The sequence below is a fragment of the Clostridium sp. YIM B02569 genome, from assembly GCF_022320765.1.
Lineage (GTDB): Bacteria > Bacillota > Clostridia > Clostridiales > Clostridiaceae > Clostridium > Clostridium beijerinckii.
Genome location: NZ_JAKJJX010000010.1, coordinates 1 through 115,343, shown reverse-complemented (window position 1 = coordinate 115,343; position 115,343 = coordinate 1). Strand labels below are relative to the sequence as shown.

Here is a 115,343-nt window from a genome sequence, read left to right as displayed (position 1 = left end):
TATCATTTAAGGAAATAGCATTATTTTGACAAACGTCTATACAATGAAGACATTGTGTGCACTTAGTTTTATCACATATGATTTGTATCTTACTATCTTGAGATTCTGGATTTGAACACCATAGGCAACTTAAGGGACAGCCCTTGAAAAAAACTACAGTTCTGATTCCAGGACCATCGTGTATGCTGTATTTTTGAATATTGAAAATGCAAGCCTTTATATCTTTCATAAAAACACCCCCATATAGTAAAAGCAAGATTAGTATTATGATTGAACCGCAATAATTTAAGTTTCAATTGATGATTCAATGTTAACATGAAAAAATATAAGTGTAAATAAAAAGTTTCATTTGAAATAAGTATACATTTCATAAGAATAATAATTTGATGTTTAATATTATTTGAAGTAGTATATAATCAATAATAAGCAGAGTTGCTTTTATTCGAAATATAAATAGTTCATTTTGTAAGTAGTTTATGATATAATTACCATTGGATTAAGGTATGTCGACCAGTTATTTTTCGAATCTACCTAAGAGAAGGAGGAGTTTTTATGACAAGTAGGTATACAAAGCTTCTTGAAATTGTCAATGAAAACAAGCGTATAGAAGTCAGTAAATTATCAGAGCTTTTAAATGTATCTCAAGTGACTATACGTAAAGATCTTGGTGCATTAGAAGAAAAAGGATTATTGAAGCGTGAACATGGGTATGCAGTTATGACTTCAAGTGATGATATCAATAGCAGATTAGCTTTTAATTATGATATAAAAAGAAAAATAGCACAATTGGCAAGTAAACTTGTAAATGATGGTGAAACAGTTATGATTGAATCAGGCTCATCTTGTGCCTTACTTGCAGAAGAACTTGCATATAATAAAAAGGATATAACAGTAATAACTAATTCTACATTTATTGCAAACTATATTAGAGAAGGAAATGCGAAAGTAGTGTTGCTTGGAGGAGATTACCAGCCGGAATCTCAGGTATCAGTAGGACCTCTAACAAGAAAATGTGTGAAAGATTTTTTTGTTGATAAATTGTTTATCGGAACTGATGGTTATAATTCTAAAATAGGGTTTACAGGAAAAAACTTAATGCGTACAGAAACGGTAAAAGCCATGGCTGAAAGTTCTAATAAAATTATAATATTAACAGAATCATCAAAGTTTTCTGAGCGTGGAGTGGTATCTCAATTTAAAGCAGAAGAGATAAGCTATTTATTTACAGATACTAATATTCCTGAAGATGTTTTAGAAAGTTTAAAGAAGGAAAAAGTGGATGTTCAAATGGTAAGTGTAAATTAATATGGTTTATAAGAATAGAACAATCATAATATAGGAATTTATAAGATGCATAGGTATAGGTTTTACTTTAATGAGTAAAAATTATAATCTATGTATTTTTTTGTTATCTTAAATAAAAAGGATTTTGTTATTCGTTTCGAAAATAATTATATAAGTTTCAAATGAAATAATAATATTGACAAAAAATATTGTTGATATATAATTTAATTATGAAAGAAAATAAAAATAGTTTCAAATGAAAGTAAAAAAGTTTGTTATAATATGAAATTGATAATGAGGGGAGAATATTTATGAATCATTTTGGAGAATTAACTGATAGAATGCATAATTTTAGAGAAGAATTATTAAATGCAAAATCTATGGTTAGTGTAGAAAGAGCTAGACTTACTACGGAAAGTTACAAAGAACACGCTGATAAGCCAATGGTATTACGTAGAGCGTTATGTTTAGAAAATATATTGAAAAATATGACTATATTTATTGAAGATAACTCGATAATCGCGGGAAATCAAGCAGAATCAAATCGCTCAGCTCCTATTTTCCCCGAATATGCAATGGATTGGGTTATAAATGAACTTGATGAATTTGAAAAACGTGAAGGTGATATATTTTATATTACTGAAGAAAGTAAGAATGTTTTAAGAGAAATAGCACCTTTTTGGGAGCATAAAACTTTAAAAGACAGAGGTCTTGCAGGGATGCCTGCTGAAAGTAGAATTTTTTATGATCTAGGGATTATAAAAGCAGAGGGCAATATTACTTCTGGGGATGCTCATATAGCGGTAAATTATGAAACTGTATTAAACCTTGGGTTAATTAATTACAAAGAGCGAACAGAAAAGAAATTAAAAGAACTAGACCTTACAGACTATAGGAATCTAAATAAGTCTTATTTTTATAGAGCAATTTTAATTGTACTTGATGCAGTAGCAGCTTTTGCAAAGCGTTATGCAGATTTAGCATTAGAATTAGCTGAAAAAGAATCTGATGTAAATAGAAAAGAAGAATTACTTGAAATGTCAAGAATATTAAATAAAGTTCCATATTATCCAGCAGAAACTTTCCATGAAGCAGTTCAATCTTTGTGGATAATTCACTTAGTTTTGCAAATTGAGTCAAATGGACATTCACTTTCATATGGAAGAATGGATCAATATTTAAATCCTTTCTATGAAAAAGATTTAAAACTTGGAAAGATTACTGAGGATAGTGCTACTGAATTATTAACAAACTTGTGGCTTAAGACTTTTACTATAAATAAGATAAGAAGCTGGTCACATACACGTTTTAGTGCAGGTAGTCCCTTATATCAAAATGTTACAGTTGGTGGTCAGACTGTAGATAAAAAAGATGAAGTAAATCCATTAAGCTACTTAATTCTAAAGAGTGTTGCTCAGACAAAATTACCACAACCTAACTTAACAGTACGTTACCATAAAGGATTATCTGATGATTTCATGAAAGAATGCATAGAAGTAGTAAGATTAGGATTCGGAATGCCAGCCTTTAATAGTGATGAAGTTATTATTCCATCATTCATAGAAAAAGGTGTAGATGAAAAAGATGCCTATAACTATAGTGCAATTGGATGTGTAGAAGTAGCAGTCCCAGGTAAATGGGGTTATAGATGTACTGGAATGAGCTTTTTAAATTTCCCTAAATCATTATTAATAGCTTTAAATGATGGAGTTGATCCCGAGTCAGGAACTAAGCTTTGCGAGGGTGTAGGTCACTTTAAGGATATGACAACCTTTGATGAGGTTATGAAAGCCTGGGATAAGATAATTCGTGAATTTACAAGACATAGTGTAATAATAGATAGTTGTGCAGACTTAGCAATAGAAGAAGTTACAGCAGATGTATTATGCTCAGCTTTAACTGATGATTGCATTGAAAGAGGTTTAAACTTAAAAGAAGGTGGAGCCGTATATGACTTTATTAGTGATCTTCAAGTAGGTATCGCTAACCTTGGAGATTCTCTTGCAGCAATTAAAAAATGTGTATTTGAAGATAAGAGTTTTACACCAGCACAAGTTTGGGATGCATTGCTTAATAATTTTGAAGGAGAAGATGGTAAAAGAATTCAAGATATATTACTTAATGATGCTCCTAAGTATGGAAATGACGATGATTATATAGATTTATTATTAAGAGAAGCTTATGAAATCTATATTGATGAGATAAAGAAATATAAGAATACTAGATATGGTAGAGGACCAATTGGAGGATGCTATTATGCTGGAACTTCTTCAATTTCAGCTAATGTACCACAAGGAGCAGGAACTTTGGCAACTCCAGATGGAAGAAAGGCTGGAGAGCCTTTAGCTGAAGGGTGTTCACCATCTCATGCAATGGATAAAAATGGTCCTACAGCAGTATTTAAATCAGTTTCAAAATTACCAACACACGATATTACTGGTGGAGTATTATTAAATCAAAAGGTAACACCACAAATGTTATCTAAGGAAAGTGATAGAGAAAAGTTAATTTTATTAATTAGAACTTTCTTTAATCGTTTAGAAGGTTTTCATGTACAATACAATGTAGTATCAAGAGATACTTTACTTGATGCGCAAAAACATCCAGAAGAGCATAGAGACCTAATTGTTAGAGTAGCAGGATATAGTGCTTTCTTTAATGTATTATCGAAACAAACTCAAGATGATATAATTGAAAGAACAGAACAAGTTTTATAGTAAAATAATTCTCCCCAAGTGAAATGTTCATTGATATTATTTATGAACCCCACGACCATTTGCATGTGGCTTAAATAGCTGGTTGCAGGTGGTCGTGTTTTTCTTGATACTGGCGGCTTAGTCTTATATATTTTGTAAAAGATGAAACAATCTATAAATTAATCAATATCAGAATTAATTTTATTTTTTTCTTCAGAAATCGTATGGAGAATTCTTTTTAGAATAATGACTGTTTGTTCTTCTTCTTTCTTAGATAAGTTTTTAGAAAAAATAGCAACTAATTCTAAAAAGGTTGCATCTATTTTAGGTATAACTTTTTTTCCTGCATTCGTTAAATATAACCTATAAATACGCTTATCATTTTCATCTTGAATTCTTTTTACATAATCATTTTCTACTAGATTTTTTACTGCTTTTGCAGTAGTTGATTTACCTACATACAGAAACTCACTTAACTCTTTCTGACTTATACCTTCATTTTTTGAAATCACATATAAAAAATCATGTTGGCCACTTCTAATATTCAAATCTATAAGCTTTGAATTTATTATGCTTTGAGCATTTCTATAAATTGCTGCATTAAGTTTACTAATGTTTTCCATAGTTACTTATCTCCTTTAGATTAGTTTCCTATAAAGTGAAACTTTTCAGGTGGAGTTTTAACTCCAGCTGAATTTAGTTGAACTTATACCCTCAAGGGGCACATTGTCCAGAAGCGTGCAGCCGTTATCTCCCGCTTAAAGAAAAGGGAGTGCTACGGATGCTAGCTATCGGATAAAACCATCTTAAATTATATATATAAATAATTATAGTTTCAATGATTTACTAGGATATATATTTTTTGAAATTATGAATTGGTATTTTAAAATATAGATTATATTATTTGGAAAAAGAAAACTCTGCCATTGATAAAACGCAGAGCTAACTTTGTATGTGATTAATATACGTTTTGAGAATTTGTGTTACGTACTAATCCTAAGGTAAAATACTACTTTTTTACTTGTAATTGAGGTTTTCTCTTTCTGCCAATAATGAAATAAAGAATAAATGCTATAATAGCAGCCCCACTTGCCCACAGATACATTTGAGCATATCCAACGTTTGATGAAACTACTCCTAAAATTACTGCACCTAATCCTATACCACAATCAAATGCAGTGAAAAATGTAGCATTGGCAGCACCTAGACGTGAAGGTGGGACTCCAACCATGGCCATTGTCTGTAAAGTAGATTGAGTTGCACCAAAGCCTATTCCGTAAATAAATGCGGCGATTAAAAACATGCTAATATTTGAAGACTCAGATAACAGCAACATAGATATAATTACACATATAAAACCTGGAATAATTGCATAGTCAAAACCTAATTTATCTATTATTTTACCGAATATTGGTCTAGATATAAATAAGGATATTGCATAGACTGTAAAGAAAATTCCAATGTTCTCTATGCCTTTTTGTGAAGCATAAAGAGGTAAGAAACTGGTTAATGCACCATAAGTTATTGTTACAAAAAATACTATAATAGAAGGATTTATAGATATTTTTTCATACAATGAAGCTTTTATTTTAGTTTGCTCTTTATTTTCAATTTTTTTATATTCTAATTTAAAAGCAATAATACCCCCAAGCACGGCTAGTATAGTAGATGTTAAAAATAGAGCTTGAAAGCTATATTTTGATATCACAAATAGTCCAATTGTAGGAGCTACTGCCATAGCTAAACTACTTGTCAGACTAAAATATCCCATTCCTTCTCCAAAACGATCATTCGGGATATTATCCGAAGCAATTGTATTAGAAGCTGTACTTACTGCCCCCCAGCCAAAGCCATGGATAAACCGTATCATAATAATTGCACTAATAAATGGAACTATTGAATAAGAAAATACTGATATAATAAATATAAATAATCCAACTAAAAATACCTTTTGTCGGCCTAACTTATCAAGAAGTAATCCAGAGATTGGCCTAATTATTACTGAAGATACTACAAATGCTCCAGTTACTAATCCAATGATAGAGTTTGTCCCTCCGAGTTTTTTAGCATAGAGCGGAAGTGTAGGTAATAACATTTGAAATCCAAAAAATATTAATAAGTTTATTATGTTTATAATAACGAAGTTTTTTGTCCAAAGAACCTTATCTTTTTGTATATCTTTTTCCATAAATGTTCTCTCCTTTGAATATTAGTTTCCTTTGCAACTAATATAACAATAACATAAATTAGTTTCTTGTGCAACTAATTTGACTGATGAATTCAATAAAATTTTTACTTATAACTAATGAGATTTAAGTTGATATTTAAATAGTACCAAAAAGTGGGGAGAAGGAATTTAAGTTGTAATTAATAGGAATTTATATGCAAATAATGTTAAAATATAATAATAAAGAGTATAATAGTTCTATTAATAATTCAATTACTCTTTACATAATTGAGTGGAGAATCCACTAAAATTCATATAAAAATTTTAAATTATTTAGATATAAATATTTCCTAACATAAAACTATGGTGTAAAGTAACAAGAAAATATTAAGTGAAATTAAAAAGTTTACTTAATAAAGAAGGGAGCTAAATGATGAATTGGGAGGCGTTTGAAAAGGCTTTGATTAATTACGATAAGTTAGAAGTTAATAAAATTCTTCAATATTTTTTAGCTAAAAAAAATGGGATTGATTTTATTGATGAGTATATAGTTAAGTCTTTGACTTCCATTGGGGAAAAGTGGGAAAGAGGAGAAGTGGCCTTATCGCAGATATATATGAGCAGCAGGATTTGTGAGGAAATTGCAATTTCTATTTTGGGTGAAAAGAATTTTCCGATTAAGAATACCAAGCCGATTGCAATATTGACTCTTGAGGACTATCACACTCTTGGAAAGAAAATTGTAAGTGCTGTTGTGAGGTCAAGCGGTTTTGACCTTATAGACTACGGTTCTATAAGTGGAGCGGAGGAGATAATAAAGAGAGTCACTGAAGATAGGATAAAAATACTTATGATATCAGTATTAATGTATCCATCTGCTTTAAAAATTAAGAAAATATCTCAAATGCTTCATGAAAAGGACCCTTCAATTAAAATATTGGTTGGAGGTGCACCTTTTTTAATGGACAGCACACTTTGGAAGGAAGTCGGTGCAGATAAAATGGGGAAAAGCGCAGCCGATAATATTGCTATTATAGAACAATGGATGAAGGAGGATTCTTAATGGAAAAAAGGTATACTTCTATGGAAAGAGTATCTACAACTATGAGTAAGCATGAACCAGACAAGGTTCCATTGTTTTTAATGTGTACACATTACTGCGCAAAATTTTTAGATATATCAATTAAAAACTATTTTAGTAAACCTGAGAATGTAGCAAAGGGACAAATGATGCTTCTCAGAAAATTCAACAATGATTGTTTGAATCCATTTTATTCTGCTGCCCATGAATATGCAGCTTTTGGAAGTGAAGTTATTTTCAATGAAGCAGGACCTCCTAATGCTGGTGAACCAATAATAAAAAACTTTGACGATATTTTAAAATTACAACCACCAGATGTTAAAAATTCAAAAATTCTTAGAAATTGTCTTGAAACAATATCCATACTGAAGGAGGAAGTGGGGATGTCTGTACCTATTGCTGGAGGCGTGTTATCACCTTTTTCACTTCCTATTCTTCAAATGGGTTTTGATAAATATATTGAACTTATTTATGAAAAACCAGAGTTGTTTGAGCATCTTATAAAAATCAATGAAAGGTTTTGCACTGAGTGGGCTAATATGCAATTGGCGGCAGGCGCATCCTTTATAACGACTATAGATTCTATGTCTGTGTCTTCAATTATTCCTAAAAGCATATATTTAAAGACTGGATTTCTTTCTGCAAAGAGAACAATACCCACTATTAAAAGTGATGTAGCCATTGCTACGTCCTCGGCAAGCTCTTCCTCAATACTTGAGGAAATCCTTGAATCTGGGATTAAAGCCATTCTGGTAAGCCATACTGATGATCTAGCTGAAATAAAGAAAAAAGTTGGTCAAAGAGCTACATTGCTTGGAAATCTAAATGGTATTGAAATGTGCAGATGGACCAGATCTGATGCTGAATATAATGTTAAGGAAGCAATAAGAAAAGCTGGGCTTGGTGGTGGATTTATCTTGTGCGACAGTTTAGGAGACATTCCTTATCAGGTTAGTGAGGATATTCTTCATGAGATATCAGAGAGTATAAATAAGTGGGGCAGATATCCGTTAAGTTGGAGGTGATTATATGAACGATAAACTATGTATTTTAATCTGTGAAAGTTTTAAAGTTGAAGTGGAGAGTATGCTAGGGATCCTGAAAAATGGAGAGATTGAATTTAAATACTATTCAATGGATTGTATAAATTGCAAGCGTCAAAGACAGAAATTATATGATGGCCTTATTGCATCAGGTTATTGCAGTGACTCAGTTATTTTGCTGCCAACTCAGAAGGGCTCTGGAAAAGATGAGAATCTTGATGGTGAAAGTATTTTCAATTCATGCCTGTCATTATTGGCTGGGGGTGATCTGATAAATTACCTTTCTTTAATGGGGTATTATTTGACTACACCAGGTTGGCTAAAAAGATGGAAGCATATTATTATGGACATATATGGATTTAATCAAGAAACTGCACGTGAATTTTTTTCAGAATACTGTAAAAAGGTGGTTCTTATTGACAGTGGCGTATATAGCAATATCATGACTGATTTAATAGAGTTTTCAGAATATATAGGAATGAAATATGAAATTATAGATGTAGGTTTGGAGTACTTTTCAAGCATTATAAATAATTCATATAAAAATTGGAAAGTTAATAGACTAGAATACATTTTAAATTTAAAAAACAAGCAGGTCACTGATTATGCTCTTGTATTTGATTTTCTTGAAAAAAAAGCAACACTTTTAAAACGTGAAGACCTGATTAAGAATATTTTTACTTTATTTGAAATGTTGACCGGTGCTAAGCATCTCGCATTTCTTCCTGCAATTGAACATAAAAAAGGAGAAATAATTTTCAATCAAGAGAAGTTGTATAAAAGTGAACTATATGATATCGACAACTCAGAATTTAGGCAAAGTTATTTTCTTACTGCCTCAGGAGCAGGATTTATTTTTAAGATAACTTTTAATAATGAATTAATGGGTTATATGGAAGTGGAAGATATTATGTTTCCTAATTATATGGAAAAATACTTAGATTTATCAAAAACAATCATTATAATTCTAGGAATAATGCTTTTTAATTCAAAGATTTATGAGAAATTAATTGATACAAATGAAGAACTTCTTTCATTGAATAATGAGCTTGAGGTTCTTGTTGATAAACGTACTTCTCAACTGTTGGAGGTTAATGGAAGCCTCGAAGAAACAAACTGTATGTTAGAAGAAGAAATCGAAGAGCATAAGTTAACTGAGACTAAGCTTAAAGCTGCAAAAGAGGAAGCAGAAAGAGCAAACTCAGCTAAAAGTCAGTTTTTAGCAAATATGAGTCATGAAATAAGGACACCTATGAATGGGATTATGGGAATGACTAGCTTATTGGAATTTTCAAAGTTGACAGATGAGCAAATTGACATAGTAAAAATGATTGAAACTTCTTCAAAACATCTTCTTCAGATTATTAATGATATACTTGATCTCTCAGTAATGGATGTAGGCAAGATCGAACTAAAGCCAGAACGCATAAATATATTTAATTTAATGAATGAAAGTAGAAATTTATTTACATATTTAGCGGAGAATAAAGGACTGAAGCTTGAGATTATTGTTGACAATAATTTACCGAATGAAATCATATTAGATAAGGGTAGATTAATGCAAGTTTTAAGCAATTTAATAGGAAATGCAATTAAGTTTACTGAAAAAGGTAAAATTCAAGTATCCGTAGATAAAGTTGAGGATAAAGAGAATAAAGTGAAGCTAATGTTTTCTGTAAAAGATACAGGGATTGGAATTAAGGAAGAAGACATTCCGAGATTATTTAATTATTTTACACAATTAGATATATCAGCTTCAAAAAAATTTCAAGGGACTGGTCTGGGTCTTGCTATTTCTAAAAATATCGTTGAGCTTATGGGGGGAGAAATATCTGTTGAAAGTCAGTATGGTAAAGGAAGTACATTCTACTTTACTTGTTTGTTTAATATTGCTAGTGATAGTAAGGAATCATCAAATATTCAAAAAATGTGTATAGATAACAAGGCTTATTTAGAAACTAGGATATTACAAGTTGAAGATGATATTATCAGCCAGCGATTTATGAATCAATTATGTAAGATTGCAGGGTGGAAAATAAAAATAGCTTCAAATGGATTAGAAGCATTGAATATACTTGAAAATGAGGATTTTGATATAATTCTTATGGATATTCAGATGCCAGATATGAGCGGAATTGAACTTACAAAAATAATTCGGGAAAAAGAAAAGTTAACTGGTAAACATATTACTATAATCGCAATGACAGCATATGCAATGGGAGGAGATAGAGATATATGTATTAATACAGGAATGGATGACTATATTAGTAAACCAATTGAAGTTATGAAACTTAAAGAAGTTATTACTAAGTATAGCAACAGTTAAAAATAAAGCATTTATAAACAATGTGCCACTTTGGCCATCACTAATAGGAGTAACAGCAGGGCTGATATGCGATGCAGCTGACTTTAACTTATTAATACAAAATTAGAAGGGAAACCTAATATTAAATTAAAGATAGATAAATTGAACTTTAAATCGTTAGTGTTTTGCAAAAAGTAAGCTTTAATATAATTGAGTACTTATTAATTAGTTCCGATTTTTACAATTTTATTTTAAGTTCATAAAGTAATATTAAATACAAGAAAGGCAAAGAGGTCTAGCTTCAAAGAAGAAGCTAGATCTCTTTTTTTATAAAAAATAATTATATTTATAGGAGGTAATGAGAATATGAACGAAACAAAAATAGATTTCTTATATTTAAATGAAGACGATATGATTAAGGCTGGAGTTAAAGAAATGGCTGGATGTGTAGAAGCCATGGAAGAAATGTTCAAGTTATTAAAAATTGGAGATTATCGTATGGGTGGGCCTAATGGAAATTCACACGGAGTTATGATGGTTTTCCCTGAAGAATCAGCATTCCCTAATATGCCTAAAGATGGTCCAGACAGAAGATTTATGGCAATGCCTGCTTATTTAGGCGGTAAGTTTGATATGGCCGGAATGAAATGGTATGGTTCGAATACAGAAAATAGAGATAAGGGGCTTCCAAGATCAATACTTATGTTAACTTTAAATGACAAAGATACTGGCGCTCCAATTGCATATATGTCAGCAAATATTTTAAGTGCTTATAGAACAGGCGCAGTCCCTGGTGTTGGTGTGAAATACTTTGCTAAAGAAGATTCAAAGGTTGTCGGAATTATTGGACCAGGGGTTATGAGTAAAACAGCATTTGCAGCAACTATGGCTGTTAGATCGGAAATTGAAACTGTAAAAATAAAAGGAAGAAGTAAAAAATCAATTGATGGATTTATAAAGTACCTTAATGAAGATTATCCACAAATTAAAGACATCATTGTTGTAGACACAATAGAAGATGCTGTTAGAGATTGTGATATTGTGCATATTGCTACATCAAGTCCAACTGGTGATATAAATGAATATCCATATATAAATGAAGAATGGATTAAACCAGGTGCAGTATTATGTTGTCCAGCAGCAGCAAGATTTGACGATGATTTTATTTTAAATAGAGCAAGAACTGTTACAGATAATATTCAATTGTATGAAGCTTGGGAAGAAGAAATGGAGTTCCCAGCATATAATTCTATTCCAATTCCAGCAGTACATTGTATGGACTTAATTGCAGAAGGCAAAATGAGCAAAGAACAAGTTGATGATTTAGGGGATGTATTAATTGGTAAAGTTCCGGTACATCGCAAGGAAGATGAAATTGTTATTTATTCAGTTGGTGGTATGCCAGTAGAAGATGTTGCATGGGGGACTATAGTTTATAGAAATGCTATTGAAAAAGGAATTGGGATTAAGCTAAATCTTTGGGATGAGCCACAATTAGCTTAAGTTTAATTATTACAGTTGAAAGGAGATCTTTATATGAGAATTGAAAAGCATCCAATTTTAGGTGAGCCTAATAAAGGACGTTTAGTGAATTTTGAATTTGATGGGAAAGCATTTGAAGGATATGAAGGAGAACCAATAGCAGCAGCACTAAGAGCCGCGGGTGTATTAGTTCATAGACATACTAAAAAAGGATTACCAAGAGGCATATTCTGTGCTATTGGTAGATGTACAGACTGCGTAATGGTAGTTGATGGTAAGCCAAATGTAAGAACTTGTGTAACACCTCTTATAGAAGGTATGAAGGTTCAAACGCAATATGGTGTTTCAGCCCAAAAAGAAGCATAAAATTTTTATGAAAGGATAGGTATTCGTATGAAAAGATATGATTGTATTGTTGTTGGAGCAGGGCCAGCGGGTCTGTCAGCAGCTATAGAAGCAGCAAAAAGAGGACTAAAGGTTGTTGTATTTGATGAAAATTTTAAGCCTGGTGGACAACTATTTAAGCAAATACACAAGTTCTTTGGATCAAAAGAGCATAGAGCAAAAATTAGAGGCTTTAAAATAGGTGAAGAGCTTTTACAAGAAGCAAATGATGCGGGAGTAGAAGTTGTTTTGAATGCTATAGTTATTGGTCTTTATTTAGATAAAGAAGTTACTGTAAAGATAGATGATGAAGTTATTCATTATAAAGGAGACGCAGTAATAATTGCAACAGGTGCATCTGAGAATATGGTTACTTTCGATGGATGGACACTTCCAGGAGTAATTGGTGCAGGTGCAGCCCAAACAATGATGAATCTTCATGGAGTACAACCAGGAAAGAAAATTCTTATGCTTGGCAGCGGAAATGTTGGAGTAGTTGTAGGATATCAACTTATACAAGCAGGCTGTGAAGTAGTTGCAATAGTAGATGCGGCACCTAGAATCGGTGGATATGGTGTTCACGCTGCTAAGGTGGCTAGATGCGGAGTTCCTTTTTATTTATCTCACACTATAATCAAAGCGGAAGGTGAAGAATGTGTAACAGGAGTTACTATTGGTGAAGTTGATAGCAGCTGGCAGATAATACCTGGAACAGAAAAATATTTTGATGTTGATACTATATGCCTTGCAGTAGGACTTTCTCCTATGTCCCAGCTTACTAAAATGGCTGGCTGTATCATGGAGGAAAATCCTAAAAAGGGTGGGTATGTTCCTGTTTGTGATGAATATGGTGAGACTTCAATTAAAGGAATATTTGCAGCAGGTGATGTTTCAGGAATTGAAGAAGCAAGTTCGGCAATGATAGAAGGAAGAATTGCAGGGGTAGCAGCTTCTTATAGATTAGGATTTATTGACAAAGAAGAATTAGAAGAAAAGGCAGAGGAATTGGAAAAGGCATTATCTAGTTTAAGACAAGGTATGTTTGGTCCAGAAAATAAAGGAAAAGATATTGAAAAAACAGATGAAGGCTTTGAGGTTTCAAAAAATCTTCTTAAGAAAGGATATTTAACTGATGAAGAAGTGATAAAATATCCAGGGGTTAAGTCTATGAAGGGAATACATCCAGTTATAGAATGTTCACAAAATATTCCTTGTAATCCATGTCAAGATGCGTGTCCTAAAAGCTGTATCAAGATTGGAATAAATATTACCTCTCTTCCAGTTGTTGATGAAGAATCAACATGTATTGGCTGTGGAATGTGCGTTGCATCTTGTTCTGGACAATCAATTTTCCTTGTGAATGAAGATTTTGAAGAAGGTTATACTTCAGTTACTCTTCCTTATGAATTTTTACCGCTGCCAGAAAAAGGTGCAAAAGGCATTGGACTCGATAGAAGTGGAAAAGAAGCATGTGAAGTGGAAGTAGTAGATGTTAAATCTGTTAAAGCCTTTGATAACACAAACTTATTAACAATAAAGGTTCCAAGTGAAATGGGAATGAAAGTAAGATTCTTTAAGCAGGCATAGGAGGTAAGATTATGAGTAAAGTAAATGATAGATCAAGAGATATAGGTGAATTTATTTCGCAGTCTGACGATGATATGATAATCTGCCGCTGCGAAGAAATTACAAAGGGTGAAATACGAAAAGCAGTACATGATGGTATGTTTACCATAACTGAAATTAGAAGATATTTAAGAACAGGTATGGGTCTTTGCCAGGGACAAACCTGCGGTAAATTGGTTAAGGGGATTGTAGCAGGAGAACTTAAAATATCACCTTTAGAATTAGAACCAGCAGTATCACGTGCACCTATGAGACCTATAGAAATGGAAGTCTTCGGAAATGAACAAGTAGGAGGTAAATAGCATGAAAAATAGTGCAGATGTAATAATCATTGGAAGTGGTGTAATTGGAAATGCAGCAGCATACTACTTATCAAAAAAAGGCCATTCTGTTATTGTCCTCGATAAAGGTGACAGTATCGGAGATGGAGGTTCAACAAGAAATGGCGGAGGAGTTCGTCAATCAGGACGTGATAAGAGAGAACTTCCACTTGCCATGTATGGTATAAAAAATATTTGGCCTAATCTTTCAGAAGAATTAGGTGTAGATGTGGAATATTATCAAGAAGGTAATTTAAGATTAGGTAAAACAGTAGATCATATGAAGATACTGACTAATCTTGCAAAGAATGCTCAGGATTGTGGACTTGAGGTAAATATAATCTCTGGAGATGAGGTAAGAGAAATTAATCCATATCTTTCAGAGGAAGTTATAGGTGCAAGCTGGTGCCCTACTGATGGACATGCTAATCCTTTGACTACAACTTTAGGTTTTTATCGTAAAGCAAGAGAATTAGGTGCTCGTTTTATTACAGGGGAAGAAGTTATTGAAATTAGAAAAATAAAGGGAAAAGCTAGACAGGTAGTAACTAAGAATGATGTATATGAAGGTGAACATATAATTCTTGCAGCAGGCTATGAAAGCCGAAAGATAGCTGCTACAGTTGGGATAGATATTCCAATGAATAAAGTTTTGTTAGAAGTTCTTGTTACAGAAGCTCAAAAGCCAATGTTTTACCAAATGCTTGGTACTGCTGAAGCAGATTTTTATGGACATCAAAGTAAACATGGTTCCTTTGTATTTGGAGGTGCATCTGGTTATGAAGCTCTTAATAAGGATAACGGAACACCAACTACAGCAAGTATTACAGTTTCATGTATATGTAGAGGAATAATGAAGTACTTTCCAGACTTGAAAGATGCCAAGATAGTTCGTACATGGGCAGGTTGGATAGATGAGTGTAAAGATCACGTGCCAGTAATAAGTCATGTAGAGGAAGTACCAGGACTTATTCTTGCCTGTGCCTTTACTGGCCATGGCTTTGGAATATCTCCAACAGTAGGTATGCTCTTATCAGAAATGGTAGAAGGAAATGGAACTACTCTTGATATAAGTGATTTCCGTTATGATAGGTTTAAAGCTAAAATTTAGATATCAAATAATAAAAGATTAATTATTTAGTAATTATAAGATATAGTTTAATTTTTCAGTATGAGATTTTTTGTAAATAGTGTCAAAGAAGGAGAATTAATATGGATTTAACGAGAACAAATTATTCATCAGGCGCTCCATTAGAAGAAAAAACAGGATATTCTAGAATGGTAAAGGTAGGGCCATTTGTTTATATCGGAGGTACTACTTCTGTACAGCCTGATGGCACAGTGTATGGTGAGGGCAGTGCTTATGAGCAGACAAAATATATTTTAGAAAAGTTAGTAAAATTATTAGAGAAATCGGGTTCTAAGAAAGAAGAAGTAATTAGAATAAAAGGTTATACAACTGATATGAAGTATGGAGCTGAAATTGCAAGGGCTTATTCAGAGATTTTTCATGATATCAAACCGCTTTTTACAATGGTTGGTACTCCTATGCTTAATAGGCCTTCTCAGTTAATTGAAATAGAAATGGATGCAGTAATTATAACTAATGAACAATAAGAAAGCTTAGAAATACGAAAGAAAATACCAAGTCTAAATGGCCAAGGAGATCGACTTGGCTATTTTTTTACAATGATTTATTTGATGAATATATGCCATAATTAACAATCCGCAAAGTTCAATTGATAGATTAAACTTAAATCCTTACAGAATTTTTCAAAATGCAGAATTATTATTGCAATATATAGAATTAAAAATAAATTTATTCCTACATAACCATGAAAAATGTATTCTCAATATAAAATAAATAATGTATAGTTGATATAAATATCTGTTTTTTAAAGTTAGTGATTAAATATTGAATTATTAATAATTATCAGTAAAAATACGTGATAGTTTTTTTAAAATACTTAAGAATAAGTGAAATTTAATTAAAAGCTGTATATATGAATTTTGATTATATTTTTACTTTTAAAAGATGATTTTACAAACCAAGGAAAGTTTGATTTATATAGGAAAAGAAGTGGAGTGGAGGAAATATGGCAGTAGAAACAAAAGGAAATATTATTAGGCCTAAGCAGCCATACTTTGTAATGACTACATCTCATTATTATAAGGCAGTTATAATGAATTACGGAATTTCTCATTTCTATTGCTTCCAAAAAGAAGATATTATAGAAAGACCTTTTATTGCGGTACCAGATGGATGTATTGACATCTTATTCTGTTGTGATGATAAGGCTCCATATGCACATATATGTGGAACAGTTCTTCGTCCAACATTAACCCATAATAGTGAAAATAAATATTTCTTTGGAGTAAGATTTTTACCAGGAAGCCCATTTAAATTCAAAAATATCACCATGTCAGACTTGGTTGAACAGGAAATCCCATTTTTAGAAGTGATAAAAGATAACGAATTATTTGAAAAAGTTACTTCAAGTAGAGATTTCAATTATCAGATACAGGTGTTTTTAGAAAGATATATAAAGCTTTATGCTAATTTTAATGAAATAAATAAATACAAAGATTTAAAGAAATATATGCTGAACAACATTATGCAGACAGCAGGAAAAGTTAAAATTAATGAACTTGCAGAGGCAACTGGATATTCAGTTAGATATATAAATAAGACATTTTCGGAGGAGTTTGGATTATCTCCGAAAGTATTTTGTAAACTTATGCGGTTCCAATATTTATTAAGTACTTTAAATGAGTTAGATAAAGATATATTTGAATCTAATTTAGCGCAGATTTCTATGGATCTAGGATATTATGATCAGTCTCATATGATTAAGGATTTTCACGAATTTACAGATACAACACCTAAGATGTATATAAAGTCATTAAAAGAATCCGAATATAAAAAACGAATAATTATCATATAATGAATAAAAAGTAAAAGGAATATTCAGAGCAACAGGTGCTTTGAGTATTCCTTTTTTATAAGTAAGCTGCTTTGCTTTTTGAATGTTCCTAACTTAACTCTAACTGTGGGACAGGATTTCTAAAGAATTTTGTGACACCTGCTAAATATAAGCAGCCAGCTAACAGCCAAATTGCTCCGATTAAATGTGCATTTGCATCCAGATTAATAAAAATCCACATGGTTACTGCTAAGCCAATAGCAGGACATATTCCATAATTTATTATTTTCTTTTGTAAGCTGATTGGTTCATCATTTTTTAGTAAAAATCTACTGATTACTGCAATATTTAATAAGATAAAGCCTAGTAAAGCACCAAAGCTTACGATTGAAGTAATGAAGTCAAGAGAACAGAAGAGAGAAATAGGTGTTATAATGATTCCTACTAATACAGTAGCAACTACGGGACTTTGTGTTTTTTTACTGACATATGCAAGTTGCTTTGGCAGTACTCCATCTCGTCCCATTGCAAAAAGTACTCTTGCAACTGCAACTTGTGAAGCTTGAGTTGTTGCTATTCCAAAGGAAACTATCAATGTAATTGTTGTTAATATATTAAGCCATGTTCCACCTACAAAGGTAACAACATCTGTGAAAGCAGTATCAGGATTTAAGTCTTGATAATTTGGATAAGCCATTCCTGCAAAAAAAGTAGTTGCAATAAATATTAGTCCAATAATTAAAATTGAAAGTATAATTGCTTTTCCTACAGATTTTTCTGGATTAATGGTTTCTTCTGCCAAGGTACTAATAGCATCATATCCTAAATAGCTAAGAATAACGATACCTGTTGCTTTTAGGATGCTAGACAAGTCAAACTGCTCAGGATTATAAAATGAAATCATGCTAAAATGAATTGTTCCATTAAGTAAAAGTCTTGTAGTACATCCTATAAAGGCTATAATCACAATAATTTGCAATGTAAATAGTATCCAACTGCATTTAGACATCAAATCTACACCTAAAACATTAATTACTGTACTAAAGACGATAAATATTAGTATCCAAATCCAAGCTGGAACAGAAGGTATAAGTGCATTACCATAAATACTCCCAATAATAACAACAGTTGCTGGCATTAAGAAATAATCTAATAATATGGCCCAGCCAGTTAGAAAACCTAATGCAGGTGATACACCTTTTTGAACATATACATATACAGAACCTGCTGTTGGAAACTTCTGTGCCATTACCCTGTAACTCATTCCAGTAAAGAACATAGCCACCATTCCTATCAAATAACATAATGCAACCATTCCACCAGATGGTCCTAAATATACACCATACATGCCTGCAGGAGCTAGAGGTATCATAAATACCAAACCAAAAATTACCAGATCGCTTGTTTTTAAAGTTCGTTTTAATTTTCCATGTTCCATAATAAACGCCTCCATTATATTCCAAATTATAAAAGGCAAGGGTATTCTGCTAAGCAGAGCACCCTTGCCCTAAATCCAATAAAAATTACTTTTAAATATATGTTTGTGAGAAGCTTCTTTCTGTTATAATAGCAAATTTAAATTTTTAAAGATTGTAAATTTCGGAACAAAAGATTTAAATGGTATTTATTAATTTAAATAATATACTAAATATTATGATAAGTTGAATAATAAGTAATATTCATTTAGTAATCACTATGGTTCTTAAAGGAATTTTAAAATATTTAGATATCAAGCTAATTAATACAATCAAATTCTCTATAATTTTTAACCATACTATATAGGTATTTTAATATAAATTACAGTTCCAAGTCCTAATTTGCTATTTATAAGGAGACCAAAATTATCTCCATAGGTTAACTTAAGGCGTTTATTTGTATTAAACAAGCCAATATGATTTGAGTATTCACCGTCAAAATTAAGCTTGTCTCTTATGTTCTTAAGGTTTTGTGTATCAATTCCAATGCCATTGTCAATAATTGCGAGTGTTAATAGATCATTTTTGAGTAATATTTTAATTTTAATCTTACCTTTTCCATCTTTATTTTTAATGCCGTGATATATAGAATTCTCAACCAATGGCTGTATCAATAATTTAATTGTGTGGACAGGTTCTACATTCTTATTATAGGTCCATAATACATCAAATTTATCTGTATATCTTATCATTTGAATATCTAGATAAGTTTTAGTGTATTTAATTTCGTCGCCAACAGAAACTTTACCGCAAGGAGTTGTTAAGGAGTAGTCTAATATACTAGATAGATTTTCTATCATCCTAATAGGTTTACTATTACTCCCGGTTGCCTTTATTACTTCCCAATATATTGTGTGTAATGTGTTATATAAAAAATGAGGATTTATTTGAGACTGCAATGCAATAAGTTCCATATTTTCTAATTTATATTTTCTTTCAGATAACTGCACCTTTAAATAGTCTTGTTCAATAAATGTAGTAATCAGATTTTCTATAATATAACTAAATTCATTTTTTGCATTGCTATTAATTACAGGAAGAGTCTGATTTTTCTTAGCTGAATCAATTATTGATATAATATTCGAAATTTGTTTGTAATTTTTTCTAGTAAGATAAAAGGTTAAAATTAATCCTAAAATAAATGAAACTAATAATAATATAATAGTATATTTACCTAATCTTATAGAAACATAATATAAAGCATCCTCTGGAATTATAGATATATAATTCCATGAAAATCTGTCAGAATGAATAATTGTTTTACTTAAAAATTTATTTTCTGATGTAGAGTAAACTACATTAGTATTCGATTTTAATAGTTCATTAATATCAAAATTATTTATATTATTAGAAGTTTTGTTACTGATAATTTCACTATTGTTTCCATCTAATATAAATATCTTTTGTTCAGGTGCAGTAACAGATTTATTTAGTAAATCTTGTATGTAATCAGCTTTAATATTTAAAACTATCACACCATTATTAAGAGCCATTCTTTTATAAACTGTTATAAGTTTTGTCTCTTTTTCTTCAAAGTCATATTGCTTTACATCCCTTGTTTCTATCCATAATTTTTCATTTGATGGATGATTCAAATAGTTCTTGTACCAAGAGCTATCAAAGTAATTGTTTAGATTTGTTATACCATTATTAGTTGTATAAAACCTACCATTTTCATTTTCATAGTAAATATGTATGGAATAAATGTAAGGTTTTGAATTAGCAAATGAATTCAGAAAGAAGCAAATTTTATCTGTATTTATCAAATCTGATGAATATATTGTTTTTTCTTTTAAAACATTTTTTAAAGTAAAAGCAATATTAGAATTATAATCAAATTGAATATTTAGGGTATCGATTTCATTAAAAATCAGGTCAATATTAGATTTTGTTTGATTTAGAAGATCCGTATTATTTTGAGCTATTTGGTTTTTTATATATCCTTGGGTAATAGCTATTGACAAAGAGCCTAATAGTAGTGTTGGTATTAGTAAAGGAATTAAAAATATAATCAAATTTTTTCTGAAAAAATTCTTATTCAAAAAATTCATCACCTTTCAAAAGGCTTAGGATTAATAGTATCTTTTTGATTTCTATATTCCTTGGGACTCTTGCCATAATAGTTTTTAAAAGTTCTAGTAAAATTTTTCGTATTACTATAGCCAACCATTTCACTAATTTCATAAGTTTTATATCTTATATCATTTAGTAACTCAGCAGCGCGATTCATTTTCACCCTTATTAAGTAATTAGAAAAACGCTCTCCAGTTTTTTGCTTAAAAAATTGACTTAGATAGTTAGGATTCATGTGAACTGATTCAGCAATGTCTTCAAGCCTTGCATCTTTATAGTGTTCACTCACATAATTTTTGACAAATGATATAATTTTTGAGTTATAACTTGATGAGTCTTTAAAATTATTTATATCCTCATCCAAAACTTTATCTACATTAGGTGAACATTCGCTGTCCAAGCTTTTTTTTAAAGAAGAAAAAACTTCAAAAATTTCATTGTATTTTGAAGGCTTCACAATATAATCACTAACTCCATAAACTAGAGCGCTATGTGCATATTCAAAGTCCTTATATGCACTTAGAAAGATAACTTTTATTTTTAGCTTACGATTAAATATCTCTTTTGCAAGGCCAATGCCATCTAAAAACGGCATTTTTATATCGCAAAGGATTACATTTACAGGAGTATTTAAAATGTACTCTAAGGCAAGTTTTCCATTCTCTAATTGATCAACAATTTCAAAACCTAAATCATTCCATGGAAAATAGCTGCATAGTAAGTTTCTTGATTCACTTTCATCATCGACTACAAGTAGTTTGTACATTATTATGTTCCCCCTATCAAGATGTTTTCAAAGAGTCATATGATTGAGCCTAATGTTATAATTACTGTAAATTTAATGTTTTATCAAAGCAAGACTACGACTTATATTATATGGTTAAGTAGTCATTAAGATTTTACCATATAACAACCAAAATTGCATATACAAAACAGCAAGTGCACTGAAACCTATGAGAAAGTGATGCTAATAATAAGAAGATGATACTTTTTATAAGAAAAAGATACCTTTTTTAATTAGTCATTAGGAAGTTCTGTTTTAAAGATACCATTTATAATGATAGATATCTTATGTAAATAATTACATTTGTGCTAGAATAGCATTAATGTACATTGAGAAAATACATAGTTTAATTTTATTTGCAAAAAATGAGCAATTAAGTTATAGCTAGTAATAAGTGATATTAAGCATAGGAGTGTTTGGTATGTATAATGAATATTATAATATTAAGAAAATAATAGAAGGGGTATATCATATAAGTGATCCCAATAATATATGCTGTACATTAATTGTGGGAAATAAAAAGGCATTACTATTTGATACGGGTTATGGAATTGGAGATTTAAAACAAGTAATTAAATCCGTAACTGATTTGCCTATTGTTGTAGTCAACAGTCATGGGCATCTTGATCATATGGGAGGGAACTATCAGTTTGATGAAATACATATTCATGAAGATGATATATCATTAGCGAAGCATATTCTTTTGTCAGATAAGAGAAAATGGACTGTAGAGAATTATAAAAAAAATATAGGACTTCCAAAAGATTTTAGGGAAGAAGAATATATAAATAGGGATTGTAATATAGATTTTATTCCAGTAAAAGAAGGAGAAGTGTTTGATGTGGGGGGATATGAACTTGAAGTAATTTATTGTAAAGGACATACAGCTGGGTGTATTTCATTAATTGAAAGGAAAAACAAGCTGTTGCTCTCTGGAGATACAATATTGCAGCATGTATGGATGTTTCTAGAAGAAAGTAGAAAAATGAGTGAATATATTGAGAGCCTTAAAAAGTTAAACGAATTAGAGGTTAATATTATTCTTACCTCGCATTCTAGTGAACCCTATAGCAAAGAGTTATTAAGTAATTTAATCCATTGTGCTAATAATATTAATGTTTCTAAAAGTACACCATATTTTAATGAAGCATATCCATATAAGGCATTTATGTATTCTGAAGGTGGAGAGCCTTTTGTTACTCCAGACTATGTTTCCATTGTATTTAGAGAGGATAAATTGTAATATTACAAAATTTAAAGTATAAAAATCATAAATATATACTCGCCTTTATAGAAACAGCTAAAATGATAGAACTGTATTTATAAGGTGAGTATTCTATTTTTAATACATTTTAAATAGCGCATATATTTATGATTATAAGAAAATGATGTATTTTATAAGATAAAGATACTTTTTTTAAGTGAACTATAAAAAAGTCCTGTTAAAACGATACCATTTATAATAATAGGTCACTTATGTAAATAATTACATGTATGATAGAATAACATTAAAGCTGCAGCAATAACAGTGAAATCTCTGGTGCATTTAGCACTATATAAAATTAGGAGGATATTTATGAAAAATAGAAAAAAAATCATTAGTATTTTATGTGCTTTTTCAATAGCCACATCTATGTTTATAGGTTGTGGAGGTGCTTCAAAAGATGCTGGTAAAGATAGTAGCAAAGGAGATCAGGTAACTCTAAGATTCTCTTGGTGGGGAAGTGATACGCGCCATAAGGCAACTTTAGAAGCAATAGATTTATACATGAAACAAAATCCTAATGTAAAGATAGAAGCAGAATATGGTGGAGTTGATGGGTATCAGGATAAGTTATCAACTCAGTTAGGCGGTGGTACTGCACCAGATCTTATTCAAGTAGACAACCCTTGGATTTATGATTATGCAAAACAAGGAGAAATGTTTTATGATTTAAATGAATTTAAAGACATAATTGACATGAGTGGATTCGATAAAAAATTCTTAGATGGATATTGTACACTTAATGGAAAAATTCAAGGTCTACCAATGGGGTTAAATGCATTAACTATAGTCTACAACAAGGATATAATGAAAAACGCTAATGCTGATATAACTAAAGATTTAGATTGGGACAAATTAATTGAAGAAGGCAAGAAAGTTCATGCACAAAATAGTAATAACTATTTATTGAATGCTGAACAAAATAACTTTTTAGATTTTATTATTATGCCATATGTTATTCAAAAGACTGGTCAGCAATGGGTAAAAGATGATTATACAATGGGATTTGATAAAGCTACACTTACTCAAGCATTTGAACTTGAAAGGAAACTATTTGATGAAGGTATTGTACAACCAGCAGAACAAAGCTTTACATTCAAATCTAAGCCAGAGCAAAATACTGCATGGATAAATAAGCAGTTTGGTGGGACTATTAATTGGGCAGCTGGTTTGGGTGTACTTCTTGGTACTTTAGGAGATAGTGCTGATGTTACATTATTCCCAGTACCTAAAGATGCAAAGAATTCAGGAATAGTAGTAAGACCTGCGACTTTACTTTGTATTAATAAAAAATCTCCTAATGCAAAAGAAGCAGCAAAGTTTATGAACTTTTTCTTTAACGATAAGGAAGCAGCTAAAATTTTAGGAGATGTTAGATCTATACCTCCTGTAGAGGCTTCAAGAAAGGCTGCATTAGATGCAAACAAAGTAAATCCATTATCAGTAAAAGCTGTTGAGCAAGCAACAAAAAACCCAGGGCTAATATACAATGGTGTTTCTAGTAATTCAGAATTAAGAAATATTTTATTAACTGAAATTGAAAATGTTGCATATAAAAAGTTTACACCTGACCAAGCAGCAGATGACATGATTAAACTTTATGAAAGTAAGCTAAAAGAATTAAAGAGTGCTGCAAACTAGAATTAATTAGTCAATGTATGGCAATGTAGTAATTAGAAGCTTCAGCATAGATATTAACCAAATTGATTATTGGGTGTTTCTAATGAAGGATTAATATATTATGCTGGAGCTCATCTATTAGTAAATAATTAGCATTGCAAGAGATTAATATAAAGTAAAGGTAGGAGGTTTTTACGTGGAACAAAGTACAGCAATAGAATTAAAAAGTAGTCTTCACCATAAAAGAAGTAAGACATTGAAAAAATACACGGGATTATTATACATAGCCCCATGGCTATTAGGTTTTCTTGGTTTTCAGCTATATCCTTTAGTTTCATCATTTTATTATTCATTTACTAATTTAAGTTTAGGTGGAAACCCTAAATTTGTTGGTTTAGATAATTATATACGTATATTTACAGTGGATCCAGAGTTTTGGAAATCCTTAAGTGTAACAATTGTATATGTATTTACATCAGTTCCTGCAAAATTAGCGTTTGCATTACTGATTGCAATGATATTAAACTCAAAATTAAAATTTATAAATGCTTTTAGGACTATATACTATATTCCATCCATACTTGGGGGAAGTGTAGCAGTATCTGTATTATGGCGTTTCTTGTTTATGAAAGAAGGTACAATAAATCAGATTTTATCTGTATTCTCAATACCACCTCTTGATTGGATTGGCAGTCCTAGTTTGGCATTATTCACAATAGATATACTTACTGTTTGGCAGTTTGGTTCATCTATGGTGTTGTTTCTTGCGGGCTTAAAACAGATACCAGCAGAACTATATGAAGCCGGAATAATGGATGGAGCATCAAAAATTAGAATGTTCTTTACAATTACTATACCAATGCTAACACCAATAGTATTTTTTAACGTTATTATGCAATTAGTTGGAGCTTTCCAAGAGTTCACATCCGCTTTTGTAATAACAGGTGGAGGTCCTATGCAATCAACTTATTTATATGGAATGAAGTTGTATTTAGAAGCTTTCAGATATTTTAAAATGGGATATGCATCTGCCTTATCTTGGATTCTATTTTTAATAATATTAGTTTTCACGCTTATAATATTTAAATCTTCAAAGAAATGGGTTTATTACGATGATGGAGGCGAGTTTTAATGAATAAAAAGTCAAGGAGCACAATTCTAAGATATGTAATTTTAGTAGTAGTCGGAATAATCATGATTTATCCAGTTGTATGGCTTTTCTTTGCTTCATTTAAAAGTAATGATGAATTATTTGGTTCGGCATCATTACTTCCTAAAGCATTTACATGGGATTCATATATACAAGGATGGAAGGGAAGTGGACAATATGGATATAGTACATTTTTCCTTAATACAATAAAACTTGTTATACCAACTGTATTATTTACGGTAATTTCAAGTGCTGTGGTAGCTTACGGTTTTGCAAGATTTAAGTTTCCATTTAAAAAGATATTATTTGCTCTTATGATATCTACACTGATGCTACCAAATGCTGTTGTTATTATTCCTAAATATATGCTATTTAGAGATTTAGGCTGGATTGATAGTTATAATCCTTTTATTGTACCTGCAATTTTTGCCGGATATCCATTTTTTATCTTTATGTTAGTTCAGTTTTTTAGAGGTGTTCCGAGAGAATTGGATGAAGCGGCAACAATTGATGGCTGTAATTCCTTTACAATTTTTTTAAGGATTATGTTGCCTCTAAGTAAACCAGCATTATTTTCAGCAGGAATATTTCAATTTATGTGGACATGGAATGATTTCTTCAATTCCTTAGTTTATATTAATAGTGTTAACAAGTTAACGTTGCCTTTAGCACTTAGGGTATCTCTTGATGCATCAGCTTCAGTTAACTGGAATCAGATAATGGCTATGGCACTAGTAAGTATATTACCTTGTATACTAATATTCTTCTTTGCTCAGAAACATTTTGTAGAAGGAATTGCTACAACAGGTATGAAGGGGTAAGTTATTATTGCTATTAGCGACCAAAGCATAGTTAAGTTATGATAGCTATGCTTTTGTATTTTGGACATACCAAAAGAATGAAGCTTCTATTTTTTAGATAACAACGACGATTAGAGATGTGAAAGATATGAGAATATCTAAGAATGATGGGAGAGCGTATTAAATGATAAATGGCGAAAACGCAGTCATATGAATAATGATTGGAGGTTAATTAACATGGAATTTATCATGACGGCAAGAAGTAAGGAACAAGAGAATACTGATTATCTCACATTGCATGAACAGGGATTAAATGCTTCTGTAGAGATATTAGGCGGAAATGGGGGGATAAAGAACCCATTTCATGCAAAAGTATTGATTAATAACGAAAATAATGCAAAGTGGTATGGAGTTATTCATATTGAATTGCCATTCAATAAAGTAAATCCACGCTATTTCATGCCAGCATTTATGTATGGTAGAAATCGTGGTGAGTGTCCACAGAATGTTCCTAATGAGTTTCCAAGACTTAGAGAGGAGACGAAGCGCCCATCCTCACCTTGGTGGATGGTAAGAGGCGACAGGTTATCCCATCCAGTAGCCTTGGTATATGACAGTGATAAAATATACGGATTTAGCGCAAGCCCATATTTCATAAGTAAAAGTGGAATGAAACAGCAATGGAAACCCGAAGTTGAAGGTGAATTTTATCAATATGCAGGATATACATGTTCGCTATCTAAAGGAACTGTAGGCTATACATTGGGTTATGAAAATGCACCATGGCTATTTATAAAATCACATGACGTTAGAGAAAGAGCAACACTAAGTGATAATTGTTTTGAATTGGAGCCAGGAGAGACTGTTGAATTCACATTGGATTTATACGAATTTGACTCTAAAACAATGCTGGATGTTAATGCTGTGGTTGAAGAGGTATATTATCATTATCATCAGAACCCAAGAAATTCCAGTGATATAAGAACGACAGTTGCTGATTTGGCCCGTGCTGTTTATCAAGATGCATGGCTTCCAGAAGAATTAAGTTATTCTGGTCAGGTTTTTGAAGATAAGGATACTGGAGGATACAGATATAACAAAATTATATCGATTACTTGGACTAATGGATTATCAGTAGCAACACCTATGTTAATGGCAGCTTTGCGGCTTGGGGATGAGTGTATGCGTCAGCAGGCACTATCCTGCATAGAAAATATTATTAAAAATTCCCTAAACCCTGCTAATGGGTTACCTTATGAGGCTTATAGTGATGGAAAATGGTCAGTTAATGGATGGTGGTTCGATGGTATGCATACACTAGGACATAGTTCCTACTTAATAGGGCAGTCACTATTTTATATTCTTAAGGCTTATGATTATGAAAAGAGACTTAAAAACTGCCTTCATGAGGATTGGATGTCATTTGTAAAAGAAGTTCTTATGAAAGTTGAAAAGACAAAAAATACTGATGAAGAATATCCTTTTATTTTATCAGAGAAAACTGGAGCTGGTATTGAATACGATTCGTTTGGTGGCACATGGTGTATGGCCGCATTGGGATATTATTGCTATATTACAGGAGACAAATCACATATAGATAGCTTAAGGAAAAGTGAAAAGCATTATTATGAGAAATACATTAAGCGTATGGAATGTTATGGAGCACCGCTTGATACAGATAAGGCAACTGATTCTGAGGGGATTTTAGCATACATAAAAGCAGTTAAATTCCTACATACATTAACTGGCGAAAATGAATATTTAGAACACATGCGAGATGCAATATGCTATGAGTTTTCTTTTAAGTTCTGCTATAATTCTCCTGTCAAAATAGAACCACTTAGTAGAATTGGATGGTCCAGCTGTGGAGGAAGTGTGACATCCATTGCTAATCCTCATATCCATCCAATGTCGAGTAATCTTGTAGATGAATTGTTATATTTTGTGGAGAATAATGAAGATGAATATGTAAGAAAACGTATGATGGATGTAATAGGCTGGGGATGCCAGACCTATAACACATATGATAAAGAATATGATTATGGGAAAAAAGGCTGGATGTCTGAGAGATTCTGCCATTGTGAAGGGTTAGTATCAGAAAAATATAGTGACGGCTCACTTGCTAGTACGTGGTTTTGCCTAATGCCATGGGCAAGCGGATCCATTATAGATGGTCTTGCAGGATGTTATTGGGATAAATGTTTCGAATAGAAAGAGTTTATAATTCATATGAGTTCTAATTAATTAAATTACTAAACGATTGAATTATTTCGGTTAACAGGATATTTAATAAATTTAGATTTGAGAATAAATAAGAAGTAATAGAGATGTTTAATATTGGATTTAACATACAAAAATAAACAAAGAAAAGGTGAGAAATATATGGAAATGACATTAAGATGGTTTGGAAAAGAAGCAGATTCAGTAACACTGGAACAAATTAGACAAATTCCTGGAGTTACAGGTGTTGTAACAACTTTATACGATACAATGCCAGGAGAGGTTTGGCCTCATGAGAGAATTAAAGCCATGAAAGCTGAAGTAGAGGCGGCTGGTCTTAGAATAGCAGGTATAGAAAGTGTTAATATACATGATTCGATTAAAGTAGGTACACCAGATAGAGATAAATATATAGCTAATTATATTACTACTTTAGAGAGATTAGGGCAAGAAGGCATAGATGTTGTTTGTTATAATTTTATGCCAGTATTTGATTGGACTAGATCTGACCTTGCTAAAGTAAGACCTGACGGTTCAACAGTGTTATCTTATGACCAAGAACTTGTTGACAAAATTAATCCTGAGAATTTATTATCTTCAATGGATTCAAAATCTAATGGCTTTATGCTTCCAGGCTGGGAGCCTGAGCGTATGGCTAGAATTAAAGAATTATTTGAAATGTATAAAGATGTGGATAATGAGAAATTATTTAGTAATTTAAAATACTTCTTAGAGGCAATCATGCCAACGTGTGAGAAGTACAATATAAAGATGGCAATACATCCAGATGATCCAGCATGGCCAGTATTTGGATTACCAAGAATTATGACATGTAAAGAAAACTTATTAAGACTAGTAACTATGGTAGATAGTCCATGTAATGGAGTTACCTTATGTACTGGATCTTTAGGATCAAATATGAATAATGATATTCCAGATATTATAAGAGCATTAAAGGGAAAAATTCATTTTGCTCATGTTAGAAATATTAAACACTATGCTCCAGGAAAATTTGATGAAGCTGCACATCTATCCTCTGATGGATCTTTAGATATGTATGAAGTTATGAAAGCCTTATATGAAATAGGGTTTAAAGGAATTGTAAGACCAGATCATGGTCGCATGATTTGGAGAGAAGTAGCTATGCCAGGATATGGACTTTATGATAGAGCTCTTGGAGTAGCATATTTAAATGGAATATTGGAAAGCTTACAGAAGTCAATTACAAAACTATCTAAAAACAATTAATAACTAGTAGTATACTGAAAATGTGGAGGTAGTTAAGATGATAGATAAAAAAAGTAAATTATATTCTTGTTGGCTAAGCTACAGTAATATTAAAAACAGTAAGTATAAAGAATATCTTGAAAATGTCTTGGTTTCCTGTAAAAGCGAAATTATAGATTCGGCAGTATCTGAATTAGGAAGGGTATTTAAAGAAATTTGTGATAGTAAAAAGACTCAAGCAATTTACGAAAATGAAAAAGACATTAAAGATATTAGCTATATTAAATTGGAGAAAAATCAAGATGAAAGTTTAGTTAATGATGGATATAAGATAAAACATGAGATTATTAATGGAAAAAATGAATGTATAAGTATTTCTGCTAAGAATGATAATGGTATTCTTTATGGAGTGTTTGCTTTATTGCGTTTACTTGAACAAAATAAGCAGCTTGAAGGAATTGAAATAGTAGATAATCCCGAGAAAGATCTTAGATTAATAAATCATTGGGATAATGGAGATGGAACTATTGAACGTGGCTTTGCTGGTGCTTCTGTTTTGTTCGAAAGCTGCAGGAACAAAGATATTATGAAGGAGGTTATGGATGAAATTGGTGGCATAACAGCAACTAGACCGGCCTTAAGAAAAGCGTTTAATGATGACTATAAGGTAGCTTCTGATTTAGATAGGGTTAATGATTATGCAAGAATGCTTTCCTCTATTGGAATTAATGGAGTAATCATAAATAACACTAATGTTCATGAAGCAGAGACTCACTTAATGGATAGTAAAATTGATATTGTGAAAAATATTAGTGATATATTTGATAAATGGGGAATTAAAACTTATTTGAGTATAAATTTTGCTGCTCCAATTACATTGAAGGATTTAGATACTTCTGATCCATTAGATGAAAGGGTAAAAGAATGGTGGAATAAAAAAGTTCAATATATGTATAAAGTGATTCCTAATTTGGGAGGTTTCATGGTAAAAGCTGATTCAGAGGGAAGACCAGGGCCATTTACTTATGGACGTAACCATGCAGATGGAGCTAATATGCTTGGAGAAGCACTTGTACCATATGGAGGAATATTAATATGGAGATGCTTTGTATACAACTGCAAGCAGGATTGGCGAGATCATTCAATAGATAGAGCCAAGGCAGCTTATGATTGTTTTAACCCATTAGATGGACAATTTTTAGATAATGTATATTTACAAATTAAGAATGGTCCATTGGATTTCCAAGTTAGGGAACCAGTATCACCATTATTTGGGACAATGGATAAAACTAATAAATTATTGGAACTTCAAATAACTCAGGAATACACAGGACAACAAAAGCATGTATGCTATTTAATTCCTATGTGGAAAGAGGTTTTAAATACTCAAACTTACGCAAATGGTAATATTGGAAGCAATGTTGCTAAGAGAATCAGTGGAATTAATGCAATAGTTAATGTAGGAAACGATGAAAACTGGACTGGTCACTTCTTAGCTCAAGCTAATCTTTATGGATATGGGCGTCTTGCTTGGAATAGTGATATTATTAGTGAGGCGATTGCAGAAGAGTGGATAACTCTAACTCTTGGCAATAATCCAGTAGTTATGAAAAACGTAAAAGATATATTAATGAATTCCTGGGAAGCATATGAAAAGTATACATCACCTCTTGGAATAGGTTGGATGGTATCGCCAGGACATCACTACGGACCAGATGTAGATGGATATGAATTTTCGCCTTGGGGTACATATCATAGAGCAGACTGTAAAGGCGTTGGAATTGATCGTACCATTGAAAAAGGAACAGGTTATTCAGAACAATATAATGAACCTATTAAGAGTAAATATAATAATTTAGAAAGCTGCCCGGATGAATTATTATTATTTTTCCATCATGTACCTTATACTAAGGTATTGAAATCAGGAAAAACAGTAATTCAGCATATCTATGATACACATTTTGAGGGCTTTGAAATAGTAGAGAATTTTATCCATAAGTGGAATGAATTAAAAGATATCATAGATGAAAAGGTATATGAGCAAGTTCTTGAACGACTTAATATACAACTAGATAGCGCTAGAGATTGGAGAGACCAAGTTAATACATATTTCTATAGAATGTCTGGAATACAGGATGAAAAAGGTAGAAAAATATATTAATTTATTTCTAATATTTACCGACTAAGTATTAGAACTCTGATAATATAGTTTTTATATAACCATATTATGAAATGCTATTGGAATTTACTTTTTTTATAATAATGTTAAAATTTTGGTGTAAATACCAGTTAAAAAAATTAAAAAAATATCTTGCACAATGAAAAAAAAAGTGCTATTATGAAAACGTAGTCTAGAGAGGGGTGCCTAGAAAGGGCTTTTAGTAGACTATAATGAAATAATAATAATATCTAGCATGTTACTGATTCGATCAGGCATAAGCATAGAGAAGTAAAATGAAGTAATATTTATTCGTTAAAAACACATATTTTGTACAGTTTTTATAGGGTATTATCATATTTTTTTATGATTTAATTTTGGTGTACAAATATTGTGACGATATACGAATATATACTATTGTTTTATTTCCAAATGCTTATGCCTTTTGTTTTTGTAACAAATAAAAAATAGGAGGTATAAAAATGGTAGGAATTATTCTTGCTAGTCACGGAGAATTTGCTAAAGGCATCATGCAATCTGGTGCGATGATTTTCGGAGAACAAGAAAACGTAAAAGCTGTTACGTTGATGCCTAGCGAAGGACCTGATGATCTTAGAGCAAAAATGAAAGATGCAATCGCATCCTTTGACAACCAAGATGAGGTTTTATTCTTAGTTGATCTTTGGGGTGGTACACCATTCAACCAAGCGAATATGCTATTTGAAGAACATAAAGACAAATGGGCAATCGTAGCTGGTTTGAATTTACCAATGCTGATTGAAACTTATGGTGCACGTCTTTCAATGGAATCTGCTCATGAAATTGCAGCTTATATCTTAAATGCAGGTAAAGAAGGAGTTAAAGTTAAACCCGAGGAGTTAGAACCAGCAGATACTGGTAATGCTTCAGGAGCTGGAGCAGGGCAATCTAATGCAGGTGTACCTGGATCGTTTGAATACGTTTTAGCTCGTATCGACTCTCGTTTACTTCATGGTCAAGTAGCAACTGCTTGGACAAAAACTGTAAATCCTACACGAATTATTGTCGTGTCAGATGATGTAGCTAGAGATACTCTTCGTAAGAATTTGATTACGCAAGCTTCTCCTCCGGGGGTTAAGGCTCATGTTGTTCCAGTTGATCATATGATTAAACTTGCAAAAGATGATAAGCATTTTGGAGGCCAACGTGCAATGCTTCTTTTTGAAAATCCAAAAGATGTGCTTAGAGCTGTAGAAGGCGGAATACCGCTAAAGATAATCAATGTTGGTTCAATGGCTCATTCTCCAGGTAAGGTTCAACCAAGCAAAGTTTTAGCTTTCAATCAAGAAGATATTGATATATTCAATAAGCTTAAACAAGCTGGACTTACTTTTGATGTGCGTAAAGTACCAAATGATTCAAAAGCAAATATGGACGAAATACTTAAAAAAGCACAAGAAGAATTAAAAAAATTAAAATAATCTAATTATTTAGAGAAAAAGGAGGATTAATAACCATGACTTTAAATATAGTTCAAATTATATTAGTCATTTTAATAGCATTTTTAGCTGGTGTAGAAGGTATCTTAGATGAATTCCAATTTCACCAACCGATAATTGCTTGTACATTAATTGGCTTGGTTACAGGTAATTTACTACCATGCTTAATCTTAGGTGGTACTCTTCAAATGATAGCCTTAGGTTGGGCAAATATTGGTGCTGCTGTAGCACCTGATGCAGCATTAGCCGCTGTTGCATCTGCAATTATTTTAGTTCTTGGAGGTCAAGGTGAAGCAGGAGTTGCTTCAGCAATCGCTATTGCTGTTCCTTTAGCAGTTGCAGGATTATTATTAACAATTATTTGTCGTACACTTGCTACAGCGTTCGTACATTTTATGGATGCTGCTGCTAAAGAAGGAAATCTTAGAGCTATTGATATGTGGCAAATCGCTGCTATTTGTCTACAAGGTATACGTATTGCGATTCCAGCAGCACTAGTATTAGCAATCGGTGCAGGTCCTATTAGTTCATTACTTGCTGCTATGCCTACTTGGTTAACTGGTGGTTTAGCAATTGGTGGTGGAATGGTTGTAGCTGTTGGTTATGCAATGGTAATCAACATGATGGCTACAAAAGAAGTATGGCCATTCTTCGCAATTGGTTTTGTATTAGCAACTGTTTCACAAATTACACTTATCGGACTTGGTGCAATAGGTGTAGCTTTAGCACTTCTTTACTTAGCACTTAGCAAACAAGGTGGCTCAGGTAATGGTGGAAGTTCAAATACTGGTGATCCTTTAGGGGATCTAATAGATAGATACTAAGAAGGGAGAGGAAACGAAAATGTCAAAAGAATTAAAATTAACAAAAAGAGACCGTATTTCTGTTTGGTTCCGTTCATTTTTCCTTCAAGGTTCTTGGAACTATGAAAGAATGCAAAATGGTGGTTGGGCATTTGCAATGATTCCAGCAATCAGAAAATTATATAAGACTAAAGAAGAGAGAGCTGCAGCATTAGAACGTCACTTAGAGTTCTTTAACACTCACCCATATGTAGCTTCACCAGTTGTTGGTGTAACATTAGCTTTAGAAGAAGAACGTGCAAATGGTGCACCAATCGACGATGTAACTATTCAAGGTGTTAAGATTGGTATGATGGGACCTTTAGCAGGTATCGGAGATCCAGTTTTCTGGTTCACTGTAAGACCAATTTTAGGAGCATTAGCTGCTTCACTTGCTCTAGGTGGTAACATCCTTGGACCAATTATCTTCTTCTTCGCTTGGAATATCATCCGTATGGCATTTATGTGGTATACACAAGAGTTTGGTTACAAAGCAGGATCTCGTATTAGTGAAGATTTATCAGGTAATATGCTACAAGATATTACAAAAGGAGCATCTATCCTTGGTATGTTCATCTTAGGATCGTTAGTTAACAGATGGGTATCTGTTAAATTTGCACCAGTAGTATCATCTGTTAAATTAAGTGATGGTGCATTTATTGATTGGAGCAAACTTCCTGCTGGAGCAGAAGGTGTTAAGCAAGCTCTATTACAACAAGCATCAGGTATGTCATTAACTGATACTAAGATTACAACATTACAAAATAACTTAGATTCATTAATCCCTGGATTTGTAGGATTATTAATTACACTTCTTTGTATGTGGTTACTTAAGAGGAAAGTATCTCCAATTCTTATAATTCTTGGATTGTTCATAATTGGTATTGTTTTCCACTTGATCGGTTTAATGTAGTACTTTTTTACTTAGCCTAGGCTTTTTAGCCTGGGCTTTTGTTAACAATATTAATCGTGTTACTTTTAATAGACTTTGGAATAATTGATAAAAGCATGTAAAGAATATATAATAAAAATAAATGTGTATATAAGTAGAAAAGAGGTAGATAGGATGGTTGAGTCACTCAATACAAAGGTGGATCTAGCAATTGATGGAACATCTTTTGCTGGTGTTGCAGATTATGGCAAGATTATGATAGGTGACAAAGGTTTTGAGTTCTATAATTCTCGTGATTATCGTAAATTTATTCAAATTCCTTGGGAAGAAGTTGACTATGTGATTGCATCTGTATTATTTAAGGGAAAATGGATTCCACGATATGCAATTCGAACGAAGAAAAATGGAACATATACTTTTTCTTCTAAAGAAGCAAAGAAAGTGCTTCGTACTGTTCGAAATTATGTTGATCCAAATCATATGGTTTATTCATTAAGTTTTGTTGATGTAGTAAAACGAGCACTGAAATCTACATTTAAGAAGAAGAGCTGATCGACTAAAGAAGTCATCATGTTTATAAAGTAAAACTTTTCAGATAGAGTTTTATATTCACAGTTGAATTTAGTTGAACTTATGCAATAAAGAGTATTTTGTCTTGCATTTTTCTTTCTACCATGAAACCCACTAAAATAGATAGTAGATTTTAGTGGGTTGTTTTAATGTAAAATATTCAAATATTTATCTTGATTTTATAGAGCAATGCTAATTTACAAAAGTAAACTCTAATGGATTTTTATCAAATAATCTTGGATAAGTATATTTAGGATATCCCACCATAATAGCACCAGTAATTTTCTTATTTTCAGGGATGTTAAATAATTTAAGTAATGGAGAATTATCTTTCATAGCAATTATTTCAAACATTCCAGCCCAGCATGTTCCTAAGCCTAGTGTTGGCGCATATAGCTCCAAATATGTTAATGAAAGAATTGAATTTTCTCTTCCTCGTGGAAAGTTTGAATTAGCAGTTGCTAGGACAAGGCTGGATGCTCCACGCAAAATTGTATCAATTCCTTTTTCACGGTATGGCTTTGTAAATTCACTTGATACATTATCCTTTTCAAATTCTTCGATGACAATTTTAACAGCTTTATCAAGTATCTTTCTATCATCAATTATAGTATAAGATATTCCTTGAAGATTATGTCCACTAGGAGCAAAATGTGCAATATTCACAAGATCTATTAATTTTTCTCTTGGGACAGGAGTCTCTTTATATGAGCGGATTGAACGCCTTGAACGAATGAAGTTTTCAGCCTCCTCAGGACTTAGTTTTTGAAATTTTTTTGAGCTGGTTTGATTGGCTAATGGTGTTTTTATATTATCAACTGCTTCCCTTGGACATATCGCTACACAATGACCACAAGAAATACACTCCTCGCCGCAAATTTCTTTAGGTCCATTTTCACTAAGTTCTAATATATATTCTGGGCACTCATTTACGCACAAACCACATTTAATACATTTATCTTGATTTACAGTTATCAAATTCATTTTTATCTTCTCCTTTACTTTAAACATATTCCTTTAAGTAATAAGATTTATTTAATAGTATTATCGTATTAAAGATATATATAGATTTCCAATTTAAGAATTCAATTTATTAGATGAACATATTTATAAAGCTTCTAAAATTTTAAGTTTATATCTTCACTAGAAATCATAAATATATTTGTGGAGAAAACATTTGAAAATGAGCTGTTAAAGGTTCTTAGCTGTAGGTTGTTCCACTTTAGCTTGTCAAACTGAAAGTTGGAGCATGCTAAAGTGGATACAACCTGCTGATTAGAACCTTTAACAGCTCATTTTCATAGCTTTTCGGAATCAAAATATTTATGATTTCGGTAAGCTATCACACAAGTCTAAATTTAAAGTTGGATATCTATAATATGCTTAACAATATAAAATTAATGAAAGTAAATTCTTTTTAATACATTATACAATTAAAGAATTCTTTTAAATAGATGATAAATTATCATAGGATAAATAATCACAGCAGTATTATCATTATTAGCAGTAAATAATTATTTAGGAATATGAGCTTGTTATTTTTGTATTATATTTTGAAGAATTTCACAAATTACTGATGAGTTGGTTGATTTTCAGTGGTAAATGCACTTGAGGATTTAGCATTATTTTCTCTATTTAAGAGACCATTAGTGATTAAATAATAAACACATGCTATCAAAAGTACACTGCAACTTGCAATTGTGATTCCAATAACACCAAATGAATGATATACAGAGGTACTTATCCATGATCCAAGGGACCCACCTAAGTAATACCCAACCATGTAAAGGGAATTTAATCTGCTATGATTTTGAAGACTAAGCTTATAAATCCTTCCTTGATTTAGAGACATGTTCATTCTTGAACCAACATCTAAAGTAAAGGTTACGAGAATTATAATTATAAGTTTGGACCAGCCTACACCTAAGATTAAAAAAGAAACAAACATTATAGCTAAAGCAAAAAGGTTCCATAAGCTTACTTTTTTACTATTTGTAAGTTTTCCCGAAAATCCAGCGGCTAACGCACCTGCTATACCTAAAAAGCCAAAGAGTCCAACTATTGCACTTCCATAACTATAAGGAGAACCTTCTAAAATAAAGGATAATGAAACCCAAAAAATATTAAAGGCACAAAAGGCAGCAGCACCAAAAACTATTGTTTCTCTTAATACTTTTTCTTTTTTTAATAATGGAGGTAAAGATAGTATGATATTTTTATATGAACTTTCCTTTTTTACATTATCATTTGGGAGAGAATAAAATAAGTATACTGCAAAAATTAATAAAACTATTGCTGCAAATTCATGAACTCCTCTCCAGCCAATTAGTTGGCCAACAACTCCACCTAGAACTCTACCGAGTAAAACTCCAAGAAATACTCCAGTTAATAAGTGACCAACAATTATACCACGTTTTTCTGACGAAATATTTGAAGAAACAAATGGGATTATAAGCTGTGCTGAAACACTTGAAATCCCCATAAAAAAGCCTATAATTACTATTAAATTAAAGGTAGAGACTAAAGTCATTAAATATAATAATATAGCTGAACAAATAATACTTAAAATGATTAATAGTTTTCTACTATACCTGTCTCCTAGTGGAACAATGAACAACAATCCCATTGTATAGCCTATCTGTATAGCTGTTACAAGCTTACCAGATGATGAAGCAGGTATAAAAAAATCATTGGAAATATTGGTCAATAAAACTTGATCGTAGTACAAATTAGCTACTATAATTGCACAAATAATTGATAAAATTAATAATAGTTTGTTTGAAAAATTTTTGTTTTTTAAAGCTCTATTCATTTTTACATCTTCCTCTCTATAGCTTATGAAGATAGTGTATAATGAAAGTATTATTTTAAATAGAAGCTAAGTTATCATATGATTAATAATACTATGTTTAGCAGACCTTAATCATAATTCTAAAAGTATTGCAAGAATTTTAGCCGCAATTGTAAAATGTGCATTGTGAATTACAACATATATAATAATAAAGTTTATATGAATAGAGATGGGGCGGTAATAATGATATCTAAAAACAAAGAACTTGGATTATTTTTAAAAAAGAAAAGATCCACATTAAGACCAGAACAATTTGGACTCAAATTTGATAAAAAAAGAAGGGTGAAAGGATTAAAGAGAGAGGAAGTAGCTGATTTAGCCGGAGTAAGTATTGACTGGTATGTGCGTATTGAACAAGGACAAGATGTTAATCCATCAATAGATGTGTTGCTTTCCTTGAGTAGGGTTTTGCAATTAAATAATGAAGAAAAAAGATATTTATTTAATTTATCAGATAAGAAATTACCTGTAGAAGACTTTGCAGCTGTTACTATTTCTAATACATTACAAAAATTCTTAGACAATCAAAATCCAAGCATAGCTTATGTTACTGATAGTAAATTAACAATGATTGGATGGAATATGGCGGCACTAAAAGTTTATGGTAATTATGAAGAAATGGATGAAAAAGAAAGAAACTCGGTTTGGAGAGCTTTTAATGATGATTATCTAAAAGAACTGTTAGATAATTGGGAAGGACATTCTAAATTACGTGTTGAACAATTGAGAGCAAATTACGGCTATTATGAGAATGATAATACAATAAATGCAATTATAAATGAATTAAATGAAGAAGATCCTCTATTCAATAAATGGTGGAATAATCAAGGTATTATGGGAACACCAGAAGGTCAAAAACTTTTGCATCATCCTTTAGTAGGGGATTTATACCTAAGTTATATTTCATTTAGGTCCACAGAAATAGAGGGAGCAAGTATCACCATTCAAATGCCTATAGATGATGAAACAAAGAATAAATTAAAGCAGCTTATCTTAGAATAAATAATATTCATCATTAAGCTTATTGCTCTTAATGGAATCATAATTATGCCATATTTTTAGCATAAGAATTCAGAATAATGTAGCACGTTATTTCTTTCCTGTAATAGTCATAAAAGCTCTGTAAATTATAAATTGATTTATGAAGTCAACTTGTAATAAAAACGAAAGTGAGTTATAATTGTTGATAATATCAATTAATTTGGAGGCGAATATGAGAAACGAAGAGATAATTAGAAAAGAGGTAAGATTAATTGTGAGAGAATTAGGGCTGCTTAATCACAATTGCCTAAATTCTGAATTAACACTGGCTCAAGCTCATATATTAAATTACATAAAACAAAATGGAAAAACTCCTTTTAATGAATTGCTAATAAATTTAGGTATTGATAAGGCTTCGTTAAGCAGGATACTTAATAATTTGGAGGCTAAAAATTATTTGGAGCTGAAGAAATCAGAAGCTGATAAAAGAATGAAAGATATTTGTATTCTTCCATTAGGTATTGAGGCTATAAATAGTGGAGACCATGAAGCAAATAAATTTATTAATGAAATTTTAAATTTAGGGGATAGTGAGGATACAGAAAATATTGTGGGAGCATTTAGATTATTTCGCGTTCTTGCATTAAAAAACAATCTCAAGAAGAATGATTCTAGAATATTAATAGAAAGAATTTCTGAAAATTATATAAAAGAAGCAATTGAATTAGCAACAGAAGTATTTACTAATGAGCAAAGCATTCCAGCAGAATTGGTTCCAGTGAGTGAGTATTTAAAACCAATTTGGTGGTGTGCAAGAGTAGGAGAAGATATTATTGGAGTAGTATCAGCATGGAAAGAAAAGGATAAATGGCATTGGGGAAGATTTGCTGTTGATAAAAGATTGAGAGGTATGGGAATTGGTCAGAAGCTTGCTATAGCTTCATTAAAAGAAATTTTTAATTCTTATACTGACGAAATTTACATTGAAGCAAGAGATGCAACTCTAAATATGTTAATGAAATTCGAATGCAAAGTAATTGGAGAGGCAGAAGATTTTTATGGTGAACCTGTAACTCCAATAATATTAAGTAAAAGTAATTTTATTAAGAGATGTAAATAGAGAAAAAATATTAATTAAAGAAAGTGCTATGCATTAGTTGAAAATATTGATGCTTAGCATTTTCTTGTTTTTATAAGTTAAAGGCTGAATAAGAGGCGAATGCATATATTTTTTTACTAATGCTATTATGATATACTTAAATTTAAAGTAATAATTTGCAACAATTTTTGTTGAAAATTTTAAGAATCATTAACTGAACATAGCTTTTAGTATAAGTCAGAATATTAGTATGTGTTAATATTTAAATATTAAAATTTTATATTGTGTACGCATAAAAAATAATATTTAAGGTTATATAAGAGTGGAGATAAGAAAGAGGAGTGATTTATGAAGAGGATTGAATTAATTCTTATGAAGCTTAAAGAGAAAACGAGTACAGATGCGAAAGGGTTTTCAGCAACTGAAATTGCAGAGGAGTTAAATCTTACTAGAGGAAATGTCAGTACTGATTTAAATAAGTTAGTAAGCGAAGGGAAAGTAAAAAAGATAAAGGGAAAACCAACACTATTTATTTTTATAGATAAAGAAATTGATAAATCTGAAGTGTCAATGATAAATAGATTTGCAGAATCTAATCCAAGTTTATATACGGCAATTGAGCAAGCAAAAGCTGCAATACTATACCCCCCTAATGGAATGAATATGTTACTCCTTGGAGAAACAGGTGTTGGGAAGTCAACTTTTGCTGGATTGATATATAAGTATGCAGTTGAAATGAAAATAAAACCTAAAGATAGTCCTTTTATAACATTTAATTGTGCTGATTATGCTAATAATCCTCAATTGCTGCTTGGACAATTATTTGGAGTGAAAAAAGGTGCATATACAGGTGCTGATTCTGATAAGCAAGGTCTTTTAGAAAAAGCTGATGGGGGAATTTTATTTTTAGATGAAGTTCATAGACTAACAGCAGAGGGACAGGAAATGTTTTTTACCTTTATGGATAGAGGTGTATATAGAAGACTTGGAGAAACTGATAGTGAAAGAAGTGCAAAGGTTCTTATAATAACGGCTACAACTGAAGACCCAAACATGAATTTACTTCAAACCTTTACAAGAAGAATTCCGATGGTAATAACTATACCACCTTTGAGAAATAGAGGGATGGAAGAAAGATTTAATCTTATAAAACAATTCATGATTGAAGAATCTGGACGCTTAGGAAAGAGTATTAAGGTATCAGTAAATTCCTTAAAAGCTTTTTTATCTTATGATTGTCCAAATAATATAGGGCAGTTAAAATCTGATATACAGTTAACTTGTGCTAAAGCCTATGCAGATTTTCTTTCAAATAGAAAGGAAGATATAAGGATTAGCAGTTTAGAATTGCAACCTTATATAAGAGAAGGGTTATATAAGGAAGTCGAGCATAGACAATTATGGAATAAATTAATTGATATAAATAATAGATATTGTGTTTTTGACAAAAATGAAAAGCAAATGATTTTTGAAGAAAATGAGCAAAATCAAAATATTTATGAAATGTTAGATGCTAAAACCAAGGAACTTAAAGCAAAAGGAATTGAAGGTAAAGAATTTGAAGAAGAAATGGAAAGTGATATAGAAGAGTATTTTAAAAATTATATGATTAAGTTCCATAATAAAGCTGATACTGCAAATTTCGAAAACATCATTGAACCATATATTATGAGTGTAATACAAAAAGTTGTAAATTTTTGTGAAACAGAATTAAAAAGAGAACTTGATAAGCAGATATACTATGGCTTAGCAGTTCATATAAGTAATTCCATAGATCGAATTAAAAGAAACAAAAAGATTGAAAATCCAAAGCTAAATAAAATAAGAAAAGAATATAGTAAAGAATTTAATATTGCACTAGAAGCTTTAAAGATAATAGAAGAAGCAATAGACAGAGAAGTTCCTATTGATGAAGCAGGATTTTTAACTATGTTTTTAATTTACAATAGTGAAAGGATAAAAAATAAACGTGATAATGTAAATGTAATAATTATTGCTCATGGAGAAGGAACAGCTACTTGCATGGCCAATGCGGTAAATGGACTTTTAGGGACGCAATATGCAAAAGGAATAAATGCACCAATAGAGGAAAAACCACAAGTTATATTAGAAAGAACTAAGGATTATATTAGAGAAAATAAAATTACCTCGGATGTTTTATTCTTAGTTGATATGGGATCCTTGGTTACCTTTGGCAAAGAAATAGAAGTAGAATTTAAAATAAAAACAAGGACGATTCCCTTGGTAAGCACTTTACATTGCATTGAAGCTACTAGAAAAGCTATAATTGGATATACTTTAGATGAAATATATAGGGATACCCTGGAGGTAAATAATTTATACGATAATAATGTATTAGATTATATTCCAGAATCACCTGAAGAAAGAAAATTAGCAATCATAACTGTATGTACTACTGGTGAAGGCAGTGCCAAAGCCATGAAGGTATTACTAGAAAGAAATCTAAAGTTTGAAAATGATTTTCTAGAAATTGTTCCTGTTAATTTTATAGGAAAAGAAAGTATATATAGCCGATTAGATAAATTATCTAATAAATATGAAATAATTTGTTTAGTTAGTCCTTTTGAACTTGAAAGTGATTATATACAATATAATTTGGAAGATATCATTGAAGGTAATTGCATAGAAAATATACAGGATTTAATAAATAGAGAAAAAGTTTATGTAAAGATGGAAGAAACCTTAGAACATCAATTAAAGAACATCGAAGGCAAAGCGGTTCTTAATGATATAAAAAGGTTTACTACAACAGTTACTAAATTGCTAAATATAAAATTAACTTCTAATGCAATTATAGGAATAACTCTTCATATGGCAGTAATGATAGATAGATTGTGTAGTGATGGAGTCATAGATGCATATAACAACATAGATTCATGCATAAAAGAAAATTCGGAATTGTATAGAATAATAAAAACGGAATGTTCAAGATTAAATACTAAGTACACAATTTATATTTCAGATGATGAAATATGCTATCTTATGAATCTATTTACAATGAAAAGTAGAAAAAATAAAGCACATTGATAATGTGCTTTAAAAGGTTTTCAAAAAGTAAAGCACATAAATACTTTTTGAAGATCTTTTTTTATTAAGTTAAGAAGGCTAAAATACAAGGTTTAAAGAAATTAATAAATATTCTGTATTAATTCTTTAGGTTGGCATGAAGATTGCTATATATATTACTGAGATGCAAATCAAATAATTAAAATAGAAGGTGAAGAAATGGATATATTATCAATGGATCAAGTAGTTATGGAATTAGTAGTTAATGGAGGGCATGCAAGAAGTAAATCCATGGAAGCTATTAAAGCAGCAAGAAAAGGTGAGATAGAATTTGCAAAGGAAAAAATAAAGGAAGCTAACGAAGCTTTAAATAAAGCTCATAATTTTCAAACTAGCTTAATTCAAAAAGAAGCAGCTGGAGAAGAAGTAGGACTAAGTTTACTTATGGTGCATGCTCAAGATCATTTAATGAATGCTATGACAGTAAGAGATTTAGCTAAAGAAATGATTTCTATGTATGAGGAATTTAGAAAGTAATTATTAGAAAAAATAAATTCAGTTTATTTATATGAAACAAGATAGAAATATGAGTTAAATCAATAATAAGTTTTTAGGAGGAATAAGAAATGAGATATATAACTTTAGTTTGTGCGGCAGGTATGTCAACAAGTATATTAATGGCCAGGATGCAAGAAAGTGCAAAAAAACAAGGAATAGAAGCAAAGATTGTTGCTATGTCAGAATCAAAATTTGAAGAATATGAGGAACCAACAGAAGTTTTACTTTTAGGGCCTCAAATTGAATATATGGCAGATGAAATGAAGGAACAATATGAACCAAAGGGAATTAAAGTAGCAGTAATAGATATGATGGATTACGGAACTCTTAATGGAGAAAAAGTTTTAAAGGATGCACTTGCATTATTAGATTAATTGAGAAGAGTTAGGATGAATATTTATTGAGGAGGAATTATTATGTCTAATTTTGATGCAAAAGCTATATCTAAGAAAATATCCCCAATATTAAATAAAATTCAAAAGAGTAAATTAGCTAATGGTATTTCAGGGGGAATGATGGTTGCAATGCCTATTACACTTTTTGGTGCATTTGCTGCATTGTTTTTAAATGTACCAATACCAGCATGGAAAAGTTTTATTGCAGCAACAGGAATTGCATATGCCTTAAATGTAGCTATAATGTTTTCAACAAACTTTTTAGCTGTAGTTTTTGGGGTGACTATAGCAGGTAGTTATGCAAAACAGTATAAAGAAGATGGCACAGTACCATCGCTATTAGCTTTGGTTTGTTTTTTCATAGTAACGCCGTTTACTACAGATAAGGCAGGTACTACACTCTCTATGTATTGGTTAGGGGCACCTGGTATATTTTCAGCTATGATTATTGCTATAGTATCAACTAGAGTATACATCTATATTAAGCAAAAAGGGATTACTATTAAGATGCCTTCAACTGTACCACCTGTTGTATCAAGTAGTTTTAGTAGCTTGATACCTGGTTTTGTATCTATTATCATATTTATAATTGTGGCAGCTCTTTTTGCTGCAACTCCATTTAAAACTATGCACCAATTTATATATAACTTTGTTCAAACTCCATTACAAGGGGTTGGTGGAAATATTGTTTCAATGATAATTTTATGGACATTTGCACAAGTATTATGGTTCTTTGGTATTCATGGAACATTGGTTATTTATTCAGTTGTGCTTCCAATACTTACAGCAATGGATGCTGCACAATTAGCAGCATATTCAGCAGGAGAAGCCCTTCCTAACATAACAGGCAGAGCGTTTGCAAGCACATATACAATGACTGCTAGTGCTATTGGATTTACACTACTTATGTTATTTGCAGCTAAAAGTAAACAATATAAAACTTTAGGAAAGCTAACAACAATACCAGCCCTATTTGGAATTAGTGAACCATTAGTTTTTGGTACACCTTTAGTATTTAACTTTAAGTTTGTAGTTCCATTCCTATCTATGAATGCAATTAACTTAGCTATTGCTTATTTTCTAACAGCAGCAGGAATAGTTCCAAGAGTTGCGGGAATATCTGGTATGAGTGGAATACCAATAGTAATTACTGGTTTTGTAGAAGGAAGCTGGAAGATAGCTGCATTACAAGTTGCACTTGTAGCTTTGTCAACCTTAGTGTGGTATCCATTCTTTAGAAAAGCAGATAAAGAAGCTTATGAATTAGAACAAAGTTCAGAAAATCAATAACATTTATAACCACCACTTTTTTAGTGGTGGTTGAATTTGCAATTTTAATATTATTCATAAGGAGGAGAATATTTTGAAAACAATAGTTTTAAATGATAAATGGTTATTTACAAAAGAAAATAGTGATATTTATATAGAAAAAGAAATAGATAAAGGTGAAAATGTAAACCTCCCACATTGTTTTAATGATGTGGATGGACAAAGTGGAGAGGGGATGTTCAAAGGAGAAGTCTGTTATCAAAGAAAATTAAATATAACAGAGGAAGAATTAAAGAAGTTTATATTTTTAGAAATAGGAGCAGCAAGTCTTATAGCTAAAGTATATGTTAATGGAAAATTGGCAGGAGAAAGTAAATGTGGATTTTCGATGTTTAGGGCTCAGCTTACTTCTTTTTTGAAATGTGGAGAAAACCTTATTTCAATTATTGTGGATAATAGTCGTCATGATGATGTTTATCCTCTTATGGCTGATTTCTCATTTTATGGAGGAATCTATCGTGAAGTTAAACTTATAATTACTGAGTCTCTACATTTTGACTTATTGGACAATAGTAGAGATGGTATATATTTAACTCAAAAAGGTATTGGAAATGATAAGTTTGAATTAAAAATAAATGGAAGAATTATAAATGAATTAACTGAAGCTAAAGCTTCTAAGGTTGAATTTAAATTATTAGATAAAGAAGAAAATATAGCATTTAATAAAACAATTGAGGTTGATGTATTAAATGAAATAGAATTTAAATTAATAGAAGAAATAAATAATCCAGAGTTATGGCAGGGAATAGAAAATCCTTATCTTTATAAATTTGAAGCTGAATTATACTCTGAAGGAGAAATATGTGATAAACGAAGCATAGAGCTTGGTTTTAGGACAGTTGAAATTACTCCAGATAAAGGTGTTTTCTTAAATGGTAAAGCCATTAAGTTTAATGGTGTAAGCCGTCATCAGGATTTTGCGGGAATAGGTAATGCCTTAACAAAAGAACATATGGATTTAGATATGTCTATTATTAAGGAAATAGGTGCAAATACAATAAGGCTTTCACATTATCAACATAATGATTATTTTTATAGCCTTTGTGACCGTGAAGGGATACTAGTTTGGGCTGAAATCCCATTTATCAGTATTCCAACTACTTCAGATAAAGAAAATACAAATGCAAAAGAGCAATTAGAAAGATTAATAAAGCAAGCCTATAATCATAGTTCAATTTATTGCTGGGGAGTTCAAAATGAAATTACCATAGCAATAGAAAATGAAAAAATATATGAAATGGTTAAAGAGCTTGCAGTTATAGCTAAAGCGTTAGACTCAAGCAGATTTATTGCACAGGCCAATATTCATTCTGTAGCTAATGAAAGTCTATTAAATGAGATGACTGATTTTGTGGGTTATAACCTATATTATGGCTGGTACTACAAGGAAATGCAGGATTTAGGAACAAGATTGGATGACTTTCATAAAGCAAAACCTAATATACCAGTAATGGTTACTGAATATGGAGTTGATACTAATCCAAAGCTTCATTCTTATAATCCAACAGTAAAAGATTATACAGAAGAATATCAGCTACTGTTCCAAAATAATGCCCTTAAAACTTTTAATGAAAGACCTTTTGTTTTAGGTGGTTATGTATGGGCTATGTTTGATTTCGGAAGTGAAATTAGAAATGAAGGCGGAGAAAAAGGAAGAAATCAAAAGGGCTTAGTGACTATAGATAGAAAGCTTAAAAAAGATTCCTTTTATTTATGCAAGGCTTATTGGTCAAAGGAAAGCTTTGTTAAGTTAGCTGGCGAAAGATTTGTAAACAGACACGAAGAAATGAATGACATAGTAGTACTTTCAAATATTAAGCATATTAAACTTTATGTTAATAATGAATTTGCAGGTGAAATTAATAGCAGTGAACCAATGAAAAATTTTGAGGCAGTTAAACTTGCTTTAGGGGAAAATAAAATTAAGGCAGAAGCTTTTGATGAAGCAGGAAATACTTATGTTGATGAAATGATATTAAAGCATGTTAAGGAAGCTGATGAAAGCTATGTTCTTAAAAAACCAGAAGAACAAACACATGTTACTAACTGGTTCCAAAAGTTTGATTTATCAAATGTTCAAGAGGTAGCAATTAAAGAGGGATATTATTCAACCTTTGATACCATTGAAGAACTTTATAAAGACGAAGAGGCAAAAGCTGTATTTAAGAAGTATTTTGGAGATTTAGCTGAAAGTCAGCAGTTTAAAGTAATGATGGGATTAATGACTATTGATAGTATGTCCAAGAGATCAAGATTTAACATACCAAAAGAACTGTTAACTGTTATTAATACGGAATTGAATATTATACCTAAGAAATAAGATTAATAAATAAAGGAGATAAACAAAATGAAGCACTTCTAAAAATTTCAGATGGAAGCTATGCTGAACGTTCCCATAAAAACACGAGAATCTAAAATTTAGATTTTCGTGTTTTTTAGTTATTTCTAAAAATTATTAATATTTAAAAATACAAGGTTACAGTTGGATTCTTCATTAATCATTATTGCTATCTTGAAAATACCAAACTAAATAGAATCATATGTACAGCTGAAGTTTATCAGCGATTTTAAGAAGCTTTGGATTTTGTAAGATTGTAGTAAAATAATTGATTCATTAAATTACATTATTTATAAGTAATTCTAAAATTTGTTGTATTCATATGATATAATTTAGAATAATTAGCCTTGTGATTTATTTGATTAGTTATTTATTAGTAAAAAGTCTGAAAAAACGATTTCATAGGTTTGTTATTATTTTGAATTCATGGGAGGAATCTAACAATGTGGCTCAAAAAACTAAATAAAAAATTATCTAATAGTAAAGTTGGGGTAATAATAGCCTTGTTTTATTTCGCGCTTATTGTAGCTTCGACTGCTGTAAGTAGCTTATTCTATGAAAAAATATATTTAAATATTACTCAAAAAAAGGTCAGTGAAGTTTCTGTTCAGACATTAAATTCTATACAGACAAATATTAATTTGATGATTAATAATGCAGATAGTCTATCTAAAATGGTTTTGTCAAATAGTGATTTACAGAAACTTTTACGACAAGGGAGTATGTATGAGGATTTAAATACTCAGGCTAAAGTAAGCTCGTACTTATACAAATTTATTCAATCAGTACCTTATGTAAGTTCAGTTTATATTCTAGATAATTCTAATAATATCTATTCAGTGGGGGCAGATGTATTGCCAAGCATTCCAGCTCAAAATATTATTAATGCAAAATGGTATAACCGTGTTATGGAAAAGAAAGGAGGCTTTATACTAGAACTCAATGGAGGAGGCGTTACTTTTGAAAATAGTAAAGATAACTATGTTTCTTTGATACGTTTAGTCAGGGATATGGATAATGTAGATAAATTAGGCGTTTTAGTAATAAATATTCCACAAAAATCATTTAAGCAGGTTTTTGATAATATATCGAATGATGTTGAAACCAATATAGCAGTATTAGATGAAGAAAATCAAAAAATCACATCATTAAAGAATGTAAATGATGACAAAGAAAATGTACATGGAGGAATAGATGTTGATGATGAAATGATGCAGGCAGGAGATGAATTTGTAGGGAATGATATAGGTTATAAAATGAAAAAAATAGATAAAACAGAATATTTGATAACTTATAGCTCTAAGAATGATTATAATTGGAAATTTGTTAGCGTGATACCTTTTGCTCAACTGTATAAAGAGAACATGACTATGATATTTATTGGTTTTGTAATTATATTATTTAATGGTATTATCCTATTTGTTTGTTCCGTTGGTATATCAAGAATTGTTACTACACCTATTAAATATTTGCTAAACTCCATGAAAGATATAGAGAAAGGTGTATTCAATGAAGTACAGATTAAGGCTCATGGCTATGAATTGAAAAAACTTTGCAGAGGTTACAATATAATGATAGCAGAAATAAAAAAACTCATTGCAAGGGTCATACAGGAACAAAAAATGATAAGAAAAGCAGAATTATATACGTTCCAAGCACAGATTAAGCCACATTTTTTATATAATACTTTAGATTCAATTAATTCATTGGCTCTTTCAGGGTGCAACAGAGAGGTTAGTGAATTAGTAGAGGCTTTAGGGAATTATTATAGGACAAGTGTAAGTAAGGGCAAGGAAATTATAACTATTGGAGAAGAAATAGAAATGGTTAAAAATTATCTAAAAATTCAAAAGGTAAGATATCCAGATTTATTTGAAGTAGAATATTCCGTTGAGGCAGGTTGTCTAGAGTATAAGATTCCAAAGCTTATATTGCAACCACTTGCTGAAAATGCACTATATCACGGAATTAGAGAAAATGGAAAAAGTGGTACTATAAAAATTAGTGCGCACATGGGTGCTGGTGTTGCCATTTTATCTGTGGAAGATGATGGTGCTGGAATGAGCGAGGAACAAATAGATGATATTATGAACATTAACAATAAGAGTATTAAGGAAAGCTTTGGACTTAGAGGGACTCTTGAAAGAATAAAGATTTTTTATGGTGATGATGATGCTTTTAAAATTGAAAGCAAGCTGGGAGAAGGTACAAAAATTTTATTGTATATAAATATCGAAGATAAGGAGGATTAAAAAATGAAGGATATATTAAAGGTTATTATTGTGGATGATGAATACTTAATAAGGAATCTTATAAGGATGAAGGTTAATTGGGAAGAAGTAAATATGGAGATGGTAGGAGAAGCAGGAAATGCTGAGCAAGCCTTGGAATTGGTAGATAAATTAAAACCAGATATTATATTTACTGATATATGTATGCCTGCTATGGATGGAATTGAACTTAGCAGACGTATAGTAGAAAAATACCCACATATCAAAATTATCATTGTTACGGGTTATGATGATTTTGAATATGCAAGAAGCAGTATTAAACTTGGAATATCTGACTTTATTTTAAAACCTATAAACTCATCTGAGCTCATGCAGACCTTAAGCAAGCTTAGAAATATAATAAGCTCAGAAAGAAATCGTGAAATAGAATATAATCAATTGAAAAAGCAGGTCGAAGAAAGCTTACCAATTTTAAGAGAAAAGTTTTTAAATGAACTTTTATTGGAGCAGCTAACTTTTGAAGAGATTATAAGTAAATGCAATTATTTTAAGATAAATATAAATCCTAACTGTGATATATTTCAGATAGCTTTGATGGAAGTAAATAATTCTATAAAGAATGAGAAAAAAGAAGAAAATAAAATTTTGATATCTATGCAGTGCTTCAATATTATACAGAATTTTTTTAGCGGAGATAAGTATGTTTCTGTATTCTTTGATAACGGAAGAAGGCTTTCTATATTATTAAATAACGAGAAGACAGATTTAATAGAAAGTTGTGAATTATTAAAGAAGAAGATTTTAGATAGGTTAGAGTGTTCGGTTAGTTTTGGAGTTGGTATGAAAAAAGGAGAAATTCAAAATATCAGATTTTCTTATAAAGAAGCCATGGAAGCGGTGAATTACAAGGTAATTGTAGGGAAGAATCAGGTTACAAGTTATGCTGATATACATGTAGGTGAAAATATTCTCTTTAACAGGGATGAAGATAAGATGAAGAGATTGAATTTATTTATTAATGCAGGAGCAAAGAAAAATGCTTTAGAAATTTTAGAGCAGATATTTACTACTTCAGCTATTGATTACTTAGAGGCTATGGAAAAGATGAGATCAGAAGCATTAGATGTGTTATTTGTTTGCCAACGTATTGCTAGTGAGCAGAAAATTAATCTTGTAGACATCTGGAAAAGTCATGAAAAAATAAATGAATTGATTTTAAATGCTGATAATCTGCCAGAGCTAAAACAGTGCATGAAAGAATGTGTAGAAAACATTACTAGTTTAATGCAAAAATCAAATGATGTAAAAGCAAATACATTTATTGAAGATGTGAAGGAATATTTGAATAATAATATTAACAATCAGGAGCTGTCACTATCAAGCGTTGCAAAAGAATTTTTCATAAGTCCAGGGCATTTGGGACGCTTATTTAAACAGCAAACTTCTCAGACTTTTATTGAATATCTAACTTCTATAAGAATTAAGAAGGTTCAAAAGCTCTTATTGGAAACCAATTTAAATGGAACGCAGATTAGCGAAAGAGTAGGAATAAGCGATTCGCATTATCTAAGCATTTTATTTAAGAAACATACAGGTATTTGCATTAATGATTTTAAAAAGTGCAAAAAGGTATAAATAGAATGTTGTTTTTTTGAATGTTTATGTACAGATATTGAATTGTAAACAATATCACATTCTCTTAAAATATAAGAGAAATAAAAAGTACGTATAAGGGGGATATTTAATGAAAAGGCATGTTGTAAAAATAATAACTGCTACACTTGTTAGTGCAATGGCATTTTCTTTCACTGCATGTTCAAGTTCAAAAAGTGTAAATAGTTCTGACGGAGGGAATGGGACAATTAAATTGGCCATGTGGCATCAATCTGTTGGAGATACTGACCCGACTTCAAAGTTATTAAAAGATGCTGTTGAACAGTGGAACAAAGAACATCCAGACATAATTGTTGAAGAAGATGGAGTTACAGGAGAACAATATAAGACAAAGATTAAAACAGCTATAGCAGCAAATGAGGGACCAGATATAGAGTATATGTATGGAGGAAGCTTTGTTAAACCATATATACAATCAGGAAATATGTTAGCTCTTGATGAATATTTAACTCAAGATGTTAAGGACAAGCTGGTCAAAGGTACTATAAATGGTTGTGTAGTTGATGGTAAGACATACAGCTTGCCAATGTATTCATTTATAGCAAGCTTATATTGTAATAAGGAGTTATTTGATAAGGCAGGGGCTAAGATACCTACCACATATGATGAATTGCTTGATGCTGTAAAGAAATTACGTTCAGCAAATATTACTCCAATAGCATTAGGTGAAAAGGATAGATGGCCTGGAATGTATTGGTTTGACATTTTTGCTATGCGTCAGGCAGGAAATGATGCAGCAACGGCGGCTCTAAAAGATCCATCAAAATTTAATTCTCCTGAATTTGTAGAAGCTGCAAAAAAGATTCAAGAAATGGCTGATTCTGGAGCCTTTAACGATAATATGTTTAGCATGAGTTACGATGAAATGTTAGGTGCTTTCACAGGAGGTAATTCTGCTATGATGTTCCAAGCAAACTGGGTGAATTCACCAATAGAAGACAAGTCAGCAGCTAGCAGTGGAAAAACTGTAGCAGTTCCATTCCCTTTATTTAAAGATGGTGCAGGTAAGGCAACAGAATTTTATGGGGGCGGTGTAGATGGTTTCTATGTGAATGCAAATACAAAACATCCTAAAGAGGCAGCTCAATTCTTAATTTACTTAAGTGAAAAAATAGGTAAAGAAGGTTACTTAGCAAATGCCGGTCTGCCATGCTGGGATACAAAAGGATTAGATACATCTACAGTTTCTGATTTAACAAAGAAATCAGCAGAATTAATGGCAACAGGTACATCATTTATTAACTGGTGGGATAATATACTTCCTGCAGATTCTTCAGAGACACATAAAAATCTGATTGCAGAACTTTTAGGAAAGAAGATTACTCCAGAAGAATTCTGCAATAAGATGTCTAAAGTAGAAGGAGAAAAATAAAAAGAGTTAGTATAATACTGAGTCTGTGGTGAAACAAAGGATTTTACCACAGTCTTTATTGAAGAGGTGATTATCATAAATTCTATTTTATCAAACAAGAAAATAATTTGTATATTTGTTCTTCCTACCTTAATCATAATGTCTGCAATTATATTTATTCCAATTATTTTATCAGTAAAATATAGTATGTTTGACTGGGGTGGTGTAGGAACTGGAACATTTATTGGATTAGAGAATTATAAAAATATGTTTATGGATATGAGATTTTTACATTCGGTTAAGAATTCATTGTTATTTGCAGTTGTTTCCATAGTAATTCAATTGCCAATATCTCTTCTTTTAGCGCTAATTTTAGCATCAGGAGTTAGATTTGAAAAGTTCTATCGTACAGTGTATTTCATACCTGTAATTATTTCTACTGTTGTAATTGGACAGCTATGGATCAAAATATATAATGCTGATTATGGATTACTTAATACAATACTTAGAGCTATTGGACAAAGCCAACTAGCACATGACTGGGTAGGAAAAGAAGATACAGCTCTTGTAAGCTGCTTTATTCCTATACTCTGGCAATACGTGGGGTATCATATGTTGATTATGTATGCAGGAGCAAAATCAATTCCTTCAGATATTAGTGAAGCAGCTAAGATAGATGGAGCTTCTCCAGTAAAAACTGCATTATATATAACAATTCCTCTTTTGAAGCCTATTTTAAAAGTTTGTATGACTTTCTCATTAATTGGTGCGTTAAAGGTATTCGATTTAATTTATGTGTTAACTAATGGTGGGCCATTCTTCTCAACCGAAGTTCCAAGTACTTTGATGTATACTACTATTTTTGATAATTATAAATATGGTTATGGAAGTGCAATGTCAGTATTTATTATAATAGAGTGTTTAATACTTACAGTAATTTTAGACAGACTTATTAAAATAGAATAGAAAAGTGGAAGGATGTGATTCAGGATGAAAATGCGTGAAAATTCTTCGATTATTAGGCTTGGAATAGGTAAAATACCTATACAAATATTTCTTATTATTGTTGCAATAATACAGATATATCCGCTTATATGGTTAGTATTGTTCTCATTTAAAGATAATGGTGAGATATTTGGTGGCAACATTGCTGGTCTTCCACATGTTTGGCGTATTGAAAACTATGAAAGTGCTATCAAACAGGCCAATGTTATGAAATATTTCTTTAACAGTGTGATTGTCACAGTAATTACTATAGTTTTAGTACTTTTATTGTCTTCTATGACAGCTTATGCAATCAGTCGTATGAAATGGAAATTGAGTAAACCTACATTGATAATAATTTTAATAGGAATGATGGTGCCGATACATGCAGCATTATTACCATTATTTATGGTTCTTAAGAATTTAAAAATGCTAAATTCATATTGGGCTTTAATTATACCTTATACAGCTTTCGCTATTCCAATGGCAGTCATTATATTAGCGGCATTTATAAGAGGTATCCCAAAGGAATTGGAGGAAGCAGCAGTGATAGATGGATGTGGTATTTTTAGAATATTCTTTTCTATAATTATCCCTATTATAAGACCAGCTATGGCTACTGTAGCTATATTCACATACCTATCTTCATGGAATGAGTTGATGTTTGCGGTAACCTTTATAAATAAAGCTGAATTTAAAACACTTACTGTAGGTATTATGTCCATGGTAGGCAATTATGTAACAAAATGGGGAGATATAGGCGCAGGTCTTGTTATAGCAACAATACCAACAATACTTATATATATACTTTTAAGTGATCAGGTGCAAAAGAGTCTTACAGCAGGTGCGGTAAAGGAATAATATAAATAGCATATATAAGGCATAATCAAAATAATAATTTAGTAGTTTCTTAGTATCTTTTATGTACTAAAATCAATTTTGAGAGGTGTAAGATGTCAAAGATAATTATCAATGCAGATATTAAAAAAGGAAAAATAAATAAGAATATTTATGGTAATTTTGCTGAACATTTAGGAAGATGTATCTATGGTGGTTTTTGGGTAGGAAAGGATTCAGAAATACCTAATATAAATGGAATAAGAAAAGATGTAGTGGAAGCTTTAAAAGAGTTAAAGCTTCCAGTTTTAAGATGGCCAGGAGGATGTTTTGCTGACGAGTATCATTGGAAAGATGGTATAGGTGATCCAGAATCAAGACCTAAGATGGTAAATGTACATTGGGGAGGAGTTACAGAAAACAATCATTTTGGTACACATGAATTTTTTGAACTTTGTGAGCTTTTAGGCACAGAACCATATATTTGTGGAAATGTAGGAAGTGGAACTGTTCAAGAGATGAGAGAATGGATTGAGTACATGACTTTTGATGGAGAATCACCAATGTCAAATTTAAGAGCAGAAAATGGCAATAAGGAACCTTGGAAGCTTACATACTTTGGTGTTGGAAATGAAAACTGGGGCTGTGGTGGTAATATGCGTCCAGAATATTATGCTGATCTATATAGAAGATATTCAAGCTATGTAAGAAACTTTGGAGATAATAAAATATTTAAAATAGCTTGTGGTCCTAATGATGACGATTATAAATGGACTGAAGTTCTTATGAGAGAAGCAGGTAAATTTATGGATGGAATGAGCTTGCATTATTACACAGTACCGGGAGATTTCTGGTTAGGTAAAGGCTCTGCTACAGAGTTTAGCGAAGAAGAATGGTTTATTACTATGAAAAAATCAATGAAGATGGAGGAACTTATTACAAGGCATTCAACAATTATGGATAAGTATGACCCAGATAAGAGGGTTGCTTTAATAGTGGATGAATGGGGAACTTGGTTCGATGTTGAACCAGGAACAAATCCAGGATTCTTGTATCAACAAAATACAATAAGGGATGCCTTAGTTGCTGGAGTAAATTTTAACATTTTTCATAAGCATTGTGATAGAGTCCAAATGGCTAATATAGCTCAGACCATAAATGTACTTCAAGCGGTTATACTCACAGAAGGTTCTAAGATGATATTAACTCCAACTTATCATGCCTTCAACATGTATAAGGTTCATCAGGATGCTGAATTAATTGACTTAAATATTGAATCACCTGATTATAATTGTGGTGAGGATAAGATACCACAGGTAAGTGCCACTGCTTCAATGGATAAGGATGGCAAACTCCATATATCTTTATGTAATTTAAGTCCCGCAGAGGCTGTTGATATTCAGTGTGAACTTAGAGGAAAAGCAATGGCTAAGGTAACAGGAACTATACTTACTGCAGAAGCAATGAATGCGCATAATACATTTGAAGATCCAGAAAAAGTATCCTTGAAATCATTTGATGGTGCTAGTATAGATGAAGGCAAACTTACAGCAGTGCTTCCTGCTATGTCATTAGTTACATTGGAACTTGGGTAATTATATGTCCTATATAGATAGTTGTAAAGGATGTTCGGCAAGCGTTAGGGTTGCATCAGAGGACATAAAAGAAATGGTACTTAGCATAATTAATAGCAGAAATTTTAATATAGTACCTGAGGGAATATATAGCAAAAGGCTTCAGCAATGTGGAAACTGCAAATATTTAGAGTATAACACAACCTGCACACAATGTGGATGTATTGTGCAGATTAGAGCCTTACAGCAGGATAAAGATTGTCCACATCCTAAAAAATCTATGTGGAAATAGTACTATATATTCCAACAGCATAATCCTTATTTCGGCGAGTCATATGCATAAGTTCGGATCTTAGTTGGGGTATCTATAGGTATCCAATTTAAGATTTATAAAGTTGTTGAAATTTTAAGTTTATATCTTCACTAGAAATCATAAATATATTTGTGAAGAAAACATTTGAAAATGAGCTGTTAAAGGTTCTTAGCTGTAGGTTGTTCCATTTTAGCTTGTCAAACTGAAAGTTGGAGCATGCTAAAGTGGGTGCAACCAGCGGCTTAGAACCTTCAGCGATATTTTCATAGCTTTTCGGAATCAAAATATTTATGATTTCGGTAAGGTATCACATAAATGTGGTTTTAAATTTTGATATCTATATATAAAATTTGAGGTGAAAGTTATGAATATTAATTTTGATTTATTTCCAGAAGGAAAAACAAAAGCATTAACCATGAGTTATGATGATGGCCAAATTTTTGATAGAAAATTAGTAAGCATATTTAATAAATATGGAATAAAAGGTACGTTTCATTTAAACTCCGGAATTTTAGATAAAGAAAGTTTCATTACTAAAGCGGAGGTAGCAGAACTTTACAAAGGTCATGAGGTTTCAGTACATGCAAAAACTCACCCTTTTTTAGACTGGATACCTGTTGAAGCTATTATAGAAGAAATAGTTGAAGACAGGAAATGTTTAGAGTCTTTAGTTGGCTATCCTATAAAAGGGATGTCTTACCCTTATGGAGCTTTTAATGGAAAGCTGATAAAAACTCTTGAGAGTCTTGGAATTCAGTATTCAAGAACTGTAGTTTCACATCATGATTTCTATATTCCAGAAGATTTCTTGGCTTGGAATGCAACCTGTCATCATGATGATAATCTTATGGAAATTGGTCAAAAGTTTTCAGATTATGAATTCAAGGGAAAGCTAAAGCTAATGTACGTTTGGGGACATAGCTTTGAATTTGAAAGAAATAATAACTGGAATTTAATTGAGAACTTTTGTGAGTTAGTTTCAAAAAATAAAGAAATTTGGTTTGCAACTAATATCGAGGTAATGAGATATATTAAGGCGTTAAAGAAACTTGAATTCTCTGCAAAAGGAGATATTGTGTATAACCCTACCGCAATAACAGTATGGATTAGTGTAGATGATAAGGCTGTAAAAGTTATGGGGGGAGAAACAATAAGATTATAAAAACAGCAGTGAAACTCGCGAAAATCTAACATTTTGATTTTCGTGAGTTATTTTAGTTTTTAAAAAGTTTTAGAAAAAAATTTATAGATATTCTGTTATTTTATGAATTGGGACATATATCTTAATTGAAAAGAATAGAAGAATAAAAATTTTAGGAGGAGCAATTAAGATGAAAGAGAGAAGATATGTAAGATTTAGAGTTGATATGTATGATGATACAAAATTTAAAATAATAGATAGAATGGCAGAAAGAGATGTTATTTATTATATTTGGACTAGAATTGTAATTTTAGCTGGGAGAGTTAATCTAGATGGAAATTTATATATGTCAAAAAACATTCCATATACATTAAAGACTTTAGCTATAGAATTTAATAGAGATGAAAGTCAAGTGAAATTGGCATTAGATACATTTAGAGATTTAGAGATTTAGAAATGGTTGAAGTTGTTGAAGAAAATGTTTATAAGGTAAAGAATTTTGCAAAGCATCAAAATATCAAAGCAAAGGTAAAAGATATTGATGAAAATAAAGAAAAAATGAGTAAAAAGGATAGTAAGTTAAAAAGCGAAGAGACTAAAAGTGTTGAAAATATCTATGATGAAAAACATGATGGTGAAGAAGAGATTGGCAATGAAATTATTGAAAAGCAACAGCGGAAAGATAACAATGCGGGTGATATAGAGAATACCGGTGAGACTAAGAATAACATAGAAATTAAAAATGCAGGAATCAGCGATAATAAGAACATAATAAACACGGGAAAAATTAATAGCGGACTGAAATGCCATATCCCTGTACCTTTAATAATGAATAAAAATAAGAAGTCAAAGAAAGATGTAAGGAAAAATACTGATATTCAGGTTACCGACGAGGAGGATGATGATGAATTCGGTTTTTATGAAGGGGATAGGAAGCCTTTAGGTAAAGGCGAAAGTGTATTTAGTGAGTTTTCTTTTTAGCTTAAAAAGAAAAATACGACTTAATATTTGATTTACGTGCAAGGATTGGAGTCATAACTATTCCCCACGAAATTTTGATTTTTCATGAGGAATTCAGCTAATATTTTAAGTTCTTTTATATGGTGTATTTAGCTCAGTCATTTCAATGAATTTTGAAAGTGAGTTAGTCATTAAAGAATCTTTACGCCTTATAAAAAATGTTTTTGTAGTATTATATTTATCGGGCACTGAGAATGATTTTAGAAGTCCTTTCTCTTCATAATCTTCAATAGTGGACTTTGGTACAAATGATGCACCAAGATCAGCAATAACGCCTTCAATAATAGAAGTTAAATTATTAAATTCCATATATCGAATATTATGAATGCTTTTGGATTTGAGCCAGTTTTCAAGTTGTGTTCTATTAGGGCATCCTGCTGTACTCATCAAAAATGGTTTTGAATATAGATCTTCTATATTATCATATTTAGGATTTGATATTAGTACTAAGGTTTCTTCGACTACAAGTTCACTTACGATATTTTCATCGCTAAAGGATTGAGCTTTGACAAAAGCACCATCTAACTGGAAATGTTTTATTTTATAAATAAGTTCATCTGATTGACTTGTTATAAGAGATAGATCGACTTTAGGGTAAGCTTTATGATACTGAGATAAGATTTCAGGAAGACGTATTGCAGATACTGTGTGAACAGCACCAATTGATAAACTTCCTGAAGGATCGCAACAATCATTTAAGGCTTTATCAGCTTCATCCAATAAATAAATGATTTTTTCGGCATAAGCTAGTAATTTCTCACCTGTAGGAGTTAAAATCATACCCCGCTGTCTATAAAAGAGTTGTGTATTTAAATCAGACTCTAATTGTTGAATTCTAGCTGTAACATTAGATTGAACATATCCCAGAGCCTGCGCAGCCTTTGTTATGCTGCCTGCTTGAGCAACAGCTCTGAAAATTCTTAATTCACTACTTTCCATTTTATCACTCCAATATATAAATCACTAAAAGTGAATCTTGATATCTTATATAATCATTTTACATGATATATAATCTCTTGTAAACTATGTATAGAAAACAAAATTAAATGGCTTCGATGGGATTAATCATATAAGGGGTTATCTACACTCGAAAATTTATTCCATTTATAAATAAGGAGATTATATGACAAATTCTAAATCACACAAATGGAGCATTCTACTTGTTGTTACATTAGTTTCATTTATTACAAATTTAGATTCTACTATTGTAATAATAGGTTTGCCTAATATGATGGAAGGATTAAATATTTCAGTAACTACTGGATTGTGGATAATTACTGGTTACATTATTGCAAGTACAGTTTTAATATTGCCTGCTGGAAAATGGGCAGATACAGTTGGAACAAAGCGTATTTTCGTGTTAGGACTTATAATTTTTGCAGTTGGTACAATACTTTGTGGAATTGCAGGCTCAGGATTGACTTTAAATTTATATAGGTTAATTCAAGGAGCTGGAGCAGCATTAGCAATGGCAACTGCAACTCCAACTATAATTAAGATTTTTCATAGTAATGAGCTTGGGCTAGCCTTGAGTATTAATGCTACTTCATGGGTTATTGGAGCAATAATTGGACCAGTAGCTGGTGGTGCTTTAATTAGCAGCTTTGGTTGGAGATCAATATTCTTTATTACAGTACCTTTTGTACTTCTTTGCATAATTGGAGCATTTTTAGTAATGGAAGAGACTAAACCTAATATTAATCAAAAAAATGACTGGATTGGGATATTAACATTTAGCTTAGGTTTAATATTAACGATGATAGTACTTTCAGAAGGACAATCATTAGGATGGGTATCATATAAAACTTTAGGGCTATGTATAGTTACAATTTTATTATGGGTTGCATTTATAATCACAGAATTACGCGTAGAAAATCCATTATTTAATTTCAAGCTGCTCTTGTACAGAAATTATTCAATTGGACTTGTAATTACATTATTTTATTGTATTGCATATTTTTCATTACCTTTATTGTTGAGTATATATTTGCAAAGTGCATTACATTTAAGTCCAACTATGTCAGGGCTATTGATGATTTCACTATCTGTACCACAGCTTATATTGGGTCCGTTTGCAGGTAAACTTGTAGATAATATCGGATCATTAAAGACTCTAACATTTGGAATTGTATTTCTTATTATAGGAATATTCTTTCTTGGAAATCTTGGGGGAGAGCTATCAGTTAAAGCTATAGTTACACCACTAATATTATTATCAATAGCAAATGGCTTAGCTTGGCCGTCGTTAGCGAAAACTGTATTGTCAGCAGTGCCTAAAGGACAATCTGGTTCAGCATCAGGGATGCATTATACTATAATGAATGTTGGTAAAGCATTAAGTCAGACATTAGCCATATTAACAATAGAAGTTATTATACCTGCGGATGTAGTCTCTAAGGCAATTATAGGTTTAGGAAGCTTTTCTAATGTAAATATAAGTGGAAATTTAGTTAAGTCTATAGATTCCAGTTTCAGATTTTTTACAATTTTCTTTGTAGTTGCACTAGGGTTAAGTTTATTTCTTTTATATTCTAAAAGAGGAGAGAATATTAAAGAAAGAGTTGATATGGCATAGGTTATGGCTCATTATTTATTAATTTATATCTTTAGATATCATTAAATAGGCAAAGAAAAGTGATTGCAAGGTTTTAATCACTTTTCTAATATCCAAGATTAGCATTTTATTTGAATTAGACTTAGAATATAATTATTAAAAGGGAGGATTAATATGGAAAATGTAATTGAAAATATAAAATCAAGAAGAAGTATAAGAAGATACAAAGAGGAACAAATAAAAGATGAGGAACTATTTACAATCTTAGATTCAGCAAAACATGCACCAAGTGGAGGTAACTCTCAAACATGGCAATTTACTGTAGTTCAAAATAAAGAAATTCTTTTAGAGTTAAATGGATATATTAAAGAAGCTTTCGAAAAGCTTGAAGTTGATGAAAATACCTATAAAAGTAAAAAAGCAGGTAAAGTTGCATCGAAGAAAGATGATTACAATTTTTATTACAACGCTCCAACATTGATTATAGTATCGAATGAGTCTAACTATAGTAATGCAATGGCAGATAGTGCTTGTGCTATAGAAAATATGCTTTTAGCCGCAAATTACTTGGAACTTGGAGCATGTTGGATAAATCAATTAACATGGTTTGACAATGATGAAAATGTAAGAAAGTTACTTACACGCTTAGGAATTTCAGAAAAACATAAGGTTTGTGGGTCTATTTGTATTGGCTATATAGATGGTATTAAGCCAGAGAAAAAAATATTGAAGGAAAATACAGTGACAATTATAAGATAATAGGAAAGTATATTTATATTGACTTATAAAATATTATCAAATCAATTAATAGTTGGTTTAGTGATTTAAACTTTATATTAACTTCATACTACCCACTAAAATCTAAAGTTTAGATTTTAGTGGGTGATTTATTATTATTATGCTTTGCCTTTAGAGTATGTTTTTTATGTTCAATGAAAGCCAATTGTCTTTCAATCTCTTCTTTTTTTGCTAAAAGTATTTCCTCTTGTTCTAAAACAATGGAATAACGTTCTTTAAGTCCTATTTTATCTTCATTAGAAAGACCAATATAATGGCGAATTAGATCAATTCCCATTCCTGTACTTCGCATACATTGAATCATTCGTAATCGCATAATTTGATCATCAGAAAATAAACGAATATTATTCTTATCTCGAGCTATTCCTTGGAGTAATCCGACATCTTCATAATAACGAATAGTAGGTTTAGATAGTTTAGTTATTTTAGAAACTTCATTAATTGTATATTTGGGGTCGGATCCATAAATAAAATTTTCCATAAAAAATCTCCTAAAATTTCTTGACTTAAAGTTACTTGAATGTATTAAAGTGATTATAGCATATAGAAATATGAAATTCAATTTGGAGGCAATGGAATGAAGAATAATGAAAAGATTAAAGTAATTGACAAAATTTACATTAATGGAGAATTTATAAAACCTAATGGAACAGAATCAATGGATATTATAAATCCTTCAACAAAAGAAATAATTGGACGTGTAATCTTAGGAAATGAGGTTGATACACAAAAGGCTATTGCAGCTGCTAAAGAAGCATTTAAAACATTCTCCAAAACTACATTAGAAGAGCGAAGTGATATGCTTAAAAGGTTATATGATGCTGTAATCTCGAGGGCTGATGAGTTAACTCAAGCATGCGTAGAAGAATATGGTGCGGCAGTTAAGGCGGCAGCAGGCAGAACTCAACTTACTGCTAATAGTTTTCTTTGGGCTAAGGAAGTGATGGAAGAGTTTGAGTTCACTAAGTATATTGGTAAAGCCAAGGTTGTCCTTGAACCTGTAGGAGTAATTGCTTTGATTACCCCTTGGAACGCAAACAATTCCCAGATAGCTATAAAAGTAGCCACAGCTATTTCAGCAGGATGCGCAGTAGTTATAAAACCTAGTGAATTTTGCGCTATCCAAACTCAAATTTTGGCTGAATGTTTCCATGAAGCAGGAATACCATCAGGTGTAATTAATATAGTTAATGGCCTAGGAAGTTCGGTCGGTGCTGAATTAACTCGTAATCCAGATGTTGCAATGATTTCTTTTACTGGCTCTACTAAAACTGCTAAGATTATTCATCATGGTGCTGTTGATACAATGAAAAGAGTAATTCTTGAATTGGGAGGAAAATCACCAAATATAATTCTTGATGATGCTGATTTTACAAAAGCCATTCCACGTGCAATTATGAGCTGCTTCGGAAATAATGGACAAATGTGCATTGCTGGAAGCCGACTATTGGTTCCAGAATACCGTCTTAGTGAAGTTAAAGAACTTATTGAAAAAGCTGTTGAAAATACCAAGGTAGGATATCCATGGGAAGAAGATACGTTTATAGGGCCTATGATAAACGAAAATCACTATAATAATGTTCAACGATACATTAAGATTGGTATAGAAGAAGGTGCTGAACTGGTAGTTGGAGGAGAAGGGCATCCAGAGGGATTGGAGAATGGTAATTTTGTAAAGCCAACGGTTTTTGCAAATGTAACTCGAGATATGACTATTGCTAGAGAAGAAATATTCGGCCCAGTTTTATCTATTTTAACTTATAGAACCGAAGAAGAAGCCGTAGAAATTGCAAATGACACAGTATATGGTTTAGGGGCATATATAAGTTCTTCTAACATAGAAAAGGCGAATCAAATTGCTTCTCAAATCGCTGCAGGAACAATTTATATAAATGATGTTATGCTTGAGATGAAAGCACCATTTGGTGGATTTAAACAATCTGGAATTGGTAGAGAATGCGGCATATACGGACTTCAAGAACATCTAGAACCTAAAACCATAATAGTTTCCAAGGAGAATATTAAAGAATAAATCTATATTTTTAATAGTTGCAATATATAGTATAATAGTTGTTAGAAATCAGGAAAGAAATTAATATTTATATTTAATAATTTCTAATAAATGATAGGTGAGGAACGTAAAGAGATGACAATGGAATTAGAGAAATACTATAATAAATTTTGTGAGGATAAAAGATTAACTAGAAAATATGCACAAGTTGAGTTTTTAACTTCTATGAAATATATTCATGAGTATCTAGAAAAGAATAATGGTTCCAAAATTTTAGATGTTGGTGCTGGAACAGGAAGATACTCTGTGGAGCTAGCAAACGAGGGGTATGATGTTACAGCAATTGAGCTTGTAAAGCATAATCTAGGCATTTTGAAATCAAAAGGAAGTTCAGTAAAAGCATATCAAGGGACAGCATTAGATTTATCAAGATTTGAAGAAAATACATTTGATATGACATTGGTATTTGGACCGATGTATCACTTATACAATTTTCAGGATAAAGCAAAAGCCTTACAAGAGGCGAAGAGAGTAACAAAAATTGGAGGAGTTATCTTAGTAGCTTATTGCATGAATGAATATAGCGTAATAACATATGGTTTTAAGGAAAATAATATTCGTTCATCTATTGAAAATGGAAAGCTTACTGATGATTTTCATGTTATATCTGAACCAAAAGATTTATATGATTATGTAAGGATTGAAGATATCAATAAGTTAAATGAAGAAGTAAGACTAAAAAGGATAAAATTAATTTCAGCAGATGGGCCAGCGAATTACATGAGATCTGTTTTAAATGCTATGGATGAAGAGACTTTTAAGCTTTTTATTAACTATCATTTTTCTACATGTGAAAGACCAGAGTTGCTTGGAGCAAGTGCACATACATTAGACATTTTAATAAAGGAATAGGAAAAGAGAGTAAGAGAGCTAAATTTTAATTATTAATAAGAAATAAATATAGCACCTTTTTCAAATATGAAAGGTATAATATAAAATAAATTCTTAACAAAGTGTTTGTTTTATATTATACTTTTTTGTCTTTAAATAAAAAAAATTTATAATATTATACAGGAACACCATGTGATTTCAATATTTACCAATAATTATATGGATAATTATTATTGTTAAATAATTATTTTATATTGAATACAATTAATTTAGTGCTATAATAAAATTATAAAAGATCGATTATATGAGGAAAAAAGGTGTTTATTATGAATGTTAAATTAGAAAATAGATATAGATTATTTATCAATGGAGAATGGAGAGATGCTTCAGATGGAGCTACAATAAAGACTTATAATCCAGCTAATGGGGAATTTTTAGCTGAGATTGCAGATGCTACAGAAAAAGATGTAGATGATGCTGTTAATTCTGCAAGACAAGCCTTTGCTACATGGAGCAAAACTACTGTTGTAGAAAGAGCAAATATATTAAATAAAATTGCTGATATTATTGAAGAAAATGCAGAATACTTAGCTACAGTAGAAACTTTGGATAATGGAAAACCAATTAGAGAGACAACAGGAGCAGATATTCCATTAGCAGCAGATCACTTTAGATATTTTGCAGGTGTTATTCGTGCTGATGAGGGTTCTGCAACAATGATAGATGAAAATACTTTAAATTTAATATTAAGTGAGCCAATTGGTGTTGTAGGGCAAATAGTTCCTTGGAATTTTCCATTCTTAATGGCGGCTTGGAAGTTAGCTCCAGTGTTAGCAGCTGGGGATGTTTCAGTATTTAAGCCATCAAGTACTACTTCATTGAGCGTATTAGAGCTTATGAAACTAATACAAAATATTGTTCCTAGTGGTGTAATTAATGTTATTACAGGAAAAGGATCAAAGAGCGGTGAATATCTGCAAAATCATGAAGGTCTTGATAAATTAGCATTTACAGGATCTACAGAAGTTGGAAGACAAATTGGACTTGCTGCGGCTAAACGTATTATTCCTGCAACTTTAGAGCTTGGAGGAAAGTCAGCTAATATTTTCTTTAGTGATGCAAATATGAACATTGCATTAGAAGGTATTCAATTGGGAATTTTATTTAACCAAGGACAAGTTTGTTCTGCAGGTTCTAGAATATTTGTACAAGAAGATTTTTATGATGAATTTATGGAAAAAGCAATTGCTGCTTTTGAAAAAGTTAAAGTTGGAAACCCATTAGATCGTAATACTCAAATGGGAGCGCAAGTTAGTGAATCTCAACTTAAAAAAATTCTTAAATATATAGAAATAGGTAAACAAGAAGGAGCAAAAGTAGCGACAGGAGGGGAAAGATTCATCGAGGGCGATGCTAAGAATGGATACTTTATGAAACCTACTTTACTTACAGATGTCACTAATGATATGAGAGTAGCTAGAGAAGAAATATTTGGGCCAGTTGGAGTTGTAATTAAATTTAAGACAGAAGAAGAAGTCATTGCTATGGCAAATGATAGCGAATATGGTTTAGGTGGTGGAGTATTTACTACTAACTTAAATCGTGCTATAAGAGTTGCTAAAGGAATAAGGACTGGACGTATATGGGTTAACACTTATAATACTTTCCCAGCAGGTGCAACATTTGGTGGATACAAAGAATCTGGTATAGGCAGGGAAACTCACAAAGTTATACTAGAAGCGTATACTCAAAAGAAAAATATCATAGTTAATTTATCAGAAACTCCTGGTGGAATGTATATAAAGTAATGAATATTGAATCATATTATATGTATTAGAATCAAGCCTCTATATTTTAGGTTTAATCAGGTATATAACTTCCCGAATTTTAAATATAAACTCATTACTGAATTATATATAGATTATAATAGCCATAAAGACCCTTAATCAGGATCTTTATGGCTATTTAAATGAGAAAAGTATTATTATGCAGTCAGTTAAAGCAAAGCATTAACGCCATTCACTTTAGCTTGTTCATCATCATCTATAGGAATTATAATACACTTCTTTCCATCTATTATTTGTGATTTTATTTGAGATACTTTTTGAGGTTTTACATTAAGTACAATATCATAATTTGGAGTAGTACTAACCTCAGTCTCTATTTCAGAGTTTTCAGTATTGTTTGCATCAGATTCTGTTTCTGAATCAAGACTTTCATCTAAATTAGAGTCTGGATCTACTTCTAAGATGGTATCAGATTCTGTCTTTAAAGCAGAATTAGGCTCTGACTCTAAGATCTTATTCAAAGCTGATTCAGTTTCTGATTCTAAAGCAGCTTCTTTTTCTGAATCTGATAAAGCATCCAGTTTTGTCTTTTCAAGTCTTTCTTCTAGTATGCGTACTTTCTTCTCAAGTTTTTCTTCCTTTTTCCTTTGTTCATTTGCTGCAAGTGCTTTTTTATCAATTAAATTTTCTGCTACAGGCGGAGTATCTCCAAATGCTTCTGTATATGATTTTTCAATCTTTGCAGTGATCTCTTCAGGAACTCCACTTTCGATTAAAATATCTTGAATATTATCATTACTCAAAACTATAGGTTCAGCATTTTTGCCGTTAACAGTAGTATGATCATCTACTATAGTATTGAGGGTTTCTTGAATTTCCATAAATAAATGCTCTGATTTTTCATCATCACTTCCAACAGCTTTACGAATTATATTTTGGAATGTTTCTTTTTGCTCAGTAGCTGTTTGTTTTGAACTACAACCTAAAGCTTCCTCCATAAATTCGGGATGAGGATCTTTTGCATCTTTTGTGTAATACATAATAGAATGAATATCAGTACTACGATCTATAAATGCTGGAAATACAAATCCAAGGTCTGGTGGACCAACTACCCAATCTCTAATACGAGCTCCAATTCGATTTTCATCTTCAAGATATCCAAGAGCTGGTTTTGAAAGCGATACTGGACAGATTGCACATAATATATATTCATATACCTCTTCAGATTCATCTAATTTTGAGTTATCCGTAGTTTTTGTCATAACATCATAGGCATCGTGAAAAACGAGTATTAGAAAGTTACCAGTATATTCATAACTATTTATAATCATTTTATAAAAGCTATCGAGCATAGAATCATCTTTTAATTTACTTTTTTTTAGCTCCATTAAGGAAAGCTGTCTGCCACCTATGCCTTCTTCATCAAGAGGAAAGTTAAGTTCAAGAATGTTATTTCCAACTGTTCCAGATAGTGTTTTCTTGGCAATTTCTAAATATTTAAAGAATTCTTCCTCTCTTAGATTTAAAAAAGTTTCTTTAAATTTTAATACAATATCTTTTTGACCATCTACATAACAACCACACATTTTAGTAAATGTACAGTCATCTTTTTTTAAACGTCTTTTTAATTCTAATATATCTTTTTTGTTCATAAATCTCCCTCTCATTTCGCCGAATTTTTGTTAGATACATGAAATAACATGTCCAAATTTGCTATGAATATTTTATACTTGGACTCTAAAACATTCTCTTAAGAAACTCGTAATTTCTTATAGATTTTATATTTTAAGAGTCTGGACTCTATATATAAAATAGACTGTCTATTGCCTGCTATTTTGAATACGCTTTAGCACATGCCAAAAATACTTCACATAATATAGTATAGTGGTGAATTGATAGCTCTGCAAGATATTAAGTGAAGTTTAAAGCCATATTTTGTAAGAAGATTTAAGCGTTCATTGTTTAGTAAACGTATAATATAAAAACAGCTAATTTTATATAGAAATTAAAAATATAAAAAAATATTATACGAAGATATAGACAATTAAATCCAATTATGATAAGATTTAATCACTTAAACGTTTACTGAAAAAGAGGAATATGTTATGAATAGTAATATTAAAAGACCCACAATTAAAGATGTCGCTAAGAAATCCAATGTTTCTGTTGCCACAGTTTCTAGGATAATAAATAATCTAGATGGTTATTCAGAAGAGACTAGAAAAAAAGTAATTGAAGCTATGGATGAACTTGGTTATCAAAGAAATGCAATTGCGAGAAATCTCAAGGTTAAAGAAACACGAACTATTGGAGTGTTACGTCCTAAGATAAGCACTACATATTATGTAGAAATTTTAAATGGAATAGAAGATTTTGCGCAACGCAATAATTACAGCGTTATAATCTGTAATGGTGGAGATAAGTGGGAGCGAATGTCAGAATATCTTCAGGTATTATCTGAAAGACAGGTAGATGGATTAATTGTTTGCAGCATACCTCCAGATGATACTTTATGCAAAAGAATAATAGACTCACATATTCCAACAGTTCTTGTTTCAGGATTATCGTACAAGTATTCATTACCTTATGTTAAGGTTGATGATTATCAAGCTGCTTATTCAGCAACATCATATTTAATTGAAAATGGCCATAAAGAGATAGCAATTATATCTGGACCGACTGAAGACCCTATAGCAGGAGTGCCACGTTTAAATGGATTTTTGCAAGCATTAAGAGATAATAACATATCCATAAAGAAAAATCTTATTAAAGAAAAAGGGTTTGGATTTATAGATGGGGTTGAAGGAATGAATGAACTTCTAGAGACAGGTGAGAAATTTACAGCTGTTTTTGCGGCATCTGATGATTGTGCTGTTGGAGCATTATCAGTAGCACATAAGAATGGTTTAAAAGTACCAGATGATCTATCTATAGTAGGTTATGATAACACAAATATAGCTGAGATGTCATATCCACCTTTAACAACAGTAGCGCAACCTTTATATGATATGGGGAAAAAGTCTGTTGAAATGTTAATAAAAAGAATATCCTACAACGAAAAAGTTGAAAGCATAATAATGCCATTTGAAATTATAGAAAGAGAGACAGTTAAAAAAATTAAAGATATATAGACTGCACTAATAAATCTACATTTAAAGATATAAGATATCAAATACTCAGTTATGATTTAAATGTAGAAAGTTAATAGTAATATATAAATTATTATAGGAATATAAGATATTCAATGATTATTTATAGAATAGTATGAAGCTATATTACAAGTTTCTATATACAATTCTAAGTTTAAAACTTTGTAATATAATTTCATATAGGATTTGAGAAAGATATTACGTAAATTTTTATAGTTTACGTAAACGATTAAGTATTAAGGAATAAAAAAAGATATTAAAATGTACTTTTTAAGGCTAATGTCCTGAAATAGTATAGTTAATATAATATTAAATCTACGTAATCGTATACTGAAATTACAAAGTAGGGGGAAGAGAAATGAATAAAAAATTAAAATTACTAATGTCAATTACTATTAGTGCAGTAATTGGAACTTCATTATTAGCTGGATGTGGTTCTAATGGAGGTAGCACAGAAAATGGAAAAGTAAAATTAGAGTTATTTTCAACTAAGGCAGAAAATAAAACAATATTACAATCATTAGCAAATGAATTTCAAGAAAAGAATCCTGATATTGAAATTTCAATTAATTCACCTGCAAATGCTGGTACTGTTTTAAAAACAAGACTTGCTAAAAATGATATGCCTGATCTAGTAGCTTTAGGTGCTGATGTAAACTATGGTGCACTAGTAGATGCAAATGCCCTCGTTGATCTTACTAATGATGGCATTATTGAAAACATACAAAAACCATATTTAGATATGCTTCATGGCATAGCAAGTAATGATAATGGAAAGATATATGGAGTTCCATATGCTACTAATGCTGATGGCGTTTTATACAATAAAGATATATTTTCAAAGCTAGGATTGCAAATTCCTAAAACATGGGATGAATTTATGGCTGTATCGAAAAAGATTAAAGATGCAGGTCAATTACCACTTTATTTGACACTTAAAGATGCATGGACTGGAATGTGTTTCTGGAATGTTATAGCTAGTGACTTGGAGCCTAGTAATTTCTTAGCTGATAAAAAAGCAGGAAAAACAACTTTTGAAGCTACACATGGAGAAATAGTGGACAAGATGGAGACTATAGGAACTCTTGGGCAAGAAGATATTTTAGGAGTATCATACAATGATGGTAATGCAGCCTTTGCACAAGGTAAATCAGCAATGTATTTACAAGGTAACTGGGCTATTAGTGAAATAAAAAAAGCAAATCCTAATATAAATATAGGCATGTTCCCATTACCTGCAAGTAACGATCCATCTAAAAATAATATAGTATCTGGTATAGATGTGTTATTTGGAATAACAAGTAAGTCAAAACACTCTGATGAAGCAAAAAAATTCATAGAATTTATGACTCAAAAGGAGAATGCTCAAAAATATATAAAAGATCAATTCGCATTTTCTGCAGTTAAAGATGTGACACAAGATGATCAAAGTGTAACAGATGTACAAGAAAGCTTTAAAAATGGAAAAATTGGTGTTTTCCCTGATCACTACTATCCAAGCTCATTTGATGCAGCAAGTTTAGTTCAAGGGTTCTATAGTAAAAAAGATAAGGCAGAATTCTTAAAACAACTTGATACTGAATACGATAAAGCCAGTAGCAAACAATAAATAGAGAAAATAAAAGGCATGAGGATGTCCTAAAAGATAGTTGAGGATGCGATATTTACTGATAAGCATTAAAAATAATGTTTCTATGAAAATAGACTGATTTTAGGACAACCTATGCTATATGCTAATAATATTTATTTGTCAAATGAAAAAATAATAGGGGGCTGAAGGTTTTGAAAAAGAAAAAAGCTTTTTATATTATGACTATACCAGCAGTTTTGTTATTCTTTATATTTCATACATTATCTCTTTTAGAAGGTGTATTTTATAGTTTTACCAATTCAAAAGGATATGGTGATTGGAGTTTTGTTGGATTAAAAAACTATATTGCAGTATTTCAAGATAGTAATGTTATGCATGCGTACATTTTTACTTTCAAATTTGCAATTATAACTACAATTATAGTAAACATATTAAGTCTTTTAATTGCTGTAGGTTTAAACTCAAAAATCAAATTTCAAAATACTTTAAAGTCAATATATTTTATTCCTAACATATTAGGAACTTTAATAGTAGCATTTATATTCAATTTTGTATTTGCTCATGTTGTACCAAACATTGGAGAGACTATGAATATTTCTATGCTTAGTAAAAACATCTTAGGTGATGAAAAGCTTGCATGGCTTGGAATAGTGTTCGTAGCAGCATGGCAATCTATAGCCTTTAATACGATCATATATTTATCTGGACTTCAGACAATTGATACTGATGTTTACGAAGCCTGTGATATTGATGGTGCTGGTTCATGGCAAAGATTCAAAAGCATAACATTTCCATTAATAGCACCATTTTTCACAATTAACATGGTTTTATGTATGAAAGGATTTTTAATGGTATTTGATCAGGTTGTAGCTATGACAGGAGGAGGACCTGGAACTGTTACTCAATCAATATCTTATGTAATTTATAACGGAGGATTTAACCAAGGAAGTTTTGCATATCAATCCGCAAATGCTGTTATTTACTTCATCGTAATTGTAGCAATATCATTATTTCAGCTTAGAGTCCTTGAAAAGAGGGAGGAAAAAGTACTATGAGGAGAAACAAAACCAATTGGATAGTAACTACGCTTATGATAGCAGGAGCTTTGGTGGCTATAATATTTCCATTGTATCTAACAATATTAATAGCTGTAAAATCTCCACAAGATATGGTACCAAGTGCTTTATCATTTCCAAAGTCATTGCGTTTTGAAAATTTTACTGAAGCCATTGAAATGACAAATTTCTTTGATGCTCTAAAAAACAGTTTAACAATAACAGTTTCGGTATTAATTCTTACAATACTTTCAAATTCTTTGGTTTCATATGCCATAGCTAGAAATAGAAAGAAAAAGTTTTTTAATGCATTGTACTATTACTTTTTGAGTGCTATGTTTGTACCATTTCCAATAATTATGCTACCTCTTGTAAAGCAAGTAAATATGTTAAACATGGATAATATAATTGGAATAATATGTTTATACGTTGTATTTGGGCTACCTTTTAATATATTTTTATATTCAGGTTATATTAAATCAATTCCAGTTTCACTTGAAGAAGCAGCAACAATAGATGGTGCTTCTACATTTCAAGTATTTTGGAGAATAATTTTCCCTTTACTAAAGCCTATTAATGCTACGGTTGCAATTACTACTTGTTTGTGGACATGGAATGATTTCATGTTGCCACTTATCATCTTAGGTAAGCCAGAGATGGCTACATTGCCTTTAGTTCAATACGTATTCCAGTCTCAATTTACTACAAATTATAATCTGGCTTTTGCGTCATACTTGTTAGCATTATTACCAATGTTTATAGTATACATCTTTGCGCAAAAGTGGATAAGAAATGGTATTGTTACTGGAGCTGTTAAATAATAAAAATGCATCTAAACGAAATAAAATAAGTAATATTAAAAGGAGAATAAGTTATGGATAAAAAATGGTGGAAAGAAAGTGTAGTTTATCAGGTATATCCTAGGAGTTTTAATGATTCTAATGGAGATGGAATTGGAGATTTAAGAGGAATAATAGAGAAGTTAGATTACTTGAAAGAATTGGGGATAGACGTAATATGGTTATCTCCAGTATATAAATCACCAAACGATGATAATGGATATGATATAAGCGATTATGAAGATATAATGGATGAATTCGGAACAATGGAAGATATGGATGATCTTATTAAGGAAGGCAATAAAAGAGGAATAAAAATTCTTATGGATCTAGTTGTTAACCATACTTCTGATGAGCATAAATGGTTTATCGAAGCCAAGAAATCAAAAGATAATCCTTATAGAGATTATTATATATGGAGAGATCCAGTAAATGGAGAAGAACCAAATGATTTAAGATCAACATTTAGCGGTAGTGCATGGCAATATGATGAAACTACAGGGCAGTATTACTTACATTTATTTAGTAAAAAACAGCCAGATTTAAACTGGGAAAATGAAGAGGTCCGCAATAGAATTTATAAAATGATGAACTTCTGGATTGATAAAGGTATTGGCGGATTTAGAATGGATGTAATTGAACTTATAGGAAAGATTCCAGATAAAAAAGTTACGCATAATGGTCCAAAACTCCATGAATATATTAGAGAAATGAATAAGAAAACATTCGGCGGCAAAGATTTACTAACAGTTGGAGAGACTTGGGGATGCACTACAGAAATAGCTAAGAAATATTCAAATCCAGATGATAGTGAACTTAGCATGATATTTCAATTCGAGCACATTTTATTAGATCAACAACCAGGTAAGGAAAAATGGGATTTAAAGCCGTTAGAATTATTAGATTTAAAGAAGGCGTTATCTAGATGGCAAGTAGAGCTAGAAGGCACAGGTTGGAATAGTTTATTCTGGAATAATCATGACGTACCAAGAATAGTTTCAAGGTGGGGGAATGACAAAGAATATAGGGTAGAAAGTGCGAAAATGCTTGCTACATTATTACATGGAATGAAGGGGACTCCATATATATATCAAGGTGAAGAGCTTGGTATGACAAATGTAAGATTTGAATCATTAGAGGATTATAAGGATATAGAAACTCTAAACATGTATAATGAAAGAAAAAAACAAGGTTATACTCATGAGGAGATAATGCTATCTATATATACAAAAGGCAGAGATAATGCGCGTACTCCAATGCAATGGAATGATAGTCAAAATGCTGGGTTTACAAGTGGACAGTCTTGGCTAAAAGTAAATCCTAATTACAAAGAAATAAATGCTGAGTCTCAATTAAAAGATGAGAACTCTATATTCAATTATTATAAAAAACTAATAAAAATAAGAAAATCCAATCCAGTAGTTGTATACGGAAAATATGAATTGATGTTAGAAGAAAACAAAGAAATATTTGCATATACAAGAACTTTAGAAAATGAAATGTTACTAGTTATATGTAACTTTATAGGAAATGAGACAGAGTTTGTACTTGAAAGAAAATTTGAATTTAAATCTAAAGAACTTTTAATTTCAAATTATAATGTTAATGAAAATGATTCGATTGAGAGTATAGAACTTAAGCCATATGAAGCTAGAATTTATAAGTTTATATTATAGAAATACTTTTATATAGTGGATACAGTACTATCTTTCTTTAGCTTATCTGGAACCATATTATATTTATGTAATAGAAAGCCCATTGATTTCAGTGGGCTTTCGTGTTGCTTTAAAGGTAAATTTGCACAGAAAATTGAGTTGAAATATCAAGATGAATATAGAAGTGTCTGAAAGAGTCCAAGTAGAAAATATGCATTTAGTATTCCTTACTAATCTAACTTCAAGAGTACACTACGTCTGGTTTAACCCAGTAGAAATTGTTTTATCTTTTTTTCAGTATCTGATCCGGGCAATGCTGTAAGAATTGTCATTTTTAAATTTCTATCTGATAAAACCATATAGCTGGTATACTCAAAGTTCAATTCACCTAAAATCGGATGAGTAATGCTTTTTACTATTTCCTCTTCCATTTCAACATTATGCATTGTCCACCATGAATTGAATTCTTTGCTTTCGCTTTTAAGTTCTTCTACAAGCTCCTTGATATAGGGATCTTCAACAAGTTTGCCATAAGCTATTCTAAATCTGGCAAGCATACTTTGTGCTGTTGATTCCCAATCAATAATTGTTTTTTTATATTCTTCATTAGTAAACATAATTCTTAACATGTTGCGTTTAGAAGTATCAAGTTTATTATAATCATAAAGAAGTTTTTCAGAAGCTCTATTCCATGCAATAACATTGTATCGTTGATCAAGTATAGTTGCTGGAGAAAACTCTATGTTATCTAACACATGCTTAAGCATTGGGTTAACAGTATTATCATAGGTAGCTATTTCAGTTGGAGGTGTTAGCCTCGCAAGATTGTAAAGATGCATAGTTTCCTTTTTATCCAGCATCAAAGTTCTGGCTAAACTTTCGATGACTTGTGAAGATATGGTTATGGGACGTCCTTGTTCAAGCCATGTATACCAAGTTAGCCCAACGCCTGAAAGAAAAGAAACTTCTTCTCGTCTAAGCCCAATTGTTCTTCTCCTGGTACCTTCAGGCAAACCAACCTGTGATGGTAAAATCTTTGCTCGTCGTGTTCTCAAAAAATCTCCTAGTTCTTTATATCTCTGTTTTGGATTATCCATAAACCTTTGCCTTCCTTTATCGTGGTAGTGATATTACTAGTATAAAATAATATCTATCATTATGATAAACCAATTGTTAGTATTAATACAAGGCAATGTATTAAGCTGCAGATAAAACACAAAATCCTAAATGGCCGTAATTTTTGTGATGTGAAAAGAAATTAAAATAATTTTGAATCAATGAAAGATTGGAGAGGTTTATGTCTATGAAAAAAATCATAATATTAAATGGAAGTCCGCACAAAACTGGAAATACAATGGCGCTAGTTAATGAGGTATCCAAATCAATGGATAATAAAGAAACTGAAATAAAAACTTATAACCTAAATACAATGAAAATAAGTTGCTGTCAGGGATGTAATGCCTGTAAAAAAACAGGTACATGTGCCATTAAAGATGATATGCAATTAATATATGACGATATTGATGATGCTGATGGTATTATATTTGCTACGCCTATATATATTTATCAGATGTCTGCACAGTTGAAAACTGTTGTTGATAGACTCGTTGCTTATATGAAAGAAGATTATTCGAGCTATCTTTCTCCAAATAAAAAGGTCTTATTTGTATCTACATTTGGGGGAGGCGATATAGTACAATACAGGGACTATTTTGATTTAACTGGTAAAAGCCTTAAAGTTTTAGGTTTTGGAGAATACAAGACACTGATTACTGGAGGTTTACGTGAAATAAACGAGTTATTAGAACGTTCAGAAGTTCTGTCAGAGGCAAAAGAGATGGGAGAATGGTTATTGAATTGTTAAAATGAATATTAAATGAATTTCATGATGACAAAAGTTAACCGAATCAAGAAAAAATGTTAAGTACTTAGAGATTTATAATCTAAAAAAAATCACTCACCACAATTTTGCGGTGAGTGATTTTTTTACATGAGAAGAACATTGGGAAAAAGTACAAAGTTTTTTAGACAAATATTCGTAAAATTTTAAATCTTTGAGACTATATCTATTCTAGTTTTTTTGTATATAAAATTATTGTATCCGTACTTAATTGTTTGGTTTTATATACGTTCATTTTGATAACCATAATATCTCATGGCTATTGCTGCTAGTACAAGTTAAGTATAATTTATAATGTAGAAACTTAATTGCAAAATATATATAGTTAAATTGATGAATTAAGTGGGATCAGATAAAATAAGGTATATGAAGTATTTTTGAAGATATATATGAAAAAGTTTAGGAGGTATAATTTTGGAAAAAGAAGAAGTTGAATTATTGCCAGCAGGACTCATAACATGTTTATTAGATGACAAAGAAGTACGTATAATAAAAATATCTCCTGAAAAATTGACAGTGCGTGTGGCTGACGAAATAGAAAAGATAAGCAGTATAAAAGTTGCATTTCATAAGTTTGATGAAAACAGATATGAAGAGGTAATAATACAAGATTATAATATAGTGGAAAAAAGAAAAGAAGATTTTAGTTTAACATATATTTTCAACATTGAATCACAAAAATATTCACATAATGTAAGAAGTGCTTTTAAAAAGTATTCAAAGTATATTATGTTAAAAGCTTTTGGTGATGGCAATGAATTTTCAAAGGAAATGGTTAATTATCCGGCAAAGCTAGATGAGGAGTTTCATAAGGATTATTTAGAACAGAAAGAAGAGTGGCTGTTAGGCGTAAATTATGGGCATTGGGATGAAGATATTATTGATTCAGTGGAGATAGCTATTTCTTTAGATAATGATATATTATATAAAAAGTTTATGAATAATGATATCCAGACATTTAAGATGGATTACTTAAATGAAAATTTTATAGGGAGTCATGAGCTATTTAAGAAAGATATTAACAGGATTTATATTGGAAATGAATTTTGTCATAACTTATTTCCAGAAATAGAATTGTTAAAAGGTATGATGCAGAAAGCCAAAAAAGAGAGCCTTGAGATAACATTATGTTTTACATATATGAGAGAGTGTTGTATAGAAAAAACAAAAGATATAATAGAGTCTGTATATAATTGGTGTAATGAAAATAATACTAAGATAGAAATTGTTGTAAATGATTTTGGCATGCTAAAATTACTTAAAGATAAGATAGATATATTCAAGCTGTCACTAGGCGTTTTATTAAATAAGAGGAAAAAAGATCCAAGATATATTTACAAGAAAGGATACTTAGAAAATAAAGATCTTATATCAGCAAACAGTCTTAATAGTTCAATTTTTACGAAATTTTTGAAAGAATGTAAAATAGAACGATATGAATATGAAAATTGTGGTTATAAAATTTCTATTGCAGATGGGCACCATAGTATGCATATTCCTTTCTACCAAACAAATACATCTCAATATTGTCCACTATATGCAATGTGTACAACTATGGATAGAGGAAATCAGAAGCTTGTTACTGACTGTCCAAAGTACTGTGGGGATTATGTATTTTCTTATCCAAAGCATTTAAAAATGGTGGGAAGATATAATTCGCTATTCACTTTTGATGATACTTTACTTAAAAATCCAAAAGAATTAGAGTATTACATAAATAGCGGAATCGATAGAATTGTTTTGAATTTTCTATAGATATCGAAATATGAGCTTATACTTATGTAGAGTTTAACGGTGATAGGTAGCTATTTCACATACGCACATATAGGTCTATCTACGCAAGGAGGAGAATACAATGAAGATAGTAGCAGGAATGGGATGTATTGATGATTATATAAAATTAGTAAAGGCTGGAGCAGATGAAGTGTTTTGTGGATATGTTCCTTATGAATGGAATAAAAAATATGGTAGTTTATTTCCTTTAAATAGGAGAGAAGTACTTTATTATAACATTCAAATAAGTTCACTTGAGGACATGAAAATACTAAAGAAAATGGTTGATTTATATAAAGTACCAGTAAATATAACTTTCAATTATTTATACTACCTTGAAGAACAATATGAAATGATAGCTAACATAATAAAAGATTTGATAAATATTGGCTTTAATGATTTTATTGTAGCAGATATTGCGCTTATATTATATTTAAAGGAAAGGAATATAAAGTGCTCAATACATTTAAGTGGAGAATGCGCTGAGCTAAACCGGCTTTCTATCGAATTTTTCAATAAACTAAATATATCACGATACATATTTCATAGGAAAAATACAATTGAAGATATGAAATCATGTATAAGAAGCAACGAAGTAAAAAATCTTGAATATGAAGCATTTATTTTAAATGAAAGATGCCATTATACTGGTGCTTTTTGCAGCTCCCTGCATTGTGATGAAATGATACATTTGTGTAAAGTTCCATATGAACTATTAAGAATAGATAAAAATGAGAGTAGTTTCTGCGAAGTTGATAAGAGAATTGAGTCTTATTACAAAGACATAGATGACAAGGATAAGGAAGAACTCTGTATAGAAAATCAATTTGACCCAGAAAATGACTATGGAAGTGAAAGCGAAGACGGAATGGAAGTTTCATATTTCATTGGAGAAACTGGATGTGGATTATGTTCGTTAAAAAAGTTAAAGAAAGCTGGCATTACTCATTTAAAGGTAGTCGGAAGAGGAAATTCTATTGAGAATATGGAAAAAGATATAAAAAGCTTAAAAAAGGCCATAGATATATTGGATAATACTGAAGCAAGTGAAACTTATGAAGAATATATAAAAAATAAGTTACTTGATGGCAAATGCAGCAGACAATGTTATTATTAAAAAGTAGGACTCACCATATAAAGGTAAGTCCTTTTATAAGTTATCACATAATATCAATATATATTCGATAAATAATTCTTCATCATAATTCTAAAAGTATTGCAAGAATTTTATCTGTAATTTGTGAATTGATAAATATGCATTGTGAACTGCAACATATATATTAATGCAGGATTATTTCTCAGGTGAATAAAAGGAAAATTCTAATCAATAAAATTTAAATATGCAAAATAGAACTTTATGCTTTTTTGCTAATATTGTGTATAATAAGCGCAAGGATTTGAGTTATTATACCAAAAGTACATACCCCATACCATCCAAAGTGAGAATAGCTATAGGAACCTAAAAACGATCCAAACGCCCCACCAAGAAAAAAGCTAACCATATAAATAGTATTAAGTCTATTACGTGTTTCTTCATTTAAAGAATGTACTCTTGCCTGATTAGATACATTACAAGATTGTACTCCTAAATCTAGAAGGATTACTCCTAAAACTAATCCCCAAATTTTGAATCCGAATAGGAAAAATAATAAATAGGAAACTATAACCACGACTATACATATGCCTATAGCAAATCTTGAACCTCTTTTATCAGCTACTTTTCCAACCAGTGGAGCAGCAAGAGCACCGCTAACACCTACTAACCCAAGTAAACCAGCTGCTTCAGCTCCCATATTGTAATGAGAACTTTCAAGTAAAAATATAAGGGATGTCCAAAAGGCGCTGAAAGCTGAAAACATTAATGCACCATTAAGAGAGGATTCTCTTAAGATCGGTTCTGTTTTTATTAAGTGTATCATCGATTTTAATAACTCAGAATATTTAATGTCGGAAATGGGGTTGCATAATGGTATTAATTTTCTAAGAATAAGCATGAGAGCAAACATCATAATTGCTGCAATAAGATAAACTATTCTCCAGCCAAGGTAGCTTCCTAATATGCCACTAACTGTACGAGAAAGTAATATTCCAATTAATAAACCGCTCATTATTGTGCCAATAGTTTGTCCTCTTTGTTGCGGATTTGAGAGCTGTGCTGCCAAAGGAATAATAAGTTGAGGGATTATAGAAGTAAACCCAACGGCAAAAGAAGAGATCGTAAGAATATATATATTTGAAGAGAAAAACATAATCATAAGTGAAATTACTGAGAATAAAAGCATTATTACTATTAAGTTTCTCTTTTCTTTTATATCTCCTAAAGGCAATATAAATATCATTCCGATTGCATAACCTATTTGTGTGAGCATAGCTGCAAAACCTATACTTAATTGGTCAACATGAAAAGTTTTTGCTATGTCTCCTAAAAGCGGTTGAATGTAATATAGATTTGCTACTGTAAGTCCACAAGCTATTGACATAACTAAGATTAGTAATTTAGTTAATATAGGTCTAGTATTGGTATTATCTATTGATGAATTTGTTTTTAATACAGCATTAGTTGATTGATACATTTATAAATCACTTCCTTAAAATTATATAATACATATAATTGAGCAAAGGTCTAATTTACAAGTAATAAAAATTTCTTATAAATATCAATGCTACAATTATATGAGGATTAGATTCGATAAAAGTTTATCGAATAAAATTAGTAAAAATCTTTTCTTCTCTTTCAGGAGTTTTTATAACTCCTTGACCATTTTCGATAAGCTTCATAAGCCAGGCCATGTTCTTGCCTAGGATTCTCATAATTTGTTGTCCTTCTTCATCTTGCATTACTTCACCTGGGGCTCTTCCGTTAATTACATTCCAATAGTTTGAAGTAGGAATAATCATTTCAGAATGATTAATATAATTGTTCAATTGATCGAAGGTTGGAATTCCACCTGCACGTCTTACTGCGACTACTGCAATGCCTACTTTAAGTCTTAACATACTATCAGTAGCTTCGGCTACACGAAAAGCCCTATCTAAAAATGATTTCATTGTTCCGGCAATTGCTGAATAGTGTACTGGTGACCCTAAGATTATGCCATCAGCATCTTTCATTTTTTCAATCCACTCGTTAACTGGATCGGTAGCAATGGCACATTTACCATTTTTATTTTTTGTGCAATATCCGCAAGCAATGCAACCTCTTATAGACTTGTTCCCCACATGAATTATTTCTGTTTCTATTCCTTCCTTTTCTAGTTCATCAGTAACTAATTTTATTCCATGATAAGTATTACCTTCTTTATTTGGACTTCCGTTAAATGCTATAACTTTCATTTATTTTTCCTCCTCATAATACATATAATTTGATGAAATTTATAAGATCTATTACTTATTTGTTTTTAATTGAATATTAATAAATATTATTCCCGCCATATATCTTAAAAATTCTTAATAAAATAATAAGGTATTTGATAAAACTGAACGTTTAGTTTATAAATATATATTATACTAAACGTTCAGTATTGTAAATAGTTTTTTGAAGAAATAAAAAAAATATTTTTAAGTCTATTAAAAAGGCATAAGAGGTATAATATCACTAACAATTAAGTCAAATGTTTAAAAGAGATAAATTAGAATTGATAAGTATAATATATATAGTATAATAGACGTATAGTTTACTAAGTATAGGCTATAAGTTAATTACAATGGAGGTAACTACACATGGAGAAAAAGTTAGGACGCCCTCGTAGCGAGAAAACTAAAAATGCAATTCTTTCCGCTGCCTATGATTTATTGCTTGAAAGTGGTTTTGGATCTGTTACAATTGAAAAGATTGCTGAGAAAGCTGGAGTTAGTAAAGCTACTATTTATAAATGGTGGTCCAATAAGGCAGCTGTTGTTATGGATGCTTTTTTTGACGCAGCTGTTGTGAGACTCCCAGTTCCGGATACAGGATCAACTATGGATGATATAATAATTCAAGTAAATAACTTAGCAAATTTTCTAACTAGTCGCGAGGGGAAGGTAATTAATGAGATAATAGCAGAAGGACAATCTGATCAAAAATTAGCTGAAACATACCGAACAGTATATTTTAAGCCTCGTAGACTTGATTCAAGATATATTCTAGAACGTGGTATTTCGAGGGGAGAACTAAAAGAGGATTTAGATATAGAATTAGTTATGGATTTAGTTTTTGGTCCATTATTTTATAGATTATTAATAACAGGTGATATAGTAGATGAGAATTTTATAAGGAATATGGTCACTTGCGCTTTTAATGGCATAACTAAAAGTTAATATTGACGTTAATTTAATTAAGAAAATTCTAATGATGAAGAAATTATTGATACTTTAGTCGGACATATTATGTTTCTTATTAAAATCATAGAAATATAAAATATAGATTTTGTTGAAAGTTCATATTAATTTACTTAGAATAAATCTAATAAATTAATATAGAATATATAGTGGAAAGCTAATGCATAGCTTGTGGTGAGTTCATCTATTTGATATAATCATAAGAGTAAAAAATAACATATAGTCAGTTCGAAAGCCTCCTGACTTAAAATAAAACTACGGTTAAATAATTGATAATAATAAAGATTAAATTAATTTGTGTTAATGGAATCTTTTATTTTTGTTGAGTATATTTATCGTAGGATTTTTCCTGCGATTTTTTTATTTTCTAGGAATCTATATTGAAGCAAAATTTGTGGAGATTTTGTTCTTTGAGAGTACGGAAATTATGGGGAAGGTTGATTAAGCAGGTTACCTTTAAAAATATCATTAGTAAAATGGAGGAGTTTATATGAATAATAATAATACAGTGAAAAGGCTAGTTAAAACAGCTATCATAGCCGCACTTTACGCAGTTATAACACTTGTTCTGGCACCAATAAGCTATGGTCCTATACAATTTAGAGTCTCAGAGATAATGGTACTATTAGCATTTTTTGATCCGTTTTATATTGTAGGTCTTACTCTTGGATGTTTTATTGCAAATATTCTTGGACCTAATGGTTTAGCAGATATAATATTTGGTACTGTAGCAACATTTATTAGTGTTTATGCTGTCTCAATTACGAAAAAGTTTGTAAAGAATAAGAAAACATCATTAATAATAGCATCGCTTTGGCCTACTATTTTTAATGGAGTAATAATTGGATGGATGCTTAACTATATTTATCAATTTCCACTTGTACTATCAATTGGGGAAGTTGCAATTGGCGAGTTTGTTGTTGTTACAATAGTTGGTGTACCAATTGTTAGGCTTTTACAAAATAAATATAGCAGTTTTCCTTTATTTTGTAAGAATTAAGAATTAATACTTTTTGCAAAATAGTATATATCAAAAGATATTGCAGTAGAGTTTTTATTGCAATATCTTTTTTTACAAACAGTAATTTTGAAAACGAACTACTAAAACAAATAGCATAGATATTAGAGAAGATAAATAAAAGTAAAAGCACTTTATTAATAATAACAAAAAGTCAATAATAAACATAAATATAGCATATGTAGAATATTTATGAATAGTAATTTAAATGGATTTATAGATTAATCTGTACTGCTATATATGAATTATTGGAGAAATTATAATTAATTTTCAAGTTTGACATGAATATCCCTCTACTCTATAATTTAGTTACACAATTTTTAAAAACAAGGAAGCGAAAATTACTATGATAAGTGTTATCGAAACTGCAATTATAACTATAATAATATCATTTATATCTGGATTACTGTTAGAGTATTATAAAAATCTGGCTCCTAAAATATTATGCAATATAGGAGAAGGTGTACCACTAGAATTAAACAACAAAAAAATATGTGCATATGTTCTTACGGTAAGAAACATATCAAATAAAACAATTCATAAGTTAACCTTAAATATACAAGGGTTACAAAATGATTTGAAAATTGGAGATGCTCAAATAACGAAAGGTTTGAAATTTGATTCTTCAATAGAAGATAACATTTTAGATGTATATATACCTTTCTTAAGTAAAGATGATGAATTTTCAGCTACATTGTATGTGGAAAGTAAGTATGGAGAATATAAAAAGCCTGTTGTAACAATTAGATCACCTGAAAATTTTAAAGAGATACAATCAATTGAGCAAGGAGGAATAATATCCTCATTACTTAACATGCCTAAAAATATAAAGAATTTACTTTGTAATATAACGAAGGATGATAAAGCTTCAACTTCTAATAGAGGGCGCAGATCTACAGTAAATAAAGGACAAACTGCTAAGAAAATAGGTGGTAAAGAAAATAGTACGAGATTTGGTAGAGATAAAAACTCATATAACAATAGAAAGGCGCTAATAGCAATTATATCGCTCATTTTGATTATAAGCATTGGAGGATTAGGCGCATTATATTTTCAGGAGATGTCCACTAATGCAAAAACTTCAGATGAAAAAACTGAAGTTCAGAAGCAATCAACGAGTGAATCGCAGTCAGAAGGCGAACAGACTAAAAATGCAAATGAAAAAACGCCGACAAATGGAAAAAGTAAAAATTCTCCAGTAAAAGTTTCAGGTAATGAAGCAAATAAAGATTCAGGCGCAAAAACATCACAAAATGGAGATACTGGAACACCAGATGCAAAGACACAAGCAGGTGGAGCATCGGGAAATTCAGATATAAAAACATCAACAGATGCAAATAGCCCAAATAATATAGATACAAAAGCATCAACAAGTGGTGGAACAAATGGAAGCACAAACTTAAAGTCGCCATCAGGAACATCAAGTGAAAATACGGATGCAAAGGCATCAACAAGTGGAACAAATGGGAATACAGATCAGAAAACTTCTACAGATGGAACTACTAAAAATGTAGATACAAAGCCATCTCCAGGTGGAGCAACTGCAAATTCAGGAAATTAGTATGAAATGTACTTTGTCAGTAGTTAATGGAACAATAATTATTAAAAAATTAACCTCTTCACTATTATACATGAGGATATAATAGTGAAGGGGATTTTTTATATTATATTTTTAGAGTTTTATTTCAGGGTAAAGTAAGATCATCGTATTTATAAAAGCGTTATATTTAAGGGAAATAGTTTAAAGTGAGAAATAAATATTAATATTTTATATAAACAGTATACTAAGGATAAGGAATTAAACTATAATGGTTAATGTTAAGTTAATATTATAAAAAACTGGAGATATATATGAATAAAATAGATACCTTAAAAATTTCAAACTATGATAAGTTTAAGTGCACAGCTGATAAGTGTAAATTCACATGTTGTGAAGGATGGGATATTAGTGTAGATGACAATACATATGATAATTGGAAAAATGACAAATCTAATAATATCCTAAATAATATAAAAATAAAAAGATATGAAGGTAAAGATGAGCATTTTATAAATAAGAAAACAAATGAAGCATGTCCGCTTTTAGACAGCCATGGATTATGCAATATAGTAAAAGATCATGGGGAAAATTATTTATCTTTAACATGCCAAATGTTTCCTAGAATAGAGAATATTTTTGAGGATAGGAGAGAGCTTTCATTATCATGTTCCTGTCCAGAAGTATTAGAGCTTATAGGTAGTGAGACTGGCAAAATAAATATGACTTCAGAAAGTCATAATAATTTAGAAAGTAATGCGTTAGAAATTAAAGTTAGAGAAACCATCATAAACATAATGCAGCAAGAAAATTTCTTGCTAGAAAATAAGCTTATTATTAGCTTTCAAATGCTATCTACTATTTTAGAAAAAGAGAATCTTGGAGAACATGCCTTATTAAAAGAATTAGAAAAGTATGAGAATAGTAATTATGTAAAAGAGCTTATTGACATGTATAAGGGAATAAAGATAAACACAAATGACTCAGTTGAGGAAGTCAATAATCTATTTTTAGATATCATAGAGAATTATAAGGAAGTTTCTATTTTTAATATTCTTTTAAAAGATATTGCTAATTTCGCGGAAAATGCTAAAATTAAAAAACTTTCATCTAAATGGAATGATTATAAAAGTTTGTTCGAGCAATATAGCGACTTTGTTGAAAATTGCATTATATCTAAAATTTTTAGCAATTGTATCAGTGATGATATAGAAGAGATGATTATTTCATTCCAAATGATTATATTAGAGTATTTATTGTTAAGGTATTCCTTATTCTTAAAATATTGCATGGAAAATAAAATAGATGAGGAAGACATAAAGAATTACACTGTAGCTTTTTCAAGAATAATAGGTAATAATACTGATGCTATGATAGAATTCATTAGGGATGGTTTTGGAGATGATATTTTAGAGATTGGATATTTGTGTTTTATAACTTTAGTTTAATATTACAAGAAATATAAAAATAAGTATTTTTTATACTGATACCATTCTTAAATATATATCACATTAGATTTATATTTAATGTGTTTTATAATTAAACTTATAATCACAAAAGTCTTAATTAGTATAAGATTCAAAGTCGTTACTGAATTTATGAAATTCTGAGACTGGATTATTTTAGGAGACATAATAATCCAGTGTCAATTTAGTAACACGTTTATAATGACATATATGCCATAATTTTAGAATTATATGGCATTATGTTTTATTTTAAATATAAAATTGTAGAATATTACAAGATATATTTAGTATAATGGAGTGTATGAGGTGATGTTTTTGAAGCTAAACATTTTTTTTTGCTTGATACTATTATTATCTGCGCTAACATTAATTTATATAGGATATTCTTCATGGAAAAGAGATAAATCATATGTTTCAATGTCTTTGATTCCTGTATCAATTTATGCATTAGGATATGGATTTGAAATATTATGTACAAGCATCGAAGGAGTAGAATTCTGGATAAAAATAGAATACTTAGGTATTCCATTTATAGCTGTGTTTTGGTTAATGCTTGCACTTAACTTTACAGGATATAAAGATAAATTTAAAAAGAATACTTTAGCATTACTATATATAATACCTTCAATTACATTTATTCTGAATTGTACGAATGATTTTCATCATCTATTCTATAAAGAACTATATATGAATGATACTGGAGTTTTTCCAATAGCAAAGATAATAGAAGGGCCTTGGTATTGGATACATATTGCTTATACATACATTCTAATGATTGCAGGGTTAGTATTTTTTGTAGCGGCATATTTAAAATCAGCTGCAATTATTAGAAAACAAATTTTACTTATAATAGTTGCATGGGTAATTCCATGGGGGGCGAATATAATTTATATATTGAAGCTGTTACCATTTACTCTTGATTTATCTCCATTTACGCTTTCTTTTTCGGGAATAATTTATAGTTTTGCTATATTAAAATTCAAATTTTTGGAGCTTACCCCAATAGCGTTAAACAAGGTATTTTCCAGTATGCTAGAAGGTGTTATAATATTGGATTCCGAAAATAATATAGTAAATTTTAATGATTCAGCAAAAAATATTATTTTAGAGTTAAGAGACATAGGTAAAGGAGAGCATAAGATTGATGAAGTATGTAGGAAATATAAAACATTATTAAATGTTATAAAGAATGGTTCCAGCAATGAAAGCTTGATGAGTATAAGTTATGAAGAAAAGCTAAAATATTATAAGATAAATATTAATAATATATCTGAGAATAATGGTAAGATAGTTGGTAAAATACTAATTTTAACAGATATTACTGAGATTGAAGTGCAAAGAAAAAGAGTATATGATAATGCGAAATTTCTTCAAACACTTATTGATGCTATTCCTAATCCTATATATTCTAAGGATGAATTTGGAGTATATAATCATTGCAATGCAGCATTTACAGAATTTTTAGGAATGAGTAAAGAAGAATTTTTGGGAAGTACCGTTTATAATATTTTCGAAAAGGAACTAGCTGAAGTTTATAGTAATTCAGATAAGAATATAATGAGTCAAAAGCAATCCCAAGCCTATGAAGAAAGGCTTACACATAAAGATGGCACATATCATGATGTAATCTTTAATAAATCAGTTGTTGTAAATGAAGATGATAATGTTAAAGGATTAGTTGGCGTTATAATAGACACTACTGAACAAAAAAAGAGCAAAGAAAAGATAAGTAAATTATTAAAATTAAAAGAATCAATGCTAAAAATAGGGTACTCGATTAACGAGATATCTAATATTAATAATTTACTGCAATTAATATTGGACGAAGTCATTAATTGTATAGATAGCAGAAGTTGTGGATCGGTGCTGCTTTTAGATAAAGACAAAAGTTTAAAAATAGCTGTGGCTAAAGGCTATAACTTAGAGGATATTAAAACATTTGAATTAAAGTACGAAGAGCACTTTGCATGGGCTAATCAGAGAAATAATGTAGATACAACAACTATTTTCAATGATATTCATAAAATAGAAAATATAAAAATGCTAGATACGGCAGAGGGAATGAAAATAAAGTCTATTATTAGTTCACCTATTATTATAGATAGTGAATTATATGGATTTTTGAATATTGATAGTATCTACAATAATTGTTTTAATGAAGGTGATTTGGAATTAATGGAATACATGAGAAATCAAGTTTCGGTTGCAATTACTAATCATAAACTTCATGAGAGAACTTTATATTTATCTAGATATGATAAATTAACTAATGTATGTAACAGAACGTGGTTTGAACAATTAATTCACAGTGAAATTTATAATGAAGATAAGAATATAGAAGAATTTTTCCTTGTAGTTTTTGACTTAAATGATTTAAAACTTGTTAATGATAACTATGGCCACTTGGCTGGGGACGAATTAATTAAGGAATTTTCAAAAGGCTTAAATGCTTTGGCTGGAGAGGGCGATATTATAGGAAGATTTGGTGGAGATGAATTTGTAGGAATCTTTTTGAATTCAGATTTAGTAAGTTTAACTAATAAGCTTGAAGAACTGATTAGAAAGTTTAAAGACTGTCCACTAGTATTTGAAGGAAACAAAATTGTTTGTAGTTATAGCTATGGTATTGCTAACTTCCCAAGAGAAGGAATTGAATTTGATGAATTAATAAAGAGAGCTGATAGACGTATGTATGAGTATAAGCGCAAAGTAAAAAGTAAAAGAGCATTATTAATAGGTGTATAATAAAAATGATCAATGATTCTTAAATATGAATCATTGGTCATTTTTAATTTTTTTTATGTTAATCATATAATAGCAGTTATATTTATTAGATGAATATATTTGCAAGTTTTCTAGTATTTTAAGTTCGTATATTCACTAGAAATCATAAATATATTTTCATAGCTTTTCGGAACAAAATATTTATGATTTTGGTAAGTTACCACATAAATTTAGTTTTAGAGTTAGATATTTATAATATAACTCAATATAAAGAATGAATTATATTATTTTTATAAAATTTGAAATTGTTAAGCTAACTTACAGAAAACTTTATTATAATAAAATTTATAAATGTATTTTTATTTGATCAATATTGTTATGGACAAGTTGCATTTCCATGATTAAATAATAGATTTGTAATAAAGGAGTTTTCATATGTCAGCGTTAATTAAAAAGATAATATATTTAATATTTACTTTTTTTATAGGACTTTTTATAGCATCATCATTTTTTGTTAGGGCAAAGTATAATACTTTTTTATATGGAGATAAGCCAGTTCTTCAAAATCAAAAACTTGGTATTTTTATATTCATGATATTAATTTTAGTTTTATTAAGTGTAGCTTTATATAGAATGTGCTTAAAACTTAACAGATATAGCAAGAAAATAGTAATTCCAGTAACTTTGGGATTTAGTTTTATTATTCAAATGATCATTATATTTTTATTTACTAAATTACCGACAGCTGATTCTCAAACAGTACTATCATTAGCTTTAAATATGTTGTATAGGAATGATTATTCGTCATTTCAAAGTAGTGGATATTTATATATGTTTCCTTTTAATTTTTCAACTGTATTGTATTTGAAAACTTTATTAACTATATTTCCTAATAACTATTTAGTTCTTAAAATTTTCAACATTTTATTTACCCTAGTTACGAGTCTAATCATTTATTACATATATAAAGAGCTAAATTACAAATCAAGAGATAATGATTATGGAGTTTTAATATTTGCATCCACCTATATACCATCTTTATTTATGAGTAATTATATATATAACGATATTATAGCTACAACATTACTTACCAGCTCTATATATTTTTTAATAAGATTTGTAAGGGAAGGATCAATTAAATATATTGTAATTGCTTCAGTGTGTTTATCAATAGGAAATTATTTTAGAAGCGTAGGAACTATTGTTTTAATAGCTGCTATTTTTTATATTTTACTGCAAGTAAAGAAGATTGGAGTTAAAAAGGCAATAACATCATTCTGCATATTAGGAGTGCTATTTAATATTCCAAACTGGAGTCAAAATTTGATTTTGGAGGAAACAAATGTTGTGAATGAATCTGTTAATAAAAATTCTGCACCCATATATATGTGGATTAATATGGGGATGAATGAAGATACGATAGGTTATTGGGATAATATGAAAAGTTACAACATATATCAAAGACGGGCAAGATATAATAAAGAAAAAAGTACAGAGTTATTTAAAGAAGAAATTAAAAATAAATTATCAAATATGGGGTTCACTGGCTTAGCCAAAATGTATTATAACAAGATTATATGGACTTGGACAGAAGGAACATACCAAATTGAAACCTTTGGCATTGGTAATCAAGCAGTCAGCTCATCTCAGAAAGTTGGAAGAGAAGAAAAAGTATATAGCTATAATACTTTTGCGACTGAACTATTTAAAGGAGATTCTGTCTATAGAAGTGGATTACTTTGGATTCTATACGTAATGAATTTTCTTATGTACTGTTTTATATTCATTAGAATGATAGGTGTAATAAGGGAAAAGAAATTTGACGAAGTGCTCTTAGTTGTAGTGTTTTTAGGATTCGTTGGATTTTATGTTTTATGGGAAATAAAATCTAGATATATTTATCCAATATACCCTATATCGATAATTTTATCATACATGGGATTTAAAGATGTGTATGAATTTATTTCAAGAAGAAGTTTTATTAAATATATGTCATCAATTAGAAAGGGGTTGTAGAGATATGAAGAAAGTAATATATAGTATAGTCATAATTATGTTATTGTTTATTTGGTCAGTAGTATTGATTTCGTGTCAAGCAATCACAGCTCAAAATATAAACATTAATCCTGCAGATGGATTTAAGATAAATCAAGGAATGAATGGTGGTCCTAGCATAACAGGAAAGGCGGGAATGGGTGATAATGCCCATAAAAATCTAAATAATCACTAGATTTTGTATGGAATATTTCAGTTGCAAATTAGATATAAAGAACAGAACAATATAAATAATTGGGAATCTGCTGTATAATTTATATATACTAGTAAAAAAGCAAGGAGGTTAAAATGAAAAAATACAGGCAGATTATAAGAAGAAGTATATTTTTATCAATGATATCTAACCCAATATTTGTATTAATATATTGTATTTCGCTTTATGAGTTATATACGCTTTCTAGGTTTGGAAGATTTCATAATAATATTATTATATTGTTTGGATGTATAATATTCCTTTTAGTGTGGCTTACATATGTAATAATAAAAAGTATAAAAAAGCCTATAAGTGTGCCGCAACAGATTATAGAAAAATATAAATTTAATGAAAGAAATATAAAGGTTTTACAAGAAGACGGGCTAGAGATAGATTTTCAAGATATAAGGTCATTTAGAATAAATAGAAAATATGCTGTTATAACACTTAGAAACAGAGACATATTAATTTTAAGTATGATAGATAGAACAAATGAAGAAATAGGCATAATAAAGAAGAGCTTGAATGAGAGAAAGATTTTTAAATCAAATTATAAAACTATATGGATCTATATAGCTATGATAGTTATAGCTGCTGCAACATTATTTTACGGAGCAAAAATATATAATGATACAGTAAGCTATAACGGAAAACTTTCGTGGTTTTTAAGTGATTTAAAAAACAAAAAGAAAGTGAAGTTTGAACATAACAATATATATAAAAATGGAATAGAAGGTATTTTCGAAGACATTAATAAAGAAATTCATATGCCAGATAAATTGTATGTTTCAAGTAACTTTAATCTTAATTTTAATTCGGATGGAACAATTACGTCTTTTGATACATATCTTTATGGAAAAGATAATAAGGGTAAGTTAGAAAGTTATTTAATAAGTTATAATAATGACAAATCAGATAAAATAACAATATATTTAAATGGATATGTAAATGCTGATTATAATGAAGATAAATTGTTAGAGCCATTGCTAAGTACCATGAAAGCTATCCCACTTAAGGATACAGTGAGCAAATGGAATGAAAATAAATATGGGATTATTTATTACGGTAATCGAAGTTTTGGATATAATACTGATGGAATTACTTATATTAATCCAGAAGGTAGCACAAAAGCAGCTTCAAATGTCTCTTCAGAGATAATAGGCTATGCTGTTTCAGTATTCGTACCTGGTAAAGAAAAAATATATACTCCAGCTAGATATATTTTAACAGAAGATTTAAATAACATTAAGACGCATACGCCTTTAAAAGAAGACAAAGATAAAAGTATTTCTCAAAAATCAAATAATCAGGATCAATTTTATATGTCTGATCAAGTTGGTTATAGGCTAGAAGTGACTGGAGCTGCAGCTGGAAGCAGATCGTACTCTTTGAAGCGCACAATTAATGGCGGAAATACATGGACAATTGTAAATGAAGATCCTTTTGCAGGGAAAACAGGAGTGGCAGCTGGAATAAGTTTTTTGAATGATAAACTTGGTTTTTTATGTTTATCTCATAGTGGTGGCAGTAATGGAGAATTGTATCGCACCGAGGATGGCGGTGTATCTTATAAAAAAGTAAGTTTTCCAGAGAGAAAAGTAACACTAGATAATGGGGAAAAATATAATCCTTTTGATTTGCCAGATATGCCTTATGAGCAAGACGGAATCCTTAATGTTTTAATAGGTCAAGGATCTGATGGAGATTATAATGGGGGATGCAAGGCTTTGTATGAATCAAAAGATGAAGGGTTAACATGGCAATATGTAAAAGAAGTTGATAATAAGTGATTTTGAGTTTTTAATTCCAGTAAATCAATTCAAATTACAGAAGAGTGGGTTTGGTAAAAATAAAGGTAAAAATACCTATAATTAAAATAACAACTAGAGATCTAGATAATTTGATTTTAAAATATAAAATAGGAATGTGATGGATTAATATGTATATAAATTATTCATTACATTCCTATTTTATATATATTTCTATGATGAGTTATAGCTCTAGTTTCAATAATAACCGAGCTATTTATTATTTTCATTATGAAAGACCTAAGACAACAGGAGTAGATTTATATCCTATCCCAATTCTATCAATTCCCATATCAATCAATTTTAGAAAGTGCTCTCTTGTCTTTATGGCACCTGAGGCCTTAATTTTACAGCGATCCTTTGCAGTATCCATTATTATTTTTATGGTTTCAGGGGTAGCACCTTTGCTAGCAAATCCTGTTAGAAAATTAGTTGATGTCTTAATAAAATCAACACCAGCTGAAATAGCGACTTCTGTAGATTTTTTTATTTGATCTAATGTTAGAGCATCAGTTTCAAAAATTGCATTTACAAGAATATCATAATCATGACACACATCAACGACAGCTTTTATATCAGCCTCAACTGAGTGCCACAAATTACTTCGTGTCCAGCCACAATTTGCAACTATATCAAGCTCATCAATTCCTTGCTTGCAGCATTCTTCTGCTTGTAAAATTTTTGAGGATGTTGCTGATGTACCAAAAGGAAAATCACATACAACACATATCCCAGTTTGAGTTTCAGCTGTTAACTCTTTAGCAATATTTATTGAGGATGGATAGACACAAACTGTTTTGCATTTATAATCTACACCTTTTTGAATATACTTTCTAATTTGATCTAAAGTAAATTCTGGCTTTAGCACTGATTGATCAATGTAAGATCCTAATTCCTCTATAGTCATTTCGGCAGCTTTTTTTGTTGGTATCATAATTTTCGATAACACCTATTTAGTATTTAATATTCTAATGTAGTAATTATGCAGTATTGAATATTATTTAGGTATTCCTCCTTTTGAATATATTATAATGTAGTTTTACTACAATGTCAATTGATATAATGTAGTAAAACTATTTACAATATAAGAGAATTATCTTAGAATAGTATTAAAGAAATATTGAATTGGTAGTTTTACTACATTAGTGTAATATATATTTAAGGAAAACTGCAAAACAAAGGATGTGGATGAATTGAACCATACTGAGTCTTACGAATATAAAATAAAAAATATGTATAATTTACTGAGATCATCTGAAAAAAAAGTAGCCGATTATGTATTATTAAACGGGCATTCTGTTTCTACAATGACTTTAGCAGAGCTTTCTCGTCAAGTAGGGGTGAGTGAGCCAACAATTATACGTTTTGTGAAAAGTATAGGTTGTAGTGGATATAGTGAATTTAAGATGGCATTAATGAAAGAGTGGGGAAGGGAATCTGTAGATAAACAGTATGATTCCAAATTACTAGTAGAACTTCATATTGATAGAGATGAAAAAATAGAAGATGTGCCAGTAAAAATGATTGGACTTACTATAAAGGCTTTAGAAGATACTTTAAAAATAATTGATATTGATAAATATAAAAAGGCAATAGAAATGATTAGAAGCTCAAATATCATTGATGTTTACGGTGTGGGGAATTCGGGAAGTGTTGCTAGTGATATTAGAAATAAATTTTTACGTATAGGATTAGAGTGCAGAGCATACTCTGATAGCAATATACAGCAAATCTGTGCAAGTCATCTAACAAGTAATGACCTTGCCATTGGTGTATCCCATTCAGGAAGCACAATAGATACTGTAAATGCTTTAAAAATAGCAAAAGAGTCTGGAGCAAGAACTATTGCATTAACAAATTTTAAAGCACCAGCTATTTCTGAATATGCAGACATAACATTTTTTACTGGTGGTGAAGAAACTACATTTTATAGTGAGACAATGGTTTCACGCATATCTCAGTTAGCTATTGTGGATATGCTTTATATGGGAATTTTGCTAGATGATTATGATTTATATACTAAACGCCTTGAAAAAATTAATCTTTTACTTAAAGAAAAGAATTATACAAAGAAATAGAAAATATAAATTTGCATAATTATATCAGTAAAAATAGTGCATATAACAAAGAAAAAGCTTCTTTGTTATATGCACTATTTTCTATTATATGATTATATTTTAGCAAAGATTTTGATTAATTACCAATTTAGCTAGGGGATTCAAAATATGCATCATATGAAGATTTAAAACTAATATCTAATAGGTATTATAGTACTTCGAGTATTTCAACTGAATATTTTTCACCTGGAGCATTGACTTCAACAATGTCACCAGCTTTATTTCCAGATAATGCTTTACCCAAGTCTGATTCAATACTTATAATCATATTTTCTGGATCCAGATCCATAGTTGTTACTAGTGTTACAACAACTTCATCATCATCTTCGACAAACCTAATTCTAGCTTTGCTATTAATTCCTAGTATTGATTTATCTATACTACCATCATCTATTACCGTTGCAGTTGAAATCATAGTTAATAGATACTGGATTCTATTATCATTTTCTCTATAGTTTCTGCAAGCCTCTTTATATTCAGCATTTTCCGATCTATCTCCGTGAGCAGCAGCTACTAATTTTTCTTTTGCTATTTCAGCTCTTTTAACTGTCATCCTATAATCTAATTCTTCTCTTAACTTTTTTATATTTTCTTCAGTTAGAATATTATTCATAAGAAAGCAGACCTCCTAAAATATATTATGAGAATATTATATAATATATATGAAGAAAAGTTAAATCACTAATACCGTTTATTTTTTTATTAAAATGCCCGCGATAATATTTTATGAAAACATTGACATGCAGTTATAGATATGCTAGAGTGAAAAATATGATATAGTATGTGACTGGTAGGTAGGCATTAACTATACATAAATATTTATTGAAGATGTTTATGTTGGTTAATGTTTTTTTGCACAAAAAAGGCATAATAAAGCATTAATAATGTGCAAAAATAATCCTATGAAGGAGAAGAATTATGAAAGACAAAGTTTTTGGCGTTTTGCAACGTGTAGGAAGATCTTTTATGCTTCCAATTGCTATTTTACCAGTAGCAGGTTTATTTTTAGGTATAGGTGAGTCATTCACTAATAAAACAATGCTTGATACGTATGGACTTACAGGTTTAATTGGACCTGGCACATTTGTCAATGCACTTCTTTCAGTAATGAATGATGCAGGAAATATTGTGTTTGAAAATTTGCCTTTAATATTTGCAATAGGGGTTGCAATAGGCATGTCTAAGAAAGAAAGAGAAGTTGCAGCGTTAGCAGCAGGAATTGCATTTCTTATAATGCATGCATCAATTGGTGCCATGATTAAAATTCATGGTGGAACAGAAGCTCTTTTAAGTGGCGCATCAACTGAAGTACTTGGTATAATTTCATTACAAATGGGTGTTTTCGGTGGGATTATCGTAGGGCTTGGTACAGCAGCATTGCATAATAGGTATTATAAAATTGAATTACCACAAGTATTATCGTTTTTTGGTGGAACTAGATTTGTTCCTATTATATGTTCAATTGTCTATTTAATAGTTGGAATTTTAATGTTCTATATTTGGCCTCCAGTTCAAGGTGCTATTTACAAAGTTGGAAATATAGTGCTTGCATCAAGTTATGCAGGAACGTGGGTTTATGGTTTGATGGAACGGCTACTAATACCGTTTGGGCTTCATCACGTATTTTATTTACCATTCTGGCAAACAGCCGTTGGAGGTACAGCTCAAGTAGGAGACAAAGTTATTGAAGGTGCTCAAAATATTTTTTTTGCAGAACTAGGAACGCCAGGAATAACACACTTTAGTGTTTCTGCAACAAGATTTATGTCGGGTAAATTTCCGCTTATGATATTTGGCTTGCCAGGAGCAGCACTAGCAATGTATAAATGTGCTAAGCCAGAAAAGAGAAAAGCAGTAGGTGGATTATTACTATCAGCAGCATTAACGTCAATGCTCACTGGTATAACAGAACCAATTGAATTCACATTTCTATTTGTAGCACCAGTATTATATGGAATTCACTGTGTGCTTGCTGGACTCGCTTATATGTTAATGCATATGTTAGGTGTTGGCGTAGGTATGACCTTCTCAGGTGGATTTATTGATTTATTCTTATTTGGTATTTTACAAGGAAATGCTAAAACAAGCTGGATACTGATTGTTATTGTAGGAATCGTATATTTTGTAGTATACTATTTATTATTCACCTTCTTAATTAAGAAGCTTGATTTAAAGACTCCAGGTCGTGAAGATTCTGGTGAAGTTAAGCTTTATACTAGAAGTGATTTAGAAGCAAAGAAAAATGATCAAAATGAAAACGCAGACGAACTTTCGGCCATGATATGCAGAGGTCTCGGAGGAAAGAACAATATTTCTGATGTTGATTGCTGTGTAACTAGACTGCGTTGTACTGTACATAACTCTGAATTGGTGAATGAAGGTTTGTTAAAACAAACTGGAGCATCGGGGATATTTCACAAAGGCGTAGGCGTCCAAATAATGTATGGGCCAAGAGTAACTGTTATAAAATCAAATTTAGAAGATTACTTAGTTACAGCACCAGATAAAGAAGATACTGGTTATGCAATAATAAAAAAAGAATCAGAGAAAGATACTGAAAAAGGTATTGAAAAAAAGGTTCAAGGAAAAGTTAGAAGTACAGTGATTTTAAATAGTCCATTAACAGGTGAAGCAAAAGATTTATCCGAAGTACCAGATGAAGTATTTGCGAGCAGGATAATGGGAGATGGAGCTGTGGTTGTCCCAAGTGATGGAAATGTTATAGCTCCGGCAGATGGAGTAATAAGTTTTGTATTCCCATCAAAACATGCATTGGGATTAACAACAACTGATGGACTTGAATTACTTATTCATATAGGAATAGATACAGTAAAGCTTGATAAAAAAGCCTTTGAAACTTATGTGGAAGAGGGAGATAAAGTACAAGCTGGAGATAAAATATTAAGCTTTGACTTAGAATTTATAAAAAATAATGCACCATCTATTGCATCACCATGCATATGCACTGCATTGAATAGCAATCAAAAGGTGCGTCTATTAAAAACTGGAGATATAAAAGCCGGAGAAGCTTTAATTGCAGTTGATGCATTTGAATAATATATAAGGGATGAGGAGGCATAAAATGTTTAGAGTGATAAAAGCACTAAATCATAATGGTGTACTCGCTATAAATATGGATAACTATAAAGAGTATATCTTGCTCGGAAAAGGTATAGGTTTTGGTAAAAAGGTCAATGAACGTATTGAAGCTCCAGAAAATGCACATATATATCTCTTGCAGCAAGAAACTGAAAGAGGATTGACTAAGGAGATAATAAACAATATAGAGCCTCAGATTTTAGAAATTGCGAATAATATTATTATGGAAGCAGAAAAGAAATTTCATGAAGTAGACGAGAACATTTTATGCCCACTTGCAGATCATATTGCATTTGCAGTAAAAAGAATAAGAGATAATGAACAAATTAGTAATCCATTAACACAAGACATCAAAGCTTTATTTCCAGAAGAATATGAAGTTGCATGTAAAGGAAAAGATATTATCAAAGAGATAGAAGGCATTGAAATAAATGAAGATGAGATTGGCTATATAGCACTTCATATTCATTCAAGCCTAGGAAATGAAAAAGTATCACAAGCAATGCAAGTAGCAATGTTAGTTAGATCATGTATTACATCCATTGAAGAGAGTACAGGAAAGACAATAGATATCGAATCATTATCCTATAATCGTCTTATGAACCACATTAAATATATGGCGGCAAGAATGTTAAAAGGAGAAACGATAAAGCTTGATATGAATGATTATATTAGTGAAAGATTTCCAAAATCATTTGAAATTGCTGAAGACATATGTATGAAACTAGGCAAGGAATTAAAGAAAGAAATAAAAGCAGTTGAGATAGGATATCTTGCGATGCACATTGAAAGAGTATTCTCAGATGAGTTAGAGGATTAGAATATATATAATATAATTTTAATGGAATTATAAAAATTTAAGGTTGCGTTTTATTGAAACTAGAGCTCCACGATAATTTATCGCGGGGCTTATTTTATTCTTTAGGAATTTATATTCTAGCGCCTGCGATTTTTTTATTTTGGGGAAAATTATAATGAAATCTGAGAACAATTTTTAAAGGTATTAGAAATACATAGTCTACGAAGCAGATTTTACATTTCTATAAAAATCAAAATAAAAAAATTATGGATATTTATGTCTTAGAATGAGAATTTTAAAGGGAGATAAAGATGTTACAAATTGTAATGGATACAAGAATAAGATATAATAAAGCCAATATATCGTTGCAAATAAATTAATGTTAAGTTAAGTTTTAATAAAATAATTTGGAGGCAGGGGAATGGATAAAAAAGATTTTTCTAATTTAGAAAATCAAATTAGAGATACAATAAAAAATGCATTCGATGTCATAGATTTTGCTAAGATAAAAAAAGATATTGATGATAAAGCTCAAGAAACTGTTAGAGAGACAAGAAATAAATTTGTAGATAAATCACAGTATTTTGATAAAAAGATAAAAGATGAATTAAAAAATAGATATAAAAATATCGCGAATGTTGTTCCAAAATCTGAAAATAAAATACAGAAATATATTGCTAAGAGACCAGTTGGAAGTATATCAGGAACATTGTATACAATATTTGGATCTATATTAAGCGGAATATTAGGAATATTAATAATTTCATATTCAATACTTATTTCTTTTAAGAGTGAATTTTTAATGAGTAATTTGATTAGCTTAGGAATATTGTTTTCTTTTCTTGCGGCGAGTGGAGCTTTTACTTTAAGGGGTATAAATTTAAGAAAGAGAGCGAAGCGTTTTAAAGAATATGTGAAATTGCTACGAGGTAATAGCTATTGCTCCATTAGTGAATTAGCTGAGGCTGTTAGGAAAAAAAATAAATTTGTAGTTAAAGATTTAAGAAAAATGATTGAATTAAATATGTTTCCACAAGGACATATTGATGATAAGCAGACTTATTTCATGTTAAATAATGAAGTTTATGAGAATTATTTGACTTCACAGGAATCTTTGAAGAAAAGGAATGAAGATGAATTAAAAAAACAAGAGGAGCTAAAAAAAGACTTCAATGATCCAGTGAAGATGGAACTAAGGAATACAATTGAAATGGGAAGGGATTACATTAAACAAATAGGAGACATAAGTAGTTCTATAGATAAAGAAGAAATTTCTAAAAAATTAAATAGGCTCCAGAATATTATAAATCAAATACTTAAGTATGTTGAGCAGAATCCTAAAAAGCTTCAAGAAGTTGATAGATTTGCAAAACACTATCTGCCTATGACTTTAAAGCTTCTTAATGCATATAAAGAATTGAATGAGCAGCCGGTTCAGGGTGATAATATAAGAAATGCAAAAAATGAAATTGAAAAGACTTTGGATACCATAAATAATGCATTTGAAAAGTTATTAGACGATTTATTTGAAGAAATAGCATTAGATATTTCTACAGATATTTCTGTTCTTGAAACACTATTTACTCAAGAAGGGCTTAAAAAAGATGATTTCAAAAAATAGGACTTGAACTAAAAGGAGGAATTAAAAGTGAATGATGGATTTAAGGAAGATATAGATATGATGCCAAGTTTAACATTTGAACCTTTTGAAGAGGAAGTTACTGATGTAAAGGTAGAAGAAAGTAAGAAGAAAGAAATTTTTGATGAAAGCTATTTAACAGAAGATGAGAAGAAGATGATTAATGAATTTGTAGATAAAATAGATATAAATAATACAAATTCAATTCTTCAATATGGAGTAGGAGCTCAAAAGAAGATTGCAGATTTTTCTGAGACAGCATTAAATAACGTTAAAACAAAAGATTTAGGCGAAGTCGGGGAAATGTTAACAAATGTAGTGTGTGAGCTTAAAAATTTTGAATCTGTAGAAGAAAAAAAAGGATTTCTAGGTCTTTTTAAGAAATCTGCAGAAAAGATTTCGCAAATGAAAGCAAAGTATGAAAAGGTTGAAGGGAATATTAATAAAATTTGTAGTGCTCTAGAAAATCATCAAATACAGCTTTTGAAAGATATTGCTATGCTTGATAAAATGTATGAAATAAATAAGGTATATTTTAAAGAACTTTCTATGTACATATTAGCTGGGAAAAAGAAGCTTTCAAAATTAGAAAAGGATGAGCTGCCTAAGTTAGCAGAAAGAGCAAGGATAAGTGGACTTCCAGAAGATGCTCAGGCGACAAATGATTTTGTGGCTCTTTGCAATCGCTTTGACAAAAAGATACATGATTTAGAATTAACTAGAATGATTTCACTCCAAATGGCACCTCAAATTCGTCTCGTTCAAAATAATGATTCATTAATGTCAGAAAAAATACAATCTACTCTTGTTAATACTATTCCACTATGGAAGAGTCAAATTGTATTAGCTCTTGGAGTAGCTCATTCAAACAATGCAGCCAAGGTTCAAAATGAAGTTACGAACATGACCAATGAGCTGTTACGTAAGAATGCAGAAACACTAAAGATGTCAACAATTGAGACAGCTAAAGAATCTGAGCGTGGAATTGTTGATATTGAGACTTTAAAGAATACAAATGAATCGTTGATATCAACTCTTGATGAAGTTTTACGAATACAAATTGAAGGAAGAGAAAAACGTAAAGCTGCTGAAGCTGAATTACAAGAAATTGAAGGTAAATTGAAAGATAGGCTTCTACAAATGAGACAAAGATAAAAAAATAATGTTTTCTGTTTTATCATTTTAAGGTAAAACAGTCTTATGTATCTTTCACAGTGAGTATGAATTTTAGTTTTTTTAATTACAAATTATCATGTATAAATGATATAATTAAAGAAGTTATATATGGCAACGATAATAGATGTAAGTATTTAATAAAAGTATAGGCATAAATAGAATAATATGTTTATTCAACATATACATAAGCTATAATTATGAATACGATATAAAACATAGGATCAATGCTATGATAACTATAAAAAAGTGAAAGGATATATTTTGCAAAATAATGTTACAATTACAAGGTTTTAAGTAAGGGGGAGAGATATTATGAACAATAACATATTACTAGAATCGGGTACTGGGGAATTAGAAATAATAGAATTTATCGCAAATGGAAATCATTATGCAATTAATGTTGTAAAAGTTAAAGAGGTAATAGAGATGCCTTCAAACTTAACTAAATTGCCAGATCCTAAGCCAGAGATAGCTGGCCTCATACTATGCAGAGATGAGATACTTACTTTGATTGATTTAAAATACATATTAACAAAAAGATCGGCAGGAAAACTTGGATCCAAGGTTATAGTTTGTGAGTTTAATAAAATAAAAGTTTCATTTAATATTGATGATATAGTTGGAGTTCATCGTATAAGATGGGATGAAATAAGAAAACCTGATGATCTATCAGAAAACTCATTAGCTGTTGGAAATATACTTTTAAATGGAAAAGTATTAATTATGCTTGATTTTGAAAAAATAGTGACAGATATTTGTCCAAGTGTTGGAATAAGTGAAGATAGACTTATACAAGTAGATTATAAAGATAGATCATCTATAAAATTAGTTATGGCTGATGATTCTGCTTTAATTAGAAGGTTATTAAAAGATACTCTTACAAAAGCAGGATTTAAGAATTTAAGAATTTTTGATGACGGTAAACAAGCGTTAGATTTCTTCGAAGAATTAGCAAGAAATAAAGGTGAAAAATTTATTGAAGAAGCTCAATTACTTATTACAGATATAGAAATGCCTCAGATGGATGGGCTCACATTGACAAGGAAAATAAAAGAAAATGAAACATTGAAAAAGCTTCCTGTTGTAATATTTTCATCACTAATTACGGGAGAATTAAAACATAAGGGAGAATCAGTGGGAGCAAATGCACAGCTAAGTAAGCCAGAAGTAAGTGATCTTGTTGATACAATAGACAAACTATTAGGTGTTTAGAAAATGCATATTTAAAGTGTTTATCATTATGCCAAACACAACTAGAATAAGTAAATTTTAGATCTACTAAAATTAATCTAATTGGATAGTTAAAGGTATGGGTGAAAAATTCATACCTTTTTATTTCATATGAATTTAAGTTTGCAGATAAAATATGAAAAAGACTGATTAATAATGGAAAGTTGTATAAATGGAGTAAAATAGAAAATATATTTACTTGGAAATTTTTCTTACATACACTTAGAAATGCAGCTGATTAAGAAAGTTTCTGACCATACAAGCAACTGAGATTTTGTTATTTAACATAAGTATGTAATTAACTTAAGAGAAATATTATATGACAATTGATTATTGTATGGAAAATATTGTATAATATGTAATGTACAATTGTTAATAACATGTTATATTATTCAAGAGATTTTATATTTTACAAAGAACGTTTAAAGGGGGAATAATGTATATAGCAGCTTTACAATATTTATATAAAAATTTCTTGTATGTGCAAAAATTTAATATTAATAGAATCTTATATAAGGGGGTTTTTATGGAAGAAAAACAAAATAGATCTAATAAAATTGCTAAAGAGATGATAACCTTTTTCTATTGTCTGAGCATTGTATTTTTTATTTCTCTTATTAATAGTATAGGTGCATATGCTGAAACTACAAATGAAAAACAAAAGTTACCTGAAACATATGCATTAATATTACAGGAAAGAGGAGGAGTTCAGGAACAAATTAATGGATCTGACATTGGTTTGAAAACTGATTCAGGTATCACATTTGATAATAAATTGTTACAGGATTCTATAAATAAACTAAGTTGTTCTGATGATAGTAAAGTGGTTCAATCTGGAAATGCTACTTTAGTCTTAGTAAATAATAATTATGTAATATCAAAAGAAGTTTATGGAAACAAAATAAACAAAGATATATTATATAAAAGCATAGTAAAAGCGATTCAAAATGGGGATACAATATTGAATTTAGAAGCTGCTAACTGTTACGAAAGTTCAGAACCTAGATTCAAAATAAATTCTCCAGCAGTTGTTATCGCTAGAGATACACTTAATAGATATTTGGCTTCTAAAATTACTTATAATTTTGGAGGATTAACACAATATTTAGATAGTTCAATAATAAAGAATTGGATTGGTGTTGATAGTAATTTTAATGTGACAATTGATGAAAATATGGTTAGAAACTATGTAGATAATATAGCAAATACTTATGCATCATCACTTGGGACAAGTATAAAGGTTAGTGGTGGAGATAATGGTAATAACCATAGTTGGATGATTGATGTGTCTGAGGAAACAAAAGTTCTAATAGATAATATAAAGAGCGGACAAACTATAAGTAAATATCCAATATATACTCAAACCTCTATATCCAGTTATTTTAGTAATGTTGGTGATACTTTTGTTGAAGTTGATAAAGGTAAACAACATTTATGGTTCTATAAAGATGGATATCTTGTTGTAGAAGGTGATCTAGTTACAGGTAATGAAAGTACTGGGCATGGAACACCAACAGGAGTGTTTTACTTAAATTCGAAACAAAGAGATTCAGTATTAATAGGTGAAGATTATGCATCACCAGTTAGCTTTTGGATGCCTTTTATTAAGAATGATATTGGTCTTCATGATGCTAGTTGGAGAGATGAATTTGGAGGGGAAATATATAAGACGGGTGGTTCACATGGATGTGTAAACCTACCATATTATGTAGCTAAGGCAATATTTGATAATATTAGCCCAGGCTGCCCTGTTATTGTTCATGAGTAATATTAGAGATATTTCTAATCAACACACGAGAGTAAACAGCTCTATTTAATTATAATTAATGCGAAGGAAAGTTTTGATCTTTTTAGGTCAGAACTTTCCTTTTTTTATAAATAATAATAAACATTTTATAATTAATAAATTGAATTTAAAATGTTCTAAATATAATTATAATTACATAATTATTAAAATATAAAACTTCAATAAAAGTTACTTAATATATTTTTTGTGCAAGCTATAATTTTAGGATTTAAAAATGAAAATTGTAAGGTTGAATGATGTCAGGTGGGATAAGTATGATAAAACAAATATTACAATACATAAAATATCCAAAAAGAATAATGATGATTATTTGTGCCCTGGTAGCTATATATTCAATAGTTTCTATACATTTTATCAATCATTTTTATTTTGGTTCAACAATTAACAGAGTTGACGTCTCAGGTAAAACAGTGCAAGAGGCAGAAGAAGAAATATTATCTAAAATGGACACATATTCAGTGGAATTAGAAGAACGTTATGGTACAAGGGAAGAAATAAAAGAAGCGGATATTAACTTAAGATATGATTTAGGAGACAAAATTAAAGAACTGAAAAGTAAGCAGATTCCATTTGCTTGGATTTTATCTTTTTTAGGAGAGAAGAATTATACAATTACGGATTCTGTATCATATAACGAAGATTTATTAAAGAAAAGCTTTAATAATCTTTCTTGTATAACAGGAAGCAGTGTAGTGGCACCTAAAAATCCTGAATTAGAATATAAAGATGATGGATATATAATTAACAAAGAGATATATGGAAATAAGATTAATAAAGATGCTTTGTATGAACACTTAATAAAGGCAATTGTTAGTGGGGAGAAGAAAATTAATTTAGAATCAATTAATTGCTATGAGAATCCTAAGTATATATCAACATCTAAGGAAGTTTTAGAAGCTAAAAATATACTCGATAAATATGCATCATCAAAAATTACATATTCCTTCGGCGAAGATAATGAAGTTATTGATGGATCAGTAATACACAATTGGCTTAAAGTAGATCAAGATTATTCTGTTGAAATTGATGAAAAAAAAGTCTATGAGTATATGAAAAAAATTGCTAATACGTATAATACCTCAGGAAAAACAAGAGATTTCAAAACATCTTTAGGAACAATAACAAAAGTTAGTGGAGGAAATTATGGATGGGTAATTGATACTTCACAGGAAGCAAAAGAGTTGATTAAAGATATTGAGAAAGGAGAAAATATAGCAAAAGAGCCTATATATAAGCAAGTTGCTTTATCTCATGATAGTAATGACATAGGCAATACTTATGTGGAAATTAATATGAATATTCAACACTTATGGTATTACAAAAATGGAATACTTGTAATAGAAGGTGATGTTGTTACAGGTAATGCAAGCAGAGGCTCTCCCACTCCAACTGGAGTTTATCGATTAAATTATAAGCAAAAGGATGCTACCTTGAAAGGTGAAAATTATAGTAGCTCTGTTTCTTTCTGGATGCCTTTTTATGGGAATGTTGGTATACATGATGCAAGCTGGAGATCAGAGTTTGGTGGAAACATATACAAAGCGAATGGTTCTCATGGATGCGTTAATGCACCATATTACCTAGCAAAGGTCTTATTTAATAATATTGAGGAAGGTACTCCGATAGTTTGCTATTAGTTGCGGTTCTAAATGATTAAATTTATATAAAAGATTAATCGCAACTATCCTATTGAAGCTAATCTTTTCCTAGCTGGATATAGCGGAAAACATTTACAAAGAAAATTTATTGTTATATAATAAATTCATACCGATCAATAAAAAGGAAAAATTAATATTTAATGGTTTTCCTATAATAGGGTTTTATTTGAACATAGACAGGATTATTTAATAACAAAAAATAGTTTAATTGATTAAATAATTAAATTAAGAAAATTTGTAAATACTTTAACTAAGTAATAACACTAGAATAAATACATTGTTTAGGAGGAATTAATATGATAAAAATTAGATTATTTTGTGCAGCAGGAATGTCAACAAGTCTTTTAGTTAATAAAATGAATGATGCAGCCAAGACTAAAGGTATAGAAGTAGATATTGAAGCTTTTCCAGAAAGCCAAATGGATAAAAATCTGGATGGTGTAAATGTTGCTTTGTTAGGACCACAAGTTGGATATACATTAGGAAAGGCAAAGAAAATTTGTGAGCCATTAGGAATTCCAGTAGATGTAATACCAATGGTTGATTATGGAATGATGAATGGTCAAAAGGTATTGGATTTTGCATTGAAATTAACAGAGAAGAAATAAATGCAAAATAAATCTAAGAATTCATAAAAAATTTATAAATTCTATTAAATAAGCTTTCAAGTTGTTTTTGAAAGCTTATTTTTTATTTTGTAGTAGGTTATCATTAGAGAGTTTACGGATGCTATGCCTTTTTAAGGCTTAATTTTATGAAAATGATCGATTTAGAAAGTTACATTTTAATAGAGAATTAAAATAAAAAAGATATTGTATCCGTACAATTTACTTTTTTTATTATATATGATATTTTAATTAATATTAAAATACAGAAGAAAGGAAGGTGATGTATTCTGTGAATGAGAAATTTGTTTATGCTCCGGGTCCGACAAATGTTAGAGAGAATGTAAGGTTAGAAAGAGCTAGGATAACTACTAATCCAGACGTAGACGAAGAATTTGTGGAATTCTATAAAAATACTTGTGATAAAATAGGGAAAATAATTGAGACAAAAAATCCGGTATATATACTAAGTGGGGAAGGTATTTTAGGATTAGAAGCGGCATGTGCATCTCTTACTGAACCAGGTGATAGAGTACTTGTTTTAGACAATGGAATTTATGGGAGAGGTTTTAAGGACTTTGTTGAAATGTACGGAGGAGAAGGGGTATATTTTTCGTGCGATTATAACAAAGCTATAGATGAAAGTAAGTTAAATGAATTTTTAAGTGTGGATCATGATTTTAAGTATGCAACAATAGTTCATTGCGATACGCCAACAGGAGTTTTAAATGATTTATCTAAGATATGCCCATTATTAAATGAGTATGGAATTTTAACTGTTGTTGATTCTGTTTCTGCAATGGGTGGAGAAGAAATAAGGGTTGATGATTGGAAGATTGATATAGCATTAGGTGGATCTCAGAAAGCATTTTCAGCTCCAGCGGGATTAACTATGGTAAGCATCAGCGAAAAAGCTAAAGAAGCAATGAAAAATAGAAAGACTCCAGTAATAGGGTTTTACTGTAATCTTAATATCTGGGAAAATTATTACGCAAATAAGTGGTTTCCGTACACAATGCCAATAAGTGATATCATGGGGTTAGATAAAGCGGTTGATAATATTTTGGATGAAGGAATTCAAAATGTGCTCAAGAGACATGAAAAAATAGCATATGCGACTAGGAAGGCTGTTAGTGAATTTGGACTTGAATTATTTTTAGAAGATGGTTATTCAAATACAGTAACAGCAGTCAAAATACCGGAAAACATAGGAGCTCAGAGGCTTAAAAATCATATGTTGAGTAAATACAATACTTTAATTATAACATCACTAAATCCATACGAAGATATAATTTTAAGAATAGGACACATGGGGGAGAATGCAAAAGTTGATAAGATTCTTTATGCATTAAATATAATTGAGAACGGACTAAAAGATCTAGGCTTTGAAAGTAATGGTGAATTAGTAAATTCATTTATTAGACACTTAAATAATTAATTATTAAATTAAGCAAAGGTGGGGCAAGGAATGGAAATAAACAGAAGAAAAAGCAAATTTAAAACAAAAGACATGGTAGAAACAGCACTATTAACAGCACTAGTATTTGTTGCAACAGCATTTATAAATATTAGATTGCCAATATTAGCTACTGGCGGATTAGTTCATTTAGGAACTGTAATGTTATTTGTTACAGCAATTGTTTTCGGAAAAGAGAAGGGGGCTATAGCTGCTGCTGTAGGAATGGCAATATTTGATTTATCATCAGGATGGGCACTTTGGGCTCCATTTACGTTCGTAGTAAGAGGAATTATGGGATACATGGTTGGTGCCATATCGTGGAGTAAAAATGAAGAAGGTAATAGTATTGTACTTAATCTTTTAGCAATTATCTTATCAGGTATTTGGATGATAATCGGATACTACATTACTGAAGGAATACTTTATGGAAACTGGGCATCACCAGTTGCATCAATACCTGGAAATGTGACTCAGATTGTTATTGGATTATTGCTTGGATTGCCTATTGCTAAAGTACTTAGAAGATATAAAAAGTATATTTAAATATATAATAATGGTGTTTTAAAGTGATTTATACTACTTTAAAGCATCATTTTTTTGCATTTAGTAAAGCTTATAATAAAATATGATATTTTGTGAAACTTTATTTCGTAAATAATAATGTTGACGAAATAAATATATCATATTATGATTATATTAACTTGATACTGTATTTGGGAGGATATTGAGAATGAGTGATAACGATTTAAAGAAAAATAGTGCTAAGGAAGCCATGAAATATATAAAAGATGGGATGATAGTAGGTCTAGGCGGAGGGAGGAGCATAGCTTATTTAATAGAATTTATAAAACAGGATAAAAATATTAACGTAAAGATAGTTACTCCATCAGTGAAAACAAAGATGCTTTGTATAGAAAAAGGTTTAGAAGTTTTGCACACAAGTTCTGTGGATAAAGTGGACGTTGCTTTTGATGGCTGTGACCAAGTTGATGAAAAATTAAATGCATTGAAAAGTGGTGGAGGAATTCATACTAAGGAAAAGTTAATTGCTAGTATGGCAGAAGAATATATTCTCCTTGTTGATGAAGCAAAAGTTGAAAAAGAGTTAACATTTAATGTTCCGGTAGTACTTGAAGTTTTAGAGGATTCTTTGAAGTATGTTGAAAAAAAAGTACTAGAATTAAATGGGAAACCGGTGATTAGAAGTAGCGATATAAAAGATGGATTTACTATAAGTGATAATGGCAACCTATTAGTAGATGTATTCTTTAATAATGTAAAAGATATTCATAAACTAAATGATAATCTAATAAGAATTTGTGGAGTTATAGAAACATCGTTATTTACCAATGTAATTACAAAAGTAATTATTGCAAGTGAGGAAGGTATTAGAGAAATTTCGCAAAAATAATTTAATCAAAAATAAAATTTAAAATTAAAACATATGAGGTGAAGGATATGAATAAAATAAATTGGGCAATATTAGGGCCTGGAACAATTGCAGCAGATTTTGCAAAGGCTATAAATGAAGTGAATGGTAATATATATGCAGTAGGTTCAAGAAATATCGAAAAGGCAAGAGATTTTGCCAATAAATATAATATAGAAAAAGCTTATGGGGATTATGATGAGATGTTAAAAGATGATAATATAGATGTTGTTTATATAGCGACGCCTCATTGTAATCACTATGAATATATAATTAAGAGTCTTACTAATAATAAAAATGTATTTTGTGAAAAAGCAATTACTGTAAATGGAAAGCAATTAAAAGAAATAGTTGACTTGGCAAATAGAAAAAATTTAATAGTGGCAGAAGCTATGACTATTTATCACATGCCATTATATAAAAAGTTACGTAAAATTGTTGATGATGGCAAACTTGGAAAGATTAAAATGATTCAAGTTAACTTTGGAAGCCTTAAAGAATATGATGTAACAAATAGATTCTTTAGTCCGGATTTAGCAGGAGGTGCACTTCTTGATATAGGAACATATGCATTGTCATTTACAAGGTACTTTCTTTCTAGTCAGCCAGAGGAAATTTTAACTACAGTTAAGAAATTCGAAACTGGAGTGGATGAGCAGTCAGGTATAATTCTTAAAAATTCTGATGATGAAATGGCAGTTATATCATTAACTATGAGAGCAAAACAGCCAAAGAGAGGAATTGTATGTGGAGAATTAGGATATATAACTGTTGAAAATTTTCCAAGAGCAGATAAAGCAACAATTACATATCCTGATGGAAGTGTAGAAATTATTGAAGAAGGCCATGGTTCAAAAGCATTAGAATATGAAATTGAATGCGTAAATAGTATGGTAATGAGTAAAACAGGTAATGATACTTTAAGATTGTCTGTTGATGTCATGGATATAATGGATGAGGTAAGGAAACAATGGAATTTAAGCTATACTTTTGAGTAAGAAGTTTTATGAATTAATTACTTGAATACGATGATTAAGGGAGTAATTATTAAAGTGAGAGAGATAGAAAAGAGTGTTCTAGATAAAATTCTTTGCATTTATAAAAGCTTACATGAAGCAGAGAAAAAGATTGCTGATTATATAATTAATAATAAAGAAAAAGTCATTGAAATGACTGTTTCTGAGTTAGCATTAGAAAGTAGTGTTAGTGAAGCTACAATAGTTAGGTTCTGTAAAAAATGTGATTTAAAAGGTTTTTATGATTTGAAAATTAAAATAGCTAAAGAAATGGTGAATTCAAAAAGTAGTAATATATCAAATGAACTAGATTCCAATAATATAATGCAATCACTTCAAAATATATTAGCAAATAAAATTGAAGAATTGAAACAAACAATTTCAATGATGAATGAAGGTAATATAAAAAGAATATTAGAAGCAATTAAAGGAGCGAGAATTGTTCAATTTGCAGCGGTTGGTAATACAATACCTGTAGCAATGGATGGAGCATATAAGTTTAACCAGTTGGGAATATCATCTGTTACCAATACCATATGGGAAACACAACTTGCATTTTCATATACTTTAACTAAAGAAGATGTAGTTATAGTGATATCTAATTCAGGAGCTTCAAAAGAGCTTGTAGCTTTACTTGAAATTGCTAATGAAAGACAGGCAACAACTATTTCTATAACTAATCATGAGAATTCTCCTGTTGCCAACAAAAGCAAATATCATATAAATACTTCAACAAGAGAGAAACTATTTCTAGATGAGTTTAGCTTTTCTAGAGTATCGGCTATGGTTGTTATAGAAATCTTATACTTACTTTTAACAAGGGATAAAGAAGATGCATATAATTGGATTAGTCAACACGAACAATCTATTGCAGAAGGAAAGATATAAGGAGAAATTACAATAGAGGGATATAGTAGATATTTTATTTAAAATTTTAAATAGATATTAGATTTGAAGAAGGAAGGGTATAAAGATGAATAATATAAATATTGGGAATAGCGTAATCAAAGCTTCTGAAATTGGGCTTGGATGCATGCGAATGGCATCAGTTGAAAAGAACGAGGCGGAAAAGATCATCAAGACGTCGTTAGAAGAAGGAATTAATTTCTTTGATCATGCTGATATATATGGGGGAGGAAAATCAGAAGAAGTTTTTGCAGATGCAATTAAAATGGATTCTTCCATAAGAGAAAAAATGATCATTCAGACTAAGTGTGCTATAGTACCAGGAATAATGTATGATTTTTCAAAAGAACATATCTTAAATTCAGTAGATGCTAGTTTAAAGAGATTAAAAACAGATTATGTAGATACATTACTTCTACACCGTCCAGATACGCTTATGGAACCTGAAGAAGTTGCAGAAGCTTTTTCTAAATTACACGAAAGCGGAAAAGTAAAATATTTTGGAGTAAGTAACCATACTGCAATGCAAATAGAATTACTTAACAAATATTTGAATAACAAAATAATTATAAATCAATTGCAATTTAGTATAATGCATACAGGAATGATAGATGCAGGATTAAATATGAATATCAAAAATGATGCTTCTATAGATAGAGATGGGGGAGTATTAGAATATTGCCGTCTTAAAGATATAACTATTCAAGCATGGTCTCCTTATCAATATGGTTTCTTTGAAGGCGTATTCTTAGATAATGATAAATTCCCAGAATTAAATAAGAAGATTAATTCAATAGCAGAAAAGTATGCAGTAACTAATACTGCAATTGCAACTGCATGGATATTAAGACATCCAGCAAAGATACAAACAATAGTTGGATCTATGAATGCTGAACGAATAAAAGAAATATGCAAAGCATCAAATATCACATTGACTAGACAAGAATGGTATGAAATATATCTAGCAGCAGGAAACAAATTACCATAAGGTAAAATTGATATCTGGCTTGGAGTGGAACTAAGTTTTACTTTAAGCCAGATATTTTATGTGAAAAATTAAGCCATTGGGCAAATAAATTGATAGTGAGTCTAAGCAAATTTTTAAAGTGTAAGAAGTTAATATGATTAAGAAATATGAGGAATCTAAATATAATGCATTGGATAACTATACCAGGTGTATCTATAGTAGGATATTGTAGTATTATATATATAAAGAGAGAATTTGGAATATAAAAGCTGCATATTGCAGATGATTGAGTATATGTAGATAAATATTAATGGTAAGATAAAAGACGTCGCTAAGAGCGGTAAACAATTTGAAAGAAATATTAAAGAACTTTTAAATAAAGGAATTTGAAATTTTAAAAAAATTGTTGACAAGTTGAAAATCAAGTGATAAAATAAAAAAGTCGCTTGAGGGTGACAAAAAATAATATAAAATTATAACGAAAGTTGTAAGAAAGAAAATTGGTCTTTGAAAATTGAACAGAATAACATAAATACATTTAAGTAAACCAGCAATTTTTATTTGAGTAAGCTAAGATTAAACTTTTTATTGAGAGTTTGATCCTGGCTCAGGACGAACGCTGGCGGCGTGCTTAACACATGCAAGTCGAGCGATGAAGCTCCTTCGGGAGTGGATTAGCGGCGGACGGGTGAGTAACACGTGGGTAACCTGCCTCATAGAGGGGAATAGCCTTTCGAAAGGAAG

General features: G+C 30.5%; 92 protein-coding genes and 1 rRNA gene (1 of these 93 running past the window's edge). 77 read left to right on the top strand and 16 right to left on the bottom strand.

The window, feature by feature from the left end:
* Positions 1-229 carry the 5' portion of a glycyl-radical enzyme activating protein gene (locus L3B96_RS10800; RefSeq protein WP_238860824.1) on the bottom strand. 674 nt of this gene lie to the left of the window's left edge, so 229 of the gene's 903 nt are visible here — the first part of the coding sequence; its start codon is at positions 227-229; its stop codon lies beyond the left edge, outside the window.
* 323 nt (positions 230-552) lie between these two features.
* Between L3B96_RS10800 and L3B96_RS10795 the strand changes: the two genes are divergently transcribed.
* Together L3B96_RS10795 and L3B96_RS10790 are read left to right on the top strand one after the other, a co-directional pair.
* Positions 553-1,305, top strand: a complete 753-nt coding sequence (locus L3B96_RS10795) for a DeoR/GlpR family DNA-binding transcription regulator (protein ID WP_171786773.1) — start codon at positions 553-555, stop codon at positions 1,303-1,305.
* A 290-nt stretch (positions 1,306-1,595) separates the two neighbouring features.
* Positions 1,596-4,001, top strand: a complete 2,406-nt coding sequence (locus tag L3B96_RS10790) for a glycyl radical protein (protein ID WP_238860822.1) — start codon at positions 1,596-1,598, stop codon at positions 3,999-4,001.
* 158 nt (positions 4,002-4,159) lie between these two features.
* On the opposite strand, the gene L3B96_RS10785 is transcribed toward L3B96_RS10790, so the two are convergent.
* Both L3B96_RS10785 and L3B96_RS10780 read right to left on the bottom strand, forming a co-directional pair.
* On the bottom strand, positions 4,160-4,603 hold the full coding sequence (locus L3B96_RS10785) for a MarR family transcriptional regulator (protein ID WP_238860819.1): 444 nt from the start codon (positions 4,601-4,603) through the stop codon (positions 4,160-4,162).
* A gap of 386 nt (positions 4,604-4,989) precedes the next feature.
* Positions 4,990-6,168: an MFS transporter gene (locus tag L3B96_RS10780; RefSeq protein ID WP_023975745.1), complete on the bottom strand. Its 1,179-nt coding sequence runs from the start codon at positions 6,166-6,168 to the stop codon at positions 4,990-4,992.
* Positions 6,169-6,577: 409 nt separating this feature from the next.
* On the opposite strand from L3B96_RS10780, the gene L3B96_RS10775 reads away from it, so the two are divergent.
* From L3B96_RS10775 to L3B96_RS10730, 10 genes are all read left to right on the top strand, one after another.
* Complete coding sequence (locus tag L3B96_RS10775) at positions 6,578-7,210, top strand: cobalamin-dependent protein (protein ID WP_238860817.1); 633 nt, start codon at positions 6,578-6,580, stop codon at positions 7,208-7,210.
* The gene (locus L3B96_RS10770) at positions 7,210-8,253 is read left to right on the top strand and encodes a uroporphyrinogen decarboxylase family protein (RefSeq protein ID WP_238860815.1); all 1,044 of its coding nucleotides are present in this window, start codon (positions 7,210-7,212) and stop codon (positions 8,251-8,253) included. The genes L3B96_RS10775 and L3B96_RS10770 overlap by 1 nt, the downstream gene beginning before the upstream one ends.
* A gap of 4 nt (positions 8,254-8,257) precedes the next feature.
* Positions 8,258-10,597 carry an ATP-binding protein gene (locus L3B96_RS10765; RefSeq protein ID WP_238860813.1) on the top strand — a complete coding sequence of 780 codons (2,340 nt, stop codon included), beginning with the start codon at positions 8,258-8,260 and terminating at the stop codon, positions 10,595-10,597.
* Positions 10,598-10,942: 345 nt separating this feature from the next.
* Positions 10,943-12,079 carry a tyramine oxidase subunit B gene (locus tag L3B96_RS10760; RefSeq protein WP_238860811.1) on the top strand — a complete coding sequence of 379 codons (1,137 nt, stop codon included), beginning with the start codon at positions 10,943-10,945 and terminating at the stop codon, positions 12,077-12,079.
* Between the two features lie 33 nt (positions 12,080-12,112).
* Positions 12,113-12,424: a (2Fe-2S)-binding protein gene (locus L3B96_RS10755; RefSeq protein WP_238860808.1), complete on the top strand. Its 312-nt coding sequence runs from the start codon at positions 12,113-12,115 to the stop codon at positions 12,422-12,424.
* 27 nt (positions 12,425-12,451) lie between these two features.
* The gene (locus tag L3B96_RS10750) at positions 12,452-14,029 is read left to right on the top strand and encodes an FAD-dependent oxidoreductase (RefSeq protein WP_238860806.1); all 1,578 of its coding nucleotides are present in this window, start codon (positions 12,452-12,454) and stop codon (positions 14,027-14,029) included.
* Positions 14,030-14,040: 11 nt separating this feature from the next.
* Positions 14,041-14,370 carry a (2Fe-2S)-binding protein gene (locus L3B96_RS10745; RefSeq protein WP_238860804.1) on the top strand — a complete coding sequence of 110 codons (330 nt, stop codon included), beginning with the start codon at positions 14,041-14,043 and terminating at the stop codon, positions 14,368-14,370.
* A gap of 1 nt (position 14,371) precedes the next feature.
* The gene (locus L3B96_RS10740) at positions 14,372-15,499 is read left to right on the top strand and encodes an FAD-binding oxidoreductase (protein WP_238860802.1); all 1,128 of its coding nucleotides are present in this window, start codon (positions 14,372-14,374) and stop codon (positions 15,497-15,499) included.
* A 101-nt stretch (positions 15,500-15,600) separates the two neighbouring features.
* Positions 15,601-16,005, top strand: coding sequence for a Rid family hydrolase (locus tag L3B96_RS10735; RefSeq protein WP_017209423.1), 405 nt, complete (start codon positions 15,601-15,603; stop codon positions 16,003-16,005).
* 479 nt (positions 16,006-16,484) lie between these two features.
* A complete protein-coding gene (locus L3B96_RS10730) occupies positions 16,485-17,333 on the top strand; it encodes a helix-turn-helix domain-containing protein (RefSeq protein ID WP_238860800.1) in 849 nt (282 codons plus the stop codon).
* Between the two features lie 88 nt (positions 17,334-17,421).
* Here the strand turns inward: L3B96_RS10730 and L3B96_RS10725 are convergent, their stop codons facing one another.
* The 3 genes from L3B96_RS10725 to L3B96_RS10715 all read right to left on the bottom strand — a co-directional run bounded on the left by L3B96_RS10725 (position 17,422) and on the right by L3B96_RS10715 (position 21,626).
* Positions 17,422-18,750, bottom strand: coding sequence for an APC family permease (locus tag L3B96_RS10725; protein WP_238860798.1), 1,329 nt, complete (start codon positions 18,748-18,750; stop codon positions 17,422-17,424).
* Between the two features lie 336 nt (positions 18,751-19,086).
* On the bottom strand, positions 19,087-20,838 hold the full coding sequence (locus tag L3B96_RS10720; protein ID WP_238860796.1) for a sensor histidine kinase: 1,752 nt from the start codon (positions 20,836-20,838) through the stop codon (positions 19,087-19,089).
* On the bottom strand, positions 20,838-21,626 hold the full coding sequence (locus L3B96_RS10715; RefSeq protein WP_077304349.1) for a response regulator: 789 nt from the start codon (positions 21,624-21,626) through the stop codon (positions 20,838-20,840). The genes L3B96_RS10720 and L3B96_RS10715 overlap by 1 nt, the downstream gene beginning before the upstream one ends.
* A gap of 439 nt (positions 21,627-22,065) precedes the next feature.
* Between L3B96_RS10715 and L3B96_RS10710 the strand changes: the two genes are divergently transcribed.
* The 11 genes from L3B96_RS10710 (at position 22,066) to L3B96_RS10660 (ending at position 35,847) form a co-directional block, all read left to right on the top strand.
* Positions 22,066-22,887 carry an MBL fold metallo-hydrolase gene (locus tag L3B96_RS10710; RefSeq protein ID WP_238860794.1) on the top strand — a complete coding sequence of 274 codons (822 nt, stop codon included), beginning with the start codon at positions 22,066-22,068 and terminating at the stop codon, positions 22,885-22,887.
* A 333-nt stretch (positions 22,888-23,220) separates the two neighbouring features.
* Positions 23,221-24,549, top strand: coding sequence for an ABC transporter substrate-binding protein (locus tag L3B96_RS10705; RefSeq protein WP_238860792.1), 1,329 nt, complete (start codon positions 23,221-23,223; stop codon positions 24,547-24,549).
* A gap of 175 nt (positions 24,550-24,724) precedes the next feature.
* Entirely contained in the window at positions 24,725-25,660 is a 936-nt protein-coding gene (locus tag L3B96_RS10700; RefSeq protein ID WP_017209430.1) for a sugar ABC transporter permease, read from the top strand.
* Entirely contained in the window at positions 25,660-26,499 is an 840-nt protein-coding gene (locus tag L3B96_RS10695; RefSeq protein WP_017209431.1) for a carbohydrate ABC transporter permease, read from the top strand. The genes L3B96_RS10700 and L3B96_RS10695 overlap by 1 nt, the downstream gene beginning before the upstream one ends.
* Before the next feature lie 216 nt (positions 26,500-26,715).
* Positions 26,716-28,689, top strand: a complete 1,974-nt coding sequence (locus L3B96_RS10690; protein ID WP_238860791.1) for a hypothetical protein — start codon at positions 26,716-26,718, stop codon at positions 28,687-28,689.
* 171 nt (positions 28,690-28,860) lie between these two features.
* Complete coding sequence (uxuA, locus tag L3B96_RS10685; protein ID WP_238860790.1) at positions 28,861-29,946, top strand: mannonate dehydratase; 1,086 nt, start codon at positions 28,861-28,863, stop codon at positions 29,944-29,946.
* 37 nt (positions 29,947-29,983) lie between these two features.
* Positions 29,984-32,086, top strand: coding sequence for an alpha-glucuronidase family glycosyl hydrolase (locus L3B96_RS10680; protein WP_238860789.1), 2,103 nt, complete (start codon positions 29,984-29,986; stop codon positions 32,084-32,086).
* 479 nt (positions 32,087-32,565) lie between these two features.
* Positions 32,566-33,543: a mannose/fructose/sorbose PTS transporter subunit IIA gene (locus L3B96_RS10675; protein ID WP_238860788.1), complete on the top strand. Its 978-nt coding sequence runs from the start codon at positions 32,566-32,568 to the stop codon at positions 33,541-33,543.
* A gap of 35 nt (positions 33,544-33,578) precedes the next feature.
* Entirely contained in the window at positions 33,579-34,385 is an 807-nt protein-coding gene (locus tag L3B96_RS10670; protein WP_017209435.1) for a PTS mannose/fructose/sorbose transporter subunit IIC, read from the top strand.
* Positions 34,386-34,404: 19 nt separating this feature from the next.
* Positions 34,405-35,316: a PTS system mannose/fructose/sorbose family transporter subunit IID gene (locus L3B96_RS10665; protein ID WP_011968058.1), complete on the top strand. Its 912-nt coding sequence runs from the start codon at positions 34,405-34,407 to the stop codon at positions 35,314-35,316.
* Between the two features lie 153 nt (positions 35,317-35,469).
* Positions 35,470-35,847 carry a DUF956 family protein gene (locus L3B96_RS10660; protein WP_023975728.1) on the top strand — a complete coding sequence of 126 codons (378 nt, stop codon included), beginning with the start codon at positions 35,470-35,472 and terminating at the stop codon, positions 35,845-35,847.
* 210 nt (positions 35,848-36,057) lie between these two features.
* Here L3B96_RS10660 and L3B96_RS10655 read toward each other — a convergent pair whose 3' ends face one another.
* Together L3B96_RS10655 and L3B96_RS10650 are read right to left on the bottom strand one after the other, a co-directional pair.
* Complete coding sequence (locus L3B96_RS10655) at positions 36,058-36,849, bottom strand: nitroreductase family protein (RefSeq protein ID WP_238860787.1); 792 nt, start codon at positions 36,847-36,849, stop codon at positions 36,058-36,060.
* Between the two features lie 586 nt (positions 36,850-37,435).
* Positions 37,436-38,677 (bottom strand): MFS transporter, encoded by a 1,242-nt coding sequence (locus L3B96_RS10650; protein ID WP_238860786.1) that lies wholly within the window; start codon positions 38,675-38,677, stop codon positions 37,436-37,438.
* 165 nt (positions 38,678-38,842) lie between these two features.
* On the opposite strand from L3B96_RS10650, the gene L3B96_RS10645 reads away from it, so the two are divergent.
* The 17 genes from L3B96_RS10645 to L3B96_RS10570 all read left to right on the top strand — a co-directional run bounded on the left by L3B96_RS10645 (position 38,843) and on the right by L3B96_RS10570 (position 59,529).
* Positions 38,843-39,718 carry a helix-turn-helix transcriptional regulator gene (locus L3B96_RS10645; RefSeq protein ID WP_238860785.1) on the top strand — a complete coding sequence of 292 codons (876 nt, stop codon included), beginning with the start codon at positions 38,843-38,845 and terminating at the stop codon, positions 39,716-39,718.
* A 211-nt stretch (positions 39,719-39,929) separates the two neighbouring features.
* Positions 39,930-40,817: a bifunctional helix-turn-helix transcriptional regulator/GNAT family N-acetyltransferase gene (locus tag L3B96_RS10640; RefSeq protein WP_238860784.1), complete on the top strand. Its 888-nt coding sequence runs from the start codon at positions 39,930-39,932 to the stop codon at positions 40,815-40,817.
* Positions 40,818-41,144: 327 nt separating this feature from the next.
* Complete coding sequence (locus L3B96_RS10635; RefSeq protein ID WP_238860783.1) at positions 41,145-43,844, top strand: sigma-54-dependent transcriptional regulator; 2,700 nt, start codon at positions 41,145-41,147, stop codon at positions 43,842-43,844.
* Between the two features lie 198 nt (positions 43,845-44,042).
* Positions 44,043-44,360, top strand: a complete 318-nt coding sequence (locus tag L3B96_RS10630) for a PTS lactose/cellobiose transporter subunit IIA (protein ID WP_041894219.1) — start codon at positions 44,043-44,045, stop codon at positions 44,358-44,360.
* An 89-nt stretch (positions 44,361-44,449) separates the two neighbouring features.
* Positions 44,450-44,755, top strand: a complete 306-nt coding sequence (locus tag L3B96_RS10625) for a PTS sugar transporter subunit IIB (RefSeq protein ID WP_017209445.1) — start codon at positions 44,450-44,452, stop codon at positions 44,753-44,755.
* Between the two features lie 42 nt (positions 44,756-44,797).
* Entirely contained in the window at positions 44,798-46,066 is a 1,269-nt protein-coding gene (locus L3B96_RS10620; RefSeq protein WP_238860782.1) for a PTS transporter subunit EIIC, read from the top strand.
* Between the two features lie 73 nt (positions 46,067-46,139).
* Positions 46,140-48,425, top strand: coding sequence for a glycoside hydrolase family 2 TIM barrel-domain containing protein (locus L3B96_RS10615; protein WP_238860781.1), 2,286 nt, complete (start codon positions 46,140-46,142; stop codon positions 48,423-48,425).
* 461 nt (positions 48,426-48,886) lie between these two features.
* On the top strand, positions 48,887-50,695 hold the full coding sequence (locus L3B96_RS10610) for a sensor histidine kinase (protein ID WP_238860780.1): 1,809 nt from the start codon (positions 48,887-48,889) through the stop codon (positions 50,693-50,695).
* Between the two features lie 3 nt (positions 50,696-50,698).
* The gene (locus L3B96_RS10605) at positions 50,699-52,309 is read left to right on the top strand and encodes a response regulator (RefSeq protein ID WP_238860779.1); all 1,611 of its coding nucleotides are present in this window, start codon (positions 50,699-50,701) and stop codon (positions 52,307-52,309) included.
* 109 nt (positions 52,310-52,418) lie between these two features.
* Complete coding sequence (locus tag L3B96_RS10600; RefSeq protein WP_238860778.1) at positions 52,419-53,720, top strand: extracellular solute-binding protein; 1,302 nt, start codon at positions 52,419-52,421, stop codon at positions 53,718-53,720.
* Between the two features lie 75 nt (positions 53,721-53,795).
* Positions 53,796-54,665 (top strand): sugar ABC transporter permease, encoded by an 870-nt coding sequence (locus L3B96_RS10595; protein ID WP_026015678.1) that lies wholly within the window; start codon positions 53,796-53,798, stop codon positions 54,663-54,665.
* A gap of 24 nt (positions 54,666-54,689) precedes the next feature.
* Complete coding sequence (locus L3B96_RS10590) at positions 54,690-55,544, top strand: carbohydrate ABC transporter permease (RefSeq protein WP_041894232.1); 855 nt, start codon at positions 54,690-54,692, stop codon at positions 55,542-55,544.
* 92 nt (positions 55,545-55,636) lie between these two features.
* Complete coding sequence (locus tag L3B96_RS10585; RefSeq protein ID WP_238860777.1) at positions 55,637-57,115, top strand: alpha-N-arabinofuranosidase; 1,479 nt, start codon at positions 55,637-55,639, stop codon at positions 57,113-57,115.
* A gap of 4 nt (positions 57,116-57,119) precedes the next feature.
* Complete coding sequence (locus L3B96_RS10580; RefSeq protein ID WP_077830198.1) at positions 57,120-57,386, top strand: DUF6171 family protein; 267 nt, start codon at positions 57,120-57,122, stop codon at positions 57,384-57,386.
* A gap of 385 nt (positions 57,387-57,771) precedes the next feature.
* On the top strand, positions 57,772-58,569 hold the full coding sequence (locus L3B96_RS10575; protein WP_238860776.1) for a polysaccharide deacetylase family protein: 798 nt from the start codon (positions 57,772-57,774) through the stop codon (positions 58,567-58,569).
* A 169-nt stretch (positions 58,570-58,738) separates the two neighbouring features.
* A complete protein-coding gene (locus tag L3B96_RS27435) occupies positions 58,739-59,002 on the top strand; it encodes a phage replisome organizer N-terminal domain-containing protein (protein WP_343073089.1) in 264 nt (87 codons plus the stop codon).
* Between the two features lie 2 nt (positions 59,003-59,004).
* A complete protein-coding gene (locus L3B96_RS10570) occupies positions 59,005-59,529 on the top strand; it encodes a hypothetical protein (RefSeq protein ID WP_343073088.1) in 525 nt (174 codons plus the stop codon).
* A gap of 105 nt (positions 59,530-59,634) precedes the next feature.
* Here the strand turns inward: L3B96_RS10570 and L3B96_RS10565 are convergent, their stop codons facing one another.
* Entirely contained in the window at positions 59,635-60,507 is an 873-nt protein-coding gene (locus L3B96_RS10565; RefSeq protein WP_238860775.1) for a LysR family transcriptional regulator, read from the bottom strand.
* Positions 60,508-60,691: 184 nt separating this feature from the next.
* Here L3B96_RS10565 and L3B96_RS10560 point away from each other — a divergent pair, with 184 nt between their 5' ends.
* Both L3B96_RS10560 and L3B96_RS10555 read left to right on the top strand, forming a co-directional pair.
* A complete protein-coding gene (locus tag L3B96_RS10560; RefSeq protein ID WP_238860773.1) occupies positions 60,692-62,143 on the top strand; it encodes an MFS transporter in 1,452 nt (483 codons plus the stop codon).
* A 153-nt stretch (positions 62,144-62,296) separates the two neighbouring features.
* Positions 62,297-62,881 (top strand): nitroreductase, encoded by a 585-nt coding sequence (locus tag L3B96_RS10555; protein ID WP_077869549.1) that lies wholly within the window; start codon positions 62,297-62,299, stop codon positions 62,879-62,881.
* 109 nt (positions 62,882-62,990) lie between these two features.
* On the opposite strand, the gene L3B96_RS10550 is transcribed toward L3B96_RS10555, so the two are convergent.
* A complete protein-coding gene (locus L3B96_RS10550) occupies positions 62,991-63,401 on the bottom strand; it encodes a MerR family transcriptional regulator (RefSeq protein WP_238860771.1) in 411 nt (136 codons plus the stop codon).
* 96 nt (positions 63,402-63,497) lie between these two features.
* Between L3B96_RS10550 and L3B96_RS10545 the strand changes: the two genes are divergently transcribed.
* The 3 genes from L3B96_RS10545 (at position 63,498) to L3B96_RS10535 (ending at position 67,630) form a co-directional block, all read left to right on the top strand.
* Positions 63,498-64,952, top strand: coding sequence for an aldehyde dehydrogenase family protein (locus L3B96_RS10545; RefSeq protein WP_238860769.1), 1,455 nt, complete (start codon positions 63,498-63,500; stop codon positions 64,950-64,952).
* A 114-nt stretch (positions 64,953-65,066) separates the two neighbouring features.
* Entirely contained in the window at positions 65,067-65,843 is a 777-nt protein-coding gene (locus L3B96_RS10540) for a class I SAM-dependent methyltransferase (RefSeq protein WP_011968073.1), read from the top strand.
* A 305-nt stretch (positions 65,844-66,148) separates the two neighbouring features.
* Positions 66,149-67,630 (top strand): aldehyde dehydrogenase family protein, encoded by a 1,482-nt coding sequence (locus L3B96_RS10535; RefSeq protein ID WP_238860767.1) that lies wholly within the window; start codon positions 66,149-66,151, stop codon positions 67,628-67,630.
* 188 nt (positions 67,631-67,818) lie between these two features.
* On the opposite strand, the gene L3B96_RS10530 is transcribed toward L3B96_RS10535, so the two are convergent.
* A complete protein-coding gene (locus L3B96_RS10530; protein ID WP_238860765.1) occupies positions 67,819-69,261 on the bottom strand; it encodes a DUF4317 domain-containing protein in 1,443 nt (480 codons plus the stop codon).
* A 453-nt stretch (positions 69,262-69,714) separates the two neighbouring features.
* Between L3B96_RS10530 and L3B96_RS10525 the strand changes: the two genes are divergently transcribed.
* From L3B96_RS10525 to L3B96_RS10505, 5 genes are all read left to right on the top strand, one after another.
* A complete protein-coding gene (locus tag L3B96_RS10525; RefSeq protein ID WP_011968076.1) occupies positions 69,715-70,740 on the top strand; it encodes a LacI family DNA-binding transcriptional regulator in 1,026 nt (341 codons plus the stop codon).
* 376 nt (positions 70,741-71,116) lie between these two features.
* Positions 71,117-72,367: an extracellular solute-binding protein gene (locus L3B96_RS10520; protein WP_087703057.1), complete on the top strand. Its 1,251-nt coding sequence runs from the start codon at positions 71,117-71,119 to the stop codon at positions 72,365-72,367.
* Between the two features lie 173 nt (positions 72,368-72,540).
* On the top strand, positions 72,541-73,404 hold the full coding sequence (locus L3B96_RS10515) for a sugar ABC transporter permease (RefSeq protein ID WP_171787227.1): 864 nt from the start codon (positions 72,541-72,543) through the stop codon (positions 73,402-73,404).
* Positions 73,401-74,225: a carbohydrate ABC transporter permease gene (locus L3B96_RS10510; protein WP_236895544.1), complete on the top strand. Its 825-nt coding sequence runs from the start codon at positions 73,401-73,403 to the stop codon at positions 74,223-74,225. The genes L3B96_RS10515 and L3B96_RS10510 overlap by 4 nt, the downstream gene beginning before the upstream one ends.
* A gap of 53 nt (positions 74,226-74,278) precedes the next feature.
* Positions 74,279-75,919 carry an alpha-glucosidase gene (locus tag L3B96_RS10505; RefSeq protein ID WP_238860763.1) on the top strand — a complete coding sequence of 547 codons (1,641 nt, stop codon included), beginning with the start codon at positions 74,279-74,281 and terminating at the stop codon, positions 75,917-75,919.
* A 242-nt stretch (positions 75,920-76,161) separates the two neighbouring features.
* On the opposite strand, the gene L3B96_RS10500 is transcribed toward L3B96_RS10505, so the two are convergent.
* The gene (locus L3B96_RS10500) at positions 76,162-76,995 is read right to left on the bottom strand and encodes a helix-turn-helix transcriptional regulator (protein ID WP_077856510.1); all 834 of its coding nucleotides are present in this window, start codon (positions 76,993-76,995) and stop codon (positions 76,162-76,164) included.
* 206 nt (positions 76,996-77,201) lie between these two features.
* Between L3B96_RS10500 and L3B96_RS10495 the strand changes: the two genes are divergently transcribed.
* The 3 genes from L3B96_RS10495 (at position 77,202) to L3B96_RS10485 (ending at position 80,688) form a co-directional block, all read left to right on the top strand.
* Entirely contained in the window at positions 77,202-77,762 is a 561-nt protein-coding gene (locus L3B96_RS10495; protein ID WP_238860760.1) for a flavodoxin family protein, read from the top strand.
* Between the two features lie 450 nt (positions 77,763-78,212).
* Positions 78,213-79,553, top strand: coding sequence for a hypothetical protein (locus tag L3B96_RS10490; RefSeq protein WP_238860757.1), 1,341 nt, complete (start codon positions 78,213-78,215; stop codon positions 79,551-79,553).
* A 100-nt stretch (positions 79,554-79,653) separates the two neighbouring features.
* Complete coding sequence (locus tag L3B96_RS10485) at positions 79,654-80,688, top strand: U32 family peptidase (RefSeq protein ID WP_238860755.1); 1,035 nt, start codon at positions 79,654-79,656, stop codon at positions 80,686-80,688.
* Between the two features lie 238 nt (positions 80,689-80,926).
* On the opposite strand, the gene L3B96_RS10480 is transcribed toward L3B96_RS10485, so the two are convergent.
* Both L3B96_RS10480 and L3B96_RS10475 read right to left on the bottom strand, forming a co-directional pair.
* Positions 80,927-82,144 carry an MFS transporter gene (locus tag L3B96_RS10480; RefSeq protein WP_238860754.1) on the bottom strand — a complete coding sequence of 406 codons (1,218 nt, stop codon included), beginning with the start codon at positions 82,142-82,144 and terminating at the stop codon, positions 80,927-80,929.
* Positions 82,145-82,268: 124 nt separating this feature from the next.
* A complete protein-coding gene (locus L3B96_RS10475) occupies positions 82,269-82,904 on the bottom strand; it encodes a flavodoxin family protein (RefSeq protein WP_171787220.1) in 636 nt (211 codons plus the stop codon).
* A gap of 387 nt (positions 82,905-83,291) precedes the next feature.
* Between L3B96_RS10475 and L3B96_RS10470 the strand changes: the two genes are divergently transcribed.
* The 8 genes from L3B96_RS10470 to L3B96_RS10435 all read left to right on the top strand — a co-directional run bounded on the left by L3B96_RS10470 (position 83,292) and on the right by L3B96_RS10435 (position 94,674).
* A complete protein-coding gene (locus L3B96_RS10470) occupies positions 83,292-83,870 on the top strand; it encodes a TetR/AcrR family transcriptional regulator (protein ID WP_011968085.1) in 579 nt (192 codons plus the stop codon).
* 511 nt (positions 83,871-84,381) lie between these two features.
* Positions 84,382-84,891: a QueT transporter family protein gene (locus L3B96_RS10465; protein ID WP_077830184.1), complete on the top strand. Its 510-nt coding sequence runs from the start codon at positions 84,382-84,384 to the stop codon at positions 84,889-84,891.
* A gap of 364 nt (positions 84,892-85,255) precedes the next feature.
* Positions 85,256-86,470, top strand: coding sequence for a hypothetical protein (locus L3B96_RS10460; protein WP_238860752.1), 1,215 nt, complete (start codon positions 85,256-85,258; stop codon positions 86,468-86,470).
* 290 nt (positions 86,471-86,760) lie between these two features.
* The gene (gene fliB / locus L3B96_RS10455) at positions 86,761-87,894 is read left to right on the top strand and encodes a flagellin lysine-N-methylase (RefSeq protein ID WP_238860750.1); all 1,134 of its coding nucleotides are present in this window, start codon (positions 86,761-86,763) and stop codon (positions 87,892-87,894) included.
* A 357-nt stretch (positions 87,895-88,251) separates the two neighbouring features.
* The gene (locus L3B96_RS10450; RefSeq protein ID WP_238860748.1) at positions 88,252-90,657 is read left to right on the top strand and encodes a histidine kinase N-terminal 7TM domain-containing protein; all 2,406 of its coding nucleotides are present in this window, start codon (positions 88,252-88,254) and stop codon (positions 90,655-90,657) included.
* Between the two features lie 414 nt (positions 90,658-91,071).
* Positions 91,072-92,652, top strand: coding sequence for a glycosyltransferase family 39 protein (locus tag L3B96_RS10445; RefSeq protein WP_238860746.1), 1,581 nt, complete (start codon positions 91,072-91,074; stop codon positions 92,650-92,652).
* 4 nt (positions 92,653-92,656) lie between these two features.
* On the top strand, positions 92,657-92,866 hold the full coding sequence (locus tag L3B96_RS10440; protein WP_026887935.1) for a hypothetical protein: 210 nt from the start codon (positions 92,657-92,659) through the stop codon (positions 92,864-92,866).
* 113 nt (positions 92,867-92,979) lie between these two features.
* Complete coding sequence (locus tag L3B96_RS10435) at positions 92,980-94,674, top strand: hypothetical protein (protein ID WP_238860744.1); 1,695 nt, start codon at positions 92,980-92,982, stop codon at positions 94,672-94,674.
* A 247-nt stretch (positions 94,675-94,921) separates the two neighbouring features.
* Here the strand turns inward: L3B96_RS10435 and deoC are convergent, their stop codons facing one another.
* Positions 94,922-95,626, bottom strand: a complete 705-nt coding sequence (gene deoC / locus L3B96_RS10430; protein WP_011968092.1) for a deoxyribose-phosphate aldolase — start codon at positions 95,624-95,626, stop codon at positions 94,922-94,924.
* A 250-nt stretch (positions 95,627-95,876) separates the two neighbouring features.
* Here deoC and L3B96_RS10425 point away from each other — a divergent pair, with 250 nt between their 5' ends.
* Complete coding sequence (locus tag L3B96_RS10425; RefSeq protein WP_236886722.1) at positions 95,877-96,770, top strand: MurR/RpiR family transcriptional regulator; 894 nt, start codon at positions 95,877-95,879, stop codon at positions 96,768-96,770.
* 187 nt (positions 96,771-96,957) lie between these two features.
* Here L3B96_RS10425 and L3B96_RS10420 read toward each other — a convergent pair whose 3' ends face one another.
* Positions 96,958-97,422 (bottom strand): GreA/GreB family elongation factor, encoded by a 465-nt coding sequence (locus L3B96_RS10420; protein WP_077856178.1) that lies wholly within the window; start codon positions 97,420-97,422, stop codon positions 96,958-96,960.
* A gap of 305 nt (positions 97,423-97,727) precedes the next feature.
* On the opposite strand from L3B96_RS10420, the gene L3B96_RS10415 reads away from it, so the two are divergent.
* The 15 genes from L3B96_RS10415 to L3B96_RS10345 form a co-directional block, all read left to right on the top strand.
* Complete coding sequence (locus L3B96_RS10415; protein ID WP_238860740.1) at positions 97,728-99,866, top strand: PTS transporter subunit IIABC; 2,139 nt, start codon at positions 97,728-97,730, stop codon at positions 99,864-99,866.
* 25 nt (positions 99,867-99,891) lie between these two features.
* Complete coding sequence (locus tag L3B96_RS10410; protein WP_238860738.1) at positions 99,892-100,728, top strand: PRD domain-containing protein; 837 nt, start codon at positions 99,892-99,894, stop codon at positions 100,726-100,728.
* Between the two features lie 400 nt (positions 100,729-101,128).
* A complete protein-coding gene (locus L3B96_RS10405) occupies positions 101,129-102,328 on the top strand; it encodes a 5-bromo-4-chloroindolyl phosphate hydrolysis family protein (RefSeq protein ID WP_077856176.1) in 1,200 nt (399 codons plus the stop codon).
* Between the two features lie 27 nt (positions 102,329-102,355).
* Positions 102,356-103,501, top strand: coding sequence for a toxic anion resistance protein (locus L3B96_RS10400; protein WP_011968098.1), 1,146 nt, complete (start codon positions 102,356-102,358; stop codon positions 103,499-103,501).
* 333 nt (positions 103,502-103,834) lie between these two features.
* Positions 103,835-104,734, top strand: coding sequence for a chemotaxis protein (locus L3B96_RS10395; protein WP_011968099.1), 900 nt, complete (start codon positions 103,835-103,837; stop codon positions 104,732-104,734).
* A gap of 544 nt (positions 104,735-105,278) precedes the next feature.
* Entirely contained in the window at positions 105,279-106,520 is a 1,242-nt protein-coding gene (locus L3B96_RS10390; protein WP_238860736.1) for a L,D-transpeptidase family protein, read from the top strand.
* Positions 106,521-106,813: 293 nt separating this feature from the next.
* Positions 106,814-108,196 carry a L,D-transpeptidase family protein gene (locus L3B96_RS10385; RefSeq protein ID WP_238860734.1) on the top strand — a complete coding sequence of 461 codons (1,383 nt, stop codon included), beginning with the start codon at positions 106,814-106,816 and terminating at the stop codon, positions 108,194-108,196.
* 317 nt (positions 108,197-108,513) lie between these two features.
* The gene (locus tag L3B96_RS10380; RefSeq protein WP_065417140.1) at positions 108,514-108,825 is read left to right on the top strand and encodes a PTS sugar transporter subunit IIB; all 312 of its coding nucleotides are present in this window, start codon (positions 108,514-108,516) and stop codon (positions 108,823-108,825) included.
* Positions 108,826-109,114: 289 nt separating this feature from the next.
* The gene (locus tag L3B96_RS10375) at positions 109,115-110,260 is read left to right on the top strand and encodes an alanine--glyoxylate aminotransferase family protein (protein ID WP_011968103.1); all 1,146 of its coding nucleotides are present in this window, start codon (positions 109,115-109,117) and stop codon (positions 110,258-110,260) included.
* 30 nt (positions 110,261-110,290) lie between these two features.
* Positions 110,291-110,824: an ECF transporter S component gene (locus L3B96_RS10370; protein WP_236895525.1), complete on the top strand. Its 534-nt coding sequence runs from the start codon at positions 110,291-110,293 to the stop codon at positions 110,822-110,824.
* 187 nt (positions 110,825-111,011) lie between these two features.
* Positions 111,012-111,692, top strand: a complete 681-nt coding sequence (rpiA, locus tag L3B96_RS10365) for a ribose 5-phosphate isomerase A (RefSeq protein ID WP_238860732.1) — start codon at positions 111,012-111,014, stop codon at positions 111,690-111,692.
* A gap of 47 nt (positions 111,693-111,739) precedes the next feature.
* A complete protein-coding gene (locus L3B96_RS10360) occupies positions 111,740-112,708 on the top strand; it encodes a Gfo/Idh/MocA family oxidoreductase (protein WP_238860730.1) in 969 nt (322 codons plus the stop codon).
* Between the two features lie 30 nt (positions 112,709-112,738).
* A complete protein-coding gene (locus tag L3B96_RS10355) occupies positions 112,739-113,614 on the top strand; it encodes a MurR/RpiR family transcriptional regulator (protein WP_236895519.1) in 876 nt (291 codons plus the stop codon).
* A gap of 85 nt (positions 113,615-113,699) precedes the next feature.
* Positions 113,700-114,620 (top strand): aldo/keto reductase, encoded by a 921-nt coding sequence (locus L3B96_RS10350; protein WP_236895517.1) that lies wholly within the window; start codon positions 113,700-113,702, stop codon positions 114,618-114,620.
* A 563-nt stretch (positions 114,621-115,183) separates the two neighbouring features.
* A 16S ribosomal RNA gene (locus L3B96_RS10345) occupies positions 115,184-115,343 on the top strand; the annotation flags it as partial.

What these genes read in the sequence shown, in the direction of transcription:
- L3B96_RS10610 (WP_238860780.1), top strand. Translation starts at nt 48,887, where the DNA reads ATGTGGCTCAAAAAACTAAATAAAAAATTATCTAATAGTAAAGTTGGG.
- L3B96_RS10420 (WP_077856178.1), bottom strand. Translation starts at nt 97,422, where the DNA reads ATGAATAATATTCTAACTGAAGAAAATATAAAAAAGTTAAGAGAAGAA.
- L3B96_RS10600 (WP_238860778.1), top strand. Translation starts at nt 52,419, where the DNA reads ATGAAAAGGCATGTTGTAAAAATAATAACTGCTACACTTGTTAGTGCA.
- L3B96_RS10350 (WP_236895517.1), top strand. Translation starts at nt 113,700, where the DNA reads ATGAATAATATAAATATTGGGAATAGCGTAATCAAAGCTTCTGAAATT.
- L3B96_RS10735 (WP_017209423.1), top strand. Translation starts at nt 15,601, where the DNA reads ATGGATTTAACGAGAACAAATTATTCATCAGGCGCTCCATTAGAAGAA.
- L3B96_RS10475 (WP_171787220.1), bottom strand. Translation starts at nt 82,904, where the DNA reads ATGAAAGTTATAGCATTTAACGGAAGTCCAAATAAAGAAGGTAATACT.
- L3B96_RS10370 (WP_236895525.1), top strand. Translation starts at nt 110,291, where the DNA reads ATGGAAATAAACAGAAGAAAAAGCAAATTTAAAACAAAAGACATGGTA.
- L3B96_RS10460 (WP_238860752.1), top strand. Translation starts at nt 85,256, where the DNA reads ATGATAAGTGTTATCGAAACTGCAATTATAACTATAATAATATCATTT.
- L3B96_RS10505 (WP_238860763.1), top strand. Translation starts at nt 74,279, where the DNA reads ATGGATAAAAAATGGTGGAAAGAAAGTGTAGTTTATCAGGTATATCCT.
- L3B96_RS10605 (WP_238860779.1), top strand. Translation starts at nt 50,699, where the DNA reads ATGAAGGATATATTAAAGGTTATTATTGTGGATGATGAATACTTAATA.
- L3B96_RS10465 (WP_077830184.1), top strand. Translation starts at nt 84,382, where the DNA reads ATGAATAATAATAATACAGTGAAAAGGCTAGTTAAAACAGCTATCATA.
- L3B96_RS10710 (WP_238860794.1), top strand. Translation starts at nt 22,066, where the DNA reads ATGTATAATGAATATTATAATATTAAGAAAATAATAGAAGGGGTATAT.
- L3B96_RS10690 (WP_238860791.1), top strand. Translation starts at nt 26,716, where the DNA reads ATGGAATTTATCATGACGGCAAGAAGTAAGGAACAAGAGAATACTGAT.
- L3B96_RS10725 (WP_238860798.1), bottom strand. Translation starts at nt 18,750, where the DNA reads ATGGAACATGGAAAATTAAAACGAACTTTAAAAACAAGCGATCTGGTA.
- L3B96_RS10630 (WP_041894219.1), top strand. Translation starts at nt 44,043, where the DNA reads ATGGATATATTATCAATGGATCAAGTAGTTATGGAATTAGTAGTTAAT.
- L3B96_RS10560 (WP_238860773.1), top strand. Translation starts at nt 60,692, where the DNA reads ATGACAAATTCTAAATCACACAAATGGAGCATTCTACTTGTTGTTACA.
- L3B96_RS10580 (WP_077830198.1), top strand. Translation starts at nt 57,120, where the DNA reads ATGTCCTATATAGATAGTTGTAAAGGATGTTCGGCAAGCGTTAGGGTT.
- L3B96_RS10540 (WP_011968073.1), top strand. Translation starts at nt 65,067, where the DNA reads ATGACAATGGAATTAGAGAAATACTATAATAAATTTTGTGAGGATAAA.
- L3B96_RS10485 (WP_238860755.1), top strand. Translation starts at nt 79,654, where the DNA reads ATGAAGATAGTAGCAGGAATGGGATGTATTGATGATTATATAAAATTA.
- L3B96_RS10480 (WP_238860754.1), bottom strand. Translation starts at nt 82,144, where the DNA reads ATGTATCAATCAACTAATGCTGTATTAAAAACAAATTCATCAATAGAT.
- L3B96_RS10405 (WP_077856176.1), top strand. Translation starts at nt 101,129, where the DNA reads ATGGATAAAAAAGATTTTTCTAATTTAGAAAATCAAATTAGAGATACA.
- L3B96_RS10715 (WP_077304349.1), bottom strand. Translation starts at nt 21,626, where the DNA reads ATGTACAAACTACTTGTAGTCGATGATGAAAGTGAATCAAGAAACTTA.
- L3B96_RS10385 (WP_238860734.1), top strand. Translation starts at nt 106,814, where the DNA reads ATGATAAAACAAATATTACAATACATAAAATATCCAAAAAGAATAATG.
- L3B96_RS10545 (WP_238860769.1), top strand. Translation starts at nt 63,498, where the DNA reads ATGAAGAATAATGAAAAGATTAAAGTAATTGACAAAATTTACATTAAT.
- L3B96_RS10785 (WP_238860819.1), bottom strand. Translation starts at nt 4,603, where the DNA reads ATGGAAAACATTAGTAAACTTAATGCAGCAATTTATAGAAATGCTCAA.
- L3B96_RS10535 (WP_238860767.1), top strand. Translation starts at nt 66,149, where the DNA reads ATGAATGTTAAATTAGAAAATAGATATAGATTATTTATCAATGGAGAA.
- L3B96_RS10780 (WP_023975745.1), bottom strand. Translation starts at nt 6,168, where the DNA reads ATGGAAAAAGATATACAAAAAGATAAGGTTCTTTGGACAAAAAACTTC.
- L3B96_RS10765 (WP_238860813.1), top strand. Translation starts at nt 8,258, where the DNA reads ATGAACGATAAACTATGTATTTTAATCTGTGAAAGTTTTAAAGTTGAA.
- L3B96_RS10720 (WP_238860796.1), bottom strand. Translation starts at nt 20,838, where the DNA reads ATGAATTTTTTGAATAAGAATTTTTTCAGAAAAAATTTGATTATATTT.
- L3B96_RS10635 (WP_238860783.1), top strand. Translation starts at nt 41,145, where the DNA reads ATGAAGAGGATTGAATTAATTCTTATGAAGCTTAAAGAGAAAACGAGT.
- L3B96_RS10740 (WP_238860802.1), top strand. Translation starts at nt 14,372, where the DNA reads ATGAAAAATAGTGCAGATGTAATAATCATTGGAAGTGGTGTAATTGGA.
- L3B96_RS10575 (WP_238860776.1), top strand. Translation starts at nt 57,772, where the DNA reads ATGAATATTAATTTTGATTTATTTCCAGAAGGAAAAACAAAAGCATTA.
- L3B96_RS10750 (WP_238860806.1), top strand. Translation starts at nt 12,452, where the DNA reads ATGAAAAGATATGATTGTATTGTTGTTGGAGCAGGGCCAGCGGGTCTG.
- L3B96_RS10555 (WP_077869549.1), top strand. Translation starts at nt 62,297, where the DNA reads ATGGAAAATGTAATTGAAAATATAAAATCAAGAAGAAGTATAAGAAGA.
- L3B96_RS10355 (WP_236895519.1), top strand. Translation starts at nt 112,739, where the DNA reads ATGATTAAGGGAGTAATTATTAAAGTGAGAGAGATAGAAAAGAGTGTT.
- L3B96_RS10445 (WP_238860746.1), top strand. Translation starts at nt 91,072, where the DNA reads ATGTCAGCGTTAATTAAAAAGATAATATATTTAATATTTACTTTTTTT.
- L3B96_RS10550 (WP_238860771.1), bottom strand. Translation starts at nt 63,401, where the DNA reads ATGGAAAATTTTATTTATGGATCCGACCCCAAATATACAATTAATGAA.
- L3B96_RS10660 (WP_023975728.1), top strand. Translation starts at nt 35,470, where the DNA reads ATGGTTGAGTCACTCAATACAAAGGTGGATCTAGCAATTGATGGAACA.
- L3B96_RS10500 (WP_077856510.1), bottom strand. Translation starts at nt 76,995, where the DNA reads ATGGATAATCCAAAACAGAGATATAAAGAACTAGGAGATTTTTTGAGA.
- L3B96_RS10665 (WP_011968058.1), top strand. Translation starts at nt 34,405, where the DNA reads ATGTCAAAAGAATTAAAATTAACAAAAAGAGACCGTATTTCTGTTTGG.
- L3B96_RS10530 (WP_238860765.1), bottom strand. Translation starts at nt 69,261, where the DNA reads ATGAACAAAAAAGATATATTAGAATTAAAAAGACGTTTAAAAAAAGAT.
- L3B96_RS10795 (WP_171786773.1), top strand. Translation starts at nt 553, where the DNA reads ATGACAAGTAGGTATACAAAGCTTCTTGAAATTGTCAATGAAAACAAG.
- L3B96_RS10495 (WP_238860760.1), top strand. Translation starts at nt 77,202, where the DNA reads ATGAAAAAAATCATAATATTAAATGGAAGTCCGCACAAAACTGGAAAT.
- L3B96_RS10435 (WP_238860744.1), top strand. Translation starts at nt 92,980, where the DNA reads ATGAAAAAATACAGGCAGATTATAAGAAGAAGTATATTTTTATCAATG.
- L3B96_RS10570 (WP_343073088.1), top strand. Translation starts at nt 59,005, where the DNA reads ATGGTTGAAGTTGTTGAAGAAAATGTTTATAAGGTAAAGAATTTTGCA.
- L3B96_RS10675 (WP_238860788.1), top strand. Translation starts at nt 32,566, where the DNA reads ATGGTAGGAATTATTCTTGCTAGTCACGGAGAATTTGCTAAAGGCATC.
- L3B96_RS10440 (WP_026887935.1), top strand. Translation starts at nt 92,657, where the DNA reads ATGAAGAAAGTAATATATAGTATAGTCATAATTATGTTATTGTTTATT.
- L3B96_RS10395 (WP_011968099.1), top strand. Translation starts at nt 103,835, where the DNA reads ATGAACAATAACATATTACTAGAATCGGGTACTGGGGAATTAGAAATA.
- uxuA (WP_238860790.1), top strand. Translation starts at nt 28,861, where the DNA reads ATGGAAATGACATTAAGATGGTTTGGAAAAGAAGCAGATTCAGTAACA.
- L3B96_RS10620 (WP_238860782.1), top strand. Translation starts at nt 44,798, where the DNA reads ATGTCTAATTTTGATGCAAAAGCTATATCTAAGAAAATATCCCCAATA.
- L3B96_RS10590 (WP_041894232.1), top strand. Translation starts at nt 54,690, where the DNA reads ATGAAAATGCGTGAAAATTCTTCGATTATTAGGCTTGGAATAGGTAAA.
- L3B96_RS10520 (WP_087703057.1), top strand. Translation starts at nt 71,117, where the DNA reads ATGAATAAAAAATTAAAATTACTAATGTCAATTACTATTAGTGCAGTA.
- L3B96_RS10705 (WP_238860792.1), top strand. Translation starts at nt 23,221, where the DNA reads ATGAAAAATAGAAAAAAAATCATTAGTATTTTATGTGCTTTTTCAATA.
- L3B96_RS10510 (WP_236895544.1), top strand. Translation starts at nt 73,401, where the DNA reads ATGAGGAGAAACAAAACCAATTGGATAGTAACTACGCTTATGATAGCA.
- L3B96_RS10640 (WP_238860784.1), top strand. Translation starts at nt 39,930, where the DNA reads ATGAGAAACGAAGAGATAATTAGAAAAGAGGTAAGATTAATTGTGAGA.
- L3B96_RS10625 (WP_017209445.1), top strand. Translation starts at nt 44,450, where the DNA reads ATGAGATATATAACTTTAGTTTGTGCGGCAGGTATGTCAACAAGTATA.
- L3B96_RS10565 (WP_238860775.1), bottom strand. Translation starts at nt 60,507, where the DNA reads ATGGAAAGTAGTGAATTAAGAATTTTCAGAGCTGTTGCTCAAGCAGGC.
- L3B96_RS10360 (WP_238860730.1), top strand. Translation starts at nt 111,740, where the DNA reads ATGAATAAAATAAATTGGGCAATATTAGGGCCTGGAACAATTGCAGCA.
- L3B96_RS10760 (WP_238860811.1), top strand. Translation starts at nt 10,943, where the DNA reads ATGAACGAAACAAAAATAGATTTCTTATATTTAAATGAAGACGATATG.
- L3B96_RS10770 (WP_238860815.1), top strand. Translation starts at nt 7,210, where the DNA reads ATGGAAAAAAGGTATACTTCTATGGAAAGAGTATCTACAACTATGAGT.
- L3B96_RS10730 (WP_238860800.1), top strand. Translation starts at nt 16,485, where the DNA reads ATGGCAGTAGAAACAAAAGGAAATATTATTAGGCCTAAGCAGCCATAC.
- L3B96_RS10380 (WP_065417140.1), top strand. Translation starts at nt 108,514, where the DNA reads ATGATAAAAATTAGATTATTTTGTGCAGCAGGAATGTCAACAAGTCTT.
- L3B96_RS10775 (WP_238860817.1), top strand. Translation starts at nt 6,578, where the DNA reads ATGATGAATTGGGAGGCGTTTGAAAAGGCTTTGATTAATTACGATAAG.
- L3B96_RS10525 (WP_011968076.1), top strand. Translation starts at nt 69,715, where the DNA reads ATGAATAGTAATATTAAAAGACCCACAATTAAAGATGTCGCTAAGAAA.
- L3B96_RS10415 (WP_238860740.1), top strand. Translation starts at nt 97,728, where the DNA reads ATGAAAGACAAAGTTTTTGGCGTTTTGCAACGTGTAGGAAGATCTTTT.
- L3B96_RS10390 (WP_238860736.1), top strand. Translation starts at nt 105,279, where the DNA reads ATGGAAGAAAAACAAAATAGATCTAATAAAATTGCTAAAGAGATGATA.
- rpiA (WP_238860732.1), top strand. Translation starts at nt 111,012, where the DNA reads ATGAGTGATAACGATTTAAAGAAAAATAGTGCTAAGGAAGCCATGAAA.
- deoC (WP_011968092.1), bottom strand. Translation starts at nt 95,626, where the DNA reads ATGATACCAACAAAAAAAGCTGCCGAAATGACTATAGAGGAATTAGGA.
- L3B96_RS10470 (WP_011968085.1), top strand. Translation starts at nt 83,292, where the DNA reads ATGGAGAAAAAGTTAGGACGCCCTCGTAGCGAGAAAACTAAAAATGCA.
- L3B96_RS10745 (WP_238860804.1), top strand. Translation starts at nt 14,041, where the DNA reads ATGAGTAAAGTAAATGATAGATCAAGAGATATAGGTGAATTTATTTCG.
- L3B96_RS10650 (WP_238860786.1), bottom strand. Translation starts at nt 38,677, where the DNA reads ATGAATAGAGCTTTAAAAAACAAAAATTTTTCAAACAAACTATTATTA.
- L3B96_RS27435 (WP_343073089.1), top strand. Translation starts at nt 58,739, where the DNA reads ATGAAAGAGAGAAGATATGTAAGATTTAGAGTTGATATGTATGATGAT.
- L3B96_RS10755 (WP_238860808.1), top strand. Translation starts at nt 12,113, where the DNA reads ATGAGAATTGAAAAGCATCCAATTTTAGGTGAGCCTAATAAAGGACGT.
- L3B96_RS10410 (WP_238860738.1), top strand. Translation starts at nt 99,892, where the DNA reads ATGTTTAGAGTGATAAAAGCACTAAATCATAATGGTGTACTCGCTATA.
- fliB (WP_238860750.1), top strand. Translation starts at nt 86,761, where the DNA reads ATGAATAAAATAGATACCTTAAAAATTTCAAACTATGATAAGTTTAAG.
- L3B96_RS10585 (WP_238860777.1), top strand. Translation starts at nt 55,637, where the DNA reads ATGTCAAAGATAATTATCAATGCAGATATTAAAAAAGGAAAAATAAAT.
- L3B96_RS10680 (WP_238860789.1), top strand. Translation starts at nt 29,984, where the DNA reads ATGATAGATAAAAAAAGTAAATTATATTCTTGTTGGCTAAGCTACAGT.
- L3B96_RS10695 (WP_017209431.1), top strand. Translation starts at nt 25,660, where the DNA reads ATGAATAAAAAGTCAAGGAGCACAATTCTAAGATATGTAATTTTAGTA.
- L3B96_RS10790 (WP_238860822.1), top strand. Translation starts at nt 1,596, where the DNA reads ATGAATCATTTTGGAGAATTAACTGATAGAATGCATAATTTTAGAGAA.
- L3B96_RS10655 (WP_238860787.1), bottom strand. Translation starts at nt 36,849, where the DNA reads ATGAATTTGATAACTGTAAATCAAGATAAATGTATTAAATGTGGTTTG.
- L3B96_RS10670 (WP_017209435.1), top strand. Translation starts at nt 33,579, where the DNA reads ATGACTTTAAATATAGTTCAAATTATATTAGTCATTTTAATAGCATTT.